The organism is Bacillus sp. L_1B0_5, from assembly GCF_000836715.1.
GTDB lineage: Bacteria > Bacillota > Bacilli > Bacillales > Bacillaceae_G > Bacillus_A > Bacillus_A thuringiensis_S.
On record NZ_JXIS01000032.1, the window covers coordinates 1 to 115,343 of the forward strand.

A 115,343-nucleotide genomic window follows, 5' to 3' on the forward strand; every position below is an offset into this window, starting at 1 on the left:
AGAAGAACAGAAGAAAGCAGAAGAACAGAAAAAAGCGGAGTAACTGCTTTAGTGAAACAGCTGGAAAACAAGAATGTGGTGCAAGAGATAATGAACGAATAAGCAAAACTAGTAATATTTATATGAGTGTGAGGGAACGTTAGCCCTCACCTCTTTGTTTTTCTTTTTTAAATGCATTTGAGTGTGAAAAAAGTTATAAATTAGTATAAAGTATCACGTTTTATTTTCTGAAAAATCTAAATAATATTGAGAAATAAAAATAACTGAAAATATTAATAAATTTGTGTTGTGTTTATATAGAATTGTTCGTTATAATGAACGTAAGGTTTTTAAAAAAGAACACATATTAGCTAAGCTAATATAGTTTTCTTTAAATCACTTATTGAAAAATAAGTGATAAAAATATAAAAAACAGCTAGGGGGAATTGATTGTGAGTCTGAAAAAGAAATTAGGTATGGGAGTTGCATCAGCGGCATTGGGGTTATCTTTAATTGGTGGAGGAACATTTGCATTCTTTAGCGATAAAGAAGTATCAAACAATACATTTGCAGCTGGGACGTTAGATCTTACATTAAACCCTAAGACGCTTGTAGATATTAAAGATTTAAAACCAGGGGATTCTGTTAAGAAAGAGTTCTTATTACAAAACAGCGGTTCTTTAACTATTAAAGACGTTAAATTAGCAACAAAGTATACTGTTAAAGATGCAAAAGGTGATAATGCTGGTGAAGACTTTGGTAAGCACGTTAAAGTAAAATTCCTTTGGAACTGGGATAAACAAAGTGAGCCTGTATACGAAACAACTTTAGCAGACTTACAAAAAGCTGATCCAGATCTTTTAGCTAAAGATATCTTCGCTCCTGAGTGGGGAGAAAAAGGTGGATTAGAAGCTGGTACAGAGGACTATCTATGGGTACAATTTGAATTTGTAGATAATGGAAAAGACCAAAATATCTTCCAAGGTGATACATTGAATTTAGAATGGACATTCAATGCTAACCAAGAAGCTGGGGAAGAAAGATAATAAAAAAAGGCGGGTATCCCCCGCTTTTTTTTATAAAGAAAAAGAAGTGCTGGTTGTACGCACTTCTTTCTATTATTATTTTTGATTTTGCTTCCACTTTGTAAATTCAAGAAATTCACGAAATTGTTCTTTGGAGACACCGGAGTTCATTGCATCTTTAACGAGTTGTGTCCATTCGGAGTCTAGGTTAGTTTCCTTTGTTTTTTCATCATGAAGTAAAGTATCAACTGGAATTTGTAGAACTGCTGCGATCTTTTCAAGAAACTGAATGGAAGGGTTTTTTTGTAAATTTCGTTCTATAGAACTAATGTAAGATTTAGCAACGCCAGCTTTTTCGGCAAGTTCAGTTAATGAAATCCCTTTTTGTAAACGAAGGCGTTTTATACGTTCTCCAATCATATTTGCGCACCTTTCTATCAATATGTAGTTGTCTTATGATGTCATTATTATAACATAAACTTCGTTAAAAAGAACAAACCTATTGAGCCTGACTGGATGGCTTCATACGTTGGAAAAATTGCTCGATGTCTTGCATGGCGATACCAGCATCTAGAGCTTCAAGTATTAAATCAATCCATTCTTGATCCAGTGCGTCTGTCTTATCTTTGTACAAATGTAATTCCTCCCTAATTATCGGTCATAATTGCTGCTACAAAATACATGATAATGCAATCGGATTTTGTGTTTTATATAGTGAATTATCAAATATTGTGTAGATGAAACAAAGATAAAATCCCCATTAAACTCCCTCTATGGAAATTATAAATTGTTCGATAAAAACTTTCAATATTTTCAGAAAACATTGTTGAATTGTGATATATTCGTATGCTAACTATGAAATTTTTACAAATATATTAAAAACATTACATGATGTGACTAAATATTGAAAAAATATCGAATTTTTAATAAAATTAAATTTGTAATACATATTATTTATTAGGGGAGGAAATATGGGATGAACAAGAAACCGTTCAAAGTTTTGTCATCAATCGCTTTGACAGCTGTATTAGGCCTTTCATTCGGAGCTGGCACTCAATCTGCATATGCTGAAACGCCTGTGAATAAAACAGCTACGAGCCCAGTTGATGATCATTTAATTCCGGAAGAACGTTTAGCAGATGCGCTAAAAAAACGTGGGGTAATTGATTCGAAGGCTTCAGAGACAGAAACAAAGAAAGCAGTCGAAAAGTATGTAGAGAACAAAAAGGGTGAAAATCCTGGAAAAGAAGCAGCAAATGGGGACCAGCTTACGAAAGATGCATCCGACTTTTTAAAGAAAGTAAAAGATGCGAAAGCAGACACGAAAGAAAAATTAAATGAACCAGCAACAGGGGCACCTGCAGCGTCAGGCCCAGTTAAAGGCGGACTAAATGGTAAAGTGCCAACTTCTCCAGCAAAACAAAAAGACTATAACGGTGAAGTTCGTAAAGACAAAGTACTCGTTTTACTTGTAGAGTACGCTGACTTTAAACATAATAATATCGACAAAGAGCCTGGATATATGTATTCTAACGATTTTAATAAAGAACATTATGAAAAAATGTTATTCGGTAATGAGCCATTCGCATTAGAGGATGGTAGCAAAATCGAAACGTTTAAACAATATTACGAAGAGCAATCTGGCGGTAGTTATACAGTAGACGGAACAGTTACAAAATGGTTAACAGTTCCTGGTAAAGCTGCTGATTACGGTGCAGATGGTGCGACAGGTCATGATAATAAAGGACCAAAAGGACCACGTGATTTAGTAAAAGATGCATTAAAAGCAGCTGTAGATAGTGGTATTGATTTATCAGAGTTCGATCAATTTGATCAATACGATGTAAATGGTGATGGAAATAAAAATCAACCAGATGGTTTAATCGATCACTTAATGATTATTCATGCGGGTGTTGGACAAGAAGCAGGCGGTGGTAAATTAGGCGATGATGCAATTTGGTCGCACCGTTGGACAGTTGGACCAAAGCCATTCCCAATTGAAGGTACACAAGCGAAAGTTCCATATTGGGGCGGAAAGATGGCAGCATTCGACTACACAATTGAACCAGAAGATGGAGCGGTTGGTGTATTCGCACATGAATATGGTCACGATTTAGGTCTTCCAGATGAGTACGATACACAATATAGTGGTCAAGGTGAGCCGATTGAAGCTTGGTCTATTATGAGTGGCGGAAGCTGGGCTGGTAAAATCGCAGGAACGACGCCAACGAGTTTCTCACCACAAAATAAAGAGTTTTTCCAAAAAACAATTGGTGGTAACTGGGCAAATATCGTAGAAGTAGATTACGAGAAATTAAATAAAGGTATCGGTCTAGCGACATATTTGGATCAAAGTGTTACGAAATCAGATCGACCAGGTATGATCCGTGTTAACTTACCAGATAAAGATGTTAAAACAATTGAGCCAGCATTTGGTAAACAATATTATTACAGCACAAAAGGTGACGATCTTCATACGAAGATGGAAACACCGTTGTTCGATTTAACGAATGCAACGAATGCAAAATTTGATTTCAAGTCATTATATGAGATTGAAGCAGGTTATGATTTCCTTGAAGTACACGCTGTAACAGAAGATGGTAAACAAACGTTAATTGAAAGACTTGGCGAGAAAGCAACTAGTGGAAATGCAGATTCGACAAATGGAAAATGGATTGACAAATCATATGATTTAAGTCAATTCAAAGGCAAGAAAGTAAAATTAACATTTGATTACATTACTGATGGTGGTTTAGCATTAAATGGATTCGCTCTTGATAATGCTTCATTAACAGTAGATGGTAAAGTAGTATTCTCTGATGATGCAGAAGGTACACCACAATTAAAATTAGATGGTTTCGTTGTATCTAACGGAACAGAAAAGAAAAAACATAACTACTATGTTGAGTGGAGAAACTATGCTGGGGCAGATAACGCGTTGAAATTTGCTCGCGGTCCAGTATTTAACACTGGTATGGTTGTATGGTATGCAGATTCAGCTTATACAGATAACTGGGTTGGTGTACATCCAGGACACGGTTTCCTTGGTGTTGTTGATTCTCATCCAGAAGCAATTGTTGGTACTTTAAATGGTAAACCAACAGTTAAGAGCAGTACACGATTCCAAATCGCTGATGCTGCGTTCTCATTCGACAAAACGCCAGCTTGGAAAGTTGTATCTCCAACGCGTGGAACATTTACGTATGATGGCTTAGCGGGTGTAGCGAAGTTTGATGATTCGAAAACGTATATTAACCAACAGATTCCAGATGCAGGACGTATTTTACCGAAGCTTGGTCTGAAGTTTGAAGTAGTAGGACAAGCTGATGATAATTCTGCAGGTGCTGTTCGTTTATATCGTTAATACAGTAAAACTACCGAGAGATTTTCTTTCGGTAGTTTTTTTGTGAGCAATGAATTTTATATAGCTGAAAAAGTCATATATAATGTAACTTTAAGAATAGAAATTTGTTATATATGAAGTCTATATAAATAATGAAAGAATTGGATAAAAATAGTGGGAGAAGGTGAGTGAATGAGTATTTCCTCTATTGTAGGTAGGCAAAAGGGATATTTTTTAAAAGGGCATACGAGAAGCATCGAAATAAGAAAGAATAATTTGAAGAAGCTTTATGAAGGCATTCAGCATTTTGAAGAAGAAATATTTCAGGCGTTGAAATTAGATTTAAATAAGTCAGTTCACGAGTCGTTTACAACGGAAGTTGGATATGTATTAAAAGAAATTTCCTTTCAATTGAAACATATGTCATCGTGGAGTAAACCGAAGCGAGTTCGAACGGCACTCACTCATTTTGGATCAAAAGGAAAAGTAGTGCCAGAACCGTATGGTGTGACGCTTATTATTGCACCGTGGAACTATCCTTTTCAATTAGCAATTGCACCACTTGTAGGAGCACTGGCAGCTGGAAATACAATCGTTTTAAAGCCGTCAGAGTTAACGCCAAGCGTTTCAAAAGTGCTTAAGAGAATGTTAGATGAATTATTCCCAGAAGAGCTTGTAGCGGTAGTAGAAGGCGGCGTTGAAGAGAGTACATCTTTGCTGAGGGAACCGTTTGATTATATTTTCTTTACTGGTAGTGTTGGCGTTGGAAAAGTTGTAATGGAAGCAGCAGCGAAACAGTTGACGCCGCTCACTTTAGAACTTGGCGGGAAAAGTCCTTGTATTGTACATAAAGATGCAAAGATAGAGGTGACAGCAAGAAGAATTGTTTGGGGTAAGTTTTTAAATGCAGGGCAGACATGTGTAGCGCCTGATTATATGTACGTGCATTCTTCCGTGAAAGAAAAGCTAGTTGAGGCACTGCGACATGAAATTATAGAGCAGTATAGTAAAGAACCTTTGCAAAATGAAAATTACGTGCGTATTGTAAGTGAGCGTCATTTTGAACGCTTATGTCGATTTTTACAAGATGGTCAAGTCGTAATTGGTGGAAACTATAAGAAAGATACATTACATATTGAACCGACAGTACTAGCGGATATTACATGGCAAGATGCTGTTATGGAAGATGAAATTTTTGGTCCGATTTTACCAATCATAGAGTACGACAATATAGAAGAGGTAATTGGCACAATCCAGCAACATCCGAAGCCGTTAGCGTTATATGTATTTTCGGAAGATAAAGAAGTACAAAAGAAAGTGACGAGTAATATTTCATATGGTGGAGGCTGTATTAATGATGTTGTCTACCATCTTGCTACGCCATATTTACCTTTTGGGGGTGTTGGAAGTAGTGGATTAGGGGGTTATCATGGGGAAGAAAGTTTTCGGACTTTTTCACATTATAAAAGCATTTTAGCCCAATCTACAGCATTCGACATGAAAATTCGTTACTCTTCTACAAAAAGTGCTTTAAAATTCATACGAAAGTTGTTAAAATGATGATGGTGTTTATCAGTAGGCGTAGCCGTATGATAATAGCCCCTTCGCAATGGAAGGGGTTTTTCTGTTCGACGTTATGTATCATGCGAAAATGAATCAAACATACTACATAAAGAATAGAAACGAACGCTTGCTAAATAACCATTTTTGTTTGGATCGAAACAAAAAATAGTCTATAGAACATAAATATTTATTCATGAATATAAAAATTAAAATTTAAGGTAGATAGGACGGGAAAATGAAAAAGATTATTAAAGTTGAAGCAGTTGAAAAACATTTTGGAAATCAAGTGATTATCCCACCTCTTTCTTTAGATATTAAAGAGGGAGAGTTTTTAACAATTTTAGGGCCGAGTGGCTGCGGGAAAACGACTTTACTTCGTATGATCGCAGGATTTGAAACTCCAACTAAAGGGAATCTTTTATTAGATGATGAAAGAATTAACGATTTGCCGCCATATAAGCGTCATATGAACCTAGTGTTCCAACATTACGCACTATTCCCACATATGACAGTAGAGAAGAATATTTGTTTTGGTATGAAAATGCAGAAAGTATCAGCAGCAGAGCAGAAAGAGCGTGCTGAAGAGGCAATGCGTTTAACGCAGTTACTTGAGTTCCGTAATCGTAAACCTGCGAAGCTTTCTGGTGGACAACAGCAGCGTGTTGCAATTGCAAGAGCGATTGTAAATAATCCGCGTGTATTACTATTAGATGAGCCACTTGGAGCGCTTGACTTTAAGTTACGAAAAGACTTGCAACGTGAATTGAAAAACTTACAACGTAATTTAGGAATTACGTTCATATACGTAACGCACGATCAAGAAGAAGCAATGAGCATGAGCGATCGTATCGTCGTTATGAATAAAGGACATATCGAACAAATTGGAACGCCGAAAGAAATTTATAATAAGCCGAAAACATTGTTCGTTGCGACATTCATCGGTGAAAATAATATTGTGAAAAATGGGGAAGGCTATGTAGCAATTCGCCCTGAAAATGTGAAAGTGCGTTCGGTTGAAGAACCAATTTTAAAAGAATACCATCTTGGACATATTGAAGATATCGAGTTTGTCGGAAATATGGAGAAGCTTTATGTACGTGATGAGAAAACATCAGAATTACTAATGGCATATCAAACTGCTGAAGAGGCAGCGCAGTGGAGCATTGGAGATAATGTATATGTAGGCTGGGAGCAAGAGGACGAGGTGACCTTAAATTGAAAAAAGGGAAATTACTCGCACTACCTACAGTCGCGTGGCTGTTAATTTTCTTCCTAATCCCGCTCGTATTCGTATTAGGATTCGCCTTCATGCAGCGCGGAGCTTACGGGACAGTAGAAATGCAATTTACGCTGGAGAATATATCCCGTGTGTTTGATCCATTGTACTTAGGAACGTTATGGGAAACTGTTAAAATCGCAGTTATTACGACAGTAATATGTTTATTAATTGGTTATCCATTTGCGTATACAATTACAATTGTTGACCGCAAATATCGTTCTATTCTTTTATTATTGGCAACGATCCCGTTTTGGATTAACTTTCTTGTTCGTTCATACGCATGGATTGTTATTTTACGTTCACAAGGTCTTGTGAATACGTTGTTATTAAAACTTGGCATTATTAGTGAACCGTTAAATTTATTATATAATACGCCTTCTGTAATACTCGGAATGGTCTATTCTTTATTACCATTTATGATTTTACCAGTGTATGCAGCAATTGAGCAGCTGGATAAGCGTAAGCTAGAAGCGGCTTATGATTTAGGAGCAACACCAATAAAGGCATTTTGGAATATAACAGTGCCGATGACAATGTCAGGAATTGCGACTGGTTCTATTTTAGTATTCGTTTCTTCTATCGGAATGTTTGTTGTATCAGACGTGATGGGCGGATCGAAAGTAGCATTAATCGGAAACGTTATTCAAAACCAATTCTTAGGTGCACGTGACTGGCCGTTTGGATCTGCGTTATCGATTATCGTTGTTCTATTCTCTGTTCTGTTAATTTACTTATATTATCGTGCAACGAAAGTATATAAATATAATGAGAACGGAGGGGAATAGGCAAAGATGAAGAAGTTTTTAGTTTCTTATTCTTGGTTAATTTTGTTATTCTTGTATTTTCCAATGATGGTTTTAATGGTCTATTCTTTCAACGACTCTCGCATTAATGCGGAGTGGGAAGGTTTTACATTCCATTGGTATACAGATTTATTTCAAAAACAAGATGTTATTGATGCATTTGTAAATAGTATTACGATTGCAGTTATAACAACGATTGTGACAACGGTACTTGGTGTATTCTTTGCGATTGCTTTACATCGTTATAAATATCGTTTCGAAGGGGCTATTAATGGCCTTGTATATTTACCAATTTTAATTCCTGATATTTTAATGGGATTATCTTTACTAATTCTTTTCAGTCAGCTAGGAATGGAACTTGGACAAACAACGATTATTATTGCACATATTACATTTAGTATTTCGTTTGTTGTTGTTATTTTAGCTGCGCGTCTTTCAAGTATGGGACGTGACTTAGAAGAAGCTGCAAATGATTTAGGAGCAACGCCTTGGCAAACGTTTCGTTTTGTAACGTTCCCAGCAATTGCACCGGGAGTTATTTCAGCAGCATTATTAACATTCACATTATCAATTGATGATTTTGTAATTAGTTTCTTCGTATCAGGACCAGGATCAACAACATTGCCATTATACATTTACAGTATGGTTAAGCGCGGAGTATCACCAGAAATTAATGCTCTTTCTACAATTTTAATTGTTGCTATCGTAGGATTAATGGTTCTATCTGAAATCTTCCGTAACAAAGGTGCAGATGGTGAAGAAAACTCTGGAGGACACCTTCCTTTATAATACGAACGATATAGAAAGTATGAGGAGGTAATAAACCGATGAAATTAATGAAAAGAATAGCTGGCGCAGCAATTAGCTTTAGCCTTGTTGCTGGTGTACTTGCTGGTTGTGGTGAAAAGAAAGAAGAATTAAATATTTATAGCTGGGCTGACAATTTTGATGAGCAAGTGCTAAGAGATTTTGAAAAGAAATATAATGTGAAAATTAACTATGATAAGTACGCAAGTAACGAAGAAATGCTTGCGAAATTACAAGCTGGTGGCGCAAAGTATGATTTAATTCAGCCATCTGATTACATGGTTAAAACAATGGCAAAAATGGATTTATTAGCGCCATTAGATAAAAAGAATATCCCAAATATCGAGAACATGGTTTCTAATTTCAAAACACCTGCGTTTGATCCAGAGAATAAATATTCTTTAGTATACACTTGGGGTGTAACAGGGATTGCATACAATAAAAAGTATGTGAAAGAAGCACCTACGAGCTGGGCTGACTTATGGAATGAGAAATATAAAGGACATGTAACGTTACTAAACGATTCTCGTGAAGTATTAGGAGTGGGTCTTAAGAAGCACGGGTTCTCAAACAGCACGAAAGAAGATGCGGAGTTAAAGACAGCAGCAGATGATTTAAAGAAACTGCTTCCAAACTTATTAGCATTTGATACAGATAACATTAAACAAAAATTCATTACAGAAGATGCTTGGATCGGAACAGTTTGGTCTGGAGATGCAGCATTTATCGCAAAAGATAATAAAGATGTAGAATACGTTGTACCAAAAGAAGGTGGCACAATTTGGGCTGATACGTTAGCAATTCCAAAAGGTGCAAAACATAAAGAGCTTGCTGAGAAGTTTATGAACTACTTACTTGATGAAAAAGTAAGTGTGAAAAACTACGAGTCAATTGGTTACAGTAATCCAAATGAAAAAGCTCATCCTCTTCATAGTAAAGAATACCGTGATAATCACATGATTTTCTTAACGAAACAAGAGTTAGATCGTACAGAATGGCTTGTTGATGTAGACGATAAGTTAAAAGACTATGATCGTTACTGGACAGAGCTAAAAACAAAAGGTAAATAAGTAAGAAAATGCGGTTTCTAAAGTAGAAATCGCATTTTTTCATAGTAGGAGGAAATCGTTTGAAGAAGAAGTTACATCAGTATGAGGTAATGTGTATCGGTTTATTATTTGCTGTATTTAGTATTGTTGCTTGGCGCGTACATGCAGGTGGCGTTACAGTGATGGATACATATGTCCGCGGATTAGTAAAAGGGCTACAAACGGAAAGTTCCCTTACATTTTTCTCGTACTTTACAAAATTGGGATCAGCAATTGGGATAGTCGCTACGCTCGTGATAAGTTTGCTTGTTTTTTGGAAGAAGCGTTATTATGCTGCGATGATTGTGTATCCAATGGGAATTTTAATAACACATCTTGTGAATAAAGGGATAAAAGAGATTGTAAAGAGAGAACGTCCGTCATTAAATGAAGCGCTAGATGCACTTGGATATAGTTTTCCTAGTGGACATGCAATGCTATCGATTATGACATTTGGATTTCTTGCTTATATCATTGCGGCTAATTTGAAAAGCGTAGCTGGGAAATGTGTCATAACGATTTTGATGGGGATAGTAATCTTATCGATTGGATTAAGTAGAATCATTTTAAATGTACATTACCCAACTGATATTTTAGCTGGTTATTGCGTAGGTGGTATTTTGTTAATTATCGCGATTTACTACCATCGTTTACTTACTGAGAGATTGGGACTTAATAAAGAGAGATAGAAAAAACGCCTGGAAAAACTATCATTATAGTGTTCCTAGGCGTTTTTTGTTTGTATAAAGATATGATACAGTATAAGTGACAATTGAATTATTTAAAGTAGGTGAAAATGTGTGAAGACAAATGTTCATAAAGTTGATAAGTGGGGGAAGTTAGGAGCTTTTTTGTATCAATTTCGTTATACAGTAATTGTAGCGTTACTGTTGCTTGCAATCGCACTTGGGATTTTTGCTCCAAAGCTACCGGGAGTATTAGGTGGTGACGGTTTCCAAACGGAAGGAGACTATCAAAAAACAAAAGAAATTTTAGATAAAGATTTTAAGAAATCTCAAGATACGCTGCTACTCGTTTTTGAGAAAAATAAAGATGCTTCACATGAGGAATTTAAAAAGCGAATAGATGAAATTGTAAAGAATGTTCAAGAGAAAGAGAACTATGAATCTTTCCATCACCCAATGCAAAATAAAGAAATGTTACAAGATGATATCGGTTATGCGACAATTTTATTTTCCGGGAAAACAAATAAAGAAAGAATGGAAAAGACTTTACAATTTGCTGATGAGATTGAGAAAGAAAGTAATGCAGCATTAAAAGTAACACCTACAGGATTTCCAAAAATTAATCAAGAGATTAATGAAAGAACGCAAAATGATTTAAAAGTAGCAGAAATGATTGGATTACCAATTGCGTTTCTTGTATTACTATTTTCGTTTGGTAGCCTTTTGGCATCAATTTTACCGATTTTGAATGGGGCGCTTAGTGTTATTAGCACGATGGGTATATTGTATTTCATCGGTGTGGATAAAGAGCTATCTATTTTCGTGTTAAACGTTGCACCGATGATTGGACTTGCACTATCTATTGATTTTGCGCTATTATTTGTGAACCGTTTTCGAGAGGAAGTTGCTAAACGAACGGTAAAAGAAGCGATAGCAATTACATATCAGACGGCAGGACGTGCAATTGTATTTTCAGGATTATGCGTATTTGTTGGGTTATCCGGTTTGTTTTTCTTTAAGATAGATTATATTCAATCTGTCGCAATTAGCGGAATGATTGTTGTGATTATGAGTATTTTATTCTCACTCACACTTCTTCCAGCGCTATTATCGTTAATAGGTAAAAGAATATTAAAAAAGAATCAAGTAGCACATACGCCGGCAAAAGCATGGCGTAAATTTGCACAATTTGTGATGAAACATCCAATTGCAATGATTGTTGTTGTTACAACATTTATTGTTATTTGCTTATTACCGTTACGTACAGCTAATTTGCAGTTCCCTAGTGTTGAAGCTTTACCTGAAAAGAGTGATACAAGGATTGCATATGAAAAGTATGAAGAAGCATTTAATAAAACTGTCAAAACACACGCTGATGTTACGTTAGTTGTAGAGACGAAAAAAGATATGAAAGAAAAAGAAAGTCTACAAAAGATAGAAGAAGTCGTTCAAAAGTTAAAAGATGATAAGAAAGTACATGAAGTAAGAAGTTTATACGACGGGTTAATTGGAATGAAAGCAGATCAAGTTGCTGGAATATTGCAGTCGCCAGAAGCTGCAAAACTAACTCCTGTATTTGAAGCATACACGAAAGGGAATAAGACGACGATAGAAGTCTTTTTGAAAACAAAACCACGTACAGAGACTGCAAAACAGTGGGTGCGTGACTTTAAAAAGAACTATAAAGAAACGGATGTTACGTATTATCTAGGCGGAATGACGACGTTTCAACAAGAATTAGAAGATGAAATTAAAGATAAAGTCGTAATTGGTATGTCTGTTATATTTGGATCGACCTTTGTTATATTATTATTTGCATTCCGATCTATACTCATTCCAATTAAGGCAATTATTATGAATATACTTAGTTTAAGTGCAACCATTGGAATTGTTGTTTGGTTATTTGAAGGTGGTCATTTCGGTTTAGAAGCGAGTCCGGTTCTGTTTGTCTTACCAATCTTCATTTTTGGTCTCGTATTTGGGCTTAGTATGGATTATGAAGTATTTCTTATTTCACGTATTCATGAGCTCTATGAAGAAACAGGCGATAATGATCAAGCAACGTTAGAAGGGCTCGTTTCAACAAGTAGAATCATTACATCAGCTGCTTTAATAATGATTGTTGTAACTGGTGCATTCGCATTTACTGATATTTTACCAGTAAAGCAGATGGGGCTTGGCGTTGCATTAGCAATATTTCTTGATGCAACAATTATTCGTCTTATGCTCGTTCCAAGCTTAATGAAGTTATTTGGAGACTGGAATTGGTGGTTACCATTTCGAAAAAAACGAGAAAAATCATCGTAAAAAATGCTCATCATATTGATGAGCATTTTTTTATGAATAGCAAGGCCTACATTTTGCAAATAGTATGTGATAAGAACATTACATACAAGTAGGTGAAGGCAATGTTTCGTTATTTTAAGTTTAAGTTAAATGATACAGTACAGTTTGCAGAAAACGATGGGCATATGTATCGCATTGTCGGTTATCGGTTAGAAAAGGGATTTTATCCAAAAGATGAATGGACTCATATCATTTATGAACTACTTAGAGAATTTGACGGGTATACGATGGATGCAGAGGAGGAAGAACTTGTAAAGGTCGTTCAAGTAGAGGATGAGTATTACAAAATACAAGAAGTATCAGGTTATCGTTATCCAGTAAAAATGAAACAAAAACAACAAGTGATGAAAATAGAAAGGATGGACGATTTATTAGATGCTTACAATGACTATAAAAGGTTGGCGGATTTCTTTAAAGATTTATCGTATGAACAAAAAGCTGAAGAAGTATTGTTAGAAATGAAAAGGCTTAGAGCTTGAGGGGCAGTCTATTATAAGACTGTCCTCTATTTTTGACGGTGCATCAAAGTGTGTTTTCCGTTACAATGAGAGAATCAATAGAAATAAGGTGATAAACAGTATGGAAACAAAGAAAAAGGGCGAATGGTGTGAAATTACCGTTCCAGCTAAATGGAATGGTATAAGTATTGAATCCGTATTAAAAGTAGAATGGGAAATACCGAAAAAGCTATTGCATCAGCTTCGTATGGAAAAAGGTGTTACGGTTAACGGGGAACAAAGAAGATGGAATGAGCTTTTAAAAGAGAACGATAAGTTACAAGTTCATATGTTTGCGGGGGAAGAGTACGGTGTAGATCCAGAATATGGTGAATTACATGTAGTATACGAAGATGATCACGTACTCATCGTAAATAAACCAGAGAAAATGGACACACATCCTGCTGAAAAAGGTGGAACCGGGACGCTTGCAAATCTTGTTGCTTTTCATTTTCAAATGCAAGGTTTAGAGACGAAGGTGCGTCATATTCATCGTTTAGATAAAGATACGACAGGTGGTGTCGTATTTGCTAAGCATAGAATTGCTGGTGCAATTATGGATCGTTTATTAATGGAACGAAAAATTAAAAGGACGTACGCAGCGCTCGTTGAAGGGAAAGTAAAGAAGAAACAAGGAACGATTGATGCTGCTATCGGAAGGGATCGCCATCATGCTACAAGGCGTCGTATTTCTCCAAAAGGTGACCAAGCTATCACATATTATAAAGTAGAAAAGTATTTTAAGAAGCAAAACACGACTTTCGTAACGTTACAATTAGAAACGGGTAGAACGCATCAAATTCGTGTTCATATGAGCCATAATGGTAATCCACTAGTTGGGGATGTATTATATGGTGGACAAACAAAATATATGTCCAGTCAAGCATTGCATGCGATGAAGATAAATTTCTTGCATCCAATTACGAAAGAAGCGATTGAAGTTGATGTGCCGTTTCCTACAAAGTTAGATAATAAAATAAGAGAATTTCAAAAAGAAAATGCGTAAAGTATAAGTTTTAATTTGAAAAAAGTAGATTTTTGCAGGGATTTCTCTAAAAGGAGCGAAGCCGTTAAGAGAAAAGAGAGGTGAGAATCACTTGATCAAATATAAGTATGTACTTGGAATATTTTTCGCTTGTCTTTTAGTTACTCTATGTCTCTATCCCTATTTACCAACTCGTATGGCAGTACATTGGAATGTAAATGGTGAGCCAAACGAGTTTATGAGTAAACAAGTTGTTGTAGCATTTATTCCTTGTTTTATTATTTTTTCATATGGATTTTTGTATATTATTTCACATAATATATTTAAGTTTAATGAAAGAGAGCATGGTATTATAGACGGATTTATAAAGAAAATTACGTTATTTATGTTGTTTATTCATATGCTTATCCTCTTTATTAATTTTGGGGATTTGATATTCTTTCAAACAGGATTAACGATTGGGATTAGTATGTTTCTTTTTATGCTGAGTAAAGAATTTAAGAAAATAAAAGGCAAAGAAAAAGACCCAATTAAATTACAAAAAATTCGTTTAGTAAGTAGACGGATTTTTCAAGTGATGGCATGTGGCATATTGTTTTCATTGTTTTTGAACTTAGAGTGGGGATTTTATGTATTGCTTAGTATAATAAGCTGTGGATCTATGCTATTTATGTTATATATTTTCTATTCATACATAATAGAAAGTTATGAAACTTAAAAAAGAGTCTTCTCATTATGAGAAGACTCTTTTAATCTATTTACTTTGTAATAAATTGTTGTGTCCAGTAGTTGCCGCTTTCTACATAACCAACACCGATGTGAGTGAAGCCGTTATTTAAGATGTTTGCACGGTGTCCAGCGCTGTTCATCCAAGCTTGTACCACTTCTTCAGGTGTACGTTGGCCTTGAGCGATGTTTTCACCTGCAGATGTATAAGAAATACCAAATTTCTTCATCATATCAAACGGAGATCCGTATGTAGGGCTGTTATGATCAAAGTAGTTGTTTTTTTGCATGTCTTCAGACTTAATACGTGCTACTTTGCTTAATTCAGTATCGATTTTTAGTGCTGGTAAACCTTGTTTTGCACGCTCAGCGTTTGTTAATTCAACAACACGTTGTTCGAACTCGCTTAAAGATTTTGCTTCTTCAGCAGGCTTTTGCTCAGCAGGTTTTTGCGTATTGTTGTTTTCAGCAGGCTTTTGAGCTTCTGGTTTTTGAACTTCTTCAGCAGGCTTTTGCTCGGCAGGTTTTTGCTCAGCAGGCTTTTGAGTTTCTGGCTTAGCTGTTGGTTGCTCAGTTACAACATTTTCAGTAGGTTGTTGACCAGGAATGAAGCAGTTTGGTTGGAAGTTTCCTTGTTGCCATTGTGCTAATGATTCAACTCCCATAGATTGTAAGAATGCTTGTAGTTCTTGTTGGCTCATTTGCTTCATCATCACTTTTGAATGCTGAATATTTTGAACCTTTATGTTAGATGGTTGTACTGTTGCAGCTTGTGCATCTAGAGAAGATACTCCTAAAGTAAGAGCTGTTGCAGCAGCTACAGATAATAAAACACGCTTTTTCATGATGTGTGTCCCCCTATATAAAGTTTTAATTTGTTTTCACACGATTTGTTTTTGACAGCCTGTCTGACTGACAAATTCATCGTAGCATACAATTTGCAAGAAAAAAGATGGAAAAAAATTCATAGACTTTAAAATTACCTAATTTATCCTAAGAGAAGAAGGGAGCAAAAATAAGAGAAATATAGAGTATAAAAGGAATTTATAGTGTTTTTATACTTGGTTTTAAGAGGGGGTTTTTGGATAAAGTTACCTAAATAGAAAATGAAGAATCCTATTGTATCAATGGTTTGAGCGATTTTTTGAGGAATATAATGGATTGATTTTTACAAAACTGTAATGTTTCTGTTGTTCTTTTTTATAATAAAGTAACATATTTTTAATGTTGTAGCAGACAAAAAAGCGGCTATCTCTTTACATAGACGAAGGAGATAGCCGTTTTCCTATTATTACGTATGTTACGAGTTATTACGAGTTAGTTTCAATTGCTTCTAATAATAAATCCACAATGTGAATTCCTCTCATTTTATGAGAAAGCCCTTCTCGCTCAATGCCCAATTTCATTTGTAATAAACAACCTGGATTTGCAGTAACAATGGTTGCTGCGTCTGTTTCATGCACACGGTCCATTTTGTAATCTAGAAATTCCATTGATAACTCTGAATGAACAATATTGTAAATACCAGCAGAGCCACAGCAGCGGTCGGCATCTTTCATTTCTCGATATGTTGCACCTTGGATAGCCTCTAGTAACATACGAGGTTCAGAAGATGTGCGCATAACATTGCGTAAATGACAAGAGTCTTGATACGTAATAACCTGCGGCGTGAGTCGTAAGTCAGTTCGCTTATGGAAGTCTAGTTCTACTAGTATAGCAGTAATATCTTTAATCTTAGAAACAAACTGCTTAGCACGTTCAGCCCAATCCGGATCATCCTTTAAAAGATAATCATAGTCTACGAGGTAAGCTCCGCAACCTCCTGCATTCGTAATAATATAGTCGATGTTTAAATCTTCGAATGCTTTTATATTTCGCTTTGCTAATTCTTTTGCTCCACTCTTTTCACCAGCATGTCCATGCAATGCACCGCAGCAACTTTGTGTTTTCGGAATAACAATATCACAACCAGCTAATTGGAGAAGTTTCATCGTTGCGTTATTTGTTTCTAAAAACATCGTATCCATTAAGCAGCCTGTGAAGAATGCAACTTGTTTTTTCTTTGTACTTTCTGCAGGTAAAAATGAAGGACGATCTTTCATTGCTTTCATTTTAGGGACTTTTGGTAAAACGAGATCCATCGTTGCAAGTGTTTCAGGGAATAACTTCATAATACCTGTTTTATGTGTTAGCGTTTGTAAACCAGAACGTTGATAAAATCCGATTAGTCCGGTTAATGTTCGCATTCGATTTTGATGGGGGAATAATCCTTCAAAAACGACTTTTCGAACAGCTTTCACTGGCATTGAGAATTTTTTATTTTGATTAATAATATCTCGAGCCTCTTCTAATAAATGTCCATAATTTACACCAGATGGACAAACAGGCTCACAAGCACGGCAACCAAGACAAACGTTTAATGTATTTTCAACATCTTCATCTGGTTCGATTAAACCATCAACGACTGCTTTCATTAATGCGATACGTCCGCGTGGTGAATGTGACTCTTTATATCCGGATTGAATGTAGGTAGGACAAGTAGGTAAACAAAAACCGCATCGCATACAGTTAAGTAGCTCATCTTCACTTAATCGTTCTTTAAATTCTTTTTGAATATTTTCTTTATTTAATGTGGTCATCGCTCAACCACCACTCTTTTTCGAGTGTCTTTCGCGAACATTTTTCCAGGGTTCATAATGTTGTTTGGATCGAAAGCTTGCTTTATTCCTTGCATAGCTGCAATACCTTCTTTACCTAATTTCATTTCTAAATATGGAGCTTTCATTGCACCAACACCATGTTCACCAGTAATTGTGCCACCAAGTTCAATTGCTTTCGCAAATATTTCAGCAAAAGCTTGTTCAGCTCGGTGCATTTCTTCTGCATTACGAGCATCTGTCATACAAGTTGGATGTAAGTTACCATCACCAGCGTGTCCAAACGTACAAATAGGAATATTATATTTTTTTGCAATGGCATTAATTGCTTCAACCATTGGAGCGATTTGTGAACGTGGTACAGTCGCATCTTCTAATATTGTAGTAGGTTTTAATCGTGCGAGCGCTGATAGAGCACTACGGCGAGCAGTACGAAGCGCATCTGCTTCTGTTTCATCTTTTGCAATGCGAACATCAACTGCATTCATAGAGCGGCAAACGTTAGCCGTGTTTTCAATATCTCGATTGACTACTTCGGGCGGGCCGTCTTGTTCGATTAATAAAATTGCTTTTACGTCAGTTGGTAAACCGATTTGCGCAAACTCTTCTACTACTTCAATTGTCGGTTGGTCTAAGAACTCCAGTGTTGCTGGAATGATTTTATTTGCAATAATAGAAGAAACAGCACGTGCAGCTTCATTAATATCTTCATATAGTGCAAGCATTGTTTTCTTTGTTTCAGGTATAGGAACAAGTTTTAATATAGCTTCTGTTACCACACCAAGTGTTCCTTCAGAACCGATAAATAAACGAGTTAAATCGTAACCTGCTACATCTTTTGCTAATTTACCGCCAGTGCGAATAATATCACCATTTGGTAAGACAAGTTCAAGCCCCATTACATAATCACGTGTTACGCCATATTTCAAACCGCGTAATCCACCTGAGTTTTCATTAATATTGCCGCCGATTGTAGAAATTTTCATCGAGCTTGGATCTGGTGGATAAAATAAACCTTTTTCTTCTACCGCTTTAATAATATCAAGTGTAATGACACCAGCTTGTACAGTAATTGTTAAGTTTTCTTCATCAATTTCTAAAATATTGTTCATATGGCGGAAAATAAGGACGATACCGCCTTCAAGTGGACATGTACCTGCGCAAAGGTTTGTTCCAGACCCGCGCACATATACAGGAATTTTGTGAGTGTTACATATTTTTAACACTTCAGCTACTTCATTTGTATTACGAGGAGCAATGACTGCATCAGGCATTGCTTGGAAGTTTGGAGTGGCATCATAACTATAAGTTAAACGACCCATATTGGATGTATCTACATTATCTTCGCCAACAATAGATACGAATGAATGAATAATTTGCTTTTCTAACATTGGAAATCCCCCTCAAACTGTTAACGTTTTTAGTTATAATAAACAACGTGGTAACAGTGCTTTCATTATAATGATAAAAAAGTCGAGGGATTCTTTCTATGTGTAATCATCTGAAGATTAATCTGTTTTATCCTTCTTTTTTGTATGATTATCTAATAGGAGGAGTGCGAAGTATAAAACGTTTAAGTCTTTGAATTGCTTTGGATCAAGTCCTGTATGTTCTTCAATCTTTTTTAGCCTGTAATGTAATGTGTTAATGTGTATATGTAATTGTTTAGCCGTCTGTTTATAAGATTGGTTATAATCGATAAACAAGCGTAAAGTGTGCATAAGCTCAGGAAATGATAGTAAGTTCTCGATGGTACGCTCTAGAAATTGTTCGCACGTTTCGGCAGAAATATCTTGTAAACACATTTCTAAACGTAAATCTTCATTAAATACAATTTTTTTCGTTTCCAATGATACAGAAAGAGCACGTAATGCTTGTTCGTAACATATGTTCATATTGTTTGGGGTAACTGTTTGTCCAATCCCAATATATAAAGGAATCGAAAATAAAGTTTCGCAGTCTTGTTTTAACCGTTTTAAAAATTGATAAGTTTGCTCTTTGGAGCTCATCGCTGTAAATAAAATAAAACGATCATTTCCCCAGCGAACAAATAGATGCTCTTTTGTTAAAATATTACGTACATGTTGCCATATTTTACGCTGGAGCATCGTGTCATTTTTGCCAATAGAAAACAAAATAAGTTGTTTCTTCTTATATAAATCAATGCCAAGTGTTTTGGCGCGATCGAGAAAACTCGGGGACCACTCTGCATTTTGAAGCCAATCAAAGACGAAAGCTTCATAGGAGCGGTGCTCAAGTTCTAGTTGCTCTAAAAAGTAGTTTTCATGAATTAATAATTCGGTCATCTTACGCAATATTTCTCCGTAGCGTGAAATATTTTCAGGTTCTCCTGTAATTCCAATGACACCAATTACTTCATCATGAAATAATAAAGGAAGATTCATCCCAGCCTTTACACCTTGCAATCGCCTTTCATCTTCTTTTGTAATGATGACGGTTTTCTTTTGTTTGGCGCAGCGGAGTGCACCTTCATGAAATTGACCAATTCTTTCTGTATCTGTACTTGCGATAATAATGCCTTCTATATTAATGATAATAATATTTTCTGTAATTAGTCTGCGTACTTCTCGTACAATTTTATTCGCTAAATCAGGAAATAGCATAATTGACACACCTCAAATTCTATTTGTTGTACATTATATATGTAAATGCAGTAAGAAAGGAAAATTTCACAATTTCCACACATTTATTTGTTATTTTACAATTATAACGAAATCATCCGAAGATGGAGGGAATCTTTTGAGAAAGTATGTTTTTCTTCTCTGTTTTTTATTTCTATTAGTAGGGTGTCAAGGAAGTTCATATACACCAATTGCTAAAGATAAAAATGTTATTATAACAACGAATATAAAAGAAGGCAGTATTAGTTTTATTGATAAAAAAGATAAAAAGTTAATCACGACATGGGAACTAAATGAGCCAATGGCCGGAATCACACTGCTTCCAAACGGTGAGGAAATACTTGTATACGGTAAGCAATTAGAATATATGTATGTATATTCACTAGCGGAAGGAAGGCAAGTAGGAAAATATAAAACTGGAAAGGGCATTGTAAATGTGGTCGTATCAGAAGATAAAAAACAATTATTTGCTGCCGATCAAAATGTTCAAAAGGTAAGGTTCTTTACGATAAATGGGAAAGAGACAGGAAATGTTTCAACAGGCAAAGGACCTATAACGATGGTAGAGTATCATAATCGGTTATCTGTATTAAACTTTTATGATACGAAACTAACGACAATTGATACGAAGAAAAAAGAGGTTGTTCAATCCTTTATGATTCCACCAGCATCAACAGGAGCAACGATTAGTCCTGATGGGAAAGAAATATGGATTGGCGGACATGGTGATGGAAATCAAGTAAATGAGAAAGTGTTAGTGTATTCTTTGCAGGATGGAGAAATGGTACGTTCTTTACATGCTCCATTTATGCCTGTGAATATAACGAAGGATAGTAAGTACGTATATGCATTAAGTCATGGGTCGAATACACTTAGAAAGTTTGATATTAGCACATATAAAGAAATAGCTTCTGTAGAAGTAGGATCGAATCCATTTGCATTTTTGGAGAGCGGAGCAGAAGGATATGTAGCAAGTTATGATAGTGATGAAGTGTGCGTTATGGATATGAAGAATTTAAAAATAAAACAAACAATTAAAGTCGGAAAAGGACCGTTTCAACTCATAGAGAGGGAAGGGAAGGACAATGAATAAATATAGAGTGCTAGTTGTAGATGATGAAAGTGATATGAGGCAGCTTGTTGGAATGTATTTGGATAACTTCGGATATGAGTGGGGAGAAGCTGAAAATGGAAAAGAGGCTCTTAAAAAAATAGAAACGGATCATTATGATTTCGTTGTATTAGATATTATGATGCCAGAAATGGATGGCCTTTCAGTTTGTAAAGAAATTAGAAAAACGTCAGATGTGCCGATTATATTTTTAACCGCAAAAGGTGAAGAGTGGAATAGGGTGAACGGCTTACGTATGGGAGCAGATGATTATATTGTAAAACCGTTTAGTCCTGGTGAATTGGTTGCCCGTATGGAAGCTGTGTTAAGAAGATATACAAAGCAAGAACAGCAAGAAGAGATTCAATTCGGACCAATTCTTATCAATGAAAAAAGTAGACGAATCGAGGCGGATGGTGAGTCGATTTCTCTTACTGTAAAAGAGTTTGATTTACTATATTTTCTTTGCCAGCATACAGGACAAGTATTTAGCCGGGAGCAATTACTTGAAAAGGTATGGGGATATGATTATGCCGGAAGTACAAGAACAGTAGATACGCACGTGAAAACGATGCGCTTGAAGCTTGGAGAAAGTGGAAACTACATTCAAACTGTTTGGGGTGTAGGCTATAAATTCGAGGTGTAACGTATGTTTACGATGGTACAAAAACTTTGGCTTACAGTAGTATGTGCAGTATGTGTAACAGTGTCCTTTCTTTATTTCGTATCTTTATACTCGTATGAAAAACTATACGTTGATAATTTAAAAGGCTCATTAGTAATGGAAGGAAAAAATCTCGCTGCTCAATATGATAAGCACGAAGGAATATCAACTTTTGAAGAGAAAGTAAGGTCGTTTGATCAAATATCTAGTTCAGACGTTATTTTCGTGTCTAATCCGCGTGATTTAAGCGCATGTTTGCCTTTTGATGTGCATCATCATTCTCTTATAAGTGAAGGAGATAGGCAAACATTATTAGATGGGAAAACTGTGACAAAAATAGGATATGAAGAACATTTTGACCGTAATATTATGGGGGTTGTCATCCCTGTATTGGAAAATAAAAAATTAGTCGGAATTGTCTATTCGTATATTCCTTTAAAAAGTATAAAAGACTTAATTTATGATATGGGTCTTATTTTAGCACCATTAGCAATTGCTATGATTTTAATTACTATATGGGTTGGAAGAAAAATTATAATTGCAATTACGAAGCCACTTTCGCAAATGGAACGGGTTGCAAATCATTTGGCTACGGGAGATTTCTCGGAGCGGATTACAGTTTCTTCAGAGGATGAGATTGGACGACTAGGAAAAGCATTTAATAAAATGGCCAATTCATTAGAAACAGAAGATGTAAAGCGTAAGGAATTTTTAGCAAATGTTTCGCATGAACTTAGAACACCACTTAGTTATATAAAAGGGTATAGCGAGGCTATTTTAGATGGCGTTGCTAAGGGACCGCAGCAGGAAAAAGTAACGCAGCTAATTCATAAAGAAGCAGGTCGTATGCAGCGTCTCGTTCATGACTTGTTAGACTTAGCACAATTAGAAGGTGAGCACTTTCCGTTAAAGAAGCAACCTATCGTTTTTTCACAGCTGATTGAAGACGTATTAGATACGTATGAGATTAAGTTTATAGAAAAGGAACTTCATATTTCAACCAATTTAAATCCAGAGATCATTGTCATGATTGATGAGGATCGTATGCAACAAGTGCTTCATAATGTGTTAGATAATGCGATACGGTATACAAATCAAAACGGAAATATCGTTATAACTTTAGAGCAAATCGATGATTACTGTGAATTGAAAATAAAAGATACAGGAATTGGCATTGATATAGAGCATTTGGAGAATCTTGGGGAACGCTTTTACCGAGTTGATAAAGCGAGAAGTCGTCAACACGGTGGAACAGGTTTAGGCCTTGCTATTGTGAAACAAATTGTTCATATACATGGTGGACAGTGGAAAATTGAAAGTGAAAAAGATAAGGGAACAACGGTTATTATTAAACTGAATGTACAGGATGAGGGGAGCATGTTCTAATTTTTAGGACATGTTCTTTATATTGAAGAAAATATTTATCCCGCTATTTGCCGGACAGTAAGACCCTCACCTCAAAATTCAACGGAAGCAAAGAAGTTAGGTGGAGGCCCTGCTGCCCGTAAAAGCCCGATTGGTGAGGGCTAATAATCAGTGGGGGATGAACAAGACCCCTACTGATTAAAGTTTCACTTTATACGTAAAAATATAAATTAATATGTAATAAATATCAAAAATTTGACTATTTTATGAACAAAACATTTGTACTTCTTATCAATTCGGTCTAAAATAGTTATGATGCAAAGTTCTTATAAATCGTTTCAATTGTTGTTTGGAAGATACTGAGGTGATTTAACTGGAGTACAAATCTATTAAACCGAAAAAAATTTACGAAGAAGTATCTGAAGCTATTTTAACAATGATTAAAAATGGTACGTTAAAACCTGGTGACAAACTACTCCCTGTGCATCAATTAGCTGAGCAGTTTCAAGTTGGCAGATCTGCTGTTCGTGAAGCGCTAAGTGCGCTAAGAGCGATGGGCTTAATTGAGATGAAACAAGGAGAAGGTACATATGTGAAGAACTTCGATTCTTCTTCATTAACGAAATCATTAAACAATAGATTATTAATGAAGAAAGAAGATATTTTGAATTTATTAGAAGTACGAAAGGTGCTTGAAGTGGGGGCAGTTCGAGTAGCGGCGGTAAAACGTACGGAAGATAATTTACAAAATATGAAACATTGGTTAGATGAAATGGCAAAGAGCATTGGAGATGAAAAGGCTGGCGAAAAAGCCGATTTTCAATTTCATATGGGAATTGCAGAGTCTTCGCATAATAACATTTTGCTTGAACTCATGAATCATGTTTCAGAGATGATTGCTGAAACGATTGGTGAATCAAGACGCATTATTTTATATGGTGAACAAACGACATCAGAACGACTTATAGAAGAGCATCAAGTTATATATGATGCGGTGTTAAAACAAGATGTAGAATTAGCGCAGCAAGCAATGCTAGATCATTTAACAAATGTAGAACATATTGTCACAGGTAAAAACGATATAAATTCGTAATTTAATCTTTTAAAAATTTAATTTTCTGATAAAATAGAGAAAGATTAAGTAAGCGTTTTCTTTAGAAGAGGGAGAGGATAGGCCATGGTTGAGCCTATTTCTTCTCTACTCAGTCATCTGATGACCATATGTTTGTTGGTGAAGTTGTAAAAAGGGGGAGTAATAGTTATGAAAGTTACTTTATTTGTTACTTGTTTAGTCGATATGTTTGAAACAAATGTCGGCAAAGCAACAGTTGAAGTGTTGGAGCGTTTAGGTTGTGAAATTGAATTTCCAGAAGCACAAGTTTGTTGTGGTCAGCCTGCTTATAATAGTGGCCATGTAGAAGCAGCAAAAGAAGCGATGAAACATATGATTGAAACTTTCGAAGATGCAGAATATATTGTTACGCCATCTGGTTCGTGTGCGACAATGTTTCATGAGTATCCGCATGTTTTCAAAGATGATCCAAAGTGGGCTAAACGTGCACAAAAAGTTGCTGATAAAACTTATGAATTTACACAGTTTATTGTAGATGTTTTAAAAGTTACAGATGTTGGTGCAAGTTTACCAGGGATAGCTACTATTCATAAATCATGTCATATGACACGTATGCTTGGGATAAAAGAAGCACCAGGAATTTTATTATCAAATGTAAAAGAATTAACTGTGAGAGATTTGCCAAACGTGCAAAATTGTTGCGGGTTTGGGGGAACGTTTTCAGTTAAGATGACTCCAATTTCTGAGCAAATGGTAGACGAAAAAGTAGATAGTGTAATGGAAACAGGTGCAGATTATTTAATCGGTGCAGATTGTGGGTGTTTGTTAAACATTGGCGGACGTATTGAGCGTTTAGGAAAAGAAGTAAAAGTAATGCATATTGCTGAGGTACTGAATAGTCGCTCATGAAGGGGGAACATAAGCTATGTCTATGAAAATCAGTGAGAAAAAATTTAATGATCGCGTTGGTGATGGAATTCAAGATGCGTTTATGCGCGGAGCAGTTTCTTCTGCACAAACGCGTTTATATACGAATCGCTTAAAAGCCGCAGATGAATTAGGAAACTGGGAAGAGTGGCGAGAACTAGGTGAACAAATTCGTCAACATACATTAGAAAATCTTGATTATTATTTAATGCAGTTAAGTGAAAATGTATCAAAAAGAGGCGGACACGTGTACTTTGCGAAGACGAAAGAGGAAGCAGCAAAGTATATTCAAGACGTTGCCAAAAAGAAACAAGCGAAAAAAGTAGTAAAATCAAAGTCGATGGTAACAGAAGAAATCAGTATGAACCATGCGCTTGAAGAGATTGGCTGTGAAGTGTTAGAGAGTGACTTAGGAGAGTATATCTTACAAGTAGATAACGATCCACCTTCACATATTATTGCACCTGCACTTCATAAAAATAGAACGCAAATTCGCGATGTATTTAAAGAAAAACTAGGATATGAAAATTCTGATGACCCGTATGAAATGACAAAGTTTGTTCGTAAACAACTTCGTGAGAAATTTATGGATGCAGAAATTGGTGTAACTGGGTGTAACTTTGCTGTTGCAAATACTGGCTCTCTTTGTTTAGTAACGAATGAAGGTAATGCAGATCTTGTTATGTCAATTCCGAAAACACAAATTGCGGTAATGGGTATGGAACGTATGGTTCCGACAATGGAAGAATTAGATGTTTTAGTTGGTTTACTATGTCGTAGTGCAGTAGGCCAAAAATTAACAAGTTATGTTACAGTAGCAGGACCAATTCAAGAAGAGGAAGTTGATGGACCTGAAGAATTCCATTTAGTTGTTGTTGATAATGGTCGCTCTCAAATTCTTGGATCTGAATTCCGTTCAGTATTACAATGTATTCGTTGCGCTGCTTGTGTTAACGTATGTCCTGTATATCGTCACGTTGGTGGACATTCATATGGATCGATTTACTCAGGGCCAATCGGTGCGGTATTAACACCGCTTCTAGGTGGATATGATGATTACAAAGAGCTTCCTTATGCATCTAGTTTATGCGGAGCATGTACAGAAGCTTGTCCAGTAAAAATTCCATTGCATGATTTATTATTAAAACATCGTCAAGTCATCGTTGAGCAAGAAGGTCGTGCACCACTTGCAGAAAAACTAGCGATGAAAATGTTTAGTATGGGTGCTTCTTCAGCTGCTTTATATAAAATGGGTTCAAAAATGGCACCAGCGGCAATGAGTCCATTTACATCTGGTAATCGTGTATCAAAAGGTGTTGGACCACTTAAAAACTGGACGGATATTCGTGAATTTCCAGCTCCAAGTAAAGAACGATTCCGTGATTGGTATAAAGATCATAAGAAAGGCGGGGATAAATAATGACAGGATTAATTCAAAACCGTGATGCCTTTCTAGATAACATTGCAAAAGAACTTGGACGCGCGCGTAAAACAGAAGGTGTAGAGCGTCCAGTATGGAAAAGTAATGTGAATATAGAAACGTTAAAAGATTATTCACAAGAAGAATTACTAGAAGTGTTTAAAAAGCAATGTACAAACATTCATACAAATGTAGTAGAAACGACAAATGACCGTTTAGGTGAAGACCTTCAAAAAGTAATCATGGAAAACGGCGGGGGACCTATTTTATTATCAGCAGATGAGCGTTTTGATGCATATGGTTTAACATCTTTATTTAAAGAAGAACTTCCAAAGCGAGACATTGAAGTAAACGTATGGGATCCAGAGAGAAAAGACGAAAATATGCGTTTAGCTGAAAAAGCGAATATTGGTATTGCATTTAGTGATTATACATTAGCTGAATCTGGTACAATTGTTGTACAAAGCCATAAAGGGCAAGGACGTTCTTTACACTTTTTACCGACTGTATATTTTGCTATTATTCCACGTGAAACACTTGTGCCTCGTATTACACAAGCGGTTCAGGATATGAACTCACGTGTAGAAAATGGGGAGACAGCGGCATCTTGTATTAACTTTATTACAGGGCCAAGTAACTCGGCTGATATTGAGATGAATCTTGTTGTCGGAGTACATGGACCATTAAAAGCAGTATATTTCATCGTATAAAAGAGGGGAAAGCAGGCCGGAAAATGGCCTGCTTTTTTAGTAGAATAAAGGATAATATGAAGTAGAAGTTCTCTCCTTTTTTTGCTATGTTTTTTGGGAAAGGAGAGGAAGGGATGTTCACTTATTTATATGCACTGTTAGCAGGGATGGTGTTTGGTTCTTTTTTTATGTTAGTTGCGATGAGGATTCCATTAGGTGCGTCTATCATTACCCCGCGTTCACATTGTTATTATTGCAAATATGTGCTAAGGCCAAAAGAATTAATCCCCATCATTTCATTTTATATACAAAGAGGCTGTTGTACGAATTGTAAGAGAAAAATTCCAATTATGTATGTAGCATTTGAATGTATAACAGGAAGTATATTTCTTCTTACCGTGTATATGATTGGAATAGAACGAGAGCTTATTATCATTTTATCCCTTTTTTCGCTACTTCTTATTATTTCAGTTACAGATTACTTATATATGTTAATTCCTGATTGTATTTTAATTTCGTTTGCCGTTTTACTCATTCTTGAAAGTGTTTTTGTACAATTAGTTACTTGGACAGATAGTATAGTTGGTAGTGGTTTTATATTCATTTTGTTATATTGCATGCAAAAGATATATCCAGAAGGGCTTGGCGGAGGAGATATAAAACTACTTTCGTTACTTGGGTTTATAGTAGGAGTGAAGGGAGTTTTTATCGTTTTATTTTTAGCGTCTTGTTTCAGTCTTTGTTTCTTCGGGATTGGTATCGTATTAAAACGTATAGAAGTACGAAAACCAATTCCATTTGGTCCTTTTATTAGTCTTGCGGCAATATGTTATGTATTGGCCGCATATTCAAATTAGAGAGGGAATAGAAAATGAACGTATATATGGATGATCAAAGAAGTTGCCCGTTCGGGTATGTGCCCGCAACTACAGTAGAATGTGCCTTGCAAATGGTCCGGGATTATGATGTGAATATTCTTTCCCTTGATTTTAATATGGGGTGGGGAGCAAAAAATGGACTGGATTTTGTAGAAGCTTTTTGTACAGAGGGGTTATATGTAAATGAAATTCACCTTCATACGAATGATATCATCGGTATGCACAAGATGAAACAGAGAATGGATAAGGGAAAGGAAGAAGGAGAAATTAATCCTCACCTTGTTGTTAAATACGTGGGAAGCTAAAAACTCCAAAGTAAAACTTTGGAGTTTTTAATGTTTCATATGTGCTTGTAAAGGAATAATCTCTTCTTGTTGAGTTGCTGCGATTTCAGTTTCTTCCTGTTGAACTTCAGGTGTTTTCTTTGTTAAGTAGTGGTATACCATACCGACAAATACTGATCCGCCAATAATGTTACCGATTGTAACAGGAATTAAGTTATGAATAGCACCTGAAAAAGAAATTGTCTCAGGATGCGGTGAAACTAAAGATAAAGCAAAGAGTGACAAGTTTGCAATACTATGTTCGTAACCAGATAAGAAGAATGTGAAAACAAGTAGCATCATGACCATTATTTTTGCTGTGTCGCCTTTAACCTGAGATGGTAAGAAGCAAGCAAGACATACGAGCCAGTTACATAAAATGGCTTTAAAGAATAGCTGCATTGTAGGTGTGTTCATCTTTCCTTCAACGACTTTATTCATTAAGTGACCGTGATCAATTGCTTCAAAAATTCCAGTTGCGTAAAATAGTAAGGCAAAGAATAACGCGCCGGCTAAGTTACCTGCATAACAAGCAACCCAGTTACGAAGTGTATCAGAAATCGTTGTTTCTTTCCTTAAAGTTGCTACAGTAAAGTACATTGTGTTTCCAGTAAACAATTCAGCACCGCCATATATAATAAGTACGAGAGCAATCCCGAAAAACATAGAAGCAGCTAAATAAGTTGCTGGTGAATCTGCAATGTGAAAAAAGTTACCTAATTTAAAACATAGTACAATAATAAAACCGATATAAATACCCGCAAGTGCAGCACGAATGAAATATTGCATTGGGTTTGTATCTAGCATTTTCTTTTTGCTTTTAGCCAGTTTGACAACATAATCTAGTCCTTGTTCTAGCATGAGTAATACGCTCCTTTAGTAAATCTTCTATAAATACTCCTTATATGAATAAAGTACATGGAATTGTTCTCACTTTCAATAAGTTTGTGCAATGTTTCACAAAAAGGACATACATACGTTAAGAAAACGTTTACAAAAGATAGTATAATGGAATTTTTTCTGGACATTGAGAGGAAGAAAGGAAAAAGAAAAAGCGCTGTAATTACAGCGCTTTTTCGTCTAAATTCTTTTCTACTTTTACTTCTACTTCTTTTGAGAAGAACCAACCACCAACTGCGATTCCGACTAATACAATCCAGAATGTAAGCTTCCACGGAGTGGATTCTGGGAATGAATGTGGAATTACATTTAATGCAGGGTGTGCTAATGTATAAACTGCTAGCTTCACACCAACCCAACCTACAATTAAGAATGCTGCAGTTTCAAGTCCTGGTTTACGTTTTAAGATTTGTACGAAAGCAGTTGCTGCAAATCGCATAATGATTAATCCGATAAGTCCACCTACAAAGATAACAACGAATTGCCCAGTATCTAGACTACCAATTGTACCTAATCCTGTTTTTGGTAAAGTCATTGCTAGTGCAACCGCAGCTAAAATTGAATCAACTGCGAAGGCGATATCAGCAACTTCAACTTTAAATACAGTCCACCAAAAGTTCTCTTGTTTTTTCTTTGCTTCTTTTTCTTCTGTTTCTTCATCTGTATTCTTTTTAACATATGTTTTAAATAAGTGATTACCAGCGATAAACATAAGGTAGATGGCACCGATTGCTTGCACTTGCCATACATCGACTAAGAACGAAATCATAAATAACGATCCAAATCGGAAAACAAATGCCCCCGCTAATCCGTAAAATAGTGCTTTCTTTCGTTTTTCTTCTGGTAAATGTTTTACCATAATTGCAAGAACAAGAGCGTTATCAGCCGCTAAAATCCCTTCAAGTGCAATTAGGATGAGTAATACCCAACCATACTCCAATAATAATGATACATCCATGTACATTCTCCTCTCACCTCTATAAGTTCTAAATAAGTGAAGAATTTCCCCACTATTTAGTTTCCCCATACTCCTGCCTATTAACTTTGGAAGAATTTGGAAGTGAATACAAAAAAGACCTCTGCCGTTAATAGGCAAAGGTCTTGCTAGACATATGTAATAAAAATGCCAACAAAGCCGGAAGAACTAAGTTCTACGTAATGACGACTTTGTTTCCAAGAAATATTCTTGGACGCTACTCCCCTTTGGAGATATGTTATTGTATTCTCATTATATGGATAATTTATACGGTTGTCAACCTGTTAAAATATCTTCATTAGGATATTTTATTTTCCGGTTCTTTTTACGAGCAAATGAAAAAGCCAATGTTAAAGGACCCATTTTCCCAAAAAACATCATAAAGATAATAATAGCTTTTCCGATTATAGTTAAGTGAGGTGTTAAGTTCATACTGAGGCCAACAGTCCCAAATGCTGAAAATACTTCGAAAGCACTCATCAATAGAGGAACTCGCTCAGTAATACTCAAAATTAAAATAGCAAAAAAGATAAATGAAATGGAAATAATAGTAATGGTTAATGATTTGACAATGAGAGTATCTTTAATGGATTTTTTAAATACGACAATATCCTCTTGTTCTTGTAAAAATTTAAATACGCCAAAAAATATGATTAAAAATGTTGTTAACTTAATCCCACCACCCGTTGAAGCACTACCAGCACCAATAAACATAAGGAGCATCATTAATAGGAGGGAAGGTTTTGACAATGTAGAAATATCAACAGTATTAAACCCGGCAGTTCGTGTTGAAATTGCTTGAAAATAAGAGGCCATTCCTTCTTCAAATGGGGTAAAACCTCTCATAGAAAGGGAGTTATGGAACTCGAATATAAAAATAAAAAGGGTAGCAATAATGTTGACGATTAGAGTAGAAGTGAGCATAAGTTTTGAATGTAGTGTAAGGTTTTTAAAGTTTTTCTTTCTTTTTATGTCTACAATTACTGTAAAACCAATTCCACCTAAAATGATGAGAGAGGAAATGACGAAATTGACAAGAATGCTATGAGAATGGGACATTAAATTATCGCTCCACACAGAAAAACCAGCATTGTTAAAGGCTGAGATTGAATGGAAAAAACTATAATAGATCCCTTTGGCAACCCCATATTTTGGTACCCATTCAAAAGAAAGAATTAAAGTAGCGATACATTCGACTGTAAAAGAGAATAAAAATAATGCTTTGGCAAGACGGATAACGCCGCCGATATTCGTTTGATTTAATGCTTGTTGCAATAAAATACGGTTTTGAAGACCGATTTTTCTTCCGAGCATAATGGCAATTAAGACCGCAAAGCTCATAATGCCAAGCCCGCCAACTTGTATAAGCGTTAAAATGACACATTGTCCAAATAAAGTAAACACTTTTCCAGTATCCACAACACCAAGCCCAGTAACAGTACAAGCGGAAACGGTTGTAAATAAGGCATCGAGCCATGAAATGGACGTTGTCGTAGCAATTGGCAGTTTTAATAAGCATGTGCCGACAACTGATAATACAATAAAAGATAAAGTAAGAACGCGGGGAGGGCTCATGCTAATATTAATCCGTTTCATGTCACATATTGCTCCTTTCGTTTTGCTTTGATTAGTATGTGAAAAAGCACTGTTATGTATGTTGAAAATAGAAAGAGGCAGATAATATCTGCCTCTAAGCCATATGTTATATTATTATCCACGTAATTGTTGTTGAGCTAAAGCAACAAGACGTTTTGTTACTTCACCGCCAACTGAACCGTTAGAACGAGATGCTGTATTAGAACCTAAGCTTACACCAAATTCTTGTGCAATTTCATATTTAAATTGTTCAAGCGCTTGTTCTGCACCTGGAACTAATAATTTGTTTGTTTTTACCATGTTGATACACATCCTTATGAGTAGTCCAGTTCAGCTAAGTTCTTATCTAAACTGGTAACGTTATTTTATGTGGAAACGACATACTCATACGCGGAAGTAATCGGTGCGATTAGAAGTTCTTGGATAGAAAAAAAGAGTAGCAAATTTGCTACTCTTTTTTCAGTATTGTCGCTGTACCTTCCACGACAATATCATCCGATTGATTATATATGTTTGTTTGCAACGTAATGATTTTTTTATCGTCACGCTTCTTAATAACCTCTGCCACAACGCGAAGTGTATCACCGATTTTGACAGGGGCACGGAATGAAACGTTTTGGGATAAATAAATCGTATTTTTGCCTGGGAGTTTCGTTCCAAGGATGGTAGAAATAAAACTCGAAACGAGCATACCGTGAGCAATACGTTCTTTAAACATTGTCGTTTTTGCAAAAGAATCTAAAATGTGAATAGGATTCACATCTCCAGTCAATTTTGCAAAATTGATAACATCTTCATCTGTAATTGTTTTTGTAAGGGATGCTTGATCACCGACTTGAATCTCATCATAACGAAGCTCCGGAACAGTTTGTGCTTCTTGAAATGGATTCATTTTGTCCTCCTTCTTTTCCATATCGAAAAATGTTAGCCATCTTGATGTAGTAGGAGGAAGAAAGAGTTTTGTTTGTGCTGCAGTTAGCTCCCACATTTTTCTTACTTGATGGAAGTAAATAGATTTTTTGAGTTTTCCTCGAACTTTTTTGCGAGTTCCAACTGTTTTGACTTGAACTCTTCCAAAAAACCCTCTAACTGTTTTTGAGCCTCTTCACGTTGTAATTGTTGTTGCTCAATAAATTGTTTTGTTGTTTCTTCAAATTGACCGCTTGTTTGTGTAAGAATTGACAAAGATGTTTTTGTAGGAGAAACAGTAAGCTGCTGCATATGAGCAGAAAGTTCCTTCCACTTGTCTTGCCACTCGTTAATTTGATCATTTAAGGAGTTACCAGTTAATTGTTTCACGTAATCTGTATATTGGTTATTGAACTGAGCAGTGATTTGTTGTAGTTCTTTTTCTAGTTCATCTACTCCTGATGTTAATTTATGCAAAGCGTCTTGTTGTTGTTTTAATGTTTCTAAAGTAAGTTGCTCTAATTGTTTCCCAGCTGAAGAGAAAAGGGAAAGTGATTGAGACCAGTTTTTCCAAAATGCATCGACTAATTCGTATGGTTTAGTTTCCATTGTTTGACCCCCAAATGTTTTTTTGCATATTGTGAACGCAGATTACTCTGCTGTACCACCAGGTGAAGATGAAGAATCCTTTTCATCCTTTTCTGGAGAAGTAGAAAATGGAAAGAATGCATTGGTGTATAACGTGAAAAACGTTCGCAACATATTTTGATAATGTTCAAAAGAAGTCGCACATGTTGTTAAATATTGCTCTCCATATTCAGTTAAAGAATAAATTCTTTTTGCCGGCCCTCCATCGCTTGTATCCCAAGTAGAAGAAATAAGGTTTTCTTTTTCTAATTTGCGTAGTGTTCTATAAACATTACCTTGGTCAACAGAAGAAAAGCCGATATCCATTAGCATTTGAATAAGTTTGTAACCATGAAGACTCCAGTCTTTTAGACAGAGAAGTAAGAAGGGAACTAAGAAGTTTTTTGGCATGGAGTTTGGTTGTTTCGCTTGGTTGTTCTCCAAACTTTCGCGTTGTTCTGGTTCATTTTGTAGCATGATTGTGCATCACCTCATGAATCAGTTAGATGGAATTTTTTGCTTATAAGTGCAATTTACACCTATCTGTTTTTAAAGTCAACACATTTGTTAGAAAATAGAAAAAATAAAATATAGACTTGAAGTTTTATTCAGAATATTAGAAAATAGTGAATAGGTTGAATTGTTTCAAAAACGAAAAAGGGAGTGTAGGTAAAGTGATTGATCAAAAATTCGATCCACTACAAGCATGGAAAAATGCTTATGAACAAACCGAAACATTTTGGGGAAAAGCGCTCAATGAAACAATTAAAACAGAAGAATATTCTGCTTGGATGGGCAGCGTTCTAGATTTGAATTTGTTTTATCAAAAAGCATTAAATGATACGACAAAAAACTATTTAGAACAAGTAAATGTGCCGACGAAAGAGGATATCGCAAGAGTGGCTACGCTTGTTATTAACTTAGAAAATAAAGTAGATAACATTGAGGAGTTTCTAGAGGAGAAAGTAGATTCTTTAGGACAAGCTCCTACATTAAAGCGTGATGTGACGAAAGTGAAACAAGATATTCGTACGCTTGAAACAAAAGTAGATCAAATTTTAGAATTGCTAGAAAAGCAAAATGCAGTACTAGCTAAACTACAAGTACCTGTAAAAGAAGAGATAAAGCCTGCGAATAAGCCGGAAAATAAAAAATGATAAAAGCGCTTGTTTATAACAGGTAAAAGAGAGAGGGAGAATCTCTTTTCACGTGTAAACAGCGAAACATAATTATATAGGGACTCTACAGTATGAGTGCCAAAATGATTCATAACAATCGTTCACAAATTCATTTAAGGGGGAAAAGAAATGGTTCAATTAAATGGCAAAGTAGCAATCGTAACAGGTGGAGCAAAAGGGATTGGAAAAGCAATTACAGTAGCATTAGCACAAGAGGGAGCGAAAGTAGTTATTAACTATAATAGCAGTAAAGAAGCAGCTGAAAACTTAGTAAATGAACTAGGAAAAGACGGACATGACGTTTATGCAGTGCAAGCGGATGTTTCTAAAGTAGAAGATGCAAACCGACTTGTAGAAGAAGCTGTGAATCATTTTGGTAAAGTTGATATTCTTGTTAATAATGCTGGTATTACAAGAGATCGTACATTCAAAAAGTTAAATCGTGAAGATTGGGAGCGCGTAATTGACGTGAATTTAAGTAGCGTATTTAATACGACAAGCGCGGTTCTTCCATACATAACGGAAGCGGAAGAAGGAAGAATTATTAGCATTTCTTCTATTATTGGTCAAGCAGGTGGATTTGGCCAAACAAACTATTCAGCAGCAAAAGCGGGTATGTTAGGATTTACAAAATCATTAGCGTTAGAACTTGCAAAAACAAATGTCACTGTAAATGCAATTTGCCCAGGGTTTATTGATACTGAAATGGTAGCAGAAGTACCAGAAGAAGTACGTCAAAAAATCGTTGCAAAAATCCCGAAAAAACGTTTTGGTCAAGCTGATGAAATTGCAAAAGGTGTAGTATACCTATGCCGTGACGGTGCGTATATCACAGGTCAGCAATTAAACATTAACGGCGGATTATATATGTAATGAAGTAAGAAAAAAGTGCATATCCATAGCAGGAATGCACTTCTTTTTTTAAGAAGGAAATCGACCAAAAAGGAGATAAAAAAATGACTACATTCGCAACAGAATGGGAAAAGCAATTAGAGCTATACCCAGAAGAGTACCGAAAAGCATACCGCCGAGTGAAAAGGGCGAGTGAAATTTTATTACGTGAACCAGAGCCGCAAGTAGGATTAACGCCGAAAGAGGTTATTTGGACGAAGAATAAGACGAAGCTTTATCGCTACATTCCAAAACAAGAAAAAACACAAAGAGTTCCAATCCTGTTAATATACGCTCTTATTAATAAACCATATATTATGGATTTAACTCCTGGAAATAGTTTAGTGGAATATCTAGTGGATCGTGGTTTTGATGTGTATATGCTTGATTGGGGCACATTTGGTTTAGAAGATAGTCATTTGAAATTTGATGATTTCGTGTTTGATTATATTGCAAAAGCAGTAAAAAAAGTAATGCGAACTGCAAAATCGGACGAGATTTCTTTACTTGGTTATTGCATGGGTGGAACGCTAACTTCTATTTATGCAGCACTTCATCCGCACATGCCAATTCGTAATTTAATTTTCATGACAAGTCCTTTTGATTTCTCTGAAACAGGATTGTATGGTCCTTTATTAGATGAGAAATACTTCAATTTAGATAAAGCGGTTGATACATTTGGAAATATTCCGCCAGAAATGATTGATTTCGGAAACAAAATGTTAAAACCAATTACAAACTTTGTCGGTCCATATGTTGCTTTAGTAGATCGTTCAGAGAATGAGCGCTTCGTCGAAAGCTGGAGATTGGTTCAAAAGTGGGTTGGTGATGGTATTCCGTTCCCAGGTGAATCATACAGACAGTGGATTCGTGATTTTTATCAAAATAATAAACTGGTTAAGGGTGAACTCGTTATTCGCGGACAAAAGGTAGACCTTGCAAATATTAAGGCGAATGTCTTAAATATTTCCGGGAAACGTGATCATATTGCTTTGCCATGTCAAGTAGAAGCATTACTAGACCATATTTCTAGCACAGATAAACAATATGTATGTTTACCGACAGGGCATATGTCTATCGTTTACGGTGGAACAGCTGTAAAACAAACATATCCGACGATTGGAAATTGGCTTGAAGAGCGTTCTAATTAAAAATAAAAAATCCAACTAGCCTATGTTAGTTGGATTTTTTTATGGAAAATAACAAAACATAGAAAGGAGAAATTTATATTTTAGGAGTATAATTATGAAACTTATGACTGGTAAGTTGTTTTGGAATACAGGGGTTTCTGTACCTTGTTATCAACTGTTAGAAAATGATATGATATGTGATGTGCTTGTAGTCGGGAGCGGCGAAGCCGGTGCTCATATAGCGCATTCATTAGCGAAAATTGGCATGAGTGTTACACTTATTGAAAAAAGAGCAATTGCGTGTGGTAGCACAGCTGCTAATACAGGCTTACTACAATTTCTTCATGATAAATCGTTAACCTCTCTTATCCATACATTTGGTAAAGACAAAGGGATACGAGCATATAAACTTTGTTATGAAGCGCTAAGAACAATGGAAGAGGCTATACCGACTCTTGATATTGATCCCCATTTTATTCCGCGAAATAGTTTATATTATGCAAGTAAAAGTGAGGATGTCTCATTTTTACAAGAGGAATATAATACGTTACAGAATTATGGATTTCCAGTTGAATATTTTACAGAAGCTGATATTAAGAAACGTTATTCTTTTGCAAAACAAGCAGCGTTATATACGCAAGGTGATGCTGAGGTGAATCCGTATTTATTAGCACATAGTTTTTTGCATAAAGCAAACCAAATGGGAGCTAATATATATGAACATACAGAGGCAATACATATAAAAAAACGCCAAAATGATTTAATTTGTTACACGAAAACAGGAAATCAAATTGTAGCAAAGAATATTATTATGGCGACAGGTTATGAAGCGCTTTTTGGAAAAAAAGAAAAAAATACAACAGTAGAAACTTCTTATGCAATTGTAACAAATGAAATAGATCAGTTTGAAGGCTGGCATGAGCAATCGTTAATTTGGGAAACGGCACGGCCCTACTTATATTTTCGAACGTATCAAAACCGCATTATTGTAGGCGGATTAGATGAAGCGATGCAAATTCAAACAATCGGTGATACGAAATTATTGCATAAGCGTGATATCCTTATTAATATTGTAAAAGAGATGTTCCCGCAGTATAAAAATATACAGGCAGACTACTATTGGGCAGCAGCATTTGGTGGTACTCATGATGGTCTCCCCATTTTAAAAGAAGACGAAAAGATACATAATTTATTTTACGCATTGCCGTATGGGGGGAATGGAACTGTATATGGAATGGTCTTTGCCAAATTATTTGAACAGTTATTTACAAATAAAGAAAGGGAAGATTTTTCTTTATTTAATCGATAGAAAAAAGGTAGCGAAGTGATGGAATGAGAGATATAAAAAAGTTTTTACAAAAATTACGTCCAGTACAACTCATTGTTTTATTTTATTTATTAGCAGTAGTTGTATCGGTAATCTTGCTTAGTTTACCGTTTGTTACGAAACCTGGTGTGAAATGGACATTTATAGATGCCCTTTTTACATCGGTTAGTGCGGTAAGTGTTACGGGACTGTCTGTTATTACGATTTCAGATACGTTTACTACAGCAGGAATTATTGTTTTAGCCCTTATTTTACAATTAGGCGGCTTAGGAATTATGGCGCTTGGTACATTTGTTTGGATCATTACGGGGAAAAAGATTGGTTTGCAAAGAAGAAGATTAATTATGGCAGACCATAATCAAGGAAATTTATCGGGTCTTGTAGAATTGATGCGTTCTATTTTAATTGTAATTATTTCGATAGAACTTATTGGAGCAATCCTATTAGGTACAAGATTTTTACTTTACTTTCCGACTTGGCAAGAAGCTTATTTTCACGGTTTCTTTGCAGCAGTTAGTGCGACTACGAACGGCGGATTTGATTTAACAGGACAATCGTTAATTCCGTATAAAAAAGATTATATTGTTCAAATGATTCATATGCTACTAATTATTTTAGGAGCAATTGGTTTCCCTGTGCTAATGGAAGTGAAACAATTCCTTAGTAAAAGAGGACAACAATTATTTCGTTTTTCATTATTTACAAAATTGACGACAACAACATTTTTTGCACTCGTTGTTGTTGGTACAATTATGATTTTTTTACTGGAGAGAAATCACTTTTTAGTAGGAAAGTCATGGCATGAAACGGTATTTTATACATTATTCCAATCTGTGACGACGCGAAGTGGTGGACTTGCTACGATGGATATACGTGAATTGTCACAACCGACGCTTTTATTTATGAGTATATTAATGTTTATAGGGGCATCTCCAAGTTCGGTTGGGGGCGGAATACGTACAACAACATTTGCTGTTAGTATATTGTCACTATACACCTTTGCAAGAGGCGGTAGAACAGTTAGAGTCTTCAAACGTCAGCTACATGAAGAGGATGTACTAAAAGCATCTGTCGTTATGACGATGGGGATTTTGTTATGTGCTACTGCGCTATTCATTTTATCTATTACGGAAAATGTACCGCTTATGAGCTTAATTGTTGAAGTTTGTTCTGCTTTCGGAACGACGGGATTATCAACAGGTGTTACGCCTGATTTAACAACTGTTGGGAAACTTGTACTCATTGTGCTTATGTTCATCGGACGCGTTGGTATTTTAACATTTATTTTAGCTAGTGGTGGAAGGGAACAACCACCTCGCTATAAATACCCGAAAGAGCGGATTATTATTGGATAGTATGAAACCATTCTACCTACGTTAGGTAGAATGGTTTTTTAGTCGTTAATTCCAAATTGTGGATGCATAAAAGCTTCATTTTTATTATCTGATTCGTTTTTTAGCAACTCTTGATTTTCTTCTGAAATCCACCCAATATCATTTGTAGGATGGATCCACTCATCGCCAGCCATAATGGCAGGATCTACTTCATCACTCCAATTGTTAAGCGGACTGTTCTCGGAATTATATTTACTGTCTCCAATTACAACATCATATTGATTCACAAAAGGTTGTTGCATCGTTTTTCCTGTTCCTTTAAAAGATGGAAAATTCATTTGATGCGGGAGCGTTTCGTCTAAAATTGGTGATTGAATCTTTTCTTTTTTCTTCAAAATCATCGCTCCTTTTTATAATGATTTCTTCATACGTAGTATTTCCATCGAACGCCTCTTATGTACTTGTTAACACTTGCCAGTAATAATTATTTTAAGTTGTTTCAAACTAGAGTAGAAAGTGATTTCTTGAGAGCAGGTGAATGTATTGGTAAAAAGAAAAGTGAAACAAAATGCGGCAATCAATAATAATAAAACTCCGAAAGAAAGCTTACCAGATGCAGAATTTGCATTAGAGTATGAAGGAGAAAATAGCGCAAAGTATGCTAATCGTAATTCGAAAAAAGGGAAACAAAAATGAGGCGTTTTTTACAAACGCCTCATTTTTTTGTGGGATTATAAAGGTTTTTTAAATTATTTGTAAATTTAGTGTTTTCTATTAGCAGAAAAATGCGAAAAAACATAGAAGTAGCAACGTATTACACAAAAACAAACAACAAACAAAAGATTAATGTTGGTTTAATACTGCTTTTACACTAGTTGTTTATATTTGAGTTGTACATAAGATTTGTAAAAGGAGAGAGAGACAGTGAAAAAAACAATCTTTAAAGCTGTAGCAACTGGAATGGTATTTTCGTTATTAATGGGGTGTGGTGCAAAGAAGGAGGAAAGTGCTGGAGCGAAAGTGAAAGATGACAAATTATCTGGATCATTAACTGTTTACACAGCAATTGAAGAAGAGCTTGTACCAATTTATCTTGATTCCTTTAAAAAGAAATATCCTGATGTGAAATTGAACATTGTACGTGATTCAACAGGAGTTATTACTGCGAAATTGCTAGCTGAAGGGAAAAATACACAAGCAGATGTTGTATGGGGAACTGCGGCATCAAGTCTATTAGCTTTAGATAAAAAAGATATGTTAAAAGGATACTCTCCAAAAGGAGCAGATCGTGTTCTTCCGCAATTTAAAGATGATAAGCAACCTGAAAAATGGGTAGGAAATACTGCATTTATGACGGGGATTGCTGTAAATAAAGAAGAGTTAAAGAAGAAAAATTTACCGATGCCAGAATCATATGAAGATTTAACGAAACCAGAGTATAAAGGAACACTTGTTATGCCACATCCAGCATCATCTGGAACAGGATTTTTAACAGTTTCTGCATGGCTACAAATCATGGGTGAAGATAAAGGCTGGGATTACATGAAGAAACTTCATGATAATATGGCAAGTTATACGCATTCAGGATCAAAACCAGCGAAATTAGCAGGAGCAGGTGAATATCCAGTCGGTGTATCAATGGTTTATAGTGCTTTAAAAGAGAAACAAAAAGGTGCACCAGTTGAAGTTGTACTGCCGAAAGAAGGATTAGGCTGGGAAGTAGAAGCGAACGCACTTATTAAGAAAGATAATGCGAAAAATGATAAAATAGCGCAAGCATTTTTAGATTGGGCAATTACTGATGATGTAATGAAGTTATACTTTGAGAAAAATGGATTTGCGACAATTAAAAATGATTATAAACTTCCAGAGGGGTTCCCGAAAGATGTTACTGAAAAATTATATAAAAAGAATGACTTTAAATGGGCAGCAGAAAATCGTGAAAAGATTTTAGAAAAATGGGAAAAAGAGTTTGGCCAAAAAGCAGAACCGAAAAAGTAAGTGAGTGGGAGAGAGAAAAATGAGCGAATATTTATCAATTCAACACATTCAAAAACAGTTTGATGCATTTACAGCGTTAAAAGATATTTCTTTTACTGTGAACAAAAATGAGTTTGTTTGTTTATTAGGCCCGAGTGGCTGTGGGAAAACGACGTTGCTTCGCATTTTAGCGGGACTAGAGGAACCAACGACTGGCAGTATAGCTGTGAATGGAAAAGATATTACAGCATTGCCTCCTGGAAAGAGAAACTTCGGAATGGTTTTCCAATCGTATGCTTTATTTCCGAATTTAACAGCACTTGAAAATATTGAATACGGCTTAAAGACAAAAAAATATGGGAAAGCAGAAGTGAAAGAGAAAGCGCTAGATGCGTTAAAACTTGTAGATTTGCTGAATGTAAAAGATAAATATCCTGCTCAAATGTCTGGTGGACAACAGCAGCGAGTAGCACTTGCACGTGCGCTCGCTCTGTCTCCAGATATTTTGTTACTCGATGAGCCGTTATCAGCTTTAGATGCAAAAGTGCGTGAAAAATTACGTAGGGAAATGCGTGATTTGCAAGAGAAAATAGGAATAACGACGATTATGGTAACGCATGATCAAGAAGAGGCATTAACGATGGCTGATAAAATTGTTGTAATGAATCATGCGGAAATTATGCAGATTGGAACACCAGAGGAGATTTATCAAAGACCAGCCAATCCGTTTGTGGCAGATTTTATTGGTTCTATTAATTTCTTTTCGAAAAATAACGAAGAACATGCAATTCGTCCTGAACATGTAACAATTGTACAAAAGGACGGTATTAAAACAGTTGTGGAAAGTATGGAATTTCGCGGATCTGTATATCGGACGGAAGTTCGAGTCGTAGAAGAAAACACACACCTTTATAATGAGAAAATTGTAGTGGATATATTAGCATCAGAAGTAGAAGCAACGGCTATTAGAAAAGGAAAGCCGATTCAAATCTCTTTCTCAGAAAATCATATGTTGTCATATGGAAAGAAGGTCATTGTATAGATGGAGATGTTAGAAAACTATAAGGTAGAAAGTACGAAAAAAAAGATTAAGAGAAGTATAGGGAAAGAGGAATGGATCCAAAGGCTTGTAATTATCGGTATGATTCTTTCCTTCCTTATCATACTTGTACTACCGCTATTACAACTATTTACACAAGCTTTTTATAATAAAGATGGAGTTTTCATTGGTTTAGCGAATTTCAGTAAATATTTCACAACACCAACTTTAGTGCAGTCTTTACAAAATACAGTATGGATTTCGGGCGTAACAACAATTATTTCAGTTGCAATCGCATTTGTTTACGCATATGCAATTGCCCGTACGAATGTTTTTGGAAAGCGCGTATTTCAGTATGTAGCGTTATTACCATTGTTCGCACCAACGATGATGCACGGTATAGCACTTACATATTTATTTGGTAATCAAGGGCTAGTAACGAAAGGAATATTTGGTTTATTTGAAGGTATACAAATCCCTTTATATGGACCAGTAGGAATTGTAATAGCTGAAGTTATGTATACATTTCCGCAAGCCTTTCTCATATTGCTAATTGCCTTTCAAGGATCTGATTATCGTTTATATGAAGCTTCTAATATGTTAGGGGCGAGTAAAACAAAGCAATTTTTCACGGTTACTTTACCTAGTGTAAAGTACGGATTAATTAGTGCAATGTTTGTTGTGTTTACACTTAGTTTTACTGATTTTGGGGCACCAAAAATTGTTGGTGGGCAATATAATGTGCTTGCTACTGACGTATACAAACAAGTGATTGGACAACAAAATATGCCGATGGGTGCAACTGTCGGAATGATTTTATTAATCCCAGCTATATTCGCATTTGTAGTTGATCGTATTACGCAAAGAAAGCAGGCGAATTTCTTATCTTCAAAGGCAGTACCATACAGAATAATAGCTAATAAGAAAAGAGATGTAATCTCATTCATATATTGTAGTGTGATTACTCTTATGATCATTCTATTATTTGTTGCAGTTGGTATTGCTGCAAGTGTGAAAGTATGGCCATATAATATGAGTTTTACATTTGAGCATTTTAATTTTTCAAGTTTAACAGGAGATGGACTTGAAGCATTTACAAATAGCGTAATTGTTTCAGCAGTTACAGCAGTTATCGGGGCGATTTTAACATTTGTATTCGCATATGCAATTGAGAAAATAGACCAGCTACAATTTTTCAGAAAAACAGGTTACTTTTTCTCTATAGTGCCGTTAGCGATACCAGGTTTAGTACTCGGATTAGGATATGTCTTTTTCTTTAGTCAACCAACGATTCAAATTCTTGGACTATCAGTAACGAATCCGTTTCATTCTTTATACGGAACAATTGCTGTATTAGTACTAGTAAATATCATTCATTTTTATTCTGTAACATTTGTTACGGCAACGACTGCCTTAAAGAAATTAGACCGAGAGTTTGAGCTTGTTTCGCAGTCGATGGGTATTCCGTTTTATAAAACATTCTTCCGAGTAACAGTACCAATGTGTTTACCAGCAATTTTAGAAATGGTAATGTACTACTTCGTAAATTCAATGGTAACTGTATCGGCAGTTGTGTTCCTATATGCAGCTGATTTTAAACTAGCTGCCGTATCAATCGTAAATATGGATGATGCAGGAAATGTAGCGCCAGCAGCTGCAATGAGTGTACTTATTGTTGTTACAAATATTGTAGTGAGAGTTGTATATGAATGGGGAACGAAAGCACTTCGTAACCGAACTTCACAATGGCAAAAAAGATAAGTAAGAAGGGTGATGGACAGAATGAAACTTGAAGCAGTTATTTTTGATTGGGCAGGTACGACGGTTGATTACGGATGTTTTGCACCACTAGAAGTATTCGTGAAGATTTTTCATAAACGCGGCGTTGAAATTACAGCAGAAGAAGCACGTAAGCCAATGGGATTATTAAAAATAGATCATGTAAGGGCACTAACAGAAATGCCTCGTATTGCGGATGAGTGGAAGCGTGTCTTCGGTCAATTACCAACAGAAGCAGACATTCATGAGATGTATGAAGAGTTTGAAGAAATTCTCTTTTCTATTTTGCCAAATTATGCCACGCCGATTAATGGGGTAAAAGAAGTAATCGCTTCTTTACGTGAGAGAGGCATTAAAATCGGTTCAACAACTGGTTATACGAGAGAAATGATGGATATTGTAGCAAAGGAAGCAGCGTTACAAGGATATAAACCTGATTTTCTTGTTACGCCAGATGATGTTCCAGCAGGCCGCCCATACCCATGGATGTGCTATAAAAATGCAATGGAACTTGGTGTGTATCCGATGAACCATATGATAAAAGTAGGGGACACAGTATCAGATATGAAAGAAGGTAGAAATGCTGGAATGTGGACAGTTGGTGTAATTCTTGGAAGTAGTGAGCTCGGTTTAACGGAAGAGGAAGTGGAGAGTATGGATTCGGTAGAGCTTCGTGAAAAAATAGAAATAGTTCGTAATCGGTTTGTTGAAAATGGGGCTCATTTTACGATTGAAACGATGCAGGAGCTCGAAAACGTAATGGAACATATCGAGAAACAAGAACTTATTATTTCATAAAAGGGGTACGGGATCATGAATGAAAATCACTACTTATTATTAACACCAGGACCATTAACGACAACAAAATCAGTAAAAGAAGTTATGCTATACGATTGGTGTACGTGGGATGTTGAATATAATACGATGGTGCAAGAAGTAAGAGCTAAACTTGTATCGCTAGCGACGAAGGAAGAAGAGAAATATACAACAGTGTTAATGCAAGGAAGCGGTACGTTTTCAGTTGAAGCAGTAATTGGTTCTGTTATTAAGGAAAATGGGAAGCTTCTCGTTTGTACAAATGGTGCGTACGGTAAGCGCATTGTACAAATGGCAGAGATGTTACAGATTGATGTAGTGGTCAGTCAAACAGAAGAGTGGGAACCTACTAATATTGTAGAAGTAGAAAAGTTATTGGAAGAAGATAAAGAGATTACACATATTGCAGTTGTTCACTGTGAAACAACGACAGGCATTATAAATCCAATTGTAGATGTATGTAAATTAGGAAAGCAGTATGGAAAGGTTACAATTGTTGATGCGATGAGTAGTTTCGGCGGGATTGAAATAGACATTGCTGATTTACAAATTGATTTTTTAATTAGTAGTGCGAATAAGTGTATTCAAGGGGTTCCTGGATTCGGATTTGTAATCGCAAAACGTGATGAATTATTGAAGTGTAAAGGGCAAGGACGCTCTTTATCTCTTGATTTATATGATCAATGGGAAACGATGGAAAAACAAAATGGGAAATGGCGTTTTACTTCACCTACACATGTTGTACATGCTTTTTATCAAGCACTACTTGAACTAGAAAAAGAGGGTGGAGTAAGAGCGCGTTACAATCGATATTACAACAATCAAAAACTACTAGTGAATAGAATGGGAGAAATCGGATTTAAGGCACTAGTAGATGAGAAATATCAATCTCCTATTATTACATCTTTTATTTATCCAAAAGAGGAGTTCGAGTTTCAACAGTTATATAACGAATTAAAGCGTTATGGATTTGTTATTTACCCTGGTAAAATTTCGAAAGTAGATACGTTCCGCATTGGAAATATCGGTGATGTACATGAAGAAGATATTAATCGCTTAGTTGATAGTATTGCTAAAGGAGCTGTTATTGGATGAAAGTATTTTGCTTAGGTGGAGCAGGTAAAATTTGTCGTGAAGCTATTTTGGATTTAGTTCAATTTTCATCTTTTGAGACGATTACAGTAGCTGATTTTAACGAGGAAGAGGGCCGTAAAGTAGTAGAATGGCTCAATGATCCTCGTGTTGATTTTGTAAAAGTAGATGTAACGAATCACGAGGATACGGTTGCAAAAATGAAAGATTATGACATTGTAATGGACGGTACGACGATAAATCTAAACGGTTTGTCGACCCGCTGTATTGCAGAAGCAGGCTGTCACGGTGTGAACTTAAATGGATTTGGTGAAGAAAATGAATCGCATGCTATATTTGTTCAAAATGAAAAAACATGTTTACCTGGATTTGGCATGACGCCAGGTGTAACGCAAATGATGGCAATGCATGCAGCAAATCAACTGGATACTGTAGAGTCCGTCCGTGTAAGTCATGGTTCGTATCGTCCGATTGCTTTTTCTGCATCAATTACAGAGACAACGACATATGAATATGATCCACATTTACCATCGCGTACAGTGTATGAAGATGGTGAATTTAAGCAAGTACTTCCGTTTGCGCGTCCGAGAGAAATAGAATTGCCAGCGCCTTATGGTAAGGCAACGCAGTATATCATTCCGCATTCTGAAACGATTACGTTAGCAAAGGCATTAGAAAATAAAGGTGTTAAACTGATAGAGACGAGAGGAACTTGGCCGAAGCAAAATATGCAACTTGTACGTGCTTTATATGATTACGGCATATTGCGTAATGATCAGATTGAAATAAACGGGAAAGAAATAGGCATTATGGATTGTATTTCGCAGTATTTATTGCAATCGAAAGAAGGACAAGAAACAGAGCTTTATGGTTATGCACTTCATGTAGAAGTAATAGGTATGAAAAATAATGAGAAGCAAAGACATGTGTTATATCATACACACCCGTTATCTGATGGTTCTGTTGTAGGATGGGAAAAATTAAGAGCGTATACGAGAAACGTCGGTATTCCATTTGGGATTGCTGCAGAGTTAATTGCAAATGGAAATGTAAATAGGGTGGGTGTTGTTACGCCGGAAGAAGCTTTTGAAAATCCACAATTGATTTTTGATGAGCTAGCAAAGCGCGGTATTCATATTCATGAAGAAGTTTTCACTTACAAAGAAAAGTATAACTTTGTATAAGTAAGTTTATGAGGGAGATATAAATGAGGTGAAGCTATGTCTGTAGTAGGAGAAGAAAGAAAGCGAACCATTCTTGAAAAGGTAGAATTTAAAGGGAAAGTAAAGGTTTCAGAATTAGCGAGAGAATTTGCTGTATCAACAGAAACGATTCGTCGATATTTAGAAGAATTAGATCGTGAAAAGAAGCTGAAGAAAGTGTATGGTGGAGCTGTTCAACTTCCAGGCGCTGGGATAGAGGCACCAATGTTAGAAAGAGAAATGCTACATATAGAAGAGAAGAAAAGAATTGGTTATAAAGCAGCGACATTTGTAGAAGATGGTGATGTCATTGCAATTGATGATGGAAGTACACCGCTTCAAATGGTTCCATATCTTGTTCATCGTAAAAACTTAACGATTGTAACGAGTTCATTTCCGGTCGCAACACAATTAATTTCTTCTATTAATAAAAAGATGTTTCATGGTGAAGTTTTATTTATAGGTGGAAAAGTGTCTCCAAAGCATTCGCGTGTATCGGGATCTATTTCGCAGCAAGTAATACAGCAATTCCATTTTCATAAAGCGTTTGTTTCGATTGATGGGCTATTACCTAGTTTTGGAGTTTCCAGCTTTGAATTAGAGAAAGCGAAATTGTCAGAGGCGATGATGAAATTAGCTGAGAAGACATATATTTTATGTGATCATACGAAGGTAGGCGTGAAAGGGAATTATCGTATAGCAGCATTTTCACGTATTCAACATGTAATTTGTGATAAAAAAATGCCATATAGTTTTGAAGAAGAACTTATGAAGCATAATATTCAGTGGACAGTTTGTTAAATAAAGTGAAAGTACCTAAACTCCCGCCTAATTTTTAGGAGGGAGTTTTATTGTCTACAAATCGTAAAATAAAAGATTTGCATTTATGCAAAAAGTGGACACATTTTCTCATCTCTTTCATATAATTTACCAATACAAAAAAAGTTGGTCGAAGGAAAGAAGGGAGAACATGTCAGAACGAATATATAATAAACTTGTATTGTACGCGAATATTTTGCAAAAAATTGGTGTCATCAATGAGAAGGAAAAAAGTGAAATTCTTCATACGATAGGTAAAAAAGCCCTTTGAATAAAGGGCTTTTTATTTTTTATCTTTAAAAATATAAATTTAATGTAATATTCTCATTGACAATGATAATGAGATTCATTATCATTTATTTGTGAGTAATTGATAAGAATTATCAATTATAAAAAATTATATATGATAGGGGATATTATTTTGAAAAAAAATTATATGAAGGCGCTAGTAGTAGCCACAACATTAGCAATTCCATTTGCTACGTATTCTACTCCAGCATTAGCGGCATTAAAAGTTGAAGCAAATCAATCGGTAGCAGCAGCGAGTGATCGCACGTATGATACTGAAATTAAAATATATAAGGACCAAAAAGACGAGCCATCTATGGTTTCTCAATATATAAAAGATCCTAAAGTAACGATTGCAGCTGGCAAAAAAATTGTCACTGTAACAATGCAAGATAGCGATTATTTTCAATATCTTAGAATAGAAGATAGAAACCAGCCTGGTGTATTTCATGATGTGAAGGTTTTATCAGAAGATAAGAGGAAGAACGGAACGAAAGTAGTCCAATTTGAAATTGGCGAGTTTGAGAAGAAGCACAATATGCAAATGCATATACTTATTCCGGCTATTGGATATGATCACAAATATCAAGTTCAATTTGAAATTAAAGATCCAACTGTAGGTAACAAAGAAACAGAGAAACCAGATGATAACTCTAATTCAGGCAATACGGAAACGGATAATCCAGTTGATAATCAAAATATGATAACAGATAACAAATTAAGAGAACTTGTTAATAAAAAAGTATTTAATAGAAAAGATTTAAATACACCAATTACGAAAGAAGAGTTATTACAAGTAAAGGATTTATTTTTAAATACAAATGAGATACTTGATTATAGTGCATTAAAATATATGCCAAATTTAAAATCTTTAACAGTTGCGAATGCGAAGATAAAAGACCCGTCGTTCTTTGCGAACTTAAAGCAATTAAATCATTTAGCTTTGCGTGGTAATGAATTTGCAGATGTAACGCCACTTGTTAAGATGGATAATTTAGAATCTCTTGATTTAAGTAATAATAAAATTACAAATGTTGCACCACTAACTGAAATGAAAAATGTAAAAAGTTTATATCTATCAGGCAACCAAATAGAAGATGTAACAGCATTAGCGAAAATGGAACAACTAGATTACTTGAATTTAGCAAATAATAAAATTACGAACGTTGCTCCATTAAGCGCTTTGAAAAATGTAACATACTTAACTTTAGCAGGTAATCAAATTGAAGATATTAAACCGTTATATTCATTACCTTTAACAGACTTAGTAGTAACACGTAATAAAGTTAAAGATTTATCCGGCATTGAGCAAATGAAGCAATTAGAAGAATTGTGGATCGGGAAAAATGAAATAAAAGATGTTACTCCTCTAAGTAAGATGACACAGTTAAAACAATTACACTTACCTAACAATGAGTTAAAGGATATTACGCCACTATCAAGTCTAGTAAACTTACAAAAACTTGATTTAGAAGCGAATTATATTTCAGACTTATCACCCGTCAGCAATTTGAAAAAATTAGTATTTCTAAGTTTTGTTGCAAATGAAATCCGTGATGTCCGACCAGTTATAGAACTAAGTAAGACGGCTTATATTAATGTCCAAAATCAAAAAGTATTTTTAGAGGAAACAGAAGTAAATAAAGAAGTAAAAGTACCTATATATGAAAAAGATGGTGAGGTTTCTACGAAAATCCGTCTGAAGAGCGATAATGGTACGTATAGTAATGGTGTAGTGAAATGGAGTACATCAGGTGAGAAAGTATATGAATTTGGTGTGAAAGATCCATTTGCGGATACAGGAATCTTCTTTACAGGGTCTGTTATTCAAAATGTAGTAGAAAGTAAAGAAGGTAATACATCTAAAGAAGATGAGAAAACAGAAGTGGTAGAATTTAAAGATGTACCAAAAGGACATTGGTCAGAAGAAGCAATTAATTACTTAGCGAAAGAAAAATTATTTATAGGCTATGGAAATGGTGAATTTGGATTTGGGGATAACATTACTCGTGGACAAGTAGCGCTTCTAATACAAAGGTATTTAAAATTAGAAAATAATCTAGAACCAAAAACGGCATTTACAGATACGAAAGGGAATATGTATGAAACGGCTATTGATGCAGTGGTTCAAGCTGGTATTATGACAGGGTATGGAAATGATATATTCCGTCCAGATGGAGTATTAACTCGATATGAAATGTCAGTGGTACTACAAAGAGTATTTCAGTTAAAAGAAAATGAAAATAGTGCAGAGAATTTTAAAGATATACCAAATGGTCATTGGGCGAAAGGATATGTGAAAGCTTTAGTAGATAATAAAATATCAAAAGGTGACGGAGAAGGGAATTTTTTAGGAGATAATTTCGTAACACGTGAACAATATGCACAGTTTTTATATAATGCAATAAAGAAATAAAGTGAAACTTTAATCAGTGGGGGTTTTGTTCATCCCCCCACCAAACGGGATTTTACGGGCAGCCCGACCCCGACCTAACTTCTTTGCGTTCGCTGAATTTTGAGGTGGGGGTCTTACTGCCCGGCAAATAGCGGGATAAAAAATGAGGAAAATGCGCTATTCTTTAAGTAAAGAATAGCGCATTTTTTATGTACAAAATGAAATAGGCAATAGACAGGAGTATAGACATATGAATAGCCTATTTTAAAGAAGAACCGCGAAACTATATTGACAAAAAAGCGTTCTCATGTGATAATTCAATTAAATTTTTAGAATAATCAAAAAAATATTCCTTTTTACATAGAAAGGATTCGAACCTTATATGAATATTATGCCGGGGGTGACGAAATGTTATTTTTTCTGAAGAAATGGAATGAATTAAAAGATGTGAAATCTGAATTGGCACTTCGTGATTGGTTTTATGGTACCAAAATTAGTTTATCGCTATGTACTTCAAAAGAGCCGTTAACATTCTTAGTAAATGTTGAGGGAAGAGATAAAGGGCTATTTTCGGAAGAAGATTTTATTGTCGTAAATTGCATGTGCGAGTCAGTATTTGAAAATGAAGAAAAACCAGCTGCAGAGTCATTTATGCATGCGGATATTTATAAAAAAAGTAGTGCAGGATGTATTTTACAAGTGCAGACTGTAGATAGTCATTTAATATCAGAGTTATATGGAGAAGAAGGAGAAGTAACGTTCGATAAACGCAGTGTGGAGCGTGTTTTCGGAAAAGAAGGTATAACAGAAATGACAATTCCAATTGTAGAAGATGAAAAAAAATTCGCTGATTTATTAGAAAGCAATGTTCCAAATTTCATTGAAGGTGGAGGAGTAGTTCTTGTTCATAATTACGGCATGATTGTGTGGGGGAAAACGCCAGAAGAAGCGAAAAAATGGCTAGAGGGTATAGAATATTTAATGAACTATCATGTAAAGTTATTAATGATTAAGGGTGCAAGGAGCTCTGTTATATAAAAATGTATGTGATATGACTACAAGCTAATAAATAAATGAAAGCGTTTTAAAAATAATTTCACTCATAAAATATAGGTCTCCTTATTATATATAGATTACATGTTGACATGTAAGGAGGAACATATTTTGCGAGTTAAATATCATTTTCTGCCAAAGCAGCAAGTAACATTTTGTAAAATAAATGATTCTGGTGAAGAGGCACTGCAAATGATGAACGAAACGGGATTTCGAGCCATCCCGGTATTAGCAGAAGATGAGAAGAAATTCACGGGGATTATTTATAAAGTAGATTTATTAGAAAAAAAATGCAATAGCGGATTAGATCATGTAAGTGCAGGAGATATGCTTGACAATTCCAATGCATTTATTTTTGAAAAGGATTCCTTCTTCAGAGCCTTTTATGTAATTCGTCGACTTCCGTTTTTAGCCGTGCTAAATGATTATAATGAATTTGTCGGTATGTTAACGCATTCGAATATATTTGATGTTATTGAAGATTCATTTGGTATGCGAACAGGTGGTTACATATTAACAATTGCAACACAAGATTGTAAGGGAACGATTAAAGAGCTTGGGACATTGTTAAAAGCATATAATATCGGTGGGTTGTTTACACTCGATAACGGTGATCAATATATCCGCCGTGTTATTGTAAATATATCAGATGAGTTAGATGAAAGAAGATTAAAGCAATTAATCGGAAAAATAGAGAAAAAAGGATTCAGAGTGAGTCATGTAGATTATATTTAAGTTAAAAAAGTACCTATCTGTTATATACAGATAGGTACTTTTTTGTCCCGCTATTTGTGGGCAGTAAGATCCCCGCCTCAAAATTTAGCGAAAGAAATGGGGGCCCGTAAAAGCTCGATTGGTGAGGGCTGATTATATGTGAGTAATGAACTTTATTTTGAAACAGGAGGCGGAGATAATGCTAGATCAGATAAAAAAATAAAGTCTGCATGCTCACGAATTTTAGGGATAGAAGTTTCGATAACGCGTGATGTAATTTCACCTGGGGGGCCCACATGCCCGATAGCTACCATAATAGGTTTTTCTTGAATTTTTTTGATGAGTAATTGGGCTTGTTTTGAAATATGTCCTGCTGTATACACATCATCAAAAAATAGTTGGTTCTCAATAATAGGAACTCCTAATTCTTTTCCGATTTTTGGGACGACACTATTAGGATTGGTTTTACTATCTAAGTAAAATAAACCGTGTTTTTTACAAGCAGCAAGTATAAGGCGAACAATTCGTTCATCCGCTGTTACTTTTGAACCCATATGATTGTTCATTCCAATTGCATGCGGTACTTCTTGAATCGCTTGTTCAAGTCGGTTGCTTATTTCTTCATCGCTTAAATCAGTTGTAATTGCTTTCGGTCCAAGCCATTCTTTTTTCCCTTTTATAGGTTCCATTGGCATATGTATAATAACTTCATGGCCTTTCTTATGGGCAGCTATTGCATCTTCTTTTGTGGAAGGAAGAAAAGGCATAACAGCAACAGTGAGTGGAATGGGAAGTGATAACATTTGATTAGTCCCCTTCATGTTATTGCCGAAATCATCAATGACAATAGCAACTTTATTCGTATGAGCATTTGCTTGAATAGGAAATAAGAAGGACGGTAAAAACAAAACAATGATGAACAATGCAATCGTATATTTTCGCATATAAATATTTCCTTTCTATTGTTATCCTGCTATTTGTGGGTAGTAAGACTCCCACCTCAACATTGGGCTGGATAGGTGGGAGATTCACTGCCTATAAACGCCTGATTGATAAATGTTAATAATCAGTGGGGGCTGAACAAAAAACACTGATTAAAGTTTCACTTTATCAATCATCATTATGTTTTGCTTTTTTATATAAATTAAACAAAAAATGTCGAAGAAAAGTAGTTGGAAAATTAAGAATCCCCGGTTTACGTAGAATTTGTAAAAAAAGAAGATGAAAAAAATGTCTATTATTGCGAATGTATTTACAAAGATAGAATAATTTGTAATAATTCTCAAAGTGAGGGTAAAGATTTGTAAATTACAGGGAGAAAATGTTAAATTTTCTGATTCTTCAAATTTGCATATGATTAAGTAGTTAAAAAAGTCAATGGAGAAGTGAAGTTGAGAGCATGGAAGTATAATAAGGGGGATATGGATGTTTACTGTAAAAAGGAAGTACACATTAGAAAAGCTTTCACGTGATATTCATATGAAACGTGAAGAAATGATTCAACTAGGATTAACAAGTGGGCTAAATAGTAGGGAGACAATTCAAGTTAGTCAAGAATTGGACAAGCTTATTTTACAATATCAGTGTTATAAAGAAAAACAAACACCGAAATGGTTTTCAATTATAAAAATACCTATTTTCCAAATCGGGTATGAAGGAAAATCAAATAATTTTTGGCGAATGCTTGTCGCTGGTTTTATGAAATAAGTATAATTACCCTTATAGGATAAGGATAATTATACTATGTGTAACGGAATTTCGATATGAACTGTCGTTCCTTCGTTTTCTGTACTGTCAATAAAAATATGCCCATTATACATCTCTACAATTCGTTTACATATGACAAGTCCAAGACCTGTTCCAGTATCTTTATTAGTAAAGAACGGATGAAAGAGGTGTTTTTGAATATGTTGTGGAATTCCTTTTCCAGTATCTATAATCTGCAATTGTGCGTGTGTTTCATTGTTTTTTACTACAATGGTTAGTGTATCACTAGAAGTCATAGCCTCAATTGCATTTTTTGTAATGTTTAAAACCACTTGTTTCATATGGTCTTTCGAACAACGGATATGAACAGGATGGTCTGGTAAATGTAAATGGAATATAATGTTATGTAAATTCGCCTCAGATTGAATAATTAATGCTACCTCATTGAGAATCGTTCTTACATCATATGTTTGTTCGATGATGGCGGTTGGCTTTCCAAGAATAAGAAATTCACTTACAATTTCATTGATTCGCTCTATTTCTTGTTCAATTACGGAAAAGTAGAACTGATCTTGTTCATCTTTATATTTCTCTTTTAATAGAGCGACGAGTCCTTTAATTCCAGTAAGAGGGTTACGGATTTCGTGTGCTGTACTCGCTGCAAAAGTTCCAACTAATTCAATTTTCTGTAGTTCATTTTGTTGTCTTTCAAGTTTTGTTTGACGTTTTAACAACATATATTGAGCAAGTAAAAATAAAATAGACATTAAAAATAAAGTAGCTACACACTCTATTGCAACCCACTGGTATAAGGTTTTTTGATGAATAGGTAATGGAGAAACAGAGACCTTCCAATTTAATCTTTGGAGTGGGGTAGTAAGCATATTAGAATGTGAATCACTTGTGTCGGTATTATCATCGGTTAGAAAAACTACATCATGTTTATCAGTTACCTCAAAATGGTATTGTGGTTTAATGGCATTTAAAGAAGATGAAATGTAATCAAAGCGTAAACTAGCTAATAATAATCCAGAGAGCTCCTTTTGTTTATTGAATATGGGGGCAGCAATCATAATAGCTTTATGTCCAAGAACGCGATCAGTAATGACTGATGATACAGTGGTTTTTTTAGTTTGTAGCACGTCTTGAATATATTTACGGTCTGAAACATCTATAGGCTTTGATTCATCTTCAGATGCGATTGTAATGACCCCTTCTGGTGTAGCGTAATATAGACCAGAAAAGCGTGCATCGTTTCCATCTGTATCATGTACAATTTGTTTAATGCCATTTATATTACCAGTCTCGGTGCCCACAACTTTTGCAAGCATGTCTAAAGCAGAAATTGCTTCACCAAGATGATGATCCAAATAATCTCTATATAAAAAGAGAACTGTATGAGCGGATAATTTGTTTTCCTGTTTCATTTTATATGTATGATACGAATAAAATGTAGCACCAATCCCTATTGTCGGTAGGATAACAAGCAATATATATATAATTATGCTTTGGAATTTGACTTTCAAATGTGGTACTCCTTCTTTTTTTATTATCATTATATATAAACTATGTTAAAATTGTCATGTTTTTATTCAAGAATGATTCTTAATATATTAGGGGAGAGGAAATGGATGAGTGAATGCTCATTCGGAATTCACATGAAGTATGAAGTGGCATTTTCTTTTTATTGCTGAGAATTTAAGTGAAGGGTTGAAAGTTGTATGACATCAAATAATGAACGAGAAGATATTTCTCAATCTTTAAAAGTATTTATTGCATTATCTCGTGTACATCGTTCTGTTATGGATACTACAAATAAATCTATACAAAGTAACGGGTTAAATCCAACTGAATTTGCTGTATTAGAACTGCTATATCATAAAGGCGGTCAACCACTCCAGCAAATTGGTGAGCGCATTTTAATAGCTAGTGGCAGCATTACATATGTTGTAGATAAGCTAGAGAAAAAAGGATTAGTAAAGAGAATCCCATGTCCGAATGACAGACGTGTTATTTACGCGCAATTAACTGAGTCTGGCGAGAACTTTATTGCTTCTATTTTTCCGGGGCATGAGAAAGTTATACATCAGTCTTTTGAAATGTTAACGAAAGATGAAAAAGATGAATTACTTGATCTATTAAAAAAAATTGGAAAGTATGAAAAATAATAATATGTTCCAAAGGAGCTTTGGATAAATAAATCCAAGGCTTTTTTGTTTGCAATGAACTCAGGGTAGTAACTGCCGAATTTTGTTGAAAATTAAGAGGGAATTCGAGAATACGTATTGAATTATAATAAAGGTATGTAATGGAGAGGAGGCTCGTTCATGTCATTTAAAGACTATGAATATAAACGCCCAAATATTGAAGAGTTAAAAGAGAAATTTACTGTTGCTTTAGAGAAGTTTGATAACGCAAAAACTGTAGAAGAACAAAAACAAGTCATTAATTCAATTAATGAAATTCGCAACGATTTTGGTACAATGGGAAACCTTTGTTACATTCGCCATTCTGTTGATACGACGGATACTTTTTATAAGGAGGAGCAGGATTTCTTTGATGAATTCTCTCCAGTTGTACAGGGATATGGTACAAAATATTATAAGGCACTCATTAATTCTCCATTTCGTGAAGAATTAGAGGCGTATTATGGAAAACAATTATTTGCTCTAGCAGAATGTGATTTAAAAACATATTCAGATGAAGTCGTGAAAGATTTACAATTAGAAAATAAATTATCGTCGCAATATACACAGTTATTAGCATCTGCAAAAATTGACTTTGCTGGAGAAGAAAGAACGTTATCGCAACTGATTCCGTTTATGCAAGGAAAAGAAAGAAGCGAACGTAAAGCAGCAAGTGAAGCATACTACGGATTTTTAGCTGGAAATGAGGAAGAACTAGATCGTATTTATGATGAGCTTGTTAAAGTGAGAACGAAAATCGCAAAATCTTTAGGTTTCAAAAACTTTGTTGAACTTGGATATGCAAGAATGTACCGTACAGATTATAATGCGGAGATGGTGGCTAATTACCGTCAGCAAGTGCTGGATTATATCGTTCCCGTTACAACGGAATTAAGAAAGCGACAACAAGCACGTATCGGTGTAGAGAAGTTAGCTTATTATGACGAAAACTTTGAGTTTGCTACAGGTAACCCAACTCCAAAAGGAGATGCGGATTGGATTGTTGATCATGGAAAGACGATGTATAAAGAGTTATCGGCTGAAACAGATGAATTTTTCAATTTCATGCTAGATAACGATTTATTAGATTTAGTTGCGAAAAAAGGAAAAGCTGGTGGCGGATATTGTACATATATTGAGAATTATAAAGCGCCATTTATTTTCTCAAACTTCAATGGAACATCTGGTGACATTGATGTATTAACACATGAAGCAGGTCATGCTTTCCAAGTATATGAAAGTCGTAAATTTGAAATTCCAGAATATAATTGGCCAACATATGAAGCATGTGAAATCCACTCTATGAGTATGGAATTCTTTACATGGCCATGGATGAAGCTATTCTTTGAAGAAGATGCAGATAAATATTACTTCTCTCACTTAAGTTCAGCACTTCTATTTTTACCTTATGGTGTATCTGTTGATGAATATCAACATTATGTATATGAAAATCCTGAAGCATCACCGAAAGAGCGTAAGACAGCATGGCGTAACATAGAGAAGAAATATTTACCGCATCGTGATTATGAGGATAATGATTATTTAGAGCGCGGTGGTTTTTGGCAACGTCAAGGGCATATTTATAGTTCACCTTTCTATTATATTGATTACACGCTTGCTCAAATTTGTGCGCTACAATTTTGGAAACGTGCAAGAGATAATAGACAAGAGGCATGGGAAGATTATGTGAATCTATGCCAACAAGGTGGAAGTAAATCGTTCTTAGAATTAGTAGAAGTTGCAAATTTAACATCACCATTTGCTGAAGGCTGTGTGAAAAGTGTTATTACAGAAATTGAAGCATGGTTACATGCAATTGACGACACAAAATTGTAAAAAACATGCGCTTTTTTTCACATGTTTAACATCGACATAATGGGAAAATGATGAGATAATAAAAGAAAATTCAGAATACTAAAGAGGTGTTTCTAATAAGGAGCACCTCTTTTCACCAACAAAAAGGGGGGAAAGAAGTATGCTTCAATCTAATATGGATGTGAGTTTAGAAAGTTTAGTAAGCTCATTACAGTCTACTCGAAGCACGCTATTATCAGAAATTGAAATGTTAAATGATACAGAAGTGAATGTAAAGCCACGCCGTGATAAATGGAGTATTATTCAAATTTTACACCACTTGCATTTAGTTGAACAATCTGTCACGTCTGCCCTTGTATATGCTTTACAAAAAAATGAAAGAAACATGACTCCATTTAAAGACCTCCAACTTACGCTTGATCGCACACATAAACGAGAAGCTCCTCAGCAAATGCAACCAACAGAAACTTTAATGAAAAAACAGCAAGGAATTCAATTACTAGAACATTCACGACAAGAACTATTACATGCGCTTCATAGTGTTATAGATGAAAAAGATCTATTTGAAAATGGATTAAAGCATCCTGTTTTTAATGATCTGAATTTGTATCAATGGATTCAATTTCTTGATTTGCATGAACAAAGACATCTTACGCAATTAAAAGAGGCGAAACATGCAATTTTGCAGCGCTAAAGTGGAAGAAGTGGGAAACCACTTCTTTTTTTGATACGTGCATAGTTTTCTTTCTTATTTTGGAATACTACATGGAGAAAGAAAAGAAGGAGTTGAAAAAATATGTCTAAGAAGAAGCGAGAAGAAGAGCGTGCCTGGAAAGCGCGTAAAGAAAATCAACAACCGCACGGAAAAGTGAAAGCTTTTGCTGAATTAGTTGAAGGAACAGAAAAAACGTGATGATTATTTCATCACGTTTTTTGTATGAGTGGAAAAGTTAATAAAAAGGTTGTACCTGTTCCTTTTTCACTTATAATATCAATTTTTCCATTCATAGCTTGAACAACACTGAATACGACCATCATTCCAAGTCCAGTGCCTTTTTCTTTCGTTGAATAGAAAGGCGAGCCAAGACGTTTTACTTGTTCTGAATCCATACCGACTCCTGTATCTTTTATATATAACTGAATATGCTTATGATCAGGAACTAATGTGAAATAAAGATCACCGCCTTTTGGCATAGCCTCAATGCAATTTTTTAAAATATTTAATAAACATTGATTTAGTTTTTGCTTTTCTCCAGCGATAAAAAAAGAAGTGCTTTGCTTTATATAATGAGTACGTACATTTGTTAAATTAGCAAGTGGTGTAATTAACGATAATGCATGTAGTAATTCTTCTTCTAACTGTAATGTTTGTTCTTTTTCAATGCTTGGTTTGGCAAAGGTTAAATAATCTGTAAGAACATGATTTGCTTGTTCGATGCCATTAATGGCAATGTCGATATATAATTTCCGTTCCTGCTCAGTGCATGTATCTGATTGTAACAGTTGTAAAAAACCTTTCGTTGAAGTTAATGGATTGCGAATTTCATGAGAGATAGACGCTGCCATTTCACCAATTAAATGAAATTTTTCAGCATTTATAAGTTCGTTTTGGAGACGAACTTGAGTTTGTAATATGTGTAGTAAATATAAAATTAGGATTGTACCAAGCATTGAACATAACTCATACACAATAATATGCGGTATATAATCAGCCTTATTTGTAACCTTTGAAAGGAAGAAGGGTATCCAACTAAATCCGTATGTGAGACTGTAGATAATAGCAAGTGTTATTTTTATACGATTAGAAGTTCGATTGAAAAATTTATATGTTAATAATAGAACAATAAATAGAATAACAGAACCGATAAGAGATGGGAAAACACCTACCCCACCTAATAATAAGCGATATATGTTTAATACAACTAAGATAGAACCACCAGCAATAGGCCCTCCCGTTAATGTACCGACAATTAATACAATATGGCGCATATCAAATTGAAAACCATTATTTGTTTTTGCTGCAAATGTAATACAGAGTACGGTAGCGAGGCAACAGAGTACAATGAATATAGCTGAATTTAATTTAGGAGAGCGTTTCCCTTTTTGATTCCAAAATAAATGATATACGAGCATTGTAATAAGGATGAATAATATATTTAAAAAGAGATAAATAATAAAGGATTTCAGTGGGATGCCTCCTCTCTGCTTATATTAAATTAATCATACTATAAAATGAAAGAAATGAAATGATAAATAGCGGAAAAATCAGAAATTTTTACGCTAGTATACAATATGTTACAATAAGCTGTGTCAATGAAAGAAGAAATTCCGTGCACCGCGCGGGAGAGGTTCGCGAACTCCCTCTATAAAAAACTATGGAAACAACAATATCCTTAGGTATTGTTTTGTTTTTTTATTGTGACAGTTCAAGAACGTTCTTTCTTCTTATTTATAGTAGAGAAGGAGAATGAGTGAAATGAAAAAAGAAAAAGCAGTTGTTGTTTTTAGTGGAGGACAAGATAGTACAACATGTTTATTTTGGGCAATAGAGCAGTTTGCAGAGGTAGAAGCTGTAACGTTTAATTACAATCAACGTCATAAGCTAGAAATTGATTGTGCAGCGGAAATTGCAAAAGAGCTAGGAATAAAGCATACGGTACTAGATATGAGTCTATTAAATCAACTTGCTCCAAATGCGTTAACGAGAACGGATATGGAGATTACACATGAAGAAGGTGAATTGCCGTCGACATTTGTAGATGGACGAAATTTACTCTTCCTATCATTTGCTGCTGTATTGGCAAAACAAGTTGGAGCACGTCATATTGTAACGGGTGTATGTGAAACTGATTTCAGTGGTTATCCAGACTGCCGTGACGTGTTTGTGAAATCGTTAAATGTTACTTTAAATTTATCTATGGATTTCCCGTTTGTCATTCACACGCCACTTATGTGGATTGATAAAGCTGAAACATGGAAATTATCAGATGAACTTGGAGCATTTGAGTTTGTTCGAGAAAAAACATTAACATGTTATAACGGAATCATTGGTGATGGTTGCGGTGAATGTCCAGCATGTCAACTTCGTAAAGCAGGATTAGATACGTACCTACAAGAACGCGAAGGAGCGAACAACTAATGGATAACTTTTTTGGATTTCGCATCGTAGAGAATTTGCAAAAAATGGACAAGGATATTCAGCGTAAACAACTCAAATATCATAATAAAAGAGTAATGGTCAGCAAGGAATTTACATTTGATGCAGCACACCATTTACATTGTTATGAAGGGAAATGTAAAAACTTACATGGTCACACATATAAAGTTGTATTTGGAATTAGTGGATATGTAAATGAAATAGGTCTTGCAATTGACTTTGGAGATATAAAAGAAATTTGGAAGAATGAAATAGAAATTTATTTAGATCATCGTTATTTAAACGAAACGTTACCAGCAATGAATACGACTGCTGAAAATATGGTCGTTTGGATTTATGAAAAAATGGCAGAAGCACTAACAAAAGAGAATCGAGTGAACGAATATAAAGGAGCTCGCGTTGAATTTGTTCGTCTATTTGAGACGCCGACTAGTTATGCGGAAGTAAGACGGGAGTGGATGCTCGATGAGTAAAATCCCTGTCTTAGAAATATTCGGTCCGACTATTCAAGGTGAGGGAATGGTCGTAGGACAAAAGACAATGTTTATCCGTACAGCTGGTTGTGATTATAGCTGCGCTTGGTGTGATTCTGCTTTTACGTGGGATGGATCGGCTAAAGATCAAATTAGACAGATGACAGCAGAAGGTATTTGGGACGAGCTTGTTGCAATTGGAGGAGAAAATTTTTCTCATGTTACGATTTCAGGCGGAAATCCGGCATTACTGAAAAATATTGAGTTTCTTCTTTCTATATTAAAAGAAAATGGAATGCGAACGGCAATTGAAACACAAGGGAGTAAATGGCAAGATTGGTTACTTCAAATTGATGAGGTAACAATTTCTCCAAAACCACCAAGTTCGACGATGAAAACAGATTTTCAGAAGTTAGATGCTATTATTCAGAAACTAGCAGGAAAAGATATTAGTTTAAAAGTAGTAGTATTCGATGATCATGATTTTGAATATGCAGTTAAGATGCACGAACGTTATCCAGGTGTACCATTTTTCCTGCAAGTAGGAAACGATGATACAAAAACAGTGGATGATGCGATGCTTATTAAAAAATTATTAGATAAGTATGAGTGGCTGATTGATAAAGCTGTAAATTGTAAAGAGATGAATGATGCAAAAGTATTGCCTCAGCTTCATGCGTTAGTATGGGGAAATAAACGCGGCGTATAACGAGAAGGGATGTTTAAAATGACAGGAAGATTAGATGAAGATTTAAAAGATGTAACATTACTAGGAAATCAAAATACAAAATATTTATTTGAATATAGCCCAGAAATATTAGAGGTATTTGATAATAATCATCCAAACCGTGATTATTTTGTAAAATTCAATTGTCCTGAATTTACAAGTTTATGCCCGAAAACAGGACAACCAGATTTTGCAACAATTTATATTAGCTATATTCCAGAGCAAAAAATGGTAGAGAGTAAATCTTTAAAGTTGTATTTATTTAGTTTCCGCAATCATGGTGATTTCCACGAAGATTGCATGAACGTTATCATGAACGATTTAATTAAATTAATGGATCCACGTTACATTGAGGTATGGGGGAAATTTACACCACGTGGTGGTATTTCAATTGATCCATACTGCAACTACGGTCGCCCAGGGACAAAGTATGAACAAATGGCTGACTACCGCATGATGAACCACGATCTATATCCGGAAACAATTGATAATCGTTAATAGAAAGAAAGGGCCTGTATAGTATACAGGCCCTTTCTTTCTATTATATTATGCATTTTGATTAACGACAGTATAGTTTTTATGACTTACAACTGTAAGAGGTTCCATATCTAGTTCTCTAAAATTCTTCATAATTGTTATATCAACAATAACAGAGTTTTGATTTACTTTTTGAACACGGCCTTGCATTCCACCTTTAAATTCGATGATATCTCCAGTTTCTGCGATCTGCATAAGCAACTCTCCTTGTTACAGTTTTCCCAAAAAAAGAATAAATTTGGGTTTTTTTATTTCCTCCTATTTTGAACCATATTTCCTACTTTGTAAATGTTTCCAAAGTAAAAATTCGAAAAATATTCACTTTTTGTAAGAAAATATGTAGAAAATCCATGTTATTTGAAAAAAATAGCAAAAATGCGGGAATCTTTATATCGAGGTATAATGAAAAAGTAGAATAACCTGCTGAAGTGGGAGAAATTAGAGGCGGTAAAATGATGTTTGAATTTGTGGGGAGTGTTATAGCTTTAATGTTATTTTTATTTTCTTATATGCATTTAAAAAAGATTCGTCAATATGATACGAGTACATATTTTGATGGGATGGATAGTATCCATGCTTCGATAACACATGATAGTGGTGGGGAGATGTAAAGGTATATGACTTTCTTTTCTTGCGTGGTATGATGTTTAGAACTAGTGCATAATAGAGTTCGTAAGTGATGAATGGAGAGTGAAAAGAATGAAGATTTCTTTTATTCGTCATGGTTGTTTAGGTCTTATAAGAGAACCGATGACAATTAATTCATTTCACGAATGGATGAAACAGTATGATTCCGAGTCAATGATACAAAAAGCTAAAATGCCGATAGAAACAATAGAGGCAATTGAAGCAGCGAAATTTGTCTTAACAAGTGATCAAAGGCGTGCTGTACAATCAGCAGCTGAATTAACGGATTCTTTATCTTTTATGCAAAACTCTCTTTTTAGAGAAGCTGAAGTTCCTTCATACTTTTTTGCTCCGAAGTGGTTGAAATGCACAATTAAGGTATGGATGTTCATTGGACGCACATTATGGATACTTGGCTACCATAAAGATGTTGAGTCTTATAAGGAAGTAAGAGAGAGGGCAAGGCAAGCGGCTTACCTGTTACATCGTTATGCTCTCGTACATGGAAGTATTGCTCTTGTAGGTCATAATTATTTTAATTCGATGATTGGAACGGAGCTGAGGGCAATGGGATGGTCTGGTTCTCCTATTTTGCATAGAAAGCCATGGGGATGTACAACATATACGTTTCACGAGGCGATGGATGGAAATATATTAAATACGAATTTAACATAAAAGCACACGATTTATATAAATCGTGTGCTTTCTTTTTAAGATATAGAAATTTTGACGTTTAATGGTTTTACGAGATGAGCATAAGGTTCGCCTACTAGCATAACAATTTCATCTTTTTTATAACCTAACTTTTCGTATAGTGAATAGGCGCGTGTGTTTTCTAAATTAACAAGTAAAGCGATTTTTTCATGCCCTTTTTCAGTTGCATAGATTTCGGCAGCTTCAATTAATTTAGAACCAATACCTTTTCCACCGTGTGCACTTGAAACTGATAATGTATCAATGTAATACTCATCAAGCTCAGCTTCTTTTTCTAACGTAATCGATTCATCTTTATGTAATTCTCTTAAGTGATGTACAATTGGTGCGTCAAGCTGTGTTGCTTCACTACCGTGATAAGCGACAATAATTCCAACTGCACTCTCGTCTTGTTCATAAATAAAACAGTTTTCGTAGCTCAGACGGTTATTTTCTTTTGAGAACCATGTCTCAAGTCCTAGTAATACTTCTGCTTCAACTGTGCTACCTGTGATTTTTTCAGCAATTTCATGCAGAGCATTATACAATAAAGGAGCTATTGCCATTGCATCTGTCTTTTTTGCTTTCCGAATCATAGTATCCCTCCTAGTTCTATTTGTATATTGTAGCATAGTGGTATGGAACTTTGCATAATTGAATGCCGAAATGTTTGATATAGAGAAGTAGCTATGTTAGTATATGATATTTAGTGGACATATAGTAAAACGATATTGTTTGCGAAATAACGAAAATAAAATCATGGCATAACAACGAGATAAAGTGAAATGTTAATCAGTAAGATTTTTTGTTCATTCCACGACTGATTAGTAGTCAGCACCAATCGGATTACCCGCAAATAGCGGGATAATTTTACAGTTGTTGACCTATAGAATATACGATAGAATAAAATATTGCAGAGAGGTGAAATACATGGATAAAGAATTAGCAAATACAATTTTAGATCAGCTGAAAAATGGTGAAATAACGGAGTATGTTGTTACGAAAGATGTATTTTATACGTTCAGAGAAGTTGTTGTAAATAGAGAAGACTTTAAGCATTTCATTGGTAACGCACAGCGAGGCGGGCAAGTGATTTATACATATTCAGAAACGCCACGTTCATAAAGGGGAATTTTGATCAGCAGGGCATCCTTCACTAATTAGTAGCCTTCACCAACCGGACGTTTAATGTGGGATAAATAAAAGATAAAGGAGAGGGGAATTATGGGCGATTTTAAACAAAGCATTTTACCACATTGGGATTATATGTGGAAAGATAGAGCCGGCAATAGATTTATGGGAATGGTTATGTATCCAGAGAAACGAAAATGTTCAGCAAAAATGCTTCAGAAAATAAAAAGAGCATATGAAGAAGCGATAGAAATTAAAGTAACTGTACAAGTTCAACATACATATCAGTACGTAGAAGGAATGATTGTATACTTTGATGAAGAGGCTCCTGTATGTACAATGCTTGATAAAGATGAAAATCCACATCACATATTTGTAAAAGATATTTTGCGTATTGAGCACTCTGAATAAACTTTTCATAAATAAATTGAAGTTCCATAATAATAATCTTTTTCTATAATAGTTATCTTTTAGTATGTAACGAAAAACGAAAGTATATGTATAATATATTTAATAAGGTAAATTTGATAAATGTAATCGTTTTTTAGAGCAGATTATAGTTTCATATCTGTTCTTTTTTGCGTGATGCTGGAGAAATATATTTCTCCAGCATCTACCGTTTTATGACAAAATATATTGTTAACTTTTTTAAAAATAAGGTTAAATTCGTTGACAACTTTTTTGAAAAGCACTTTATTGACATGAGTTTTAGAATGTTGTTTCATAGTCATTGTATTGAAAAAAAACGGCTATCATGTCGAAAAGTAAAATTTAAAAAAAGAAAGAATTTATACATATATCTTGTGTCTTATTTTGAAACGTAATACAATATATAGAGAAATCAAGAACAACATATAGAGAATATAGATTTGAGAGGGAGGGTCGGAAATGTTAGTTGCATATGATTCTATGACAGGAAACGTGAAGCGTTTCATTCACAAATTAAATATGCCGGCCGTTCAAATTGATGAAGATCTAGTAATAGATGAAGACTTTATTCTTATTACGTATACAACAGGTTTTGGCAATGTACCAGAACGTGTTTTAGACTTTTTAGAGCGCAATAATGAAAAATTAAAAGGCGTATCTGCAAGCGGCAATCGTAACTGGGGAGACATGTTCGGTGCAAGTGCTGACAAGATTTCTACTAAATATGAAGTGCCTATTGTATCAAAATTTGAGTTATCTGGAACAAATAACGATGTAGAATATTTTAAGGAAAGGGTGCGGGAGATTGCGACACATTGAACTGAATAATGAAATCACGCAAATGCAGGACGGTTTTTATCAGCTTCATAAAGATAAAGAGGCATTAGAAGTCTTTATGGAAGAAGCTAGAGAGAATACCGTTCCTTTTAATAGCGTGGCAGAGCGAATGGAGTATATGAAAGAACATGATTACTATTACAACGTTCTGGACGAGTATAGCTTGGAGGAAGTAGAGGAAGTATATAACATCGCTTATGGTGAAAACTTCGAGTTCCAATCTTATATGGCAGCATCTAAGTTCTACAAAGATTATGCGTTAAAAACGAATGATCAAAAACAATACTTAGAAAGCTATGAAGATCGTGTAGCAATTGTTTCATTATACTTAGGACGCGGTGATGTTTCGAAAGCAAGACAATTCGCAAGCATGATTGTAAAACAAAACTACCAACCAGCGACACCAACCTTTTTAAATGCGGGAAGAAGCAGAAGAGGAGAAATGGTGTCTTGTTTCTTGTTAGAGATGGACGATAGCTTAAATTCAATCGGCTTTAACATTAATACTGCGATGCAATTATCGAAAATCGGCGGGGGAGTAGCTTTAAACTTATCTAAGCTACGCGCACGCGGTGAGCAAATTAAAGGTATTGACAACGCTGCAAGTGGCGTAGTACCTGTTATGAAGTTGCTTGAAGATTCGTTTTCATATGCGAATCAGCTTGGCCAACGAAAAGGTGCCGGTGCAGTATATTTAAACATTTTCCATTGGGATATTATTGAATTCCTTGATACAAAAAAAATAAATGCCGATGAGAAGAGCCGTATTCAGTCTCTATCAATCGGAATTATCGTTCCAAGTAAGTTCTTTGAGCTTGCTGAGAAAAACGAACCTTTCCATGTTTTCGCGCCTTATACGGTTTATAAAGAATATGGCAAGCATTTAGATGATATTGACATTGATGAAATGTATGATGAATTAATGAGCAATCCGAAAGTGAAGAAGAAGCCACTAGATATTAGTGCACGTGATATGCTTATTAAAATCGCTATGATTCAGCTTGAGTCTGGTTACCCATACTTAATGTTTAAATCAAATGCAAATAATCAACATCCATTGAAGGATATTGGAACTGTGAAGATGTCGAACTTATGTACAGAAATCTTCCAGCTTCAAGAAACTTCAGAAATAAATGATTACGGTACAGATGACATTATCCGTCGTGATATTAACTGTAACTTAGGATCGTTAAATATCGTAAACGTAATGGAAAATAAAGAAATTCGTGAAGCAGTTCATGCGGGAATGGAAGCTTTAACAGCTGTTTCTGATATGACGATTATTCCGAATGCACCAACTGTGAAAAAAGCAAATGACGAGCTTCATTCAGTTGGACTTGGAGCAATGAACTTACACGGATATTTAGCAAAAAATAAAATCGCTTATGAAAGTGCAGAAGCGAAAGAATTCGCTCGTACATTCTTTATGATGTTAAATTACTACTCTATTGAGAAAAGTATGGAAATCGCTACAGAAAAAGGCGAGACATTTAAAGACTTCGATAAATCTGATTATGCGAATGGCACATACTTTGAAAAGTATGAAACGACAGATTACAGCCCAGTAACTGAAAAAGTTCAGCAACTATTTGAAGGAATTCATATTCCAACAAAAGAAGATTGGACAAGTTTAAAAGAGCAAGTGCAAAAGAATGGTTTATACAACTCATATCGTCTTGCCATTGCTCCAACACAATCAATCAGTTACGTTCAAAATGCAACTTCAAGCGTAATGCCGATCGTAAGTCAAATCGAATCAAGAACATATGCGAACGCGACAACATATTATCCAATGCCGTATTTATCAAAAGATACGTTCTGGTACTATAAATCTTCTTACGATATGAATCAGTTTAAATTAATTGATTTAATCGCAGAAATTCAAGAACATATTGACCAAGGAATTAGTACAATTCTTTACGTTAATAGTGATATTTCAACACGTGAATTAGCACGTTACTACATCTATGCACATAAAAAAGGCTTAAAGAGTCTGTATTATACGAGAACACGTAAATTAAGCGTGGAAGAGTGTGTGGCTTGTACCGTTTAATATAAAAAGTGAGACATGATGAGCAGGGTTTTCTGAACCCTGCTCATGCTTAGTTATCATATTTAGAGAAGGGGCGATTTAATGCGTGCGGTAAACTGGAACAAAAAAGAAGATGATTTTAGTTTAATGTTTTGGAAGCAAAACATCGCTCAGTTTTGGACAGAAGAAGAAATTGCGGTTTCGTCTGACAAAAATACTTGGGTGCAATTATCGAAAGAAGAGCAAATTGCTTATAAGCGTGTATTAGGTGGTTTAACACTTTTAGATACGAAACAAGGTGGCGAAGGAATGCCACTTGTACTTGTTCATCTTGAAAATTTACAAGCTAAAAGTGTATTAGCTTTCATGGGAGCTATGGAAGAAGTACATGCGAAGAGTTACAGTCATATCTTTACAACGTTAGCTACTGAAGAAGAAATTGATGATATTTTTGACTGGGTAGACAATCATCCATTACTTGAGAAAAAGGCCGGTATTATTACTGGTTACTATCGTCGTTTGTTAAAGCCCGAAGTAACGAAAAAAGAGCTATATATGGCAATGGTAGCAAGTGTGTTCTTAGAAAGTTATTTATTCTATAGTGGATTCTTCTATCCGCTTTACTTAGCTGGTCAAGGAAAACTAACAGCAAGTGGTGAGATTATCAACTTGATAATTCGTGATGAGTCAATTCACGGCGTATTCGTCGGTATTTTAGCACAACAAATCTTCGCAGAACTTTCTGCAGAAGAGCAACAAGAAGTGCAAAAAGAAACACAAGAGTTATTAATGGAACTATATGAAATTGAAATGGCCTATACAGAAGAAATTTACACTTCTATCGGTCTTGTAGAAGATGTAAATCGTTTCGTTCGTTACAATGCGAATAAAGGGCTTATGAACTTAGGACTTGAGCCGAAGTTTGAAGAAGAAGAAATTAACCCAATCGTTTTAAATGGTTTACGTACAGATACGAAAAACCATGATTTCTTCTCTGTAAAAGGAAATGGTTACGTAAAAGCAACGAACGTTGAAAAGTTAGCTGACGATGACTTCGTGTTTAACTTTTAATATAGGATTATAAAGAAAAGCTGTCTTATTCATTGATAAGACAGCTTTTCTTTATAATTTTGTTTACATAACACTATTATTTCTATATAGCGATTTGTGTTTGGGAAGTTCTATTCGGTTAACGGATAGAACTTTTTGTAATTAAATGGGTATTTACAAACTTTTTGTATCAGTGTATTATTTAACTAGTACACCGATACAAAAGGAGGGAAGAAATGAAAATAGAGTTTTCTCCAAATATACCAATTTACATTCAGGTAATGGAATACATAAAAAAAGAGATCGTAACAGGACATTTATTGCCTGGTGATAAAATTCCCTCTGTCCGTGAATTAGCGAGTGAATTACAAGTGAATCCAAATACGATTCAGCGTACATTTCAAGAGCTAGAACGGGATGGAGTTGTTGTAACACGTAGAGGAATGGGACGGTATGTAACGAATGAAGGGGAGAAAATTATGGAGCTGCGAAAAGAGATGGCGAAAGAATTACTTCATTCTTTTATAGATGGAATGGACAATTTAGGTTTTTCAGAAGAAGAAATTCTTACAATTCTTCGTTCTTCATTACATGAAAAGAGGGAGGAGAGCCAATGACAGAGCTATTAAAAATAGAAAACTTATGGAAGAGATACGGATTAAAAGCAGTGATCCGTGAATTAAACATAGAGATTACGGAAGGGAAAATCGTTGGGCTTGTTGGAGATAACGGGAGCGGGAAAACGACGTTATTGAAAATGATTGCAGGCTTGCAACACCCTTCTGAAGGTAGTATCACAATAGATGGTAAAAAGGTAGGATTACAGACGAAAGAAATCGTTTCATTTATGTCCGATAAGCCAGTCTTTGATGATTGGATGACTGTAAAAGACGCTTTATTTTTCTACCGAGATTTTTATAAAGACTTCGATATTCAAAAAGCGGTAGATACGATTGCAGAATTTAAAATACCGTTAGAAGAAAAAATTACAGCATTGTCAAAAGGTATGATAGAGAAGCTGCAAATTATTTTAACATTTTCTCGAAAAGCGAAGCTATACGTACTGGATGAGCCATTGGGCGGGATAGATCTTGTTTCTAGAGAACATGTACTTGAGCTAATACTTAAATTTTATCGTGAAGATTGTACGCTACTTATATCGACTCATTTAATAAGAGAAATCGAAAATATATTCGATGAAGTAATCTTTTTGAAAGATGGAGAAATAATATTGCATGAAAATGTGGAAGAACTACGATTTCAAAAGGGTAAAGCAGTACATGAGCTGTTTAAGGAGGCCTATGAGAAATGAGTCAGCTTTTTCTTTATCTGTATAATTGTAATAAGAGAAAGATAGCCATTATTTACTTTGGTTTTATTACAGTTTCATTAATTCTTTTATTTAATATGAAAGGAGTTTCAGGAGTTAGAATTTCAGGTAGGCAAGATATAATAATTATTATATTCTTTATCGTACTAGGTATAAATGGATTTGCAATTCTTTTAACAGGTATATCGTCTTTTCGGAAAATGTTAAAAGACTCTATGCTACGTTATACTTCTATTTCAGCAAAAAAGTATATATGTGCAAATATTTTATTCTGTGTACTACTCTTTATGATTTTGCTAGGAATAGGAATCATTTTTCTATACTATTTTTCTTTAAATATTTACAATGGAAAAACTAATTTAGGTATTCAGCAAGCAATACACAGTTTATATAATTATGGAATATTACATCATATGTTATCTATTTTCTTATGGGGACTAGATTTTCTTAATATGCTAGTTTCTATTTATTTTATTATAGTAATTGTAAAGCTATTAAATGTGAAATCATCGATGAATAAAGTTGCTTGTTTAGTTTTATTCGTCATTTTTACCGCATTTAATGGAGGAATAACGTATATTTTTCAGCAAATAGAAAAGTATGTGTTTGCTATAAATAATATTGGATTTATAGATCAAAATGGTTTTTTAAATACATCATTTTATTCTGGTACAGAGGTTACAATTTTAAATCTATTTTTTAATTGTTTATTAACAATTATATTACTAGTAGTTACAGGTCACATAGTCGATAAAAAACTAGAAGTCTAAAGGAGGAATCAGCATTGGGAAACGTAGTAGTAAAGTTAGAGAATGTTCGAAAAAGGATTGGTGGAACGGAAATTATTCGTGGTTTATCATTTGAGGTTCGTGAAGGAGAAGTATACGGATTCCTTGGACCGAACGGTAGCGGTAAGACGACGACGATCCGTATGATGACAGGTCTTATTTCAATGACAGAGGGCGATATTACAATTTGTGGACATAGTATTCGCTCGGAGCGTGAAAAGGCACTAGAGCAAATTGGAGCGATTGTAGAAAATCCTGAACTATATGATTATATGACAGGAATGCAAAACTTAAAGCATTTTGCGAACATGGCCATTACTCCAATTAGTAAAGAGCGGATTGCTGAGATTGTAAAGCTTGTTGAATTAGAGCATGCGATTCATAAAAAGGTGAAAACATATTCACTTGGTATGAAACAACGTTTAGGAATTGCACAGGCATTACTTCATCAGCCGAAAATCTTAATTTTAGATGAGCCGACAAATGGATTAGATCCAGCTGGTATTCGCCAAATTCGTGATTATTTACAACGTTTAGCGAAAGAAGAGAATATTGCTGTAATCGTATCAAGTCACTTATTGAGTGAAATTGAATTAATGTGTGATCGCGTTGTTATTATTAAACAAGGCGAGTTTGTACAAGAGTACAACTTACATGAAAAAGTGAAACATGATGAGGCAGTCGTTGTAGCGTTTGAAGTAGATGAAGCTCAGAAAGCGAATGAAATCATTAAAGGTAAAGCAAAAGGGAATGTAATTGTAGCATCTGTAACAAAAGACAACATTCCGCAACTCGTAAAAAAACTTGTGCATGCTGATGTGCTTGTATACGGAGTTACTGTTCAAAATAAAACGTTAGAGGATGAGTTCTTAGCGATTACTGGGGGAGTGAAAGCGTAATGTTTAAATTAATTCAAAATGAATTTTTAAAGTTGCATGCGAAAAAAGGTATGTATATTTTAATTGGTGTCATTGCGGCACTCGAAATTTTAGGTACTTTAGCAATGTTGAAGTGGGGAAAAGGTGATGAGTTTAAGGGATCATATTTAGATTATGCAAACTCAGAGATTGGCTTAATTGTTTTATTTACAACGATTTTTGGGATTACACTTGCTGCCCGTACTATTACTGATGAGTTCCAAAAAGGTACAATTAAACAATTGTTAATCCGTCCAAGAAAAAGACTTGCAGTTTTATTTTCTAAATATATTACAGTGTTATTAGCAATGTTATTTATCGTATTAGCTGGTATGCTAATTGCAATGATTATTGGCGGTATTGTAATGGATGGTAGTAAAACAGAATTAACGTTAGGAATCGTAATGAAGTCCACTTTATATCAACTACTTTCACCGTTCTTTTTTGCAACACTTGCATTTTTCCTAGCAAATGTCTTTAGAAAGTCTGTATTACCATTAATTATTACGATGTTCCTATTCTTCTTACAAGGTGCAATTAATATGGTATTGATAATGTTTGCAAAAGGTGTAGCGAAGTTTGTAGTATTCAACCATTTGGATTTAAGAGCTTACGATAGCAATAAATTAATCAATGGTGGAATGGAACCAACATTTACAGAATTTACGTTTACAACTTCATTATTACTTGTAGCGGCATACTTTGTTGTGTTACTTGTAGCATCAAGTGCATTATTCCAAAAACGTGACGTATTATAATAAAAGAAATCCCCGCTTGTAAAAACGGGGATTTTTATTACATAAATTTCACTTGGATTGCAACTTGAAGAATAGCGATATGTTATTTTAAGAGATATGCTGTTTGAAATGATTTGAGAAAAATAGGAAGAATTTCAACTAGATTCATATTGCAATTTAGTTATCCAATTATTTATAAGGAAAGGACGCCTATAAAATATTGATTCAAGTTTTACTTTATTTTTTACTATCTTTGGGGGTGTTTCATATGCACTATGCATTTTCACGTATAAGACTACGTAGTTTTTTTGGATGGATGATTATAGGGGTGTTCCTTACAATGATTCCATTAAGTCTAGCAAATGTTTCTGAGAATACGATGGAGGTTATTTCACAAATAACTGTATTTTTTGTATTTCCGTTACTTTGGCTATACGTAAAAACAAATAAAAATAATGTTGTATTTAACAGTTTTTTTGATAAGCCAGGACGTTTATCTTGGGGATTAATTGTATTAGCAACGATAATGGGGATGATTTTTTCAGTTGGCATATCTCAGATTCAATTTTACATATTAGCACATACGTTACCGAATTTCTTAGTTACTATGCTAGAAGACGGAAATGTTATTAATACGAGTAACGTATATATGACGATATTTACTTTCATTTCAGCATGTGTGTTAGCACCTATTATGGAAGAGGTTATTTTTAGGGGATTTTTCTTACAGCGAATGGCTCATAAATGGGGAATTAAAAAAGCTGTAATTATATCTTCAATTATTTTTGGCCTAGGACATTTTGATGTTATTGGTGCGTTCATGTTTGGTGTCGTTATGTGTCTTTTATACATAAAGACAAAAAATATATGGACGAATATAGCTGTGCACGCTCTAAATAATTTGATTGCAACAAGTATGCAATTTTTCGGTGGAGAAGAAAGTGGTACAATCTCAATTACTGAATTACAAGCGCAAAGTAATTTATGGATTGGTATCGGTCTTACAGTTGTTGGATTACTATGGTTAATTCCTTATGTTTGGAAACAATGGCGTATAGTAAAAGAAGTTGGCGTGCCACCAGTACGTTTTATAAATGAGCAAAAAGTAGAGAGTGCATCACATGAAAATGAAGTGTATAGTCAAGTGATCGTAACCGATAGATTGATGGCCATAGAGTTACCAGATGAGGCTGTAAATAAGCTTCGGTTAGAAGAAAGTGATTATGTAACAGTATCTGTAGAAGAAGATAAAATCGTTATAAAGAAAGCACATAATAGATAATTAAAAAGTAGCTCTTAGGAGCTACTTTTTAATTTGTAATAATTTCTACACGAAAATTATTACCGTTCTTTACATATTTAATATCTGTAACAGTGCGGACCGTCTTTAAAATCTCCACTTTTTCACCAATTCGCGGGATGGTTGGAACATTATCCCAAATACCAAGCAAGTCATCTAATTGTGCCGTTTTTTCATAAAACCAGATTTTCAATGTAAAGCCCCTTTCTCGAACTTTATGTATTTTAATACATAATATATTATTTTTATTCTTATTGTAAGGGGTTTTTTTATATTTTATGAATAAAAATAAATTAATCTTCTGGGAAGATATGTTCAATATCAGGAGTAAGAGATACTTCTGATAATACGATATGAGAAACTGTCGTTGCATATGAAGAAACATCATTGATAAATTCTTCAAGTTCAACGAGTGAAGGAACAGAAATTTTTACAATGTAGCATAAGCTTCCTGTTACTCGGTAACAAAAACTTGCAGATGGATAAGACTGAATAAATTGTTGCATACGTGTTGTATCACCATTCTTTAAGGTGATTTCTAAAATACAATCTAAAACTAGTCCTGCCTTTTTATAATCAATATCAATTGTGTATTTTTGAATAACACCTTCGCTTTCGAGCTTACGAACACGTTCTGAAGTAGACGGAGCAGATAAGTTTACTCGTTTAGCCAATTCACGCATCGAAAGGCGACTATCATTATATAATTCATTTAAAATTTTTCGATCAACACGGTCTAATTGCATTTGTAAATATACCTCCAGTAAAATAATGATTTTTGTAAAGGGAAAATATAAATTAAGATTCATATGAAATGTAAAGTGAACGTTATTTATTTTACAATAAAACAGAAGGAAATAGGAGGGGAAATGATGGAGAGAATTTCATTATCAAATGTAGGAGATACAAAGTTTCAAAAGTTATTAGGGCATAATTCGGATATATTACACTCGTGGAGTAAGTTAGAAGATACACTGTACAATAAAGGAACTCTTTCAGCAGAGTTGAAGGAGCAAGTGAGAAGAACATTAGCGTATGGGAATGAATGTCCGTACTGTATGGCAAAGGGAAGACCAGATGATGTGCAAAAGGCAGAGGAGATTGGTGTAGCCGTTACTTTTGCGCATACATTTGTTCATGACCGAAAAGCAATAGATGATACTATGTTTCACGCATTAAAACAATATTGGACAGAAAAAGAAATTGTAGAGCTTTGCGCCTATGTTTGCTTTATTACTGCGTCACAACAACTTGGTTTTCTATTTCAATTACAGCCAAATTAAGGGGGAAATGATGACAAATCAAATAGCACTTATCATGATCGATGTACAAAAGGCATTTCAATTACCAGATTGGGGCGAGAGAAATAATATTTTTGCTGAAGAAAACATGAGAATTTTGTTAGAAGAATGGAGAAAAAGGAAACGACCAGTTTTTCATATTCAACATGTAAATAAAGAAAATGCTCAGTCAATGTTTTATGAGAGAGCGGAAACGGTAAACTTTAAAGAAGAAGTGCAACCACTACTTGGTGAAGTGGTTATTCAGAAATTCGTTAACAGCGCGTTCATTGGGACAAATTTAGAAGAGCGATTAAGAAAGAACAAATGTAATGCAGTAGTGGTTGTAGGATTAACGACAAATCATTGCGTGGAAACTACGACACGAATGGCAGGGAATTTAGGATTTACAACATATTTAGTGAGTGATGCAACGGCTACTTTTAACCGTAAAGGTTTAGATGGTAAGGAGTATAGTGCAGAGGATATTCACAATATGACACTTGTAAATTTACATGAAGAGTTTGCTACGATTGTGAAGACAAAAGAAGTATTAAAATTATTTTAAGAAAATAATTGCGAATTATGTAGAAAAAAATAAGAATATTTCGTATAATCTAAGTACAATCATTTTGAAAATAGGGGTGGCATCATATGGAGCAAATTTCAGTAAAGAAATTAGAAGAGGTACTTGTTGTAGCAGGGGATGATAAACAGAAGCAAAAGGAATTTTATGAATTGCTCTTATCTACTGAGTTTTATGTTGCTGGTTCACTAGAAGCAGAGGACGGGGCAACAGAAGGAATACTTCGTTTGCGTCATTTCCAAGGAGAAGGTAGATGGATCGTTCCGTTCTTTACACAAATGGAATTTGTAAAAGATGTGTTGCCAGAAGGAACGCCCCTTATTACGATACGTGGGAAAGAGTTATTTGGTAGCATTGAGAAAGATGCTACAGCTGTATTAAATGTTGGCACTGATATAAGTAAAACATTTATTCCAGAAGAAATTGCAGATATCGCATCTGGACGAATTTTTAATTATTATAAGTAAAAGGAAAAGCGTAATCGCTTTTCCTTTTTAATTTGAATATGGAGTGGCTATACCAGAAGAAATAGAGACTGTTTTATTATTCGTGTTTATTGTCGCTGTAGCTCCAAGTGGAATACCGATGTTTGGACTTATATGTCCAATTGGTAAATCGAATAGGACAGGTATATGATATGGCGCGAAATATTCATATAATATTGTTTGCAATGATTGAGATGGCTTTGAAGGAGTGCAGTCGTGACAACTTGTGAAAATAACGCCCCTGCATTCATTAAACTTTCCAGATAAAAGTAGCTGATTTAACATACGGTCAATGCGGTACGGTTCTTCACCAATGTCTTCAAGTAATAAAAGTGTATTGTCCGTATTTATCTCGTAGGGCGAACCAATTATACTTGTTAACACAGCTAAATTTCCTCCAACTAACGTACTTGTAACTGTACTGTGAGAGCTAGGTACGATACATTCTGATGCAGATAAAATGGTTGAATACGGATGGAATAGCTGATTAAAAGAGGATAAAGATAGGGAATCAATACCTTTTCCTAGTTCTTCAATCATCGGACCATGAAATGTTATAAGCTTTGCATAACGTGAAAAAGCAGTATGTAAAGCTGTAATGTCGCTATATCCCCAAAAGATTTTTTGATTCTGCCTAATAACTTCATATTGAATGTGAGGAAGAAGACGAGCACTTCCATAACCACCTCGTGCACAAAAAATTGCCTTCACTTCATTATTTGTAAATGCTTCATGTATATCGTCAAGCCGAACTTGATCACTTCCGGCTAAAAATCCATATTTCTCGTAAACACTCTTCCCGATTATTACGGATAACCCCATCTCTTGTAATACATTCACACCTTTTAATACATTTTCGATTGTAGGTGGACCAGATGGTGCAATAATCATTACTGTATCACCTTGTTTTAATGCATTTGGATAAATCATTAAGCTCAGCCTCCTTCTCTTTCAATATATTCGCTTCATTTGAGGTCCAACCCTTGCAAAAGCAGGGGAAAGCTTATCAAATAAAGAAGATATAAAGGAAATAGGAGGGAAAATGATGTTTACAAGTCGAGTAACAGACATATTAAAAATTGAGTATCCAGTCGTTCAAGCCGGTATGGCAGGCGCGATTACGACGCCAGAACTTGTTGCAGCAGTAAGTAATAGCGGAGGATTAGGGACGCTTGGAGCGGGCTATATGAGCCCAGAACAAATTCGTGAAGCGATTTATAGAATAAGAGAACTAACAGATAAGCCTTTCGGTGTTAATTTACTTGTAACGAAAGAGATACAAATAGAAGAAGAGAAGATAAATGAGGCGAAAGTATTACTAAGTGGAGTGAATAGAGAATTAGGTATAGAAGTAGAGGGGACGTTAAAGCTTCCAAAAAGCTATAAGGAACAATTACAAGTGCTATTAGATGAAAAAGTACCGGTCGTTAGTTTTGCATTTCAAACGTTAGAAAAAGAAGAAATAAATGCTTTAAAAAGAAGTGGAATAAAAGTTATCGGAACAGCTACCCATGTGAAGGAAGCGAAAGTACTTGCTGAGCTAGGAGTAGATATTATTATCGGGCAAGGTAGCGAAGCAGGAGGGCATAGAGGAACGTTTATTGGGGAAGAACGAGATGCTATGATTGGTACGTTTGCGTTAATACCTCAGTTAGTAGAAGCTGTTCCGCATATCCCAATTGTCGCAGCAGGTGCTGTAATGAGCGGGCAAGGGCTTGTTGCGGCATTGGCACTAGGAGCAGAAGGTGTTCAAATGGGATCGGCCTTTTTAACAAGTGAAGAGAGTGTTACGCACGATGTGTATAAAGAAGCGGTTTTACATAGTACAGATACGAGCACAACTGTAACTCGTGCGTTTTCCGGGAAATATGCACGGGGTATCCGGAATGAATTTATAGAGAGACATGAAGGAAAAGAAGAAGGGCTTCCGATGTATCCAGTGCAAAACGTATTAACTTCTAAAATACGCCAAGAGGCAGCGAAGCAAAATAAGGAAGAATATATGTCACTTTGGGCAGGACAGGCAGCATCGTTGGCACGAATCGAATCAGCTCAGCATGTAGTGGAGCGAGTTATGAAAGAAGCGGAGAATGCAATCGAGCAATTACAAAATATATACAAAAAGACCACTTGAGTAATTCAAGTGGCCTTTTCATTAGTTTGCTTTATAAAATTGTTGGATGGCTTCGTCGATGTAAACCCAGCCTTTCCAACCTAAGTGCATATGATCTTTTAAGAAGTATTTATCGTATTCATGATTTGAGAAGTCGGCAATTGGATAACCAGCTTTTTCAATTTGCTCATGAACTTTCTTATAGTATGCTTCGCGGCGTTCTTTCGGGAAGCCAGCGTAGTCGTACCAAGGACCTTTTACAGGAACAGAAATGAAGAGTGGTTTTGCACCAGATTGTTTTAATAAATCAAGTACAATTTGTAAATCTTCATATTCTGGCGATTGGTCATAAGCATCATTTTTTAAGTAACCTTCACGTTGCTTTAATTTTTTCTTAATTTTGCTATTGAAATAATCATCTTCAATACCGTATTCATTAGATCCAGATTCTACTGCACCTGTTTGATCCGCATGTTTACGAGCCTCTTCCCAGTTCATTTGTTTTAATGAAGGATCAAGCTTTTCTTTGTGCGGTTTAATATTAAACATAGCTGTAAATAAATCTTTACGATCTAAAATATTACGATAAATATAAGCGAAAGGTTTAGCAGCAAGTGCTTTTACTTTATACTTCGTATCATCATAAGCGATACCTTCAAGCGAAATTTTTAATAAAGTTTCTTTTTTTACAATCTCAAAGTTTAATAAACGCTTTGCAATTTGTTTTTTCATTTCAGGTTTTAAATCATTGTTGAAAATGAAGTGGTAACCTTGTTGTTTTGAAAAGTTAGGTGCAAAGTGCGTCTCGTCAATACCTTGTGGTACAAACCATTGCGGAGAAAGAACGAATACCATTTTCTTATCTTTCAATTGATCCATTGTAGATGCGAAGTTTAACACATGTACAAGGTCTTGTGTTCCGCCGCGTCCAAGAAGGAATGGCGTAAATCCTTCAGGCTTTACTTTAAAATAATTAGATGGATGGAAAGCATCCATACGTGCGAATTCCGATGAACCGTACATCGGAAGATATTTTGGATCTGCTAACATCTTTTGCTGTAAAATCATACTTTGAATCTTTTCTTCTTTTAAAGAAGTAGCAGCTTGTTCTACTTTTTCATCACTTAAAAGTGGAAGTAGAAAGCGCGTTGGAATAAGTAAGAATACAGCAAAAAGGGCCAATGCTAAAAGCATCGGACCAAATTTTGCTTTGTTCATCGGATTTCTTCCAACTTCTTAATAACCATGTTTGGTGTAGCCCACTCGTCACGGTCAAAATCAGAAATAGAAACTTCAATATCTAAACGCTCTTGGAATTCAACTAATAAAGATACTACAGCGAAAGAATCAAGAATACCTTCTTCAAATAATTGAACATCTAAGTTTTCTTTCACAATATCGTTTTCACATACTTCTTCTAAAATATCTAATACTTGCTCTTTGAATTCTGCCATTTTTAAAATCTCCTTTATATCCGAAATATATTATATGTGCAACTTCTTAATGGAATAAGAAGGGTGCATTAAAAGTATCTGTTAAGGTGTCCAGAGAAGATTAGGAAACCGAAACATACAACGTGGAACGTAATTACAATCGCAAGGATGCGTGTAAATTTATTGTTGGGCCAAAACTTATGCTTCTTGTTTTTTCGTTCGAAAATATCGAATAAAATAAACAGTGCGGCATGATATAGACCATAAATAATATACTGCGCAACAGCGCTTCCTTGGATATGCCAAATTCCCATAATGAAAAAATTTAAAAATGCACCGATATACGAAATTGTGTAACGGTTCTTAATTAACTTTTTCTTCGTTGCAAAAAAGACGAAACGCATGTAAATAAAATCACGGAACCAGAATGATAAACTCATGTGCCAGCGGTTCCAGAAGTCTTTAATATTACGACTAAGGAAGGGCTTATTAAAGTTTTCTGGCGTTTTAATTCCCATCATATAACTTACACCAATTACAAAAGAGCTATAACCAGCAAAATCAAAGAATAGATATAAGCTATAGCTATACATGTAAATCATATTTGAAAAGATTGTATCGTGTTGAGCGAATGCTGGATCCATACAATATTGTTTTATTAAGTAAGCAATAATAAATTTATACAAGAAACCTTGGAAAATACGATTTAGTCCTGTATATAGTAAATTTTGATATTCTTCAGCGCTAGGTGGCTTTTGAATATCTTTTTGGAATCTTCGGTAACGATCGATAGGTCCTGTTGAAATCGCAGGGAAGAATAAAACGAATTCCCAGAAGTTAAAGAAAGAAAGCTCTTTAATTAAACCATCACGAACTTCAAATACCATTTGAACTGCTCTGAATGTTACGTAAGATATACCTAGAAAAACAACAAGTTTTAACTCAGGTAATAACGATGCAAATGGTGCGATTTTTGCCAAAATAAGAGGCAAAATCGATAAAATAACAGCTATGCAAAATGTGAATGTACTATTATTTTGTTTTCTTAAAATTAAATAGCCTTTAATAAGGACATATTGCCAAATAATAAATGCAGCTAACATCATTGCTTGCTTTGGTTTATCTGAGAAGATAATAGCAAGCATGACTAATGTTAAAACGGCATTATATTTACGCAACATTTTACCTTTTAATCCAGCTATGATAGTAGGTATTAATAAAATGCCCACTATAGCGAAAAAATAAAATGATCCATATGCGGTCATGCTGTAACCTCACTCAATAATTTTTTGCGATCTACCTTTCCATTTGGTGTCATTGGAATAGAAGATTGATACATGAATTTACGTGGAATCATGTAGTTTGGTAATCGCTCATTGAGTTCTTTTTTGATTGCAGATGTTAATTTGAATTCTTTTTCAAACGAATGCTCCCCAGGAACAACAACCGCTAATAAATAATCGTATTTCTCACCTTTTTTAATTGGAACGATAACTGCACCTTCTACGTAAGAACACGCACGAAGGTGATGCTCAATTTCTTCTAATTCCATTCGATAACCATGCAGCTTAATTTGGAAATCAAGACGACCATTATAGAATAGAAGACCATTTTCAACATAGCCAGCATCGCCTGTTTTATAGGCGCGCTCACCGTCAATCATAGTAAATGCTTTTTCTGTTAATTCAGGGCTTCCTAAATATCCAACGCTTACGCTTGGACCGACAATTACGATTTCGCCTTTTTCACCATCAGGTGCAATCGTACCATCTTCTTTCATAATAAGAAGGCGACAGTCTGATTTACAGTAGCCAACTGGAAGTGATTTGTATTGATCAAGTACTTCTTCTGTCACGTGAATACCTGTTACAGCGACAGTAGCTTCTGTTGGACCGTACGTATTCATAATTGTTGCATTTGGGAAACGCTCAATTAATTTTCTAGCTACTTCATTTGGTAACACTTCACCGCAGAATAAGAATGTTTTCATGTTTGGTAGCATATTCTCAGAGAAAGATGCTTCCATTAAACACATCTCTGCGAAAGAAGGTGTGGAAGTCCATACTTGTATATCCGATTGCTCTAAAGAAGCAAACAAGTCTTTTGGACGCGCAATCATATCTTTATCGATTGCCCAAAGCGTACCACCTGTTACTAATGATGGGTAAATATCCATAACAGATAAATCGAATGAGAAAGGTGCTTGGTTTAAGAATACTTGCCCTGTTTGTAAGTTGAAATCTTCTACAGCCCATTTTGTAAAGCTAACAAGGCAGTTATAAGTAATCTGAACCCCTTTCGGATTACCTGTACTTCCTGATGTGTAAATAATGTAGAAGTTCTCATCACCTTTTACCGCATGTTCAGGATTTGGAGTGTTCCCTTTATGAGTAAAGAAAATATCTTTTAAGTTGTCTTCACTTACGATGCGAACTGGCAAATCAGTTACAGTTACTTCTGCTGCCGATAAAAGCAATTTCGCACCAGAATTTTCAGCGATACGTTGTACACGATCAGCTGGGATAGATAAATCTACAGGAATGTAAGCATGTCCAGCTTTTACACATCCTAAAAAGTTAATAATCATTTCAGGTTGCATATGGCCATACACCATAATTGGTGAACGATCGTCTGGATACTCAGAAGAAATCCAATGTGCTAACGCATCAGAATCTTCCTTTAATTGTTTGTACGTAATTTTCGCATCTCGCCAAACAAAAGCGGTTTGATCAGGCGTTTCAATAGCCCACTTTTCAATTTGTTCTAATAACTTCATAACGTTCCCACCCTAGAATTCATTGTAAATAAATGTACTTGTGTTTGTATCATGGAATCCATACAACCAAAGTAATGCAAATAAAATTGCAAGATAATAAACCGTCTTTGCAACCCATTGTGTGAGTGGTCGAGACCATATCTCTTTTAATCTTTCCATGTCTTTCCCTCTCTTAATGAAATAATAGCTCTTTGTAGGTATCATGTCCTACATTATTGTGAAAAAAACAAAATCCCACATTTTAGGTAAAAATAAGTCAAAAGGCTCTTTTCTGATATTAGCACTAAATACTAAAAAAGAAAATCCCTAACTTAGCAATTATATTACATTCAGCATGAATTTGTAATGGGTTTGACATGTAAATAGAAAGTGGATTGTGTGAATACATAAAAGTGGACTATAAGAATACGTAAAAATGCAGTATTTGTTTTTATTAATCATTTAAGACGGAGTAAAATTTAAAATTTCTAGTTCTTTTGAAAAGGAGGAAATTATCATGAATAGAGTGTGGAAGAGTCTAATTTCGGAAGAAAATATCGTGAAATGGAGAAGGCATTTTCATAAGTATCCGGAATTATCATTTCATGAAAAAGAAACTTCGCAATTTATATATGATACACTATGCTCATTTTCTTCTTTTGAAGTAACGAGACCGACGAAGTATAGTGTACTAGCAATTAAAAGGGGTGTGAAGCAAGGGAAAGTAATTGCGATTCGAGCTGATATAGATGCTTTGCCAATTCAAGAGGAGACAAGTAAATCTTATACATCTGTGAAAAAAGGAATGATGCATGCATGTGGGCACGATGCTCACGCAGCTATTTTATTAAGCACTGCAGAGGTGCTTAATAATATGAAGGAAGAGTTTGTAGGAGAAATTCGTCTATTCTTTCAGCATGCAGAAGAAGTATACCCTGGTGGTGGACAAGAAATGGTTGAGGCTGGTGTTATGGACGGTGTTGATTATGTAATAGGTTTACATGTTATGTCTGGCTTGGAAAGTGGGAATGTAGGAATTGTATATGGACCGATGATGGCAGCACCAGACGTATTTACAGTTGAGATCCAAGGCAAAGGAGGGCATGCGGCGCGGCCAGAAGAAACGATTGATCCTATCGCTATCGGAGCGCAGATTATTACAAATCTACAACATATCGTATCTAGAAATACAAGTGCTTTCATGCAAAGAGTCGTTTCAGTTACGCAGTTTCATGGGGGAGTGGCTGACAATATTATTCCTAGTACAGCAACTTTAATGGGAACTGTTCGTTCATTTAATCAAGCATTGAGGGTGGAAGCAGAAGGGAAAATCGAGAAAATTGTGAAAGGAATTACAGAAGCACATGGAGGATCGTATACATATACGTATCGATATGGATATGATCCGGTTATTAATGATGAATATATTACGAAAATAGTAGAAGAAAGTGCACTACATTTGTTTGGGAATGAGCGTGTTGTGAAGCTTGAACCTTCTATGGGTGGGGAAGATTTTTCAGCATATTTAAGAAAAGCACCCGGTTGTTTCATTAAATTAGGAACAGGTAATGAAAATATATATACTTGTTATCCACATCATCATCCGAAATTTGACGTGGATGAATCAGCATTAATTTGTGGAGTGGAGCTATTTTTAGAGACTACTATAAGATTACTAAAATCATAGAAAAACAAAAAAAGGCAACTGCGCTCTATCGCAGTTGCTTTTATTTCTTTCCGTCAGAGAGGGCTGAGAAAGAACTATGCTCATTCATAGTATATGAATAGCTAACGGACAAGCTTGTACATTTTAATCATTTTTTTAAAAATAGTTGTTGACATTGATAATCAATGTCAATTAATCTAAATATAGTTGAAATTGATAATTATTATCAATAGGATGGATGCGACATGTTAATGAGAAAAAAATTTCACCTTCTACGGAGGGGATTAAAAGATAAAAATAAAGATGTTGATCAGCATATGGAATGGCAACGAAATGTAATTCGGTCTGAATATGTAGATGAGAAGAAGAGCATTCAAACAGAAAAAGAGATACAAAGTAAAGGGAGAGGTTCAGTTGAGTAAGTTAGTAATGATTTTTGCAAGTATGAGTGGAAATACAGAGGAAATGGCTGACCATATTGCCGGCGTAATTCGTGAAACAGAAAATGAAATTGAAGTTATTGATATTATGGATTCACCAGAAGCTTCTATATTGGAACAGTATGATGGAATTATTTTAGGTGCATACACTTGGGGAGATGGTGATCTTCCTGATGATTTCTTAGATTTTTATGATGCAATGGATTCTATTGATTTAACTGGGAAAAAAGCGGCAGTATTCGGATCATGTGATTCGGCTTATCCGAAATACGGAGTGGCGGTTGACATTTTAATAGAAAAGCTACAAGAGCGCGGGGCAGCAGTTGTGTTAGAAGGACTAAAAGTAGAATTAACGCCAGAAGATGAAGATGTAGAAAAATGTTTACAGTTTGGAGCTGAATTTGTAAAACACCTTTCTTAATGGCAGAAGGGAGCTGAAGAGCAAGTGCATGAGAAAATCTCAATCAAAACGATGACAGATTATCATTTGTATGATTTTATGCGGTGTCCGCATAAATTTTATTTTCGTCATATAAAAAGAAGAGAACCTTCTTCATTTGAATGGCAACAAATAGCGCAAATGATTGTGAATCAAATTATTAACGAGTATTACACGCTACCTGCGGGTCAACAAACGAAAATTGTACTTTTAATATTAATAGAAAAGTATTGGAAAAAAGTAAGGATTAATATGTTTGCTTCGAAGACGGAGTACTATATTGTATTAGCGAAGCTAACGGATCACTTATTACAGTTTGTTGAAAGGGATGATAGTCAGACACCACCATTGTTTTTATACGAGAAGTTTCAAAAATATATGGAAGAGTTAGGTGTCCACATGTCATTGACATTTGAAGTTGGTGAGTGGAATGCTGAGTCGTTTGTAATTAAAAAGTATGTTGTCGATGCGGATGAGGAAATGCTTGCTCTTTGTCAGAAGCTAATGACAGTATTCAGTTATAAAGCTTTCGGCGTTCTTCCAGGAAAAATTGAAGTTATTAATTTAATAGAAGGAACTAAGTATGAGTACATTCCGAAACAGGAAGATATTATAACTGGAATGGCTGATTTATCTAGAATGAAAGAAATGTTACAGCAACCTGAGCATTATACAGAGCGTCATTTTCGTTCTGAGTGTATAAGTTGTGCGTTTCGTAGTGAATGCCAAGGGGAAGAAGTAAAGAAAGAAGCGAAACAGAAGAAAAATATAGTACATTAAAGGATGCAATTTTGCATCCTTTTTTGTTATTGACATGAAAAGCTTTTCATCATTTACGGTATATTTGTAGCAGATTTTAATAAAGTGAAACTTTAATCAGTGGGGGTCAATCGGGCTACCCGCAAATAGCGGGATAAAGGGAGGAATAATCAATGAAAGATGAAACGAAAGTATTTCAATGGTTAAAAGAACAAAATGCTCCTTTTGAAATTCAACTGCAAATCCTACAGGCATTTCAATTGTATAAAGTTATTGTTGAAATGGATAAAAAGTTAATGATGTATGAGGAGAGAGTATATAGGGAGAGAATGTAATCTCATCCCTGTAATATCGTTTTTAGCTGTTCTGTACCTGTAATGAATTCGAGTTCATTCTCTGATTCAAAGTTATAAATAATATTATGTAGTAAAGGACTGTATTGATAAAAGGTAGTAATGCGGTGAATGAGTAATGGATCATGATGAGGAATAAGTGTACTGTACTGTTCATATACAGATGTAGTAAACTCATGTCCGAAATCATAATATAGCCCTGCAAAATCAAAAGCAGGATCGCCAATTTGCGCATCACCAAAATCGATAACACCTGAAATGCTTTTGTTCTGCTTGTTAAATAAAATGTGATGATGTGTAAAATCAGCGTGAATGATTGTGTTTTGAAAAGTGGATGTAGCTAAACATGCAAAGAAATTTTCAAATAAGCGATTTAAGGCTAGTTTCTGTAATGAAGTAAGGTTAGTAGTAAGATATTGGTTTAATTTTGTTTGTAGCTCTTTCCAGTAGGTACATGTTTTTTCAATAGGGAAACATAGCGTTGTAACTTCGTTTAAAGGAATACTATGTAGTGCCGCAAGGAAAGTAGCTAATTGTGTAATAATTGCTTTCAGCTCTGTATCCTCCAGCTTGGCAACTGTTTCTGTTTTTAATGGTTCACCATGAATGAGAGTATAGTAACTACAAAGAGGAATCTCATCAGATTCATTTTTATAAATTAGGTGATATTGTGGAACCTTGATTTCTTGTAGTGATTGAGTGAGAATTGTGCATAGTTCTTTTTCTAACGGAATTCGCATTGCATATTCCTGTTTTCGCGGGAAACGAAATAGTAGCTCATCATTTACTATAACTGCTACATTATCCCACCCTTCTTCATTTTGTTTATATGAATGTATAGAAAGATTAGGCAAAGCTTCTTTTATATAATGTTTGTAAGAGTCCATAATTGTTCCTCGTTTCTGAGTTAAGTTATTCTATTTTATGATATCAGAATTTTCTTTCTATATGTTAAAATATAGCTATCATTATGAAGAAGGGCGGGAGTATTACGAAAAAAAGACTGTTAATCATTTCTCTATGTATCGCTTTTGTATTGTTTTGGTCATATAAAGAGGAGGTTTTTGCTACCTTTAAACCGATTGATCAGTACGAGTTAAATAAGGAATTAAAGAACAAAAGTATAGAAAATTTAACTCATAATGAAATGAAAAAGGTAGGAGAGCATTTTGTGACCGAGCAACTATCCGTGTTTGAGTTTAATAATAAAGAAGATGTGAAACGAAAAGGTGAAGAACTATTTTTAAATAGAGGGTATGAACAATTAATAGAAAATTATTATCCCAATCGTTTTCAAGATTTAGAGTATAAATTTACAAACGAGGAGATACGTGAAGAGACAGATGAGAGTTTTCTCTATCAAGCTGTAGCGTACGTTGCGGGTACTGAAAATGGTAAGAGAAGCGAAATGAAATTGAATTATGAAGTGAAAATTGTAAAGGTTAATAATATATTTATGGTGCTAGAACAAAAGCAGCGCGTACAATAAAGGAAATTCATTGCTCAATAGATCATTTGGGGGTGTACTACTTAATGCGGAATAAAAAGGCCCTCAAGGAATCAAGGACCTTTAAAGATTTTCATTTTGTTGACCAAGTTCTTTTTGAGCAATATATAAATTTCCTTGCTCCACTTGTTTAAGTGTATGAACAGAATCGCCTGCATATCCTTTTTGTGTTTTAACAGTTCTTTTGGAACGATTGGAATTTTGTTTCTTCATATAATAGGCCACCTTTCATCAAAAATAAACGAAAATGATAAGTATGAGTAATACAGCGGCGAAAATGGTAATGCCCATTAAAAACGAAGTGTTTTTATATTTAGGTGGCTTATGTACATCTTGCCGATATCCAGGTGAAATTTCAGGGGCAAATTCTTCATTGAATGATTGCTTTTTTTCTTTGTCGTCCATATGTACCCACCTTTCTTTTTCATTATATTATACGTTACAAGAAAAAATATGCATAAAGAAAACAGCCGCTTTATTATTAGCGGCTGTTTTGTGTTGTATATTTTCGTTGTACTTGAAAGAGACGGATAAGGAGGAAGGCAGCGCCAAATGCTAGACCGATAATAAGACCGATCCAATAACCTTTTGCGGCCCATTCTGTATATGTTGCTAATATGTAACCTAGTGGTAGACCTATTATCCAATAAGCAATTAAAGTCATAATTAGAGCAACATTTACATCTTTATACCCACGCAGAGCTCCTTGTACAGGGGTTGCAATTGCATCTGAAATTTGAAATAAAATCGCAAAGATAAGAAATTCTTTTGCTAAATGATGAACTTTTGCATCTGTCGTATAAATAGAAGCAATTTGATTATCAAAGAAGTAGAGAAGAATTGAATATAATAAAGCAAAGGCAAGGGCTAATCCAATTCCAATCAGTCCGTATTGTTTTGCATTATCGTAACGTTTTGCTCCAACTTCGAATCCGACTGCAATAGTCATTGCCATTGCTAAACTTAGCGGAGTCATATATAACAAGGAAGCAAAGTTCATAGCTGCTTGGTGAGCTGCAATAGTTGTCGTACTAAAATTACTCATCATGAGCGTTACCGCAGCGAAAATACTCGTTTCAAAAAAGATAGCAAATCCGATAGGAACGCCAAGCTTTAAGAATGTTGTCCAACTCGAAAGAGAAGGGCGATATAATTGTTTGAAAATGTTGAAAGAGGCAAAAGGCTCTTTCGTCTGAATAATAATGACTGTAATAATTAAAATGCACCAATATGTTGCAGTGGAAGCAATTGCTGCTCCGACACCACCAAGCTTTGGGAAACCGAAGTTACCAAAAATTAATAGGTAATTTAATATTACGTTAATTGGTAATGATAGTAATGTAATAATCATCGTTGTGCGAGTTTTTCCTAATGCATCAATAAATCCACGTAAAACAGTGTAAGTGAATAAAGGTATAATTCCTATTGCGATAATACTTAAAAATTGAGCTGCAATTCGTTCCACAGGTTCCTCTAAGCGCATGCCGTTTAAAATAGGTGAAACGACGAAGAAACCGATGAGGATAACAACGAAGCTAGCACAAATTGCTAAATAAACTGCTTGTATGACAACGTGGGGAACGTCCTTTTTTTTCTTGGATCCGACGAGTTGTGCAACAATGGGAGTAGTAGCCATTAAAATTCCTGTTAATCCCGTACTAACTGGAAGCCATATACTTGTTCCAATTGCAACACCTGCTAAATCAGTTGGACTTGCATGTCCTGACATTGTTGTATCAAAAAAACTCATCGCAAATAATGACATTTGCGTTACGAAAATCGGAAAAAATAGTAATACAAATTGCTTTAACTTTTGTGAAAATGAAGTAGTTTCTTTCATAAAATCCCCTTTCCATATAAAAAAACAAACTCTTACTATCATACAATTTAATCAAAGATTAGAAAAGAAATACGCGCCTACAACATATGAAACCAATAAAAAAAGGATGCACTTTGAAAAGGGATAAGGTATTATGATAAGGTGTGAAAAAATTACATATTATTTGTTATTAAGGAGGCACTACTTGTGGCTGATTGGTTAATTGGTTTAATCATGGGTGCTGTTGAAGGGTTAACAGAGTTTCTACCAGTATCATCAACAGGACATATGATTTTAACAGGACATTTAATTGGATTTGACGATGAGAGAGCGAAAGTTTTTGAAGTTGTTATCCAATTGGGATCGATTTTAGCAGTTGTTGTTATATTTTGGAAGCGTCTATGGTCGTTAGTTGGAATAGGTAAAGTAACAGACGGACCATCGTTAAATTTATTACATATTATTATCGGGATGATTCCTGCCGGGATACTTGGCGTATTATTCCATAGCACTATTAAAGAGGTTTTATTTGGTCCAGGACCAGTTGTTATTAGCTTAGTAGCCGGTGGTATTTTAATGATTGTTGCTGAGAAGTTTTCAAAACCAAGTACAGCAAGAACGTTAGATGAAATCACATATAAACAGGCATTTACAATTGGAATGTTTCAATGTTTAGCTCTTTGGCCAGGATTCTCTCGTTCTGGTTCTACAATCAGTGGTGGTTTATTAGCTCGCGTGTCGCATACAGCGGCAGCTGAATATACGTTCATTTTAGCGGTACCGATGATGGTAGCTGCAAGTGGATTAGATTTAATTAAAAGCTGGGATGTATTAAGCTCAGCAGATATAACGCTATTTGTAACAGGGTTTATAACTGCATTCGTTGTTGCGATGCTTGCAATTGTTTCATTCTTGAAATTATTATCTCGTGTGAAACTAACACCGTTCGCTTATTATCGTTTCATTTTAGCTGCGGTATTCTATTTCTTCATTATGTAATAAAAAAACCTGCCGAGCTCGGCAGGTTTTTTTATTTTACTATTTTTTCCACTATATTTTCCATTACATGCTCCCAAAGAGAAGTATCATCAGCTAATGTAGCACGGAAATTAGCATACATTTCTTTTTGTTTTTCTTCGAATGTTGGATCTTCTTTTTCAGGTAATGTAGCGCGCATTGAAGTTACTAATTCTTGTACTTTTGGAGCGCGTGGTCCAAAGACGGCTTGTTCATTTCCATCTTTATCAATGAAAATAAAGATTGGAATCGCACGTGCTGTTCCATTTGTTAAATATTGATCCATTAATTCTAAGTTTTCGTCGCGAATTAATAAACTCATTTCAATATTTGCAACTTCAGAAATTCGTTTCATAACAGGTACGCATAAAAGAGCATCGCCACACCAATCAGCAGTTAATACGATAACACGCCAGCCGTCATTTTGACGTTCTTCTAATACAGGAAGTAATTCATTTGGAATTAAAAAGTTATTGTAAATGTGTAGTAGCTCGTATTGGTTTACTTGCATTTCATTCACATATGTATCAAAGGACATACCTTTATCAGCCCATTGTTGTAAGTTCATAATTAACACCTCTTTAGTAAGATTTGCTTTCATTGTACCAATTTTTATATAGAAAAGCTTGTATTCTTACTCTTTCTCGTCACTTAATAATTTATTTAAGAGGAAAAAGAATAGTACGACACATAATTCAGCTATGTTGGACATTTGTACGCTTTCTATCCAATCATCAGCAGTATGAATGACGAACCAATCTAGTGTAATTTCAATGAATGAGAAAAGAGTAATAGAAATCCAATTTGGCATGTTTTGTGTCAGTGGATATAGCAGCGCTTTGAAGAAACTGAAGATGAAAAATGTAATACTGTCTAAGAAAGTGATTAATAAAAAAAAGAGAAGTAACGCAGTACGTGAACTATACTCTATACCTGTAATTTGAAAGATTCCTACATATACAAAAAATATAAATGCAAAAATTATAATGAGAAAAAGAGCGATAATACTAATGATAATCGTTTTATCTTTTAGGCTGAGATTTGAGAATTTCTCCTCCTCATGCATTAAAATACCCCCTTTTTCTGGAAGTTAACTTCATTTTATCATGAAATACATATTAAAAAACTACGAATTATGGGAAAATAAGGTGACAAAAAGTAAGATTTCATGTAAAATTATTAATAAGGTTTTTATTTAACTAAATGAAATAAAAGGAGCTGTCAAAGTTGTCTCAAAATCGAGAGCAATTAATGGAAGAACTATCGACAAATGTGTTTGCTATGTTTCGCACATTGCGTAATGATATCGGAAAAATATTCGGTGGTTACATACCGTGGAATGAATTCATCGTCCTGAGAATATTAAATCGTACGAATAAAGAAATGGTATCGCGTGTAGCAAATGAATTAAATGTGTCGAATAGTCATATTACAGCTGTTACAGAAAAATTAATTAATAAAGGTTTTGTAACTCGTTCACGTTCTACATCAGATCGCCGAGTTGTGTATTTAGAGATTACAGAACAAGGGAAAGATTTAGTTGCGAAAATGGAAGATGCGAAAAAACAATATTTACAAGAAAGATTCTCTACACTTTCAGAAGATGAAATGAATGTAATGATTTCGATTTCCAAAAAACTTATTTAAGTGATAATAAACAAGAAAACGCTTACGTAATGAAAGAGAAGATCTTCCTTATATATGGAAGGTCTTCTTTCGTGTGTAATAGATGTTAAAAAATAAAATGTGTATGAAAAAAGATAGAGCGCCATACTACTAATACAAGGAAGGGGGGAGAAGTATGACGAATCGTAACGGTAGTAAAGGGAGCGGTAATCAAGGGTCACCAAAGTCCGGCCAGTTTAATCAGGAATTTAGCACTGAATTTGAAACTGGTAATGATAATAAAGGGAAAGAATATCGTTCTAAAAAAGGGAGTAAATCAAAAAAGGAGTGAATATATTCACTCCTTTTTTGATTTACGATGCTGCCGATTGATCAGTATTATATTTTTCTTCTGATTTTGCGACAATCATTGCGCAAATTGCATCACCAGAAATGTTTACAGCTGTTCTAGACATATCTAGAATACGGTCAATACCGATAATTAAAGCGATACCTTCTACTGGTAGATTTACTTGATTTAAAACCATTGTAAGCATTACAAGTCCAACACCTGGCACACCAGCAGTACCGATACTAGCTAGTACAGCAGTTAATACGACCATAGCTAATTGCGGTAATGTAAGTTCAACTCCGTATACTTGAGCGATAAATACAGTGGCTACCCCTTGCATAATGGCAGTACCATCCATATTAATAGTTGCCCCTAGTGGTTGTACAAATGAGCTTATCGCTTTTGGAACGCCAAGCTTATCTTGTGCTGTTTTCATTGCAAAAGGAAGCGATGCATTAGAGCTAGATGTACTAAATCCAATTGCCATTACTGGTCCGAAATGTTTAAAGAAACGAACAATACTTTCTTTTGCTAATACCTTTAATAAGCCGCCATATACAAAGACCCCGTGAATAATGAGTACTAACATAACGACAATCATATACTTGAACATCGCAGCGACGCCTGCAAGCCCCATTTTACCAACGGATGAAGCGAGCAAACCGAATGTTCCAATTGGGGCTAATTTCATAACGAGATTAACAAGATACATCATTAATTCGTTGCCCTGTTCAAGTAATGAATGGATACCTTGAACTCGTTTTCCTAAAATAGCTATACCGAGTCCAATCAATACGGCAAAGGCAATGATTTGTAACATGTTTCCGTCAGCCATCGCTTTTGCTGGGTTATCTGGTACGATATTTAGCAATGTGTCGACGAAAGATGTTTCAGTTTTTGCCCCTTCATACTTAAGACCTTCTGTTTTAAAATTACCGCCAGCTCCTGGCTTTATAATAAGTGCAAATGTAACCGCTATAGTGATGGCAACCGCAGTTGTTACGAGAAAGAATGAAATTGATTTTAAACCGATTCTTCCAAGTTGTTTCGGATCTCCAAGGCCGGCAGCACCAAGTACGATAGAAATGAACACAACAGGAACAACTAGCATTTTAATAAGTCGAATAAACAATTGACCAATTGGGTTGAACACATATTGATTTAGTGGCTCAAAGATAGATGGAGCGGCTAAATTTAGAGTGAGTCCGACAACTAGACCTAGAAATAATGCGATTAAGATTGCTTTTGTTTGTTTCAATAAAATCCCCCCTTTTGTTTTTGCGAAATTCCTTCCTAAAGTAATTATACCGAAAAAATACCTAATTTGACAATATTTTCTGAATTTTTCGTTTTTTTATTTAAGTACAGATAGATTGATTTTGTGTTTGGAAAATAAAATAGACCATCACATTGGATGGTCTAGGGAAGGGGACAATTTATGTCAATTTAATTAGGGATGGAAGTTGCTTTAAGACACTGGGGAATGTCTTATAAATTAGGGAGGAACAACTTCGATACATATACTATAAAAGATAGGTGTGACTCTCATGTGAACATAGGGTGAAAGAGAGAGGGAGTTTTAAATAAAAGATAGAAAGACAAAAAAATAAGACCATCATTTATAAGATGGTCAAGGAAGGGGACAATTTATGTCAATTTAATTAGGGATGGAAGCTGTTCAAAGACACTGGGGAATGTCTTGTAAATTAGGGAGGAACAACTTCGATACATATACTATAAAAGGGAGATGTGACCTCTGTGTGAACATAGAGTGAAAGAGAGAGGAAGTTTTAAATAAAAGATAGAAAGACAAAAAAATAAGACCATCATTTATAAGATGGTCAAGGGAAGGGGACAATTTAATTAGGGATGGAAGCTATTCAAAGACACTGGGGAATGTCTTATAAATTAGGGAGGAACAGCTTCGATATATATACTATAAAAGGTGGATGTGACCTCTGTGTGAATATAGAGTGAAAGAGAGAGGGAGTTTTAAATAAAAGATAGAAAGACAAAAAAATAAGACCATCGCATATAAGATGGTCAAAGGAAGGGGACAATTTATGTCAATTTAATTAGGGATGGAAGCTATTCAAAGACACTGGGGAATGTCTTATAAATTAGGGAGGAACAGCTTCGATACATATACTATAAAAGGTGGATGTGACCTCTATGTGAACATAGAGTGAAAGATATGGGGATTTGAAAAATAGTACATATGAAATTGTTATTGCTAGCAATATTGAGCTAGGATATATAGTTTTCAAGCATAAAACAAAAAGAAGTCTGAATATAAATAAAAGTTGTAATCTATGAAAAAAAGGATTATGCTCAACTATATTATAAGAATATAAGGTTTGTCCCAATTGTTTAAGGGCTTTAAAAAGCTTTTTATTTATGAGGGGAAAGCTTCACTTTAATAAGGGAGTTAGTGATATGGAAGTAACAAAAAAACAAGGGCTGTATAATCGTCTTATACGATTAAACCCACCACAAATATTAGCGTTAGGTTTTTTCTGCTTAATTGTGGTTGGCGGTTTGTTATTAAAGTTACCATTCGCAACGAAAGCACATATTAGTTGGGTAGATGCTTTCTTTACAGCAACGTCAGCAGCGACCGTAACTGGTTTGGGAGTAGTGGATACAGCAAGTACATTTACGATGTTTGGCGAAATTGTTATTATGTTTTTAATTCAAACAGGTGGTCTAGGTCTTATGACAATTGCCATTTTAATTGTTTGGGTATTAGGCAAAAAAATCGGATTACGCCATCGTTTATTAATTGGAGAAGCATTTAATCAAACAAATATAGGTGGTCTTGTAAAATTAGTAAAGCGTGTCTTTATATTTTCGATTTGTATTGAGCTTATTGGGGTCATCTTTTTATCGTTTCGTTTTATTCCAGAGTTTGGTTTTGGAAAAGGTTTATACTATAGTATTTTTCATGTAATTGCATCTTATAATAATGCAGGATTTGCTTTATGGCCAGATAATTTAACAAGATATGTAGGGGATCCCATTATTAATATTGGGATTTGCTCTTTAATTGTAATAGGTGGACTCGGTTTTACCGTATTAATTGATATATGGTATAGTCGCAGTTTTCGAAAATTATCACTTCACTCAAAAATAATGATTATTGGAACAGTAGTGCTAAATGTTATAGCAATGATTGTGATTTTTGTATTGGAATATAATAATGTGAAGACGTTAGGGAATTTATCTTTAAATGAAAAACTGTGGGCTTCCTTCTTTCAAGGTATTACCCCGCGGACAGCTGGATTTAATACGGTTGACTATGGAGGTATGGAAGAATCATCTATATTATTTACGATGATTTTAATGTTTATTGGTGCAGGAAGTGTATCAACAGGTGGAGGGATTAAATTAACAACGTTTGTTATCTTAATTACATCTGTCCTTTCTTTCTTTAGAAAAAAGGAGGAAATTGTTTTATTTCAGCGTACAATTAAAATGTCGACAGTAACGAGGGCCTTAGCGATTGCTGTTGCCAGTCAAATACTTATTTTTGCAGCGGTATTTATATTAATGCTTACAGAAAACTTCAGCTTTATTCAATTATTATTTGAGACAATATCAGCGTTTGGCACAGTCGGATTAACGATGGGAATTACTGCAAAGCTATCGGCATTCGGAAAATGTATTATTATGTTTGTTATGTTCTGCGGATTAATTGGACCATTAACACTTGTGTTCTCTTTAGCGCGACCAGCAAAACAAAAAATAAAATATCCATCGGAAGATGTGTTTACAGGATAAGGTATCCCGCGTTAAGCGAGATACCTTTTTCTTTTTTAGAACAGGGAGAACAATAAGCCAATAAGTGCTACTCGGAATAAAATTGCGATAAGTGCAGCAATCCCACCGACAATTGCAGCAATACCGCCAGTTACAGTAGCTCCGCGATTATAAGCGTAAATACCGAGTAAAACAGAAACAAGACCAAATAGTGTTGGGAATGTAAATAGTGATAAAATAGATAGCGCAAGAGCGATAAAACCAGCAGTTGATCCAGCGGCGGATGATTTTACAACGTCTTTATCGTCTTTATCATCGTAATCATAATCAATCCGTTGTGGTGCAACCTCAGCAGCATATTCTTCTTTATAGTCACTATAATCACTATCTATTCTATCTCTTCTTTTATAATCATCAAATTTCTCAGTCAAAGTCATGACTCCTTTCATAACAAGGTTCAATAGTAGTATGTATCTCTTTTTCTTTTTTATCCCGCATTAACGGGCAGTAATATCTTTTAAAAGGAAGAAAATGTTTTCTTGAAATAGGAAAAGTTAGTATGACTTCCTCTATTTTGGAAAGTATAAAAAGGAATAATGAGGAAAGGGTGCAATACATAATGGAACATCCAATTGAAAATTTAATGAAAACGGCAATGACAAATTTAAAAGAGATGGTAGATGTAAATACGATTGTTGGGAGTCCGGTTTCAACAGCTGACGGAAATGTAGTATTAACAGTATCTCAAGTGGCTTTTGGTTTTGGAGCTGGTGGAAGTGATTTTAAAGGGGATTTTATTACTGAAAAACATAACGGTGGGCAAAATCAGCATAAAGAGAACAAGCAAGGGCATCCATTTGGAGGAGGAAGCGGGGCTGGGGTTTCCATTAGTCCAGTGGCTTTTTTAGTAGTTGGTTCTAACGGGGTGCAGGTATTACATCTCAACAGCAGTACACATTTAATTGAAAAGGCTTTAAATACTGTACCAAGCACTGTAGATAAATTTGTGAATGGTCGTCAAAAGTGAACTTGCATTTTTTAGGAATTATGATATATTAAAAAAAGTGCGCTTTAGGATGATCGGAATAATTGAAATGTAAATATATATGATGTATGGAATAAGGGAGAGGAATTTATGATTAATATCAAAAACTTAGTAGTTGGCTTATTTATGTTAGTAAGCGGCTTTGTTGTATATGTAATAAAAGAAAAAGCTCCATTCTAAAACAGACAAACCGTTAATGTCTGTTTTTAATTTACGGAAAAATGTTGACAAGTTATTGTATTGGTGTTAGAATTTTAATTCGTGTCTCGGTTACAGCTAGTGTAAAGTAAATATCTCTTATGAATGCAATACAAAAAGTTTGCGAAAGATCGGGTAATTTTATCAACAACTTTTGTGAACAAACCCTATAAATTGTATTTGTAAGCTATATATGTATACTAGTGAATCAAGGAGCGGTCAGTGGAACCGTAATGATGAGAGAGAGGTAGGGCTTTCATCCAGTATATGTTACTTTCCCGTTAGGTGAATATAAAAAAGAGGGCTCCTTTAAAAGGAGTCCTCTTTCATTTTTTAAGTGCGACTTTCAATTTGTTGACAAATTTCATCCGTTGTTAAACCGTGAGCTGTAATGACTGATCCTTTAATTGAGGCATCTGCAATGCCCATCACATTAGAATCTTGCCCAGTTACAACGCAACAATCACACCCTTGTGCATCCTGTTCTGAGTTAAGTGTAACAACTTCATGACCTTGTTGCTGAAGAGCTTGTTGAACGTCTGTTAATGAGTTTTCAACGCCAATTCTAGCCATAATTCTCACCTCCTACCATCTAATTGCTAGTATGCTCAAGTTCACTGCATTTATGAAAAGACGGTAGGAAGTAAATCTTTGTTTAGTCGTTATATACGCCAGTAAGCATTTGACTAACGAATTGATCGTTTAATGTATCTTGGGCAGAAGAAGTATTTGAATGGATGTCGATTGAAGCAATAAAATGATTATGTTCTTGCGTATTTGGTTCTACCTCTACGTAATTATCGAATTTACAAAAACCTTTCGTATCCATTAGATCAAATAATTGCAGCATTTCTACTACCTCTTGTCTCGTTCCTTTAATTTGTACACACGCCATATTTATTTCCTCCTTCATTTTGACAAATTGTTTTTTAAAAATAGGATTATGATTACGAAATGAAAAATATGAATGTTATTTTTAGACAGCGCTATTTTTGTTATTTTCCCCCTTTTTCAGCAAAAGTCGTTATATATTCCCGGATTTATAAAATCGGACGTCCGTTTATTGAATACAATAGATTCGTATCAATTGATGAAAATCCTTCTTTTAAACAAATATTTTTTTAGGGGAAATTGGTGAAAAAAATTTTTTGATTTTTTGTAAACGTTAACAATGTTGTTAAATCAATATAAGTAAAGAAGTACGCACGATTAAAAATTATAAATTTTCTAAAAATTCACTTGATTTATTTAGAAAGGAGAGTAAACTAGGAAACAATAAAAAATTCATAGAACATAGGAGGCGCTTCTAGTGAATGAGCAATGGATTTTCTTAAATGGAGAATTTGTTCCAAAAGATGAAGCAAAAGTTTCAGTATATGATCATGGCTATTTATATGGCGATGGAGTATTTGAAGGAATTAGAGTTTATAGCGGTAATGTTTTCCGTTTGAGAGAGCATCTTGTCCGGTTGTATGAATCAGCAAAATCAATCCTTTTAGAAATTCCATATTCATTAGATGAAGTAACAAATATTGTTGTTGAGACGATTCGACAAAATAAATTATCTAATGGATACATTCGCCTTGTTGTATCAAGAGGAGCAGGAAATCTTGGATTGGATCCCGATTCATGTAAGAAGCCGAATGTAGTAGTAATTGCAGAACAATTATCTTTATTCCCGCAAGAATATTATGAGAAAGGAATTCCAGTTGTAACAGTTGCAACGCGCCGAAATCGTCCCGATGTTTTATCCCCTCAAGTAAAATCTTTAAATTACTTAAACAATATTTTAGTTCGTATTGAAGCGAAATTAGCTGGAGTACAAGAAGCACTTATGTTAAATGATCAAGGATATGTAGCTGAAGGATCAGGAGATAACGTGTTTATTGTTAAAGGAAATAAATTAATTACACCACCAAGTTCTGCTGGAGCGTTAGAAGGTATTACACGAAACGCCATTTTAGAAATCGGCGAAAAACTTGGGTATGACGTAAGAGAAGAGCTATTTACAAGACATGATGTATATGTAGCTGATGAAGTGTTTTTAACAGGAACAGCTGCTGAAGTTATTGCTGTTACGACAGTAGATGGTAGAACGATTGGTTTAGGGCAAACAGGTCCACATACGAACCGTTTATTAGAAGAGTTTCGTAAGTTAGTTGTAGAAGATGGAGAGAAAATTTACGCAGAAAATAAAGTTGTATAACAATTCTTTTTAACATAAAAAAAGCGTTGATAGGGAGGAGTAGTTGATTGTGAAGCCTCACAGAGAGTCGGTGGTTGCTGAAAACCGATGGTTCACGTTGACGAACATCGCCCTTGAGTGCTAAGCTAAAGCATTTGTCTAGGCTTAGACGGTAGCTCCGTTATTAGCTAGATCCATTTATGGATCACTGAGGCAAGAGTATTCTTGCAAAGAAGGGTGGTACCGCGAAATCTTTCGTCCCTTCAGCACATAGCTGGAGTGTGGACGTAGGATTTTTTTATTGTATAAAAGTTTGAAAAAGGGGGCTTATAAGAACAATGTCTTCAAAAACGGAAGAGAAACTGGCAACTGGTGCACAGCTATTGTTAGAAGCGCTAGAAAAGGAAGGCGTAGAAGTAATTTTCGGATATCCGGGTGGTGCCGTTTTACCTCTCTATGATGCACTGTATGATTGTGAAATTCCGCATATTTTAACAAGGCATGAGCAAGGGGCAATTCACGCTGCTGAAGGGTATGCCAGAATTACAGGGAATCCAGGGGTTGTAATTGCAACGAGTGGACCAGGTGCTACAAATGTAATTACGGGTCTAGCGGACGCGATGATCGATTCATTGCCACTTGTAGTATTTACAGGCCAAGTAGCAACAACGTTAATTGGGAGCGATGCTTTTCAAGAGGCGGATATTATGGGACTTACGATGCCAGTGACAAAACATAACTATCAAGTGCGAAAGGCCTCAGATTTACCTCGAATTATTAAAGAAGCATTTCATATTGCTAAAACAGGAAGACCAGGACCAGTCGTTATTGACCTTCCGAAAGATATGGTAGTCGAGAAAGGTGAGCGATGTAGCAATGTACAAATGGATTTACCAGGATATAACCCTAATTATGAACCGAATCTACTTCAAATAAACAAATTACTACAAGCAATTGAAACCGCAAAAAAACCGTTAATTTTAGCTGGAGCAGGTATACTGCATGCGAAAGCTTCGAAAGAATTGACAAGTTTTGCCCGTAAATATGAAATCCCTGTTGTGCATACGTTACTTGGACTTGGTGGTTTTCCGCCAGATGATGGGCTATTTCTAGGGATGGGGGGAATGCACGGTTCTTACACAGCCAATATGGCGTTATATGAATGCGACTTACTCATTAATATAGGTGCAAGATTTGACGATCGTCTTACTGGGAATTTAGCTTATTTTGCTAAAGGGGCGACTGTCGCACATATCGATATTGATCCAGCAGAAATCGGGAAAAATGTGCCGACTGAAATTCCTATTGTTGCAAGTGCTAAGCAGGCGTTAGAAGTATTGCTTCAATCAGAAGGAAAGAAAGAAAATCATCATGAATGGCTCTCTTTATTAAAGAGTAGAAAAGAAAAGTATCCATTCTCTTATAAACGAAATTCTGAAAGTATTAAACCTCAATACGCGATTGATATGCTATATGAAATCACGAAAGGAGAAGCGATTGTAACAACAGACGTTGGGCAACATCAAATGTGGGCAGCACAATACTATCCGCTGAAAAATCCAGATAAATGGGTAACTTCTGGAGGATTAGGGACGATGGGATTTGGATTTCCGGCAGCAATTGGTGCACAAATTGCAAAACCAGATGAACTAGTCATTGCAATTGTCGGTGACGCTGGGTTTCAAATGACTCTGCAAGAATTAAGTGTATTAAAAGAACATTCTTTACCTGTTAAAGTATTTATTTTAAATAATGAAGCTTTAGGGATGGTAAGGCAATGGCAAGACGAATTTTATAATCAAAGATATTCACATTCTTTATTGTCGTGTCAACCAGATTTCGTCGCTCTTGCGAATGCGTATGGTATAAAAGGTGTTCGTATTGATGACCCACTTCTTGCAAAGAAGCAATTGAAGCATGCGATCGAATTAAAAGAACCAGTCTTAATTGATTGCCGTGTACTTCAATCTGAGAAAGTTATGCCGATGGTTGCGCCCGGGAAAGGTGTTCACCAAATGGAAGGAGTGGAAAAAAGGTGAAGAGAATTGTTACAGCGACAGTTCGTAATCAGAGCGGTGTGTTAAATAGAATTACAGGTGTTATGACCCGAAGGCATTTTAATATTGAAAGTATTTCAGTGGGGCATACGGAATCATCGGATATTTCACGGATGACGATAGTTGTGCATGTGGAAAGTGAACAGCAAGTTGAGCAGTTAATTAAACAACTGCATAAGCAAATCGATGTTCTGAAAGTATCAGATATTACAGAAGAAGCAATGATTGCTAGAGAGCTTGCTCTTATTAAAGTAGCAACTTCTGTAGCAAGGGCGGAATTATATAGTTTAATTGAACCGTTTCGAGCCGCTGTAATAGATGTTGGGAAGGATTCCATAGTTGTGCAAGTAACAGGTACACAAGATAAAGTGGAAGCGTTAATTGAATTACTTAGACCATACGGTTTGAAAGAAATTGCGAGAACAGGTGTAACAGCATTTACACGTAGTATGAAAAAACAAGATAAGCAAGTTATGTTAATTCAATAATCATTTAAATATAGGGGGAAATGAAAATGGCAAAAGTTTATTATGAGAAAGATGTAACGGTAAATGTATTAAAGGAAAAGAAAGTAGCAATCATCGGATATGGTTCGCAAGGTCATGCGCATGCGCAAAATTTACGTGATAACGGATTTGATGTAGTAGTAGGTTTAAGAAAAGGTAAGTCTTGGGATAAGGCGAAAGAAGATGGATTTTCTGTATATACAGTAGCAGAAGCGGCGGAAAAAGCTGATGTAGTAATGATTCTATTACCTGATGAATTACAACCAGAAGTATATGAAGCTGAAATTGCACCAAACTTACAGGTCGGAAACTCTCTCGTGTTCGCACATGGATTTAATGTTCATTTTGATCAAGTAAAACCACCAGCTAATGTAGATGTATTTCTAGTAGCTCCAAAAGGACCGGGGCATCTCGTACGCCGTACGTTCGCCGAGGGCGGGGCTGTTCCTGCATTATTTGCAGTATATCAAGATGCAACAGGAGTTGCGACTGAAAAAGCACTTTCTTATGCTGACGGAATTGGAGCAACGAGAGCTGGTGTATTAGAAACGACGTTTAAAGAAGAAACAGAAACAGATTTATTTGGAGAGCAAGCTGTACTCTGCGGCGGAGTGACTGCACTTGTAAAAGCAGGGTTTGAAACGTTAGTTGATGCGGGATACCAGCCTGAACTTGCATATTTTGAATGTTTACATGAACTGAAGCTTATCGTTGACCTTATGTATGAAGGTGGACTTGAAAATATGAGATATTCAGTTTCAGATACAGCGCAGTGGGGAGACTTCGTATCAGGACCACGCGTTGTTACTGAAGATACGAAGAAAGCGATGGGGGCAGTACTAGCAGAAATTCAAGATGGTACATTTGCAAAAGGCTGGATTGCAGAGCATAAAGCAGGAAGACCAAATTTCCACGCGACAAATGAGAAAGAGAATGAACATGAAATCGAAGTAGTTGGACGTAAATTACGTGAAATGATGCCTTTCGTACAGCCGCGAGTAAAGGTAGGGATTAAATAATATGAAGCAGATTTTGTTCATGGATACAACGCTTCGTGATGGCGAACAATCACCAGGAGTAAATTTAAATGAACAAGAGAAATTACAAATTGCTAGGCAATTAGAGAGGCTTGGTATTCATGTAATGGAAGCTGGATTCGCGGCAGCTTCCGAAGGTGATTTCCAATCAGTAAAACGCATCGCGAATACAATTCAAAATGCTACGGTTATGAGTTTAGCTAGAGCGAAAGAAAGTGACATTCGAAGAGCATATGAAGCTTTGAAAGGTGCTGTATCTCCTCGTCTACACGTATTTCTAGCTACAAGTGATATTCATATGAAATATAAACTTTGTATGTCAAAAGAAGACGTGTTAAATAGTATTCATCGTTCGGTTACGCTTGGAAAATCATTATTTCCGACAGTACAATTTTCTGCAGAAGATGCGACAAGAACATCGAGAGCATTTTTAGCTGAAGCAGTAGAAACTGCGATTCGCGCAGGAGCGAATGTAATTAATATTCCGGATACAGTTGGATATACGAATCCGGAAGAATATTATTCTCTTTTTAAATACTTACAAGAATCCGTTCCATCATATGAAAAAGCGATTTTTTCTTGTCATTGTCACGATGATCTTGGTATGGCAGTAGCAAATTCGTTAGCTGCGGTTGAAGGCGGAGCATTGCAAGTAGAAGGAACGATTAATGGCATTGGAGAAAGAGCAGGGAATGCAGCGTTAGAAGAAGTTGCGGTTGCTCTTCATATTAGAAAAGATTTTTATAAAGCAGAACCTTCGATGACGTTAAAAGAGATTAAGGCAACGAGTACATTAGTAAGCAGGTTAACGGGTATGGTTGTACCGAAAAATAAAGCAATCGTTGGAGCGAATGCTTTTGCTCATGAATCAGGCATCCACCAAGATGGGGTTCTAAAAGAAGTAACAACTTATGAAATTATCGAACCGGCGCTTATAGGGGAATCTCAAAATCTCTTTGTACTTGGGAAACATTCTGGCCGTCATGCGTTTACGGAAAAGATGAAAGAGCTTGGTTATGAATTTACAAATGAAGAGCGAGATGCGGTATTCGAAGCGTTTAAAAAATTGGCTGATCGTAAAAAGGAAATTACTGAGGAAGATTTACGCGCACTTATGCTTGGTGAAGCAGCATTTGCAGCCCAGCAATATAACATTACGCAATTACAAGTGCATTTCGTATCAAATAGTACACAATGCGCAACAGTTGTACTGAAGGATGAGGAAGGAAATGTGTATGAAGATGCAGCCACTGGTTCTGGTAGTATTGAAGCGATATACAATGCGATTCAAAGAATTTTAGGACTAGAATGTGAATTGGCAGATTATCGCATACAATCTATTACACAAGGTCAAGATGCACTTGCTCACGTTCACGTTGAATTAAAAGAAGGTAGTCACCAAATATCAGGTTTCGGAGTTGCGCAAGACGTATTGGAAGCGTCGGCGAGAGCTTATGTCCATGCAGCAGGGAAATTAAAATCTCTTATAGCGCTTGTGAAATAAATATTTGATAGGTGAGAGAAGTTTTCCTCACCTATCAAATTAAAGTTCTGAAAATTCAGTTAAAGGAGTGTTGAAAATGGAAAAACGTATCGTTTGTTTAACTGGTGATGGTGTCGGTCCAGAAGTTATGGAAAGTGCGAAGGAAGTATTGCATATGGTAGAAAGGCTATATGGACATCATTTTCATTTGCAAGATGAGTACTTTGGTGGTGTTGCTATCGATTTAACTGGGAAACCATTACCACAGCGAACACTTGCCGCCTGTTTAGCGAGTGATGCGGTTTTACTTGGAGCAGTAGGTGGACCAAGGTGGGATAGTGCGAAAGAAAGGCCTGAGAAAGGATTATTAGCATTAAGAAAAGGACTCGGTGTATTTGCGAATGTTCGCCCTGTAACGGTAGAAAGTGCAACTGCACATTTATCACCATTAAAAAATGCTGATGAAATTGATTTTGTTGTCGTTCGTGAATTAACAGGCGGAATTTATTTTTCTTATCCGAAAGAGCGAACGGAAGAAGTGGCGACAGATACACTTACGTATCATCGCCATGAAATTGAACGTATCGTTTCGTATGCTTTTCAATTAGCGAATAAGCGGAAGAAAAAAGTAACATCTATTGATAAAGCGAATGTTTTAGAGTCTAGTAAACTATGGAGAACTGTGACAGAAGAAGTAGCACTTCGCTATCCAAATGTGGAAGTAGAACACATTTTAGTAGATGCAGCGGCTATGGAATTAATTCGAAATCCAGGAAGATTTGACGTTATTGTAACGGAAAATTTATTTGGTGATATTTTAAGTGATGAGGCTTCAGTATTAGCTGGATCATTAGGAATGCTGCCATCAGCAAGTCACGCTGAAAAGGGGCCTTCATTATACGAGCCTATTCACGGATCAGCACCGGATATTGCGGGGAAAAATAAGGCAAATCCAATTGCGATGATGCGTTCTGTTGCAATGATGCTTGGGCAATCGTTCGGATTAACGAGAGAAGGATATGCAATTGAAGAAGCAGTTTCTGCAGTCCTTAAATCAGGAAAATGTACAGCAGATATCGGAGGGACTGAAACGACAACTTCATTTACAAAGGCAGTCATTCAAGAAATGGAAGAGCAAGCGTTAGTAGGGAGAGGAAAATAATGGGGAAAAGGTTACTAGATAAGCTTTGGGAAAGACATGTAGTTGCGACAAATGAAAATGGATTGGATTTATTATATATCGATCTACATCTTGTTCATGAAGTAACGTCACCGCAAGCCTTTGAAGGCTTGCGGCTTACAAATCGAACAGTCCGCAGACCAGATTTAACATTTGCAACGATGGATCATAATATTCCAACGAAAGATGTTTGGAATATTACCGATCGCATTGCGAAGCAGCAACTAGATACACTTCGGGAAAACTGTAAACAATTTCAGGTGCCATTAGCGGATATCGGAGATGAAGAGCAAGGGATCGTTCATGTTATAGGACCAGAACTTGGGCTCACACAGCCAGGAAAAACGATTGTTTGTGGTGATAGTCATACAGCGACACACGGTGCTTTTGGCGCACTAGCGTTTGGGATTGGTACGAGTGAAGTGGAACATGTATTGGCAACGCAAACGTTATGGCAACGAAAGCCGAAAGCGATGGGCATTGAGTTAAAAGGAAGGTTACCGCAAGGTGTTTATGCGAAAGATATTATTTTACATCTCCTTTCAAAGTACGGAGTAGCAGTTGGAACAGGTTACGTAATGGAATTTTACGGAGAGGCCATTCATGCTCTGGATATGGAAGAGAGGATGACGCTTTGTAATATGGCAATTGAAGGGGGAGCGAAGGCTGGCATTATTGCACCAGATGAAAAAACGGTTGCTTACGTAAAAGGACGTAAATATGCACCGAAAGACTATGAATCTATTAAGAAAAAATGGTCGGAACTTTATACAGATTTAGATGCAGTTTATGATTTACATATTATAGTAGATGTTACGGATTTAGCGCCGTACGTTACGTGGGGAACAAATCCTAGTATGGGTGTTCGGATTGATGAGAAATTGCCAGAAAAGCATGATGCAAATGACGAAAGGGCGTTTTCTTATATGGGGTTGAGTCCCGGCCAAAGTACGTATGACATTCCAGTTCAACATGTTTTCATTGGATCTTGTACAAATTCCAGGCTTTCTGATTTAGAAATTGCTGCATCTGTCGTGAAAGGTAAAAAAGTAAAAGAAGGTGTGCGAGCACTTGTTGTACCTGGATCTCAAAGGGTAAGAGAAGCAGCGATGCATAAAGGATTACATCGCATATTTGAAGAAGCTGGATTTGAATGGAGAGAGCCCGGATGTTCAATGTGTCTAGGTATGAATCCAGATCAAGTGCCTGAAGGAGAACATTGTGCCTCTACGTCAAATCGCAATTTTGAAGGAAGACAAGGAAAGGGAGCACGAACGCACTTAGTTAGTCCGGCAATGGCGGCAGCGGCTGCGTTATATGGTCATTTTGTTGATATTAGAAAGGAGAGTTATGATGGAGCCATTTCGTATTCATAAAGGTACTGCCGCAGTACTGATGAATGATAACATTGATACAGATCAAATTATTCCGAAGCAATATTTAAAGAGAATTGAAAGAACCGGGTTTGGAAAGTTTTTATTTGATGAGTGGCGATATGATAATAATCGCCAAGAAAACCCTAATTTCCCACTTAATGCACAAGAAAGAAAAGGAGCCAGTATATTAATTACAGGTGATAATTTTGGATGTGGCTCGTCAAGAGAACATGCTCCGTGGTCACTTGCTGATTATGGTTTCCGCGTTATTATCGCTGGAGGATTTGCCGATATCTTTTATATGAATTGTATGAAGAATGGCATGTTACCGATTGTAATGGATAAAGATATACGTGAACAACTTGCTAAAACAGATGCGAGGGAACAAATCAAAGTAGATTTAGAAAATGAAGTAATTACAACGAATACGCACAGATTCCATTTTACAATTGAGAAAATGTGGAAAGAGAAGTTATTAAATGGTTTAGATGAAATTAGTATTACAATGCAATATGAAAAAGAAATAAAAGAGTATGAAAGAAAAGTGGCTTTACATTAAAAAAGTGACGGAATATTAAAAATGTATTTACATTCAAAATTAACTGTTATATACTATGTGAAAATCAGAGGAGAAAGGGAGTAAGTATTATGAATATCGTGCGATCTATTACAATGCTTACACAACTACATCATCATACATGAAACCCTTGAACCTAGCGTGAAAACGTGTAGGTACAAGGGTTATTCCCGTTGTACCTACACTCTACTGAAGAGCCTTGTAGGTATTTTGTCTACAAGGCTCTTTTTATTTTCGGCTTAGGTGAATGAAATAGGCATACATTAGAAGAGGAAAGGTGTGAAAATTCAGATGACAAAATGGAGACGGGCAAACCCGAATGGAACGAGAGATTATTTATTCGAAGAATGTACGTTAATTGAAGAAGTGGAGCAAAAATTAAGGCTTACTTTTTTAGAGAGAGGTTATGAGGAAATAAGAACACCTACAATTGAATTTTATGATGTTTTTGCATTTCAAAATAGACCGATAGATGAAGAGAAGATGTATAAATTTTTTGATGAAAAGGGAAGGATTATCGTTTTACGTCCAGATATGACAATTCCTTTAGCGAGAGTTATTGGAACACAGAGATGGGATACGCCACTTAAATTGACGTATAGTGGGAATGTATTTCGAGCGAATGAATCCCATTCTGGAAAATATAATGAAATCGTACAAAGTGGTATTGAAGTTATCGGGATTGATAATGTAAGAGCTGAAATTGAATGTGTAATAAGTGTCATTCAAGCACTTCAAAAGTTGAAGGTGCAATCTTTTACAATTGAGATTGGGCAAGTACAGTTATATAAATGTATTGTAAAAAAACTCTCCATCCATGATGAAGAAGAAAGAGTACTTAGAACGTATATAGAAAGTAAAAATTATGCTGCCCTCTCAAATTTTATCGGAGAAAAGAAATTAGATCGATGCGATGAGACAGTAAGATTACTTGAGAAATTGCCAAGGCTATTTGGAAATTTAGAAGTTATTGAGGAAGCAGAAAAGCTTGCTTCAAGTAATGAAATGAAAATGGCAATTGCAAGAGTAAAAGAAATGTATGAAACAATTGAAACGTTAGGATATGGTTCTTACATATCAATTGATTTAGGTATGATTCAACACTTAGATTACTATACGGGTGTTATTTTCAAAGGATATATATATGAAATTGGGGAAGAAATCGTTAGTGGCGGAAGATACGATGAGCTAATTGGGAATTTTGGAGAAATGCTGCCGGCTGTTGGACTCGCGGTGCAAGTAAATCAAATTGTGAAGGCGCTGCAAGAGCAGCAAGAACCATATGAACGAAATCAAATTGATATTGTGATTCATTATGAGTTAAATAGATTAGCAGAAGCAGAAAGGTTACGAAATTTACTTCGAAAGGACGGTAAGAATGCCTGGTTATCTTTATTTTCTAATTTAAATGATACCTTTCAATTTGCAAGAAAAAATAAAATAGGAACAGTCGTTGAGGCAAAGAATGAATACTTAGTGGAATATGTATGGAATGAAAAATGGGTAGTCCAGAAAGAAGGAGAGACTTCATGCGTAACATTCAAATTGCGTTAACGAAAGGAAGATTAGAAAAACATGTAATTCCACTTTTTGAGCAGATTGGAATTGATTGTTCCGAGCTCAAAAATAAAGGTCGGAAGCTTGTATTTCAAAGTAAAAATACAAATGTTTCATTTATTTTAGTAAAGGCGGTTGATGTTGCCACTTATGTAGAACATGGGGTAGCTGATATTGGGATCGTTGGAAAAGATATTTTAATGGAAAACGAGAAAGATATTTATGAAATGCTGGATTTAGGAGTGGGGATTTGTAAGTTTTGTGTTGCTTCTATTCCTACGTATAACCCGAAGAGTTATCGGAAGAAAAGGATTGCTACGAAATACCCACATATTACTTCTACTTATTTTCATGATAAGGGAGAGGATGTAGAAATTATTAAAATAGAAGGTTCTGTAGAAATCGCTCCTCTTCTTGGATTGGCAGATGCGATTGTAGATATTGTTGAAACAGGAAAAACATTACAAGAGAACGGACTTATTGTATTTGAGGAAATGCACTTTATATCGGCTCGGATGATTGTAAATAAGGCAGCCTTAAAAACTAAAAAAGACGAAATATTCAGTATTATAAATATGATGGAGCAAGAAATCTTATCAGGGAAATAGGAGGACTTAAAATGGAAATCATTTATGAAGACTTTAAGGAGGCATTATCTAAAATAAAAGTGCTAAGAGAAAACGCTAATATAATAGAAGAAACTGTTCAAAGAAGTGTAAGAGAAATCATTAGAAATGTAAGGGAAGGGAAAGATGAGGTTTTATCTTTCTATACAAAAAAGTTTGATGGTGTAGAGATGAAAGATTTTCGTGTAAGTGAAGAAGAAATACAGCAAGCGAGTATGTTTGTAGAGAATTCATTTTTAGAAGCTTTAAAAGAGGCGAAGAAAAACATTGTTTCGTATCACGAAAAGCAAAAGAAGCACTCAATATTCGATTGTGAAAGTAAAGGCATAATTAGAGGGCAGCTCATTCGGCCATTAGAAAATGTAGGTGTATATGTACCAGGCGGGACAGCCTCATATCCTTCTTCAGTATTAATGAATGTATTGCCAGCGAAACTCGCAGGTGTGAAAAAGATTGTAATGGTAACACCACCGAGGAAAGGAGGAATTGATCCTCATATATTAGCTGCTGCAAATCTTGCGGGAGTAGATGAAATTTATACGATAGGTGGCGCGCAAGCAATTGCTGCTTTAGCATACGGGACGGAATCGATTCCGAAAGTGGATAAAATAGTTGGACCGGGAAATTTGTACGTCGCTCTAGCGAAACGAGAAGTATACGGAATAGTAAACATCGATATGATTGCTGGCCCATCAGAAATTGTAGTTGTCGCGGATGAAACGGGTAATGCAAAGTATATCGCAGCGGATTTATTATCGCAAGCAGAGCATGACGAGAGAGCAACGGCGATTTGTATTACAACGAATATGGAACTAGCTAAAGAAGTAGAAAAAGAGGTAGAAAGACAGTTAGAAATGTTACCAAGAAGTGAAATTGCACGTGAATCGATAAAGAGAAATGGAGCCATCTTTATCATTCCTTCCTTAGATGAGGCACTAAAATTATCAAATGAAATTGCTCCAGAACATTTAGAGTTACATATAAAAGAACCGATGAATGCTCTAGATTATGTGAAACATGCAGGCTCTATTTTCCTTGGGGCATATGCGCCTGAACCGCTCGGGGATTATTTGGCGGGACCGAATCATGTATTACCAACGAGCGGAACGGCAAGATTTTTTTCTCCGTTATCAGTCGATGATTTTGTGAAAAAATCAAGTTTTATTTCTTATACGGAGGAAGCATTAAAAAATGTACAGCATCATATTGTAGAGCTTGCAAATAAAGAAGGGTTACATGCACATGCGAGAGCAATCCAAATAAGGTTTGAGGAGGGAAAATAATGCGTCAGTCCAGTCAAGTACGTGAGACGACAGAAACAAAAATTAAATTAAGTTTGCAGCTTGATGAAAGTACGAATGTATCTATTCAAACGGGGGTTGGTTTTTTCGATCATATGCTGACTTTATTTGCTAGGCATGGAAGATTTGGATTGCAAGTTGAGGCAGAAGGTGATGTATTTGTCGATGCACATCACACCGTTGAAGATATTGGAATTGTACTCGGAAATTGCTTGAAAGAAGCATTGCAAAATAAAGAGAGAATTAATCGTTACGGTTCAGCGTATGTACCGATGGATGAATCTTTAGGATTTGTCGCAATTGATATAAGTGGACGCTCATATTGTGTATTTCAAGGGGAATTAACAAATCCGAAGCTCGGGGATTTTGATACAGAATTGACGGAAGAATTTTTTAGAGCAGTTGCACATGCTGCCAATATTACATTACATGCGCGCGTTCTATACGGAAGTAATACACATCACAAAATTGAAGCATTATTTAAAGCTTTTGGTAGAGCGCTTAGAGAAGCTGTCGAAAAAAATGCCAACATTACTGGTGTAAATTCAACGAAAGGGATGTTGTAATTGATTGCCATTATAGATTATGGAATGGGGAATATTCGTAGTGTAGAGCAAGCATTAACATATATTGGGGCAGAGCACATTGTAACGAGTGACAAAGAAGAGATATTGAGAAGCGATGGCGTGATTTTACCAGGAGTAGGTGCATTTCCGAAAGCGATGGAAGTATTAGAAGAAAGAGATTTAGTGTGTGTACTAAAAGAAGTTTGTGATATAGGAAAACCACTCCTCGGTATATGTTTGGGCATGCAGCTTTTATTTGACCGAAGTGAGGAACTAAAAGATTGTAGTGGGTTAGGTTTACTACCAGGGGAAATTCGTAAGTTAAAAGTTTCTTATAAAATTCCTCATATGGGATGGAATGAATTAAGGAAGGAAAGAGAATTTCCGCTTTGGAATGGATTAGTGGATGGTTCTTTCGTGTATTATGTTCACTCATATTACGCGGATTGTCCAGATGAAATTGTATGCGGAGTAAGTGATTATGGAATACAAGTACCAGGGTTTGTAGCGAAAGGAAATGTATTTGGTGCACAGTTTCATCCAGAAAAAAGTGGTGAAATTGGCATGCAAATATTAAAAAATTTTCAAGGGGTGGTAGAAACATGGAAGTCTTCCCAGCTATCGATTTAAAAGAAGGAAGATGCGTTAGACTTTATCAAGGAGAGTTTAGTAAAGAAACGGTGATGAATGAAGATCCGGTAGCGCAGGCAATCATATTTGAAAAGCTTGGAGCGGAAATACTACACATTGTTGATTTAGACGGTGCAATTGCTGGTGAGTCGTTAAATTTGCCTGTCATTGAAAAAATCTGTAAGGCGGTACGCATTCCTGTGCAAGTTGGAGGAGGAATTCGTTCACTTGTAGCGGTGGAGAAGTTATTGTCAGTAGGTGTAGAAAAAGTGATTTTAGGAACAGCAGCTCTTTATGATAAGTCATTTTTAGAGGAAGCAGTTCGTCTATATAAAGAGAAAATCATTGTTGGAATTGATGCGAAAAATGGTTTCGTAGCAACGAGAGGTTGGCTTGATCTGTCTGAAATTTCTTATATTAATTTAGCGAAACAAATGGAAAGTTTAGGTGTTCAAACGATTGTGTTTACAGACATTTCGAAAGACGGGACGCTTGCAGGGCCAAATTTTGAACAATTGGCGTTACTTCAAAAAAGTGTGGGTATTCGTCTCATTGCCTCTGGAGGAGTGGCATCTATTCAAGATGTGAAAAAGTTAAATGATATGAATATATATGGTGTCATAATTGGAAAGGCGCTTTACGAGAAAACGATTGATTTAGAAGAAGTGTTACAGGTAACGAAGTTATGTTAGCGAAACGAATTATTCCATGTTTAGATGTGAAAGAAGGGCGAGTCGTAAAGGGTGTAAATTTTATGGGATTACAAGATGTCGGTGATCCGGTTGAAATAGCTGAAGCATATAACGAGGCAGGGGCAGATGAAATCGTATTTTTAGATATTACGGCGACCCATGAAGGAAGAAAAACGATTATAGATGTTGTAGAAAAAACAGCAGCAAAAGTATTTATTCCTCTTACGGTTGGCGGGGGGATTTCAAGTGTGAAAGATATGTACAATTTACTAAGAGTTGGAGCAGACAAAGTTTCAATAAACTCAGCGGCAGTGCGAAACCCGAAGCTAATCGAAGAAGGGGTAGAACACTTTGGATCACAATGTATTGTCGTGGCAATTGACGCTAGAAAAGTAGCAGAAGATAAATGGAACGTATACGTCAACGGCGGAAGAGTTGATACAGGAATGGATGCCATAGAATGGGCGAAGCGTGTTGTTAAGCTCGGGGCGGGTGAAATTTTGTTAACGAGTATGGATGCAGATGGAACGAAAAGTGGATATGACCTTCGTTTAACAGAAGAAATT

127 protein-coding genes, 2 riboswitches and 1 other annotated feature (1 of these 130 running past the window's edge) are annotated in these 115,343 nt (G+C 35.4%); of the genes, 90 read left to right on the forward strand and 37 right to left on the reverse strand.

Annotation, left to right across the window (positions count from 1 at the left end; genetic code table 11):
- Nucleotides 1-431 precede the first annotated feature (431 nt).
- On the forward strand, nt 432-1,025 hold the full coding sequence (gene calY / locus RT27_RS10465; protein ID WP_016082403.1) for a biofilm matrix protein CalY: 594 nt from the start codon (nt 432-434) through the stop codon (nt 1,023-1,025).
- Between the two features lie 75 nt (nt 1,026-1,100).
- On the opposite strand, the gene RT27_RS10470 is transcribed toward calY, so the two are convergent.
- Together RT27_RS10470 and RT27_RS10475 are read right to left on the reverse strand one after the other, a co-directional pair.
- The gene (locus RT27_RS10470) at nt 1,101-1,424 is read right to left on the reverse strand and encodes a helix-turn-helix domain-containing protein (protein WP_000578866.1); all 324 of its coding nucleotides are present in this window, start codon (nt 1,422-1,424) and stop codon (nt 1,101-1,103) included.
- A gap of 79 nt (nt 1,425-1,503) precedes the next feature.
- Nucleotides 1,504-1,638, reverse strand: coding sequence for an anti-repressor SinI family protein (locus RT27_RS10475; protein WP_000276219.1), 135 nt, complete (start codon nt 1,636-1,638; stop codon nt 1,504-1,506).
- Between the two features lie 342 nt (nt 1,639-1,980).
- On the opposite strand from RT27_RS10475, the gene inhA1 reads away from it, so the two are divergent.
- The 11 genes from inhA1 to RT27_RS10530 all read left to right on the forward strand — a co-directional run bounded on the left by inhA1 (nt 1,981) and on the right by RT27_RS10530 (nt 15,119).
- Entirely contained in the window at nt 1,981-4,368 is a 2,388-nt protein-coding gene (gene inhA1 / locus RT27_RS10480) for a M6 family metalloprotease immune inhibitor InhA1 (protein ID WP_043936058.1), read from the forward strand.
- Between the two features lie 171 nt (nt 4,369-4,539).
- Nucleotides 4,540-5,907 (forward strand): aldehyde dehydrogenase, encoded by a 1,368-nt coding sequence (locus RT27_RS10485; protein WP_043936059.1) that lies wholly within the window; start codon nt 4,540-4,542, stop codon nt 5,905-5,907.
- A 238-nt stretch (nt 5,908-6,145) separates the two neighbouring features.
- Entirely contained in the window at nt 6,146-7,129 is a 984-nt protein-coding gene (gene potA / locus RT27_RS10490; RefSeq protein WP_000720333.1) for a spermidine/putrescine ABC transporter ATP-binding protein PotA, read from the forward strand.
- Nucleotides 7,126-7,974: a spermidine/putrescine ABC transporter permease PotB gene (gene potB, locus RT27_RS10495; RefSeq protein ID WP_000715500.1), complete on the forward strand. Its 849-nt coding sequence runs from the start codon at nt 7,126-7,128 to the stop codon at nt 7,972-7,974. The genes potA and potB overlap by 4 nt, the downstream gene beginning before the upstream one ends.
- A 6-nt stretch (nt 7,975-7,980) precedes the next feature.
- Nucleotides 7,981-8,781 (forward strand): spermidine/putrescine ABC transporter permease PotC, encoded by an 801-nt coding sequence (gene potC, locus RT27_RS10500; protein WP_000714190.1) that lies wholly within the window; start codon nt 7,981-7,983, stop codon nt 8,779-8,781.
- Nucleotides 8,782-8,819: 38 nt separating this feature from the next.
- Nucleotides 8,820-9,869 carry a spermidine/putrescine ABC transporter substrate-binding protein PotD gene (gene potD / locus RT27_RS10505; RefSeq protein WP_043936060.1) on the forward strand — a complete coding sequence of 350 codons (1,050 nt, stop codon included), beginning with the start codon at nt 8,820-8,822 and terminating at the stop codon, nt 9,867-9,869.
- A gap of 59 nt (nt 9,870-9,928) precedes the next feature.
- On the forward strand, nt 9,929-10,576 hold the full coding sequence (locus RT27_RS10510) for a phosphatase PAP2 family protein (RefSeq protein WP_043936062.1): 648 nt from the start codon (nt 9,929-9,931) through the stop codon (nt 10,574-10,576).
- 111 nt (nt 10,577-10,687) lie between these two features.
- The gene (locus tag RT27_RS10515; RefSeq protein WP_043936064.1) at nt 10,688-12,880 is read left to right on the forward strand and encodes an MMPL family transporter; all 2,193 of its coding nucleotides are present in this window, start codon (nt 10,688-10,690) and stop codon (nt 12,878-12,880) included.
- Between the two features lie 101 nt (nt 12,881-12,981).
- Entirely contained in the window at nt 12,982-13,398 is a 417-nt protein-coding gene (locus tag RT27_RS10520) for a hypothetical protein (protein ID WP_000490302.1), read from the forward strand.
- Between the two features lie 100 nt (nt 13,399-13,498).
- Nucleotides 13,499-14,422, forward strand: coding sequence for an RluA family pseudouridine synthase (locus RT27_RS10525; RefSeq protein ID WP_043936066.1), 924 nt, complete (start codon nt 13,499-13,501; stop codon nt 14,420-14,422).
- Between the two features lie 91 nt (nt 14,423-14,513).
- Entirely contained in the window at nt 14,514-15,119 is a 606-nt protein-coding gene (locus RT27_RS10530; RefSeq protein ID WP_043936068.1) for a DUF1648 domain-containing protein, read from the forward strand.
- Nucleotides 15,120-15,159: 40 nt separating this feature from the next.
- Here the strand turns inward: RT27_RS10530 and RT27_RS10535 are convergent, their stop codons facing one another.
- From RT27_RS10535 to RT27_RS10550, 4 genes are all read right to left on the reverse strand, one after another.
- Nucleotides 15,160-15,972, reverse strand: a complete 813-nt coding sequence (locus RT27_RS10535) for a CAP domain-containing protein (protein ID WP_000747577.1) — start codon at nt 15,970-15,972, stop codon at nt 15,160-15,162.
- A gap of 465 nt (nt 15,973-16,437) precedes the next feature.
- Nucleotides 16,438-17,766, reverse strand: a complete 1,329-nt coding sequence (locus tag RT27_RS10540; protein ID WP_043936070.1) for a (Fe-S)-binding protein — start codon at nt 17,764-17,766, stop codon at nt 16,438-16,440.
- A complete protein-coding gene (glcD, locus tag RT27_RS10545) occupies nt 17,763-19,175 on the reverse strand; it encodes a glycolate oxidase subunit GlcD (protein ID WP_043936072.1) in 1,413 nt (470 codons plus the stop codon). The genes RT27_RS10540 and glcD overlap by 4 nt, the downstream gene beginning before the upstream one ends.
- Nucleotides 19,176-19,292: 117 nt before the next feature.
- Entirely contained in the window at nt 19,293-20,408 is a 1,116-nt protein-coding gene (locus tag RT27_RS10550) for a sugar diacid recognition domain-containing protein (protein ID WP_043936074.1), read from the reverse strand.
- Between the two features lie 136 nt (nt 20,409-20,544).
- Here RT27_RS10550 and RT27_RS10555 point away from each other — a divergent pair, with 136 nt between their 5' ends.
- From RT27_RS10555 to RT27_RS10595, 9 genes are all read left to right on the forward strand, one after another.
- Entirely contained in the window at nt 20,545-21,519 is a 975-nt protein-coding gene (locus tag RT27_RS10555) for a hypothetical protein (protein ID WP_001234155.1), read from the forward strand.
- Entirely contained in the window at nt 21,512-22,183 is a 672-nt protein-coding gene (locus RT27_RS10560; RefSeq protein WP_016082390.1) for a response regulator transcription factor, read from the forward strand. Before RT27_RS10555 ends, RT27_RS10560 begins: the two co-directional genes overlap by 8 nt.
- 3 nt (nt 22,184-22,186) lie before the next feature.
- Nucleotides 22,187-23,587, forward strand: coding sequence for an ATP-binding protein (locus RT27_RS10565; protein ID WP_043936076.1), 1,401 nt, complete (start codon nt 22,187-22,189; stop codon nt 23,585-23,587).
- Between the two features lie 382 nt (nt 23,588-23,969).
- Entirely contained in the window at nt 23,970-24,659 is a 690-nt protein-coding gene (locus RT27_RS10570) for a FadR/GntR family transcriptional regulator (protein WP_254913599.1), read from the forward strand.
- A gap of 168 nt (nt 24,660-24,827) precedes the next feature.
- The gene (locus tag RT27_RS10575) at nt 24,828-25,547 is read left to right on the forward strand and encodes a (Fe-S)-binding protein (protein WP_043936080.1); all 720 of its coding nucleotides are present in this window, start codon (nt 24,828-24,830) and stop codon (nt 25,545-25,547) included.
- A gap of 16 nt (nt 25,548-25,563) precedes the next feature.
- The gene (locus RT27_RS10580) at nt 25,564-26,985 is read left to right on the forward strand and encodes a LutB/LldF family L-lactate oxidation iron-sulfur protein (RefSeq protein ID WP_043936082.1); all 1,422 of its coding nucleotides are present in this window, start codon (nt 25,564-25,566) and stop codon (nt 26,983-26,985) included.
- Nucleotides 26,985-27,695 (forward strand): lactate utilization protein C, encoded by a 711-nt coding sequence (locus RT27_RS10585; protein ID WP_029441774.1) that lies wholly within the window; start codon nt 26,985-26,987, stop codon nt 27,693-27,695. Before RT27_RS10580 ends, RT27_RS10585 begins: the two co-directional genes overlap by 1 nt.
- A gap of 113 nt (nt 27,696-27,808) precedes the next feature.
- Nucleotides 27,809-28,531 carry an A24 family peptidase gene (locus RT27_RS10590; RefSeq protein ID WP_029441775.1) on the forward strand — a complete coding sequence of 241 codons (723 nt, stop codon included), beginning with the start codon at nt 27,809-27,811 and terminating at the stop codon, nt 28,529-28,531.
- 14 nt (nt 28,532-28,545) lie between these two features.
- Nucleotides 28,546-28,857 (forward strand): cyclic-phosphate processing receiver domain-containing protein, encoded by a 312-nt coding sequence (locus RT27_RS10595; protein WP_029441776.1) that lies wholly within the window; start codon nt 28,546-28,548, stop codon nt 28,855-28,857.
- Between the two features lie 27 nt (nt 28,858-28,884).
- Here RT27_RS10595 and RT27_RS10600 read toward each other — a convergent pair whose 3' ends face one another.
- The 7 genes from RT27_RS10600 to phaQ all read right to left on the reverse strand — a co-directional run bounded on the left by RT27_RS10600 (nt 28,885) and on the right by phaQ (nt 34,360).
- The gene (locus RT27_RS10600; RefSeq protein ID WP_016082385.1) at nt 28,885-29,736 is read right to left on the reverse strand and encodes a formate/nitrite transporter family protein; all 852 of its coding nucleotides are present in this window, start codon (nt 29,734-29,736) and stop codon (nt 28,885-28,887) included.
- 202 nt (nt 29,737-29,938) lie between these two features.
- Nucleotides 29,939-30,733: a TerC family protein gene (locus tag RT27_RS10605; RefSeq protein WP_000383326.1), complete on the reverse strand. Its 795-nt coding sequence runs from the start codon at nt 30,731-30,733 to the stop codon at nt 29,939-29,941.
- A 91-nt stretch (nt 30,734-30,824) separates the two neighbouring features.
- A riboswitch (yybP-ykoY riboswitch) is annotated at nt 30,825-30,989 on the reverse strand.
- 38 nt (nt 30,990-31,027) lie between these two features.
- Nucleotides 31,028-32,347: a TrkH family potassium uptake protein gene (locus RT27_RS10610; protein WP_000822356.1), complete on the reverse strand. Its 1,320-nt coding sequence runs from the start codon at nt 32,345-32,347 to the stop codon at nt 31,028-31,030.
- Nucleotides 32,348-32,461: 114 nt separating this feature from the next.
- Nucleotides 32,462-32,647, reverse strand: coding sequence for an alpha/beta-type small acid-soluble spore protein (locus tag RT27_RS10615; RefSeq protein WP_000241212.1), 186 nt, complete (start codon nt 32,645-32,647; stop codon nt 32,462-32,464).
- A gap of 148 nt (nt 32,648-32,795) precedes the next feature.
- Complete coding sequence (locus tag RT27_RS10620) at nt 32,796-33,239, reverse strand: MaoC family dehydratase (protein WP_001067916.1); 444 nt, start codon at nt 33,237-33,239, stop codon at nt 32,796-32,798.
- A 101-nt stretch (nt 33,240-33,340) separates the two neighbouring features.
- Nucleotides 33,341-33,865 (reverse strand): polyhydroxyalkanoic acid inclusion protein PhaP, encoded by a 525-nt coding sequence (gene phaP, locus RT27_RS10625; protein WP_000448592.1) that lies wholly within the window; start codon nt 33,863-33,865, stop codon nt 33,341-33,343.
- Between the two features lie 42 nt (nt 33,866-33,907).
- Complete coding sequence (phaQ, locus tag RT27_RS10630; RefSeq protein WP_000939954.1) at nt 33,908-34,360, reverse strand: poly-beta-hydroxybutyrate-responsive repressor; 453 nt, start codon at nt 34,358-34,360, stop codon at nt 33,908-33,910.
- A gap of 197 nt (nt 34,361-34,557) precedes the next feature.
- Between phaQ and phaR the strand changes: the two genes are divergently transcribed.
- The 5 genes from phaR (at nt 34,558) to RT27_RS10655 (ending at nt 39,764) form a co-directional block, all read left to right on the forward strand.
- On the forward strand, nt 34,558-35,040 hold the full coding sequence (gene phaR / locus RT27_RS10635) for a polyhydroxyalkanoic acid synthase subunit PhaR (RefSeq protein ID WP_000566941.1): 483 nt from the start codon (nt 34,558-34,560) through the stop codon (nt 35,038-35,040).
- A gap of 150 nt (nt 35,041-35,190) precedes the next feature.
- Nucleotides 35,191-35,934 (forward strand): acetoacetyl-CoA reductase, encoded by a 744-nt coding sequence (locus RT27_RS10640; protein WP_000250407.1) that lies wholly within the window; start codon nt 35,191-35,193, stop codon nt 35,932-35,934.
- An 83-nt stretch (nt 35,935-36,017) separates the two neighbouring features.
- Nucleotides 36,018-37,103: a class III poly(R)-hydroxyalkanoic acid synthase subunit PhaC gene (gene phaC, locus RT27_RS10645; protein ID WP_000206336.1), complete on the forward strand. Its 1,086-nt coding sequence runs from the start codon at nt 36,018-36,020 to the stop codon at nt 37,101-37,103.
- Nucleotides 37,104-37,197: 94 nt separating this feature from the next.
- The gene (locus RT27_RS10650) at nt 37,198-38,391 is read left to right on the forward strand and encodes an FAD-dependent oxidoreductase (protein WP_029441777.1); all 1,194 of its coding nucleotides are present in this window, start codon (nt 37,198-37,200) and stop codon (nt 38,389-38,391) included.
- Between the two features lie 23 nt (nt 38,392-38,414).
- Nucleotides 38,415-39,764, forward strand: coding sequence for a TrkH family potassium uptake protein (locus RT27_RS10655; RefSeq protein WP_001204706.1), 1,350 nt, complete (start codon nt 38,415-38,417; stop codon nt 39,762-39,764).
- A 38-nt stretch (nt 39,765-39,802) separates the two neighbouring features.
- Here RT27_RS10655 and RT27_RS10660 read toward each other — a convergent pair whose 3' ends face one another.
- On the reverse strand, nt 39,803-40,138 hold the full coding sequence (locus tag RT27_RS10660) for a DUF3905 domain-containing protein (protein ID WP_029441778.1): 336 nt from the start codon (nt 40,136-40,138) through the stop codon (nt 39,803-39,805).
- Between the two features lie 148 nt (nt 40,139-40,286).
- Here RT27_RS10660 and RT27_RS35185 point away from each other — a divergent pair, with 148 nt between their 5' ends.
- From RT27_RS35185 to cbpA, 11 genes are all read left to right on the forward strand, one after another.
- Nucleotides 40,287-40,439 carry a hypothetical protein gene (locus tag RT27_RS35185; protein WP_000240799.1) on the forward strand — a complete coding sequence of 51 codons (153 nt, stop codon included), beginning with the start codon at nt 40,287-40,289 and terminating at the stop codon, nt 40,437-40,439.
- A 228-nt stretch (nt 40,440-40,667) separates the two neighbouring features.
- The gene (locus RT27_RS10670; RefSeq protein ID WP_043936084.1) at nt 40,668-41,744 is read left to right on the forward strand and encodes a putative 2-aminoethylphosphonate ABC transporter substrate-binding protein; all 1,077 of its coding nucleotides are present in this window, start codon (nt 40,668-40,670) and stop codon (nt 41,742-41,744) included.
- Nucleotides 41,745-41,763: 19 nt separating this feature from the next.
- Nucleotides 41,764-42,765, forward strand: a complete 1,002-nt coding sequence (locus RT27_RS10675; protein ID WP_000006196.1) for a putative 2-aminoethylphosphonate ABC transporter ATP-binding protein — start codon at nt 41,764-41,766, stop codon at nt 42,763-42,765.
- A complete protein-coding gene (locus tag RT27_RS10680; protein WP_043936086.1) occupies nt 42,766-44,523 on the forward strand; it encodes a putative 2-aminoethylphosphonate ABC transporter permease subunit in 1,758 nt (585 codons plus the stop codon).
- A gap of 21 nt (nt 44,524-44,544) precedes the next feature.
- Complete coding sequence (phnX, locus tag RT27_RS10685; protein ID WP_043936087.1) at nt 44,545-45,339, forward strand: phosphonoacetaldehyde hydrolase; 795 nt, start codon at nt 44,545-44,547, stop codon at nt 45,337-45,339.
- 15 nt (nt 45,340-45,354) lie between these two features.
- Nucleotides 45,355-46,452 (forward strand): 2-aminoethylphosphonate--pyruvate transaminase, encoded by a 1,098-nt coding sequence (gene phnW, locus RT27_RS10690; protein ID WP_029441780.1) that lies wholly within the window; start codon nt 45,355-45,357, stop codon nt 46,450-46,452.
- Nucleotides 46,449-47,633: a saccharopine dehydrogenase C-terminal domain-containing protein gene (locus RT27_RS10695; RefSeq protein WP_029441781.1), complete on the forward strand. Its 1,185-nt coding sequence runs from the start codon at nt 46,449-46,451 to the stop codon at nt 47,631-47,633. The genes phnW and RT27_RS10695 overlap by 4 nt, the downstream gene beginning before the upstream one ends.
- Nucleotides 47,634-47,669: 36 nt before the next feature.
- Complete coding sequence (locus RT27_RS10700) at nt 47,670-48,452, forward strand: DeoR/GlpR family DNA-binding transcription regulator (protein ID WP_016082375.1); 783 nt, start codon at nt 47,670-47,672, stop codon at nt 48,450-48,452.
- 421 nt (nt 48,453-48,873) lie between these two features.
- A complete protein-coding gene (locus RT27_RS10705) occupies nt 48,874-51,174 on the forward strand; it encodes an NEAT domain-containing leucine-rich repeat protein (protein WP_043315113.1) in 2,301 nt (766 codons plus the stop codon).
- A gap of 387 nt (nt 51,175-51,561) precedes the next feature.
- Nucleotides 51,562-52,191, forward strand: a complete 630-nt coding sequence (locus RT27_RS10710) for a class II aldolase/adducin family protein (RefSeq protein ID WP_000896006.1) — start codon at nt 51,562-51,564, stop codon at nt 52,189-52,191.
- A gap of 126 nt (nt 52,192-52,317) precedes the next feature.
- A complete protein-coding gene (gene cbpA, locus RT27_RS10715; protein WP_016082373.1) occupies nt 52,318-52,941 on the forward strand; it encodes a cyclic di-AMP binding protein CbpA in 624 nt (207 codons plus the stop codon).
- A 152-nt stretch (nt 52,942-53,093) separates the two neighbouring features.
- Here cbpA and RT27_RS10720 read toward each other — a convergent pair whose 3' ends face one another.
- Nucleotides 53,094-53,864, reverse strand: coding sequence for a divergent polysaccharide deacetylase family protein (locus RT27_RS10720; protein ID WP_029441782.1), 771 nt, complete (start codon nt 53,862-53,864; stop codon nt 53,094-53,096).
- 481 nt (nt 53,865-54,345) lie between these two features.
- On the opposite strand from RT27_RS10720, the gene RT27_RS10725 reads away from it, so the two are divergent.
- Nucleotides 54,346-54,627, forward strand: coding sequence for an aspartyl-phosphate phosphatase Spo0E family protein (locus RT27_RS10725; protein WP_000495536.1), 282 nt, complete (start codon nt 54,346-54,348; stop codon nt 54,625-54,627).
- 29 nt (nt 54,628-54,656) lie between these two features.
- Here RT27_RS10725 and RT27_RS10730 read toward each other — a convergent pair whose 3' ends face one another.
- On the reverse strand, nt 54,657-56,153 hold the full coding sequence (locus RT27_RS10730; RefSeq protein ID WP_029441783.1) for a DUF3149 domain-containing protein: 1,497 nt from the start codon (nt 56,151-56,153) through the stop codon (nt 54,657-54,659).
- Nucleotides 56,154-56,348: 195 nt separating this feature from the next.
- Here RT27_RS10730 and RT27_RS10735 point away from each other — a divergent pair, with 195 nt between their 5' ends.
- The 4 genes from RT27_RS10735 (at nt 56,349) to RT27_RS35735 (ending at nt 59,541) form a co-directional block, all read left to right on the forward strand.
- Nucleotides 56,349-56,795 carry a MarR family transcriptional regulator gene (locus tag RT27_RS10735; protein WP_000203336.1) on the forward strand — a complete coding sequence of 149 codons (447 nt, stop codon included), beginning with the start codon at nt 56,349-56,351 and terminating at the stop codon, nt 56,793-56,795.
- Nucleotides 56,796-56,954: 159 nt separating this feature from the next.
- Complete coding sequence (locus tag RT27_RS10740; RefSeq protein ID WP_016082370.1) at nt 56,955-58,649, forward strand: M3 family oligoendopeptidase; 1,695 nt, start codon at nt 56,955-56,957, stop codon at nt 58,647-58,649.
- Nucleotides 58,650-58,788: 139 nt separating this feature from the next.
- On the forward strand, nt 58,789-59,322 hold the full coding sequence (locus tag RT27_RS10745; protein WP_029441784.1) for a DinB family protein: 534 nt from the start codon (nt 58,789-58,791) through the stop codon (nt 59,320-59,322).
- Between the two features lie 102 nt (nt 59,323-59,424).
- Nucleotides 59,425-59,541: a DUF6254 family protein gene (locus tag RT27_RS35735; RefSeq protein ID WP_000038355.1), complete on the forward strand. Its 117-nt coding sequence runs from the start codon at nt 59,425-59,427 to the stop codon at nt 59,539-59,541.
- A gap of 11 nt (nt 59,542-59,552) precedes the next feature.
- Here the strand turns inward: RT27_RS35735 and kinB are convergent, their stop codons facing one another.
- Nucleotides 59,553-60,761 carry a sporulation sensor histidine kinase KinB gene (gene kinB, locus RT27_RS10755; RefSeq protein ID WP_043936091.1) on the reverse strand — a complete coding sequence of 403 codons (1,209 nt, stop codon included), beginning with the start codon at nt 60,759-60,761 and terminating at the stop codon, nt 59,553-59,555.
- A gap of 206 nt (nt 60,762-60,967) precedes the next feature.
- A riboswitch (PreQ1 riboswitch) is annotated at nt 60,968-61,011 on the forward strand.
- 93 nt (nt 61,012-61,104) lie between these two features.
- Between kinB and queC the strand changes: the two genes are divergently transcribed.
- Genes queC through queF form a run of 4 tightly spaced genes read left to right on the forward strand, consistent with a single transcriptional unit; the run spans nt 61,105 to nt 63,483 of the window.
- The gene (gene queC, locus RT27_RS10760; protein WP_029441786.1) at nt 61,105-61,767 is read left to right on the forward strand and encodes a 7-cyano-7-deazaguanine synthase QueC; all 663 of its coding nucleotides are present in this window, start codon (nt 61,105-61,107) and stop codon (nt 61,765-61,767) included.
- Nucleotides 61,767-62,258, forward strand: a complete 492-nt coding sequence (queD, locus tag RT27_RS10765; protein ID WP_000368414.1) for a 6-carboxytetrahydropterin synthase QueD — start codon at nt 61,767-61,769, stop codon at nt 62,256-62,258. The genes queC and queD overlap by 1 nt, the downstream gene beginning before the upstream one ends.
- Nucleotides 62,251-62,967 carry a 7-carboxy-7-deazaguanine synthase QueE gene (gene queE, locus RT27_RS10770; protein ID WP_016082368.1) on the forward strand — a complete coding sequence of 239 codons (717 nt, stop codon included), beginning with the start codon at nt 62,251-62,253 and terminating at the stop codon, nt 62,965-62,967. Before queD ends, queE begins: the two co-directional genes overlap by 8 nt.
- Nucleotides 62,968-62,985: 18 nt before the next feature.
- Nucleotides 62,986-63,483: a preQ(1) synthase gene (gene queF / locus RT27_RS10775; RefSeq protein ID WP_001986050.1), complete on the forward strand. Its 498-nt coding sequence runs from the start codon at nt 62,986-62,988 to the stop codon at nt 63,481-63,483.
- Nucleotides 63,484-63,531: 48 nt separating this feature from the next.
- Here queF and RT27_RS10780 read toward each other — a convergent pair whose 3' ends face one another.
- The gene (locus RT27_RS10780; protein WP_016082367.1) at nt 63,532-63,717 is read right to left on the reverse strand and encodes a DUF2187 family protein; all 186 of its coding nucleotides are present in this window, start codon (nt 63,715-63,717) and stop codon (nt 63,532-63,534) included.
- A 260-nt stretch (nt 63,718-63,977) separates the two neighbouring features.
- Between RT27_RS10780 and RT27_RS35190 the strand changes: the two genes are divergently transcribed.
- The gene (locus tag RT27_RS35190) at nt 63,978-64,133 is read left to right on the forward strand and encodes a hypothetical protein (RefSeq protein ID WP_029441787.1); all 156 of its coding nucleotides are present in this window, start codon (nt 63,978-63,980) and stop codon (nt 64,131-64,133) included.
- Nucleotides 64,134-64,221: 88 nt separating this feature from the next.
- Nucleotides 64,222-64,824 (forward strand): phosphoglycerate mutase, encoded by a 603-nt coding sequence (locus RT27_RS10790; protein WP_029441788.1) that lies wholly within the window; start codon nt 64,222-64,224, stop codon nt 64,822-64,824.
- 35 nt (nt 64,825-64,859) lie between these two features.
- Here the strand turns inward: RT27_RS10790 and RT27_RS10795 are convergent, their stop codons facing one another.
- Nucleotides 64,860-65,438, reverse strand: coding sequence for a GNAT family N-acetyltransferase (locus RT27_RS10795; protein WP_000619547.1), 579 nt, complete (start codon nt 65,436-65,438; stop codon nt 64,860-64,862).
- Nucleotides 65,439-65,772: 334 nt separating this feature from the next.
- Here RT27_RS10795 and RT27_RS10800 point away from each other — a divergent pair, with 334 nt between their 5' ends.
- The 11 genes from RT27_RS10800 to RT27_RS10850 all read left to right on the forward strand — a co-directional run bounded on the left by RT27_RS10800 (nt 65,773) and on the right by RT27_RS10850 (nt 75,375).
- Nucleotides 65,773-65,967 carry a hypothetical protein gene (locus tag RT27_RS10800; protein WP_000356686.1) on the forward strand — a complete coding sequence of 65 codons (195 nt, stop codon included), beginning with the start codon at nt 65,773-65,775 and terminating at the stop codon, nt 65,965-65,967.
- Nucleotides 65,968-66,066: 99 nt separating this feature from the next.
- The gene (locus RT27_RS10805) at nt 66,067-66,384 is read left to right on the forward strand and encodes a hypothetical protein (RefSeq protein WP_016082365.1); all 318 of its coding nucleotides are present in this window, start codon (nt 66,067-66,069) and stop codon (nt 66,382-66,384) included.
- Nucleotides 66,385-66,861: 477 nt separating this feature from the next.
- Nucleotides 66,862-67,221, forward strand: a complete 360-nt coding sequence (gene nrdI / locus RT27_RS10810) for a class Ib ribonucleoside-diphosphate reductase assembly flavoprotein NrdI (RefSeq protein ID WP_000959447.1) — start codon at nt 66,862-66,864, stop codon at nt 67,219-67,221.
- Nucleotides 67,208-69,292: a class 1b ribonucleoside-diphosphate reductase subunit alpha gene (gene nrdE / locus RT27_RS10815; protein WP_001215839.1), complete on the forward strand. Its 2,085-nt coding sequence runs from the start codon at nt 67,208-67,210 to the stop codon at nt 69,290-69,292. The genes nrdI and nrdE overlap by 14 nt, the downstream gene beginning before the upstream one ends.
- Nucleotides 69,293-69,373: 81 nt before the next feature.
- The gene (gene nrdF / locus RT27_RS10820; protein WP_001203025.1) at nt 69,374-70,342 is read left to right on the forward strand and encodes a class 1b ribonucleoside-diphosphate reductase subunit beta; all 969 of its coding nucleotides are present in this window, start codon (nt 69,374-69,376) and stop codon (nt 70,340-70,342) included.
- Nucleotides 70,343-70,557: 215 nt separating this feature from the next.
- The gene (locus RT27_RS10825; protein WP_016082363.1) at nt 70,558-70,938 is read left to right on the forward strand and encodes a GntR family transcriptional regulator; all 381 of its coding nucleotides are present in this window, start codon (nt 70,558-70,560) and stop codon (nt 70,936-70,938) included.
- The gene (locus RT27_RS10830) at nt 70,935-71,633 is read left to right on the forward strand and encodes an ABC transporter ATP-binding protein (protein WP_000137746.1); all 699 of its coding nucleotides are present in this window, start codon (nt 70,935-70,937) and stop codon (nt 71,631-71,633) included. Before RT27_RS10825 ends, RT27_RS10830 begins: the two co-directional genes overlap by 4 nt.
- On the forward strand, nt 71,630-72,421 hold the full coding sequence (locus RT27_RS10835; RefSeq protein WP_029441790.1) for a hypothetical protein: 792 nt from the start codon (nt 71,630-71,632) through the stop codon (nt 72,419-72,421). Before RT27_RS10830 ends, RT27_RS10835 begins: the two co-directional genes overlap by 4 nt.
- A gap of 14 nt (nt 72,422-72,435) precedes the next feature.
- Entirely contained in the window at nt 72,436-73,338 is a 903-nt protein-coding gene (locus RT27_RS10840; RefSeq protein ID WP_016082361.1) for an ABC transporter ATP-binding protein, read from the forward strand.
- Nucleotides 73,338-74,114: an ABC transporter permease gene (locus tag RT27_RS10845; RefSeq protein ID WP_016082360.1), complete on the forward strand. Its 777-nt coding sequence runs from the start codon at nt 73,338-73,340 to the stop codon at nt 74,112-74,114. The genes RT27_RS10840 and RT27_RS10845 overlap by 1 nt, the downstream gene beginning before the upstream one ends.
- 247 nt (nt 74,115-74,361) lie before the next feature.
- Nucleotides 74,362-75,375: a CPBP family intramembrane glutamic endopeptidase gene (locus RT27_RS10850; protein ID WP_029441791.1), complete on the forward strand. Its 1,014-nt coding sequence runs from the start codon at nt 74,362-74,364 to the stop codon at nt 75,373-75,375.
- Nucleotides 75,376-75,403: 28 nt separating this feature from the next.
- On the opposite strand, the gene RT27_RS10855 is transcribed toward RT27_RS10850, so the two are convergent.
- Together RT27_RS10855 and RT27_RS10860 are read right to left on the reverse strand one after the other, a co-directional pair.
- Nucleotides 75,404-75,586, reverse strand: a complete 183-nt coding sequence (locus RT27_RS10855; RefSeq protein ID WP_000707107.1) for a DUF3913 family protein — start codon at nt 75,584-75,586, stop codon at nt 75,404-75,406.
- Between the two features lie 100 nt (nt 75,587-75,686).
- Nucleotides 75,687-76,139: an Lrp/AsnC family transcriptional regulator gene (locus tag RT27_RS10860; protein ID WP_001175505.1), complete on the reverse strand. Its 453-nt coding sequence runs from the start codon at nt 76,137-76,139 to the stop codon at nt 75,687-75,689.
- A gap of 126 nt (nt 76,140-76,265) precedes the next feature.
- Here RT27_RS10860 and RT27_RS10865 point away from each other — a divergent pair, with 126 nt between their 5' ends.
- The 3 genes from RT27_RS10865 to RT27_RS10875 all read left to right on the forward strand — a co-directional run bounded on the left by RT27_RS10865 (nt 76,266) and on the right by RT27_RS10875 (nt 77,726).
- Nucleotides 76,266-76,676, forward strand: a complete 411-nt coding sequence (locus RT27_RS10865; RefSeq protein ID WP_016082359.1) for a carboxymuconolactone decarboxylase family protein — start codon at nt 76,266-76,268, stop codon at nt 76,674-76,676.
- A gap of 10 nt (nt 76,677-76,686) precedes the next feature.
- On the forward strand, nt 76,687-77,241 hold the full coding sequence (locus RT27_RS10870) for a cysteine hydrolase family protein (RefSeq protein ID WP_029441792.1): 555 nt from the start codon (nt 76,687-76,689) through the stop codon (nt 77,239-77,241).
- A gap of 86 nt (nt 77,242-77,327) precedes the next feature.
- A complete protein-coding gene (locus tag RT27_RS10875) occupies nt 77,328-77,726 on the forward strand; it encodes an SseB family protein (protein WP_000435265.1) in 399 nt (132 codons plus the stop codon).
- 27 nt (nt 77,727-77,753) lie between these two features.
- Here the strand turns inward: RT27_RS10875 and RT27_RS10880 are convergent, their stop codons facing one another.
- Nucleotides 77,754-78,674 (reverse strand): LD-carboxypeptidase, encoded by a 921-nt coding sequence (locus tag RT27_RS10880; protein ID WP_029441793.1) that lies wholly within the window; start codon nt 78,672-78,674, stop codon nt 77,754-77,756.
- A 115-nt stretch (nt 78,675-78,789) separates the two neighbouring features.
- On the opposite strand from RT27_RS10880, the gene RT27_RS10885 reads away from it, so the two are divergent.
- Nucleotides 78,790-79,878, forward strand: coding sequence for a nitronate monooxygenase family protein (locus RT27_RS10885; RefSeq protein ID WP_043936094.1), 1,089 nt, complete (start codon nt 78,790-78,792; stop codon nt 79,876-79,878).
- Between the two features lie 21 nt (nt 79,879-79,899).
- On the opposite strand, the gene dltD is transcribed toward RT27_RS10885, so the two are convergent.
- The 5 genes from dltD to RT27_RS10910 all read right to left on the reverse strand — a co-directional run bounded on the left by dltD (nt 79,900) and on the right by RT27_RS10910 (nt 84,225).
- On the reverse strand, nt 79,900-81,075 hold the full coding sequence (gene dltD / locus RT27_RS10890; protein ID WP_001030272.1) for a D-alanyl-lipoteichoic acid biosynthesis protein DltD: 1,176 nt from the start codon (nt 81,073-81,075) through the stop codon (nt 79,900-79,902).
- Nucleotides 81,072-81,311, reverse strand: coding sequence for a D-alanine--poly(phosphoribitol) ligase subunit DltC (gene dltC, locus RT27_RS10895; protein WP_000807310.1), 240 nt, complete (start codon nt 81,309-81,311; stop codon nt 81,072-81,074). Before dltC ends, dltD begins: the two co-directional genes overlap by 4 nt.
- A gap of 68 nt (nt 81,312-81,379) precedes the next feature.
- Complete coding sequence (gene dltB, locus RT27_RS10900) at nt 81,380-82,555, reverse strand: D-alanyl-lipoteichoic acid biosynthesis protein DltB (protein WP_029441794.1); 1,176 nt, start codon at nt 82,553-82,555, stop codon at nt 81,380-81,382.
- A complete protein-coding gene (dltA, locus tag RT27_RS10905; protein WP_016082352.1) occupies nt 82,552-84,066 on the reverse strand; it encodes a D-alanine--poly(phosphoribitol) ligase subunit DltA in 1,515 nt (504 codons plus the stop codon). Before dltA ends, dltB begins: the two co-directional genes overlap by 4 nt.
- 12 nt (nt 84,067-84,078) lie before the next feature.
- Nucleotides 84,079-84,225 (reverse strand): teichoic acid D-Ala incorporation-associated protein DltX, encoded by a 147-nt coding sequence (locus RT27_RS10910; RefSeq protein WP_000440293.1) that lies wholly within the window; start codon nt 84,223-84,225, stop codon nt 84,079-84,081.
- A gap of 337 nt (nt 84,226-84,562) precedes the next feature.
- Between RT27_RS10910 and RT27_RS10915 the strand changes: the two genes are divergently transcribed.
- The 5 genes from RT27_RS10915 to RT27_RS35200 all read left to right on the forward strand — a co-directional run bounded on the left by RT27_RS10915 (nt 84,563) and on the right by RT27_RS35200 (nt 87,684).
- Nucleotides 84,563-85,732, forward strand: a complete 1,170-nt coding sequence (locus RT27_RS10915) for an amidohydrolase (RefSeq protein ID WP_043936097.1) — start codon at nt 84,563-84,565, stop codon at nt 85,730-85,732.
- A 224-nt stretch (nt 85,733-85,956) separates the two neighbouring features.
- Nucleotides 85,957-86,133, forward strand: a complete 177-nt coding sequence (locus RT27_RS35195) for a hypothetical protein (protein WP_000929009.1) — start codon at nt 85,957-85,959, stop codon at nt 86,131-86,133.
- Nucleotides 86,126-86,572, forward strand: coding sequence for a flavodoxin (locus RT27_RS10920; RefSeq protein ID WP_000041153.1), 447 nt, complete (start codon nt 86,126-86,128; stop codon nt 86,570-86,572). The genes RT27_RS35195 and RT27_RS10920 overlap by 8 nt, the downstream gene beginning before the upstream one ends.
- 24 nt (nt 86,573-86,596) lie before the next feature.
- Complete coding sequence (locus RT27_RS10925; RefSeq protein WP_029441796.1) at nt 86,597-87,370, forward strand: hypothetical protein; 774 nt, start codon at nt 86,597-86,599, stop codon at nt 87,368-87,370.
- A 152-nt stretch (nt 87,371-87,522) separates the two neighbouring features.
- Complete coding sequence (locus RT27_RS35200) at nt 87,523-87,684, forward strand: hypothetical protein (protein WP_000651086.1); 162 nt, start codon at nt 87,523-87,525, stop codon at nt 87,682-87,684.
- 2 nt (nt 87,685-87,686) lie between these two features.
- Here the strand turns inward: RT27_RS35200 and RT27_RS10935 are convergent, their stop codons facing one another.
- The gene (locus RT27_RS10935; protein WP_029441797.1) at nt 87,687-88,589 is read right to left on the reverse strand and encodes an aminoglycoside phosphotransferase family protein; all 903 of its coding nucleotides are present in this window, start codon (nt 88,587-88,589) and stop codon (nt 87,687-87,689) included.
- A gap of 83 nt (nt 88,590-88,672) precedes the next feature.
- Between RT27_RS10935 and RT27_RS10940 the strand changes: the two genes are divergently transcribed.
- Nucleotides 88,673-89,191, forward strand: coding sequence for a hypothetical protein (locus RT27_RS10940; RefSeq protein WP_029441798.1), 519 nt, complete (start codon nt 88,673-88,675; stop codon nt 89,189-89,191).
- Between the two features lie 81 nt (nt 89,192-89,272).
- On the opposite strand, the gene RT27_RS35205 is transcribed toward RT27_RS10940, so the two are convergent.
- From RT27_RS35205 to RT27_RS10955, 3 genes are all read right to left on the reverse strand, one after another.
- Complete coding sequence (locus RT27_RS35205; protein ID WP_000744623.1) at nt 89,273-89,422, reverse strand: hypothetical protein; 150 nt, start codon at nt 89,420-89,422, stop codon at nt 89,273-89,275.
- Between the two features lie 18 nt (nt 89,423-89,440).
- Nucleotides 89,441-89,614 (reverse strand): 2-isopropylmalate synthase, encoded by a 174-nt coding sequence (locus RT27_RS10950; protein ID WP_029441799.1) that lies wholly within the window; start codon nt 89,612-89,614, stop codon nt 89,441-89,443.
- Nucleotides 89,615-89,690: 76 nt separating this feature from the next.
- Complete coding sequence (locus RT27_RS10955; RefSeq protein ID WP_029441800.1) at nt 89,691-91,049, reverse strand: MATE family efflux transporter; 1,359 nt, start codon at nt 91,047-91,049, stop codon at nt 89,691-89,693.
- Between the two features lie 186 nt (nt 91,050-91,235).
- Here RT27_RS10955 and uppP point away from each other — a divergent pair, with 186 nt between their 5' ends.
- A complete protein-coding gene (gene uppP / locus RT27_RS10960) occupies nt 91,236-92,027 on the forward strand; it encodes a bacitracin resistance undecaprenyl-diphosphatase (RefSeq protein ID WP_029441801.1) in 792 nt (263 codons plus the stop codon).
- 31 nt (nt 92,028-92,058) lie between these two features.
- On the opposite strand, the gene RT27_RS10965 is transcribed toward uppP, so the two are convergent.
- Both RT27_RS10965 and RT27_RS10970 read right to left on the reverse strand, forming a co-directional pair.
- Nucleotides 92,059-92,646, reverse strand: coding sequence for a thioredoxin family protein (locus tag RT27_RS10965; RefSeq protein WP_140163930.1), 588 nt, complete (start codon nt 92,644-92,646; stop codon nt 92,059-92,061).
- 33 nt (nt 92,647-92,679) lie between these two features.
- The gene (locus RT27_RS10970; protein ID WP_000544072.1) at nt 92,680-93,111 is read right to left on the reverse strand and encodes a YrvL family regulatory protein; all 432 of its coding nucleotides are present in this window, start codon (nt 93,109-93,111) and stop codon (nt 92,680-92,682) included.
- A gap of 161 nt (nt 93,112-93,272) precedes the next feature.
- Here RT27_RS10970 and RT27_RS10975 point away from each other — a divergent pair, with 161 nt between their 5' ends.
- Together RT27_RS10975 and RT27_RS10980 are read left to right on the forward strand one after the other, a co-directional pair.
- Nucleotides 93,273-93,692, forward strand: a complete 420-nt coding sequence (locus tag RT27_RS10975) for a MarR family transcriptional regulator (protein WP_000081434.1) — start codon at nt 93,273-93,275, stop codon at nt 93,690-93,692.
- 154 nt (nt 93,693-93,846) lie between these two features.
- On the forward strand, nt 93,847-94,002 hold the full coding sequence (locus RT27_RS10980) for a hypothetical protein (RefSeq protein WP_000184928.1): 156 nt from the start codon (nt 93,847-93,849) through the stop codon (nt 94,000-94,002).
- Nucleotides 94,003-94,024: 22 nt separating this feature from the next.
- Here the strand turns inward: RT27_RS10980 and RT27_RS10985 are convergent, their stop codons facing one another.
- Nucleotides 94,025-95,260, reverse strand: coding sequence for a dicarboxylate/amino acid:cation symporter (locus tag RT27_RS10985; RefSeq protein WP_016082345.1), 1,236 nt, complete (start codon nt 95,258-95,260; stop codon nt 94,025-94,027).
- 1,178 nt (nt 95,261-96,438) lie between these two features.
- Here RT27_RS10985 and RT27_RS10990 point away from each other — a divergent pair.
- The gene (locus tag RT27_RS10990; RefSeq protein WP_000454115.1) at nt 96,439-97,782 is read left to right on the forward strand and encodes a TrkH family potassium uptake protein; all 1,344 of its coding nucleotides are present in this window, start codon (nt 96,439-96,441) and stop codon (nt 97,780-97,782) included.
- Between the two features lie 35 nt (nt 97,783-97,817).
- On the opposite strand, the gene RT27_RS10995 is transcribed toward RT27_RS10990, so the two are convergent.
- On the reverse strand, nt 97,818-98,192 hold the full coding sequence (locus RT27_RS10995; RefSeq protein WP_016082344.1) for a hypothetical protein: 375 nt from the start codon (nt 98,190-98,192) through the stop codon (nt 97,818-97,820).
- A gap of 128 nt (nt 98,193-98,320) precedes the next feature.
- Here RT27_RS10995 and ytfJ point away from each other — a divergent pair, with 128 nt between their 5' ends.
- Together ytfJ and RT27_RS11005 are read left to right on the forward strand one after the other, a co-directional pair.
- Nucleotides 98,321-98,788: a GerW family sporulation protein gene (gene ytfJ / locus RT27_RS11000; RefSeq protein WP_000204241.1), complete on the forward strand. Its 468-nt coding sequence runs from the start codon at nt 98,321-98,323 to the stop codon at nt 98,786-98,788.
- 108 nt (nt 98,789-98,896) lie between these two features.
- Complete coding sequence (locus tag RT27_RS11005) at nt 98,897-98,986, forward strand: hypothetical protein (RefSeq protein ID WP_000608227.1); 90 nt, start codon at nt 98,897-98,899, stop codon at nt 98,984-98,986.
- 351 nt (nt 98,987-99,337) lie between these two features.
- Here RT27_RS11005 and RT27_RS11010 read toward each other — a convergent pair whose 3' ends face one another.
- A complete protein-coding gene (locus tag RT27_RS11010) occupies nt 99,338-99,577 on the reverse strand; it encodes a YkuS family protein (RefSeq protein WP_016082342.1) in 240 nt (79 codons plus the stop codon).
- An 82-nt stretch (nt 99,578-99,659) separates the two neighbouring features.
- A complete protein-coding gene (locus RT27_RS11015; RefSeq protein WP_000752514.1) occupies nt 99,660-99,899 on the reverse strand; it encodes a DUF3911 family protein in 240 nt (79 codons plus the stop codon).
- 414 nt (nt 99,900-100,313) lie between these two features.
- Here RT27_RS11015 and ilvE point away from each other — a divergent pair, with 414 nt between their 5' ends.
- The 15 genes from ilvE to hisF all read left to right on the forward strand — a co-directional run.
- Complete coding sequence (gene ilvE, locus RT27_RS11020) at nt 100,314-101,210, forward strand: branched-chain-amino-acid transaminase (protein WP_016082341.1); 897 nt, start codon at nt 100,314-100,316, stop codon at nt 101,208-101,210.
- A gap of 17 nt (nt 101,211-101,227) precedes the next feature.
- Nucleotides 101,228-101,455 (forward strand) — a binding site (T-box leader).
- 72 nt (nt 101,456-101,527) lie between these two features.
- Nucleotides 101,528-103,228, forward strand: a complete 1,701-nt coding sequence (gene ilvB / locus RT27_RS11025) for an acetolactate synthase large subunit (protein WP_029441804.1) — start codon at nt 101,528-101,530, stop codon at nt 103,226-103,228.
- Nucleotides 103,225-103,734 (forward strand): acetolactate synthase small subunit, encoded by a 510-nt coding sequence (gene ilvN / locus RT27_RS11030; protein ID WP_000822952.1) that lies wholly within the window; start codon nt 103,225-103,227, stop codon nt 103,732-103,734. The genes ilvB and ilvN overlap by 4 nt, the downstream gene beginning before the upstream one ends.
- 26 nt (nt 103,735-103,760) lie before the next feature.
- Nucleotides 103,761-104,771 (forward strand): ketol-acid reductoisomerase, encoded by a 1,011-nt coding sequence (gene ilvC, locus RT27_RS11035; protein WP_043936102.1) that lies wholly within the window; start codon nt 103,761-103,763, stop codon nt 104,769-104,771.
- A 1-nt stretch (nt 104,772) separates the two neighbouring features.
- The gene (gene leuA, locus RT27_RS11040; protein ID WP_016082338.1) at nt 104,773-106,293 is read left to right on the forward strand and encodes a 2-isopropylmalate synthase; all 1,521 of its coding nucleotides are present in this window, start codon (nt 104,773-104,775) and stop codon (nt 106,291-106,293) included.
- Nucleotides 106,294-106,369: 76 nt separating this feature from the next.
- A complete protein-coding gene (leuB, locus tag RT27_RS11045; protein WP_029441806.1) occupies nt 106,370-107,434 on the forward strand; it encodes a 3-isopropylmalate dehydrogenase in 1,065 nt (354 codons plus the stop codon).
- The gene (gene leuC / locus RT27_RS11050; RefSeq protein WP_029441807.1) at nt 107,434-108,828 is read left to right on the forward strand and encodes a 3-isopropylmalate dehydratase large subunit; all 1,395 of its coding nucleotides are present in this window, start codon (nt 107,434-107,436) and stop codon (nt 108,826-108,828) included. Before leuB ends, leuC begins: the two co-directional genes overlap by 1 nt.
- Nucleotides 108,806-109,387 carry a 3-isopropylmalate dehydratase small subunit gene (gene leuD, locus RT27_RS11055; protein WP_043936104.1) on the forward strand — a complete coding sequence of 194 codons (582 nt, stop codon included), beginning with the start codon at nt 108,806-108,808 and terminating at the stop codon, nt 109,385-109,387. The genes leuC and leuD overlap by 23 nt, the downstream gene beginning before the upstream one ends.
- Before the next feature lie 309 nt (nt 109,388-109,696).
- Nucleotides 109,697-110,959, forward strand: a complete 1,263-nt coding sequence (locus RT27_RS11060) for an ATP phosphoribosyltransferase regulatory subunit (RefSeq protein WP_043315679.1) — start codon at nt 109,697-109,699, stop codon at nt 110,957-110,959.
- Nucleotides 110,935-111,570, forward strand: a complete 636-nt coding sequence (gene hisG, locus RT27_RS11065; protein WP_001244491.1) for an ATP phosphoribosyltransferase — start codon at nt 110,935-110,937, stop codon at nt 111,568-111,570. Before RT27_RS11060 ends, hisG begins: the two co-directional genes overlap by 25 nt.
- Nucleotides 111,571-111,581: 11 nt before the next feature.
- Nucleotides 111,582-112,871 carry a histidinol dehydrogenase gene (gene hisD / locus RT27_RS11070; RefSeq protein WP_016082333.1) on the forward strand — a complete coding sequence of 430 codons (1,290 nt, stop codon included), beginning with the start codon at nt 111,582-111,584 and terminating at the stop codon, nt 112,869-112,871.
- Nucleotides 112,871-113,455, forward strand: a complete 585-nt coding sequence (hisB, locus tag RT27_RS11075; RefSeq protein ID WP_016082332.1) for an imidazoleglycerol-phosphate dehydratase HisB — start codon at nt 112,871-112,873, stop codon at nt 113,453-113,455. Before hisD ends, hisB begins: the two co-directional genes overlap by 1 nt.
- Entirely contained in the window at nt 113,456-114,085 is a 630-nt protein-coding gene (hisH, locus tag RT27_RS11080) for an imidazole glycerol phosphate synthase subunit HisH (RefSeq protein ID WP_029441810.1), read from the forward strand.
- Nucleotides 114,058-114,777, forward strand: a complete 720-nt coding sequence (gene hisA / locus RT27_RS11085) for a 1-(5-phosphoribosyl)-5-[(5-phosphoribosylamino)methylideneamino]imidazole-4-carboxamide isomerase (protein WP_029441811.1) — start codon at nt 114,058-114,060, stop codon at nt 114,775-114,777. Before hisH ends, hisA begins: the two co-directional genes overlap by 28 nt.
- Nucleotides 114,771-115,343, forward strand: partial view of an imidazole glycerol phosphate synthase subunit HisF gene (hisF, locus tag RT27_RS11090; protein WP_029441812.1) — the 5' portion only. It continues 186 nt past the right edge of the window; 573 of the gene's 759 nt are visible here — the first part of the coding sequence; the start codon lies at nt 114,771-114,773; the stop codon falls past the right edge of the window. The genes hisA and hisF overlap by 7 nt, the downstream gene beginning before the upstream one ends.

What these genes read in the sequence shown, in the direction of transcription:
- RT27_RS10470 (WP_000578866.1), bottom strand. Translation starts at nt 1,424, where the DNA reads ATGATTGGAGAACGTATAAAACGCCTTCGTTTACAAAAAGGGATTTCA.
- inhA1 (WP_043936058.1), top strand. Translation starts at nt 1,981, where the DNA reads ATGAACAAGAAACCGTTCAAAGTTTTGTCATCAATCGCTTTGACAGCT.
- RT27_RS10485 (WP_043936059.1), top strand. Translation starts at nt 4,540, where the DNA reads ATGAGTATTTCCTCTATTGTAGGTAGGCAAAAGGGATATTTTTTAAAA.
- potA (WP_000720333.1), top strand. Translation starts at nt 6,146, where the DNA reads ATGAAAAAGATTATTAAAGTTGAAGCAGTTGAAAAACATTTTGGAAAT.
- potC (WP_000714190.1), top strand. Translation starts at nt 7,981, where the DNA reads ATGAAGAAGTTTTTAGTTTCTTATTCTTGGTTAATTTTGTTATTCTTG.
- potD (WP_043936060.1), top strand. Translation starts at nt 8,820, where the DNA reads ATGAAATTAATGAAAAGAATAGCTGGCGCAGCAATTAGCTTTAGCCTT.
- RT27_RS10520 (WP_000490302.1), top strand. Translation starts at nt 12,982, where the DNA reads ATGTTTCGTTATTTTAAGTTTAAGTTAAATGATACAGTACAGTTTGCA.
- RT27_RS10525 (WP_043936066.1), top strand. Translation starts at nt 13,499, where the DNA reads ATGGAAACAAAGAAAAAGGGCGAATGGTGTGAAATTACCGTTCCAGCT.
- RT27_RS10535 (WP_000747577.1), bottom strand. Translation starts at nt 15,972, where the DNA reads ATGAAAAAGCGTGTTTTATTATCTGTAGCTGCTGCAACAGCTCTTACT.
- RT27_RS10540 (WP_043936070.1), bottom strand. Translation starts at nt 17,766, where the DNA reads ATGACCACATTAAATAAAGAAAATATTCAAAAAGAATTTAAAGAACGA.
- glcD (WP_043936072.1), bottom strand. Translation starts at nt 19,175, where the DNA reads ATGTTAGAAAAGCAAATTATTCATTCATTCGTATCTATTGTTGGCGAA.
- RT27_RS10550 (WP_043936074.1), bottom strand. Translation starts at nt 20,408, where the DNA reads ATGCTATTTCCTGATTTAGCGAATAAAATTGTACGAGAAGTACGCAGA.
- RT27_RS10560 (WP_016082390.1), top strand. Translation starts at nt 21,512, where the DNA reads ATGAATAAATATAGAGTGCTAGTTGTAGATGATGAAAGTGATATGAGG.
- RT27_RS10565 (WP_043936076.1), top strand. Translation starts at nt 22,187, where the DNA reads ATGTTTACGATGGTACAAAAACTTTGGCTTACAGTAGTATGTGCAGTA.
- RT27_RS10575 (WP_043936080.1), top strand. Translation starts at nt 24,828, where the DNA reads ATGAAAGTTACTTTATTTGTTACTTGTTTAGTCGATATGTTTGAAACA.
- RT27_RS10580 (WP_043936082.1), top strand. Translation starts at nt 25,564, where the DNA reads ATGTCTATGAAAATCAGTGAGAAAAAATTTAATGATCGCGTTGGTGAT.
- RT27_RS10585 (WP_029441774.1), top strand. Translation starts at nt 26,985, where the DNA reads ATGACAGGATTAATTCAAAACCGTGATGCCTTTCTAGATAACATTGCA.
- RT27_RS10590 (WP_029441775.1), top strand. Translation starts at nt 27,809, where the DNA reads ATGTTCACTTATTTATATGCACTGTTAGCAGGGATGGTGTTTGGTTCT.
- RT27_RS10595 (WP_029441776.1), top strand. Translation starts at nt 28,546, where the DNA reads ATGAACGTATATATGGATGATCAAAGAAGTTGCCCGTTCGGGTATGTG.
- RT27_RS10600 (WP_016082385.1), bottom strand. Translation starts at nt 29,736, where the DNA reads ATGCTAGAACAAGGACTAGATTATGTTGTCAAACTGGCTAAAAGCAAA.
- RT27_RS10605 (WP_000383326.1), bottom strand. Translation starts at nt 30,733, where the DNA reads ATGGATGTATCATTATTATTGGAGTATGGTTGGGTATTACTCATCCTA.
- RT27_RS10610 (WP_000822356.1), bottom strand. Translation starts at nt 32,347, where the DNA reads ATGAAACGGATTAATATTAGCATGAGCCCTCCCCGCGTTCTTACTTTA.
- RT27_RS10615 (WP_000241212.1), bottom strand. Translation starts at nt 32,647, where the DNA reads ATGGTAAAAACAAACAAATTATTAGTTCCAGGTGCAGAACAAGCGCTT.
- RT27_RS10620 (WP_001067916.1), bottom strand. Translation starts at nt 33,239, where the DNA reads ATGAATCCATTTCAAGAAGCACAAACTGTTCCGGAGCTTCGTTATGAT.
- phaP (WP_000448592.1), bottom strand. Translation starts at nt 33,865, where the DNA reads ATGGAAACTAAACCATACGAATTAGTCGATGCATTTTGGAAAAACTGG.
- phaQ (WP_000939954.1), bottom strand. Translation starts at nt 34,360, where the DNA reads ATGCTACAAAATGAACCAGAACAACGCGAAAGTTTGGAGAACAACCAA.
- RT27_RS10640 (WP_000250407.1), top strand. Translation starts at nt 35,191, where the DNA reads ATGGTTCAATTAAATGGCAAAGTAGCAATCGTAACAGGTGGAGCAAAA.
- phaC (WP_000206336.1), top strand. Translation starts at nt 36,018, where the DNA reads ATGACTACATTCGCAACAGAATGGGAAAAGCAATTAGAGCTATACCCA.
- RT27_RS10650 (WP_029441777.1), top strand. Translation starts at nt 37,198, where the DNA reads ATGAAACTTATGACTGGTAAGTTGTTTTGGAATACAGGGGTTTCTGTA.
- RT27_RS10655 (WP_001204706.1), top strand. Translation starts at nt 38,415, where the DNA reads ATGAGAGATATAAAAAAGTTTTTACAAAAATTACGTCCAGTACAACTC.
- RT27_RS10675 (WP_000006196.1), top strand. Translation starts at nt 41,764, where the DNA reads ATGAGCGAATATTTATCAATTCAACACATTCAAAAACAGTTTGATGCA.
- RT27_RS10680 (WP_043936086.1), top strand. Translation starts at nt 42,766, where the DNA reads ATGGAGATGTTAGAAAACTATAAGGTAGAAAGTACGAAAAAAAAGATT.
- phnX (WP_043936087.1), top strand. Translation starts at nt 44,545, where the DNA reads ATGAAACTTGAAGCAGTTATTTTTGATTGGGCAGGTACGACGGTTGAT.
- phnW (WP_029441780.1), top strand. Translation starts at nt 45,355, where the DNA reads ATGAATGAAAATCACTACTTATTATTAACACCAGGACCATTAACGACA.
- RT27_RS10695 (WP_029441781.1), top strand. Translation starts at nt 46,449, where the DNA reads ATGAAAGTATTTTGCTTAGGTGGAGCAGGTAAAATTTGTCGTGAAGCT.
- RT27_RS10700 (WP_016082375.1), top strand. Translation starts at nt 47,670, where the DNA reads ATGTCTGTAGTAGGAGAAGAAAGAAAGCGAACCATTCTTGAAAAGGTA.
- RT27_RS10705 (WP_043315113.1), top strand. Translation starts at nt 48,874, where the DNA reads ATGATAGGGGATATTATTTTGAAAAAAAATTATATGAAGGCGCTAGTA.
- RT27_RS10710 (WP_000896006.1), top strand. Translation starts at nt 51,562, where the DNA reads ATGTTATTTTTTCTGAAGAAATGGAATGAATTAAAAGATGTGAAATCT.
- RT27_RS10720 (WP_029441782.1), bottom strand. Translation starts at nt 53,864, where the DNA reads ATGCGAAAATATACGATTGCATTGTTCATCATTGTTTTGTTTTTACCG.
- RT27_RS10725 (WP_000495536.1), top strand. Translation starts at nt 54,346, where the DNA reads ATGTTTACTGTAAAAAGGAAGTACACATTAGAAAAGCTTTCACGTGAT.
- RT27_RS10735 (WP_000203336.1), top strand. Translation starts at nt 56,349, where the DNA reads ATGACATCAAATAATGAACGAGAAGATATTTCTCAATCTTTAAAAGTA.
- RT27_RS10740 (WP_016082370.1), top strand. Translation starts at nt 56,955, where the DNA reads ATGTCATTTAAAGACTATGAATATAAACGCCCAAATATTGAAGAGTTA.
- RT27_RS10745 (WP_029441784.1), top strand. Translation starts at nt 58,789, where the DNA reads ATGCTTCAATCTAATATGGATGTGAGTTTAGAAAGTTTAGTAAGCTCA.
- RT27_RS35735 (WP_000038355.1), top strand. Translation starts at nt 59,425, where the DNA reads ATGTCTAAGAAGAAGCGAGAAGAAGAGCGTGCCTGGAAAGCGCGTAAA.
- kinB (WP_043936091.1), bottom strand. Translation starts at nt 60,761, where the DNA reads ATGCTCGTATATCATTTATTTTGGAATCAAAAAGGGAAACGCTCTCCT.
- queC (WP_029441786.1), top strand. Translation starts at nt 61,105, where the DNA reads ATGAAAAAAGAAAAAGCAGTTGTTGTTTTTAGTGGAGGACAAGATAGT.
- queD (WP_000368414.1), top strand. Translation starts at nt 61,767, where the DNA reads ATGGATAACTTTTTTGGATTTCGCATCGTAGAGAATTTGCAAAAAATG.
- queE (WP_016082368.1), top strand. Translation starts at nt 62,251, where the DNA reads ATGAGTAAAATCCCTGTCTTAGAAATATTCGGTCCGACTATTCAAGGT.
- queF (WP_001986050.1), top strand. Translation starts at nt 62,986, where the DNA reads ATGACAGGAAGATTAGATGAAGATTTAAAAGATGTAACATTACTAGGA.
- RT27_RS10780 (WP_016082367.1), bottom strand. Translation starts at nt 63,717, where the DNA reads ATGCAGATCGCAGAAACTGGAGATATCATCGAATTTAAAGGTGGAATG.
- RT27_RS35190 (WP_029441787.1), top strand. Translation starts at nt 63,978, where the DNA reads ATGTTTGAATTTGTGGGGAGTGTTATAGCTTTAATGTTATTTTTATTT.
- RT27_RS10790 (WP_029441788.1), top strand. Translation starts at nt 64,222, where the DNA reads ATGAAGATTTCTTTTATTCGTCATGGTTGTTTAGGTCTTATAAGAGAA.
- RT27_RS10795 (WP_000619547.1), bottom strand. Translation starts at nt 65,438, where the DNA reads ATGATTCGGAAAGCAAAAAAGACAGATGCAATGGCAATAGCTCCTTTA.
- RT27_RS10800 (WP_000356686.1), top strand. Translation starts at nt 65,773, where the DNA reads ATGGATAAAGAATTAGCAAATACAATTTTAGATCAGCTGAAAAATGGT.
- RT27_RS10805 (WP_016082365.1), top strand. Translation starts at nt 66,067, where the DNA reads ATGGGCGATTTTAAACAAAGCATTTTACCACATTGGGATTATATGTGG.
- nrdI (WP_000959447.1), top strand. Translation starts at nt 66,862, where the DNA reads ATGTTAGTTGCATATGATTCTATGACAGGAAACGTGAAGCGTTTCATT.
- nrdF (WP_001203025.1), top strand. Translation starts at nt 69,374, where the DNA reads ATGCGTGCGGTAAACTGGAACAAAAAAGAAGATGATTTTAGTTTAATG.
- RT27_RS10825 (WP_016082363.1), top strand. Translation starts at nt 70,558, where the DNA reads ATGAAAATAGAGTTTTCTCCAAATATACCAATTTACATTCAGGTAATG.
- RT27_RS10830 (WP_000137746.1), top strand. Translation starts at nt 70,935, where the DNA reads ATGACAGAGCTATTAAAAATAGAAAACTTATGGAAGAGATACGGATTA.
- RT27_RS10835 (WP_029441790.1), top strand. Translation starts at nt 71,630, where the DNA reads ATGAGTCAGCTTTTTCTTTATCTGTATAATTGTAATAAGAGAAAGATA.
- RT27_RS10845 (WP_016082360.1), top strand. Translation starts at nt 73,338, where the DNA reads ATGTTTAAATTAATTCAAAATGAATTTTTAAAGTTGCATGCGAAAAAA.
- RT27_RS10850 (WP_029441791.1), top strand. Translation starts at nt 74,362, where the DNA reads ATGCACTATGCATTTTCACGTATAAGACTACGTAGTTTTTTTGGATGG.
- RT27_RS10860 (WP_001175505.1), bottom strand. Translation starts at nt 76,139, where the DNA reads ATGCAATTAGACCGTGTTGATCGAAAAATTTTAAATGAATTATATAAT.
- RT27_RS10865 (WP_016082359.1), top strand. Translation starts at nt 76,266, where the DNA reads ATGGAGAGAATTTCATTATCAAATGTAGGAGATACAAAGTTTCAAAAG.
- RT27_RS10870 (WP_029441792.1), top strand. Translation starts at nt 76,687, where the DNA reads ATGACAAATCAAATAGCACTTATCATGATCGATGTACAAAAGGCATTT.
- RT27_RS10875 (WP_000435265.1), top strand. Translation starts at nt 77,328, where the DNA reads ATGGAGCAAATTTCAGTAAAGAAATTAGAAGAGGTACTTGTTGTAGCA.
- RT27_RS10880 (WP_029441793.1), bottom strand. Translation starts at nt 78,674, where the DNA reads ATGATTTATCCAAATGCATTAAAACAAGGTGATACAGTAATGATTATT.
- RT27_RS10885 (WP_043936094.1), top strand. Translation starts at nt 78,790, where the DNA reads ATGTTTACAAGTCGAGTAACAGACATATTAAAAATTGAGTATCCAGTC.
- dltD (WP_001030272.1), bottom strand. Translation starts at nt 81,075, where the DNA reads ATGAACAAAGCAAAATTTGGTCCGATGCTTTTAGCATTGGCCCTTTTT.
- dltC (WP_000807310.1), bottom strand. Translation starts at nt 81,311, where the DNA reads ATGGCAGAATTCAAAGAGCAAGTATTAGATATTTTAGAAGAAGTATGT.
- dltB (WP_029441794.1), bottom strand. Translation starts at nt 82,555, where the DNA reads ATGACCGCATATGGATCATTTTATTTTTTCGCTATAGTGGGCATTTTA.
- dltA (WP_016082352.1), bottom strand. Translation starts at nt 84,066, where the DNA reads ATGAAGTTATTAGAACAAATTGAAAAGTGGGCTATTGAAACGCCTGAT.
- RT27_RS10910 (WP_000440293.1), bottom strand. Translation starts at nt 84,225, where the DNA reads ATGGAAAGATTAAAAGAGATATGGTCTCGACCACTCACACAATGGGTT.
- RT27_RS10915 (WP_043936097.1), top strand. Translation starts at nt 84,563, where the DNA reads ATGAATAGAGTGTGGAAGAGTCTAATTTCGGAAGAAAATATCGTGAAA.
- RT27_RS35195 (WP_000929009.1), top strand. Translation starts at nt 85,957, where the DNA reads ATGTTAATGAGAAAAAAATTTCACCTTCTACGGAGGGGATTAAAAGAT.
- RT27_RS35200 (WP_000651086.1), top strand. Translation starts at nt 87,523, where the DNA reads ATGAAAGATGAAACGAAAGTATTTCAATGGTTAAAAGAACAAAATGCT.
- RT27_RS10935 (WP_029441797.1), bottom strand. Translation starts at nt 88,589, where the DNA reads ATGGACTCTTACAAACATTATATAAAAGAAGCTTTGCCTAATCTTTCT.
- RT27_RS10940 (WP_029441798.1), top strand. Translation starts at nt 88,673, where the DNA reads ATGAAGAAGGGCGGGAGTATTACGAAAAAAAGACTGTTAATCATTTCT.
- RT27_RS35205 (WP_000744623.1), bottom strand. Translation starts at nt 89,422, where the DNA reads ATGAAGAAACAAAATTCCAATCGTTCCAAAAGAACTGTTAAAACACAA.
- RT27_RS10950 (WP_029441799.1), bottom strand. Translation starts at nt 89,614, where the DNA reads ATGGACGACAAAGAAAAAAAGCAATCATTCAATGAAGAATTTGCCCCT.
- RT27_RS10955 (WP_029441800.1), bottom strand. Translation starts at nt 91,049, where the DNA reads ATGAAAGAAACTACTTCATTTTCACAAAAGTTAAAGCAATTTGTATTA.
- RT27_RS10965 (WP_140163930.1), bottom strand. Translation starts at nt 92,646, where the DNA reads ATGAAAGCAAATCTTACTAAAGAGGTGTTAATTATGAACTTACAACAA.
- RT27_RS10970 (WP_000544072.1), bottom strand. Translation starts at nt 93,111, where the DNA reads ATGCATGAGGAGGAGAAATTCTCAAATCTCAGCCTAAAAGATAAAACG.
- RT27_RS10980 (WP_000184928.1), top strand. Translation starts at nt 93,847, where the DNA reads ATGACGAATCGTAACGGTAGTAAAGGGAGCGGTAATCAAGGGTCACCA.
- RT27_RS10990 (WP_000454115.1), top strand. Translation starts at nt 96,439, where the DNA reads ATGGAAGTAACAAAAAAACAAGGGCTGTATAATCGTCTTATACGATTA.
- ytfJ (WP_000204241.1), top strand. Translation starts at nt 98,321, where the DNA reads ATGACTTCCTCTATTTTGGAAAGTATAAAAAGGAATAATGAGGAAAGG.
- RT27_RS11005 (WP_000608227.1), top strand. Translation starts at nt 98,897, where the DNA reads ATGATTAATATCAAAAACTTAGTAGTTGGCTTATTTATGTTAGTAAGC.
- RT27_RS11010 (WP_016082342.1), bottom strand. Translation starts at nt 99,577, where the DNA reads ATGGCTAGAATTGGCGTTGAAAACTCATTAACAGACGTTCAACAAGCT.
- RT27_RS11015 (WP_000752514.1), bottom strand. Translation starts at nt 99,899, where the DNA reads ATGGCGTGTGTACAAATTAAAGGAACGAGACAAGAGGTAGTAGAAATG.
- ilvB (WP_029441804.1), top strand. Translation starts at nt 101,528, where the DNA reads ATGTCTTCAAAAACGGAAGAGAAACTGGCAACTGGTGCACAGCTATTG.
- ilvC (WP_043936102.1), top strand. Translation starts at nt 103,761, where the DNA reads ATGGCAAAAGTTTATTATGAGAAAGATGTAACGGTAAATGTATTAAAG.
- leuA (WP_016082338.1), top strand. Translation starts at nt 104,773, where the DNA reads ATGAAGCAGATTTTGTTCATGGATACAACGCTTCGTGATGGCGAACAA.
- leuB (WP_029441806.1), top strand. Translation starts at nt 106,370, where the DNA reads ATGGAAAAACGTATCGTTTGTTTAACTGGTGATGGTGTCGGTCCAGAA.
- leuC (WP_029441807.1), top strand. Translation starts at nt 107,434, where the DNA reads ATGGGGAAAAGGTTACTAGATAAGCTTTGGGAAAGACATGTAGTTGCG.
- leuD (WP_043936104.1), top strand. Translation starts at nt 108,806, where the DNA reads ATGGAGCCATTTCGTATTCATAAAGGTACTGCCGCAGTACTGATGAAT.
- RT27_RS11060 (WP_043315679.1), top strand. Translation starts at nt 109,697, where the DNA reads ATGACAAAATGGAGACGGGCAAACCCGAATGGAACGAGAGATTATTTA.
- hisG (WP_001244491.1), top strand. Translation starts at nt 110,935, where the DNA reads ATGCGTAACATTCAAATTGCGTTAACGAAAGGAAGATTAGAAAAACAT.
- hisD (WP_016082333.1), top strand. Translation starts at nt 111,582, where the DNA reads ATGGAAATCATTTATGAAGACTTTAAGGAGGCATTATCTAAAATAAAA.
- hisB (WP_016082332.1), top strand. Translation starts at nt 112,871, where the DNA reads ATGCGTCAGTCCAGTCAAGTACGTGAGACGACAGAAACAAAAATTAAA.
- hisA (WP_029441811.1), top strand. Translation starts at nt 114,058, where the DNA reads ATGGAAGTCTTCCCAGCTATCGATTTAAAAGAAGGAAGATGCGTTAGA.